This is a genomic window from Bacillus sp. sid0103 (genome assembly GCF_019219025.1).
In genome coordinates, this window is the sequence record NZ_JAHUWN010000008.1 from 1 (window position 1) to 115,343 (window position 115,343).

A 115,343-nucleotide genomic window follows, 5' to 3' on the forward strand; every position below is an offset into this window, starting at 1 on the left:
GGATGGACGCACCGCTGGTGTACCAGTTGTTCTGCCAAGAGCATCGCTGGGTAGCTATGTGCGGACGGGATAAGTGCTGAAAGCATCTAAGCATGAAGCCCCCCTCAAGATGAGATTTCCCATAGCGCAAGCTAGTAAGAACCCTGAAAGATGATCAGGTTGATAGGTCAGAGGTGGAAGCGTGGTAACATGTGGAGCTGACTGATACTAATCGTTCGAGGACTTAACCATTTTTAAGGCAATCTCGGGTTTACAAACTTCTTCTGCATTATCTAGTTTTGAGGGAATGATACCTCAATTAAATAGTCTGGCAATTATGGCGAGAAGGTCACACCCGTTCCCATACCGAACACGGAAGTTAAGCTTCTCAGCGCCAATGGTAGTTGGGACACGCGTCCCTGTGAGAGTAGGACGTTGCCAGGCACGAAAAGGACAATCTGAAAAAGGTTGTCTTTTTTGTTTATTTTGTTTTTTAGTGAACTTCTTTTTTATAGAAACTCCATGATTCGGACAATAAAAGTCGATTACTTGCTTAGCCTGTCCGAATCAGTATCGTACACGGACCATCCTATATATAATAATAGAAAAACGAGCAACCCATAGGAATGCTCGTTTCAAACCAATCATTGATTTTGTACTTCCAAAAAAGTTTGTGCTTCCTGAGAATACTCGTATATAAGCTTAGTCTCCATTTCAGATAAGATCAGTTTATTTCCCTCTAACTGGACTTCGGCCTTGCCCTTTTGGGTCAGAAGCGGTGTGATCGGTTCTCCCGTATTCTTTGTTCCATCCATAGCAAAAATCCAAATATACGATTCTGCAGCATTGTCACTCGCAGCTAGAACTACCTCAGGTTCTCCATCCCCTGTAAAATCATGTTCAATACTAGAAAGGGAGTATCCCTCCTTTAGGATTAGGTTCTTATCAAAAGGACTTGCATCAGGTTCAACCGGCAGCGCCAACGACCAGCTCTGGTTCGTACGATCAGTTAAATAAATGTCCTGCTTACCGTTTTGAACTTGTCCATAAATAGTTTTTGCTTTTTTTCCATCAATATCAATCGTGAACGTTTGTCCTTCTGTTCCTTCTTGGGAGGGTTTAAAAACATCTAAGGTCTCAATACTGTCAACCGGTTTCTCGGCCAAATCCTTAGCACCAGTGTCCTCCGCCGTTATTACAACAGGTGCGGGTGCTTTGTCCTTAATGAAAAACTGGTTTAACCCGTACCAAGATCCGCCGCCGGCGCCGCCAAACAGTAGTAAAGCTACCGAGAGTTTCAATCCATACTGTTTTAAAAATTTGACTAGAGGTGCGGCTGTTTCAGTTTCTACTTCCTTCAGAAAATTTTTAAGGCTGTAGTTTTTAATTGATTTCAGTTCTTTTCTTAGGGCTTTATTTTTCCAAATCGATTCTGGATGGCTAATTAAATACTTTTTCAGGGTTGTTCGATAAAATGGGTACAGATCAAGTAATCGGGTGGTGCCCCGAATAAACGATAAAATCGTTTTGTCATCACTGTTTTTAATCAGGTATTCCAATAAACCCTGATAGTCTACCCCGCTGCCCTCTGTTTCAAAGGCCATAAATAAAAGCGGAAAATACTCAGGATTAGATTGGCCGCGCAGTACCTGTTTAAGCGTACTTCTAAATTTCCCGCGGCATGTTCCGGTCAAGGCTCCTAAATTATAAGTTTCCGCATGAGCAGGGTTGCTGACGACTTCGTAAAGAGCATTGGTAATCAAGTAATTTTCCTTTACCTTTGCATCTTTCAACTCTCTAACATTAAGTCCCTTTGTGAAAATTTGACCAAAGGAGAGGATTTCTTTAACCGTAAACTCTTCTAAGCGAATAGAACGTAATAAGACGATCATTCCATGTGCGAGCAATCCTATTTTAAAACGGTTAAACTCGGTGCTATCCTGATCAATTGAAAAGTTCCTAATTGCCAAGAGATCTTTAAAAGAATGATAGGTAATCGCAGCAGAAAGCTTTTTGATAGAAACAGATTTAAATGTTTCATTCGCTAATAGGTATGGTGATTCCAATTCCAAGATTCGTTTTATCTCGGAAAGAATCTCATCGACTCCAACGAGCGCTTTAAACCGTTCCATTAGGTAGCTTTCAAGAAGCGCGTCAAGATCTGGATGCTCACTAATAAACAGGACGATAGATTGATAGGTCAGCTTTTCCTGTTCAATTACCTTCCATAACTTATGGAAAAGTGGTTGCTGCTGATAATGCTTTAATGTCTCCAAAATGAAAGAGATGGCTTCATCCGTTCTTAAGATCGAATTGATCGAAATAACCGCTTGAATATAGTCAAGGTCTGTTTTGGGATCCGCTGCGATTATTTCCTGATGAAGCAGATTCAAAAAGAGATCAACTAAATCGGGTTTCTCCGCACTATTAACCTGCAAGAATTTTTGTAAACTATGTAAAAAGCCAAGTTTATTTTTCGCATAAAAGGTCATATCTCTACTAGATAAAGTTAAAAACAGGTCGGTTAACTGGTAGTAGCTTGAGAGTTCTAGTTTTTGCTCTTCAGGCAAGCCAGCTAACGCTTGGTCAGCAAATTCAAGGAATGCATCGACTCGCTCTGATTTTGAAAAATGGTCGAGTGCATAATCCAAATATTCATGCGCCTGACCTCCAATGTCTAGACCGGAAATTCGTTTAGCGGCAAAGTCGAAAATAAATTGCTTTTCGATACTTCGGTCTGCTGTATTTAATGTCCCAGGCTCATAGAACGTGACGTGGATATAATTTTTGCTTTCAGGTGCGCTCGTAAAGGAAATGGCTCCTAATTTTCGACGGTGAGCATATGGTAAATACAAGGTCAGTAACTCTAGAAGTAAAAGAGTGTAGTTCGTATAGTCGTTTAAAGGCACATCCAGCGAAATAAAGACCTTTTTCTTGCCTGCAATCGACGTCATCACCGCATATAAAAGTTGTTTGAATTGATCCTCGCTAATCGCTAATCGAACCAACAATTCATCTTTTACAGCGAGAATATAGGTCGCGTTATATTCGACTGCCTCCACGTCAGGCAGGACCATTCCTGACTCGACATCATAGGAGGTTTGAAACTCATTCCATTGAAATAATCTCTCTGGCTGCTTGACCCACTCATCCTTCAGCCCCGGCGGAATAATATAGTTATGCATAAAATACGTGCTGCGGCTTCCCGTAAAATCGGCCGGTACAAAGACGGCCTGACCGATGACTAGGTCACCGGTTTCAGGCTGAAAAAGGGTCACGGACTCGGGATAAAGAGAGGGATCCTTTTCACCGCGCTCCGATAGAATCTTTGGTGCATGATACATACAAAACGGGTGCAAGTATTTTTTTACAAAAGCTTTATCAAGGGTTTCGGAAATGGCAATCGTGTCATAACCGTCAGTATCATGAAAAATGCCTCTCCGTTCGCGTGTATACATTTGCTGTGCGATCAACTTACCGGTCACTACTCATTTCTCCCTTCTATATAGCCTAATTTGTAAAGCAGCCAAATAAATGGTTCGTCAACACGAATCGGACTAATAATCCCGCTTACCTGTTGATCGACGGGGTTACTGCCAAGGGCCGACACGGCGAAATAGGAGGTATCCCGAAAGTAAACATCAAGGGCATTTACAAACGGGGTATCCACTTTTGCTAGGAATCTCCTAATCTCCCCGTTAATATTCTCGTACTCATCTAAATTTAAGCAGCCCCGGTGAATCACATTGCGGAACACATTACTATTCGTCCGGATATAGTCTCCATCATCATGCTTTAAGGCATGTAAGAGGTCGCTCTTTGTCAAAACAATTGCTGTTGGAATATCAGTTTTGCTGTTTTCGAGATGGGCGATGAAATCTCCAAACAAGGAAATGACCACCTCACGCGGCTCATCACCTTGACCAACAATCTTCCCAGGATTTTCACCCATCTGATGGATCAGCTTTTCACGGATGGCTCGGATTTGCATCGGATCGACCAAGAATAAAATCCCTGATGAATTTTTGATATGGGCAGCATGAAGCTTGATGTAGTCCTTGTCTGTCATTCCTTCACCAGCGACATCGAAAAATACAAGCGTCAAGGGGGCTTGGTCGTCATCCTTAAAGACGAATTGAAAAATAAACGGCTCCTGACGGTTGGATTTCTCGGTTGATTGTAAGAGACTTCCATTTTCGAAGAGTGGAATCTCATAGTTTACCCGAAATCGTTTACTAATCTCGTTATCAAGTGGAATACATGCTGCATCGAAATTGTTAGCAGTCACATGCTGGAGGGTATGAATCAGTGATGTCATATAGACAGATTTTCCCACCGAAGTAGCGCCGACAATGGAAACAATGTTACTCGGATGTTTGCCCGCGGTGACGGGGAGGTCATTATGACAGGCCGGACAAAGGCGGTTTCTCGTTACGACCGAATATTTATCAGACACACCCATGAGAACGCGGTCGGAATATAGTTTGTTTTCATCGGGAATCATGGCGGGATCGATTATCGCCTCAAGTTCATCAATGGGGGCAAGCCCAAATTTTTCCCGGTACTTGTTTAACAATTCATCTTCCTGAAGGGCTAATGCTTCATCATCATCACGGTGATGGGAGGCACGGAAGACAACCTCTTCATGAGCGAATTTTGTAAAGCAATAAGGACAAACAATATCGTAAAATGGCAGCCGTTCCTTGGGCGGTTGTTTTTTTTCAAACATTCGTTTAAGCAATGCGAACATACGGATAGTCTCCCTTATTGTGGAATTAACTCATAACTTTGTGCTGATTTCTTCCCATCATTGAAAAAGATGCGAATGAACTCATTTTTATCAATTTCAATCTCTGGCGGCACCGTTTTCCCAGAGGGGAACTCGCGCACAAATGGATAGACGGTACCATCGTCAACCGAAACGGGAACACCCCCGTTTTTTTTCACATACACTAACAGCTCTTTATCAAGCGGCAGTTCGGTCATGATCGAAATCCGTACTTTTTTGCGTGCTTGGAAGAGCTTATTTTTATAAGAAATCGAAAAATAAATTCTTGCTTTCGAACCTGATATATATATGAGGTTATCATCATTTTCCTGGTTGAAAACGATCAGTTTCCCATCCCGTTTTTGGCAGGGGAGAATGCGATAAGCTGTGCGGCCAATGGCATCGATTCTGCCAAGATAGCCTTGATTTGCCTTATATTCCTCCCGCGTGTATAGCTTTAGGTCCTGCTCACTGAGTTCGTGGAGCGGCTTCATATTTTCAGAGGAGGATTTATAAATGTAGACAAAGTCAATTTCCTTGGACCAGAACCAGGTTAAATGAACCTCAGAATCTCTTATCGTCGTTCTAATATTTTTTATTTCATGATCAGGAGAAGAAATGGTTTCCCAATTCACCAACAATCACCCTATTTCTAGTAGAATTCGTTTCTAATGCAGACTTGAGCCGCTTTGCAGCAAAATCAAAATCCCTTTCTAAAGGTCTCTCTTTTCGGGGTTGAGCTCCTTGTTGAAACATCTGTCATCCCACCGCTGCGATGCGTGCTGCCGGCAAATTTTTCCCTGATAGGAATTAGTATGGTACCTAAACCCGTTAACACTGTCAAAAGGATATCAGCCGTGATCCGGTAGAAAAATCCGCCCAGTGTATTTGCTTGGAGCCCAAGCTCCAGAACCAATCCTGCAAGGATCCCTGCGATCAGCCCAGTAAGGCAAAAGCTTTTTGCCAAATAGCGATTGTCAAAAATAATTCCCAGAGCAAGCCCGAATAGTGCTCCGATTAACGTAAGTAAGACCACACGGAGAACAGCTAGATAGGTGCTGTCTTGTAACAATCCATGTCTCTGTGTCACAAGGAGACGGTCTTGGTTTTCGAGGTATATCTTTTCAAATATATTTGTTAATTCGTTGGCATCTTTCACGTCATAGAAGGAACCCCCCGTGCTGGAGGAAATCGATTGGAGGAGATGGGCGCCGCTTTTGTCAATTTTGCTCATCCCAATCGTATTTATGGCAATCTCTTTGTTTTGGTAAGGCTCGACCACTGTGTCGAGATCAAGTTCACTGTATCCATCGGAAAAAAGAATGACCATTGGTTTGCGGCCAGCCTGGTGATGGTCGTCAATCTCTTGAATCGCACGGTCCAAGGCGTTGCCGATATCGGTGCTGCCAGAGGCCTCTAATGCCTTGATTTGCTTGATGGCATCGGCCCGTTCCTCTTTATCACGAATGTTAAACATCGATTTGGTAATCATGGCATTGTCGTTAAACGATAGGACAGAGGAACGATGGGTTGACTTCATATTGGTAATCAGGGCTTCAGCAGCCTTCAAGCTTTCATGATCCGGGTCGGTTTTCTTCATGCTGTCCGAAATATCGAGGACCATGACAATATCATCAGGCGGTTTAACGTTTGAAAAATTAAGAGAGTATAAGAATTGAAAGAGAACACCGGCAACAAACAGCATGACGTATGTTGCTGGGACAAGGATTTTCCATGAGAACGAAGCGTATTCTAAGCGCCAGCCTCTTCCGTTAATCATTGGCGTAATCATTTCAGCAGCCAAGCATAAGAGTCCGCCGACGAAGGCCAACTGTCCCAAATAGACCCCCATTAACAGGATATTGGGCCAAATACCATAATAGGACTCTAGTAACCATTCCCCGATTACGGCGCCGATGAGTCCGGCTATGATGCTAAATACAAAAAAGAGAAAGCTAAATTTTCGGACAGGCATGTTCAAAGCTCCTTATGATATAGAGTTGCTAATAACAGGTTCGGAATGAAACTCAAAACCCTCATTGCAATAAGCCTTGTAGTATTTTTCTCCGTTGCGATAGTACATCAAGTCCCTTAAGTGAAATCCTCCCATGAGGGTGAGTTTTTCGATCCCGCTTGCTTTCTTTTCATGGGCACAGCCGACTTTGCACTGTCTTGTTTCATGTTCTTTTTCTAAGGCGAACTCCATGAACTTGCTGTAGAAATCACCAAAGAAATATTTTTCCTCGTAACGGTGTTCCTGGGTGTAGTTAAACACTTCAATCTGTATCGATGATTGATCATCGAGCCGGTTATATAATTGCGTAAATAATTCGCTTTTCGAGAGCACATCTCTGTTTTCATAATGAGTCATGACATTGGCTCGTTCTAACAGCTCATCTTCAAAGTTGCGGTGGAATTCCTCTTGGGTAAGCACCTCACGACTGCACACATGCAGGACTCGGTCCAGCAGTGCCGTGGCCCCGTTTTCAAGCAATCCGACCAGGTTTCCAAAAAAGCGATCATCCGAAAAGAAGTGAGCCCCGCGTTTCTCTTTTAATTTTGCGATGATACGTGTAATCATCTCGGCATAATATTCAGGGATATTCTTATCTAAATAATCATCGGCCTCATAAAGGCTTTCTGCTGCTGCCTGTTTCAAATAGGAACCGACTTCGTTAATATGATTGATTTTGGTTTGCAATTTCAGGTGGTTTTCTTCAAGGACCTCCAAGTACTGCTTCAATATGGTCTGCTTCACGTCAAGTTTGATTAGTTCATACTTTGTGCCATACACCGATTCAAAAAAGTAGTGTAGGAAATTATACAGGTTTTTCCGGTCGGAAAAAGGAAGATAACTCTTTTTAAAATCACAGCTGTCGACCAGTTGCTGGTAGTACTGTTCTAGCCGTGCTTGTTTTTCTACTTGTTCATTTTTCGTATCGGTTAGCATTTTGTGAATTTCATGGATGACACTAATCTCCGAACCAGTCGAATCCGCGGTCCAAAAATAGGCACAATATAAACCGTAAAGTTCATGTTGAATTACATTTTCATCCAGCAAGCGCTGGATCATAAGTTTCAGATTGAACTGTTTAAGGCGCTCGGAGACAGGTTCTTTGAAATTAGAATAGAAGAAGCGTTCCGCTCCACCCTCAAACAAGTAATCCTCCGCCTCCCTGACCGACATTCTTTTCACGGTTTGATAAGAATTCGTGACACCGATTAATCCATTCATGTCCTCCAGTTTGTCAATCAAAGGGAGACATTTGTGATAATACTTTTGAAAAGAAGCCTCTGACAGGGCAAATAAGTTGAGCACTTTTTCCCGCGGCTGCGAAATCGGGGCTTTTAATGCTTCAATCAGCTCATTGTAAAAATGACTGGCTGCAAAAAGAGCAATCGCCTTGTTGGGCCTATTTACTTTGGAAAAGCCGGCTGAAGCGTACACAGGATCTCTTGAATTTCCTCGTATGCCCTTACGAAAGGCAGCATGGTTATAGCTGTCCATCTTTTCGTGGTAATCGGTGATCATCTTGCGGTTTTTTAAGAGATTAAGATTGCTGATGATTTCATAGTTTTGCTGCTGGGCTTCACTTGAAATAAGGCCATCTTCGTTTTATCGCTTAGTAAATACACCATATCGAATAGTGGGGAAGGTGGGTGACTCACCGGCAGCCGGAGGTGATCTTCTGTCAGTTGAAGGTTTTGCAGAAAGGTGTATTCATCACGTTGATAGCCATCTAATTCTTTGAAAAAACTAATCCCGAGCGAGGTCGCGAGGGCAAAATTATCGCCGTCCTGTTTTTCCTTGATTAATCCGTATAGGTCCACTTCGACCAGCCGGAAAGATTCCTGCAGAATGCTTTTTAGCAATAAGGTAAATTCTTGAATAAGAATATTCGCAGGGTCATCAATCGCTGTGACCACGCACAGGTTCACTTTTTGAAGGGAGGAATACACCTTCCCATACTCAGCAATTTTCGATGATAACAGGCGATAGGTTTTATTTAGTTCAATCAGTTTGTCTTCATCACGACAAAAGGATTCGTAAAAGTCTTTCCGGACGGTTTTTCGATCAAAGCCTTGGTCTGGAAGCTGAAACGAAAGCACATTTGGATGGGTGATCGTCTTTGTTTGATAAGCGTGAAAATAAAGCACGCCTGAACTGTTATGCCATTTTTCTTCATTAATCGTCAAAATGGATTTTAGAGCATCCAACACAAGATCACCCAGAAATACGAATACAATTGGATGGTTCACACTTCGCTGTTCATTTACTACAAGCGTCATTTTTTCTAGTTGGTTGGAAAAAGTGTGTGCATACGTTTGTAAAAGGTCTTTCAAGTTGTTTTCCCCCTCATCAGAAAAACTTTCCACTATGTGAAAATGCAAAGATATGAGGCGGGCCACAAGCAAATCCTGCATGTGGCCACATCATTTCTAAATTCTTATCAACCTATCATTATGATTTTAATTGACGCAGCATATCCTGAACTTTAATCATCATTTCTTTATAGAAACTATACAATTCTTCGCCGTTTACAAAATCCTTGTAGTCATAATCAAGAGCTTCTTTTTCCTTTTGATAGGTGGCAGCCATTTCCTCTAAGGCAGAAATCAGCTCTGTTGCCTGTTCCTCGCTAATCAAGTCATTGCTCCTGCGTTCAGATTTCTTTTCGAGTTGGGCCATTTGTTTAGAAGTCAACTTTTTGAAAGCTTGATAGATTTCAAAATCTACGAATTTTGTTGTTTTCATTAAGTTAACGAACGGTTCCCAGGCATCTTCCTCAATCTCCTTATCGTACACGTAAAGAGCGCCTCTTTTCCGAATCGTTTTTGTATAAACAGCCTGGATAAACTGATTCAGGGATACCTCTTTGTCTTTTTGTGATTCAATCCATTGCTCAATCTCAGCCATTTTTTCTTGAATCAGGTGATATTTTCTAACTTCTACTTTCACCTTTTCAATGAGCTTCGGTGAGCGAATGAAGTTTTCTTTGGCTAATTCCAAATTGGTGCTTCCAAAAATATCACTGACACCATCAGATTCCATCCCGCCTGAGAACATAGCTTTAAGCTGGCTCAACACCCGTTTCAGATTTCCAAGGCTTGCCTTATCAATCTGCTGCGGATCGACTTCATACTGTGCATATAAATCCGAAAGGCTGATCTCTTTTGTAAAATGGCACTGGAACCGTGCGCTAGTATTATGAACTGCATTCTTCTCGGTGATACAGCCGAATGCGGACGCCTCATCAAATAGGGTGCGGACACTGGCATTGTATTGCTTAACGCGCTCATTTTGGTACGTATCTCCCCATGACTTTTCCGGAATTGGTGATGGGAGGTAAGCCCAGTTTTCTCTATCCGTTTGCACGAGATGGCGGCCGACGCCTTCTTTTTCCAAAATCGTTTTTTCATACGAAGTTTCGTAAATGGCTAGTGGGGAATAGGCGAATAACGGAATCCCATTTTTCGTATTCAACCAGAAAATTCGATTCTTTAATTCGCTTTCTTTAATCGTGAACCGGGAATGGCTTAAGGAATGCCTCTCGAAATTTTTAATTCCATTGAAAATATTCGGCGCTTTTACTGGTACGGAGACAAAGCCCCATTGCGGGAAGTGCAACTGTCCGTTACTGTTGGCAAGATGGAATACTGGCAGGGCGTCGCGGTCCAGTCTAGCGGCAATTTTATCTTCAATAATTTTGTCAATCGGTTGATCTTCACCGTATTTCATGCGTAAAAAGTCTTCCATTGATTTTGTGATCAATTCACCGAACTGATCGGTTAAGAATTCAGACACCGTGCCGACGACATCCACTTCGGACTCCTTGATCCAATAGGTTGATTTTTCAAGAAGCATTTCGGACCACTGCTGGACCAATAATTCACCGTCTTTGGAATCAAACAGGCGCTGGATTTCACGTGCAACATCTGGTACACTGACCAAATGCCAATAATAGGTGACATCATTCTCGTGTTTGATTTCCTCGCCATCCACCAGGATATCGGCATTCTTTTCAAATATTCCTCTTAATGTTTCGAGGATTTCTTTATACACTTCATAAATTTTGTTGTTTTGACTATTAAGAAGTTGGTATAGGTCCTCATAAAATTCAATCATTTCTTCAATCCGGACCTTTTCAGCTCGAGCATCATATTCATTCAGCTTGGCCTCAATATAGGCATTCTTTTTGCGATCCTTAGAGATAAAGGCACTTCTGGCATCTTCAAGTTTATTTAAGGCATATTCCTGATCAGTAGAAATAGCTCTCGGAAGGCGCTCTAAGCGGTCGCGAAGTCCTTCCGTATAAGCCTGCAGGGTTTTTAATAGGCAGAATCCATCATTTGAATAGATTAATCGCGATGCAAAAATCGGTCCTTTTTTCGGATGAAGGAACAGACGCTCAATTTGACGGCGGAACTCTTCCATAATCTCGCCAGGGAGTTGTTTCTTGCATTTGCGATATTGTTCTTGTGCTTTTAATAAAAATTCACGATCTAATTCGTCATCGATATTAATGACAGACGTTTTGATCACGTTGTTGTAAGAGAAGCGGTCACTATTTTCAAAACCGGATAAGGCTTCCGGTACACGTTCGTTAAAGCGGTGATGGACAGAATCCGGATCAATCCGCAGTTTTTCTAGAAATTGCTCCACTTCTGTTTGATCGGGGCCTGCATCAAACATGCTGTTCATTTTTTCAAACAGCTTATAACCGATATACGTAGTCATTTCTTCGAGAGGAATTTCTGCCATCGAGGCACCGATAATGTTGTATTGGTAGTTGGCCGCATAGGGCTTTGGCATTTGTGCAATATTAGTCCGGATGTTACTAATATAATCATGAATCGCGAACTCTTCGCCCGATTTCTTTTCCTCGTTTGCCATGAAGTTGGTAATATTTTCTGCGGTGACATTCATGCAGTAATCATACGCATTCTCGAGCCATTTTCCTTCTAAGTTCGTCCCTGAGATTAAATGACAGAGATTAAAGGGCGGCATTGGAGTGTTAACCTCTAACAGGCTGCCGTACCTCTGTTTGAACCGTTCATTTCGTTCATCGGCATTCATCCAATAATCCAGCTCTTTTAATGCGGCATAGCCATTTTTCTCAATGTATTCAACGGTGTGCGAGCTTAGGCCGCGTTTGGAAAGATTGACATCGGGAGTGAAAAGATAGCCGAGAATACTTACTTTATCCACGCCTGTTGGGCCAAATTTACGCTCCATAATCCCGCGGGTGATGTAGGAAATATCAAGATAGCAGCCACTGCCGGTTCCGCCGGAAAGTCCGGTTAGGATGAAGACATACAACCGTTTATTGGTCCCTTCGAGGACGGCCTCTATTTTTCGTTCAATGGTTTGGACCACTTGATTGATCTTGGTGAAAAGAAGCAATCGCCCCGCCTGACGGACACCTGAAGCACCGCTGATCCCATCGGTAATGAGCAGTTCCGGTGAGAGCCATTCCTTTATGTAGGGCTCAATCGTGCTCCTATTTTGAAGCAGGCCGCCAATTTCCGGGTTGGAAAGGAGGACAAATTCCTTGTTTGGGTCAAGCCCGATGCCTTTATACTTTTTATTACGGTCATATTCATTTGTTTCAAAGGCTAGAAATTCAATATTATTTGGCTTATCCTTTTTCTTTTTGGATAAAGGGTCCTGAGGCAGTTTGAAACGGCGATTAACTTGATATTTTAATCGTAATAGGGCATCAATGCCTGTACCGCCAAGGCCGATGACCAGCATTGGATTATCTATGGTATCCACGCGGATTTTCTCTGAAATAATCCCTCCGCCTAAGGAAACATCTAACTGCTGAATATGCTCTCTCACACTTGCTCTCATGCAAAAATTCCTCCCTGGCTGTAAAATAATACAATCTCTCCCACATATATGACGAAAAATAACGGGATAAGGATTCAATTTAGGGTGCCAAGCTCCACAAATGGTGCCTGACACCCTATTTCAGGCGCTTCCGCTTTTCTTTTTGTCCGGCTGCAGCGCCTAGGGGCTCGGGTCATAAGCCAATCCGTCCTGAAGGTTAAAAAGCAACCTTCACGCCGGCTCGTCTTATGCCTGTCGCCCCTGAGCAAGGCGCCTCCGCTTTTCTTTTAACTGATATACTCTATAAATATTGATTTATTAACCTTTTTTAGAACGATTCTTAGACGATCGTTTTTCTTTATTTCAAAGCCCTTTTTGGCATCGATGGCGCGTCCGCCTTTTTCAATGGTACCGTCTGAGTTGTTGATGAGCAGAAGCTTATCGCCGGCAGCAGGTTTGAAAATGATTTGCTCGGTTTCGGCGAATTCAGGTGCCAGAGACAGGAGTTGATGCATGCGGAACTTCCTTTTAAACCCCTTTAACTTTTTGTATTGTGGATTGGTTCGTTCGCCTGTATCTTCATCCTTCATTTCCACAACGATTTGCCCGCTAAAGCCGCGGCTGGCTTGCTTCATTTTTGCTAATAGAATAGAAACAAGGGCTACAAGCAGGAGGGCGCCAACAACGGCCGCAACTAGATAAAGCCACGGAAAAGGCTTCTCGTCTTCCGTATTTGCAGGTTTGACTGCAGCAGGAGACTTGGCTGTATGTTGAACCGTAATCTTTTGTGGTGAGGTTTCCCGGAAAAAGCTATTGTCTTCCGCTTTGACAACCACCTCATAACTAGAGGCATTTCCAAGCTTGAATTGTCCTGTAAAGGCTTGATCATCAGCGGTTAAAGCAACCTCCTCCGTTTTGCCTTTATCAAGGTCCTTCACAAAAAGTGTTGCTTTCATTGCTTGATAGATATCTTTATCAGAAATAACGGTGCCGTTATCTTCAAAAAAGGCACTTATTTTGACTGTGTCACCTGCTTTGTAGATCTGTTTAGCAAGTGGACTCAGCTTAAGCTGTAAATCATAGTTAAAAACGAGATTAACATCGATTTTATCCTGATTGACGCCTTTAACCTTCAGAGTCCAATCACCTTGTATGGGCTTCAACAGCTTTACCATCGAGTAAGTTTTTGATTTTGAAAATAGGACTTGGTCGGAAGGAATGGCAAGCTCCTGACCGGAAGGATTCACCAACTTTACCTCGACTGGTTTACTAGACATCAGCGAAATATTGGCTTCTAACACATTTTCATTGGGGACATGTATGTTGATATCCTGAAATTGGCCGTTCCCGACAATTTGTTTCAAAGGGACAACTTTTAACTTTAGGTGGTTGGCAAAGATTTCACTAAGAATGCCAGGCAGCTTGTCAGCTGAGGTTGCTTCGAAGAATTTGCCGTTTGTCTGTTTGGCTACATCGGTGAGAACGTCTTTGTTCAGCTTGCCGTTTGCGTTTAATCCAATTGTATAGATTGGATACCCCTTTTCCTTTGCGGCAGTGATGGCTTTTTCCAAATCGCTATTCGCTTCTTTTAAAGTCTTAGCCTTTTTGGGATCCATTTCGTTATTTCCATCAGCAAGAAGGACAATCAGCGGGTAGTAATCCTGTTCATGGCTGGAATCGAGCACCTTTACAGCCTCGCTAACCCCGGTTGATAAATCCGTATATGTGTATTTCTCAAGAGAATCAATAAAATCCTTGAGATCTTTCTTATCCTGATTCGAGCGGATTTTAACTAATGCCTTTTCGCGCATAACCGCATCTGCATACGCGATGGCGCCAATTTTATCACCATTAAAGGAGGCCATATCAATGAACATCTTCATCGCTTCATTGCTAATATTCCTAGGGTCGCTGCTTTTCATTGAATTACTAACATCCACGACTAGCATCCCTTCTATTCGGGAAGTGGAATTTAATGGACTGGCAGCACGTACACTATAATAGTTCATGCTGCAGAAAAGACACGCGATTACTATAAAACTACTTATCCATTTTTTTAACATGTGTGTGCAACCTCCAACAGCAGTTTCCTTTTCGGGTAATAGTTATAATTTTTGCAATATACTCTCATTTTACCATCGTTACCCTATTATTCCCAAACATATCCTATCTTTAAATATTAAAATATTACCATTATAATATACTAAATGAATTTTTTGGAAATTATCGCCTCACCCAAAACTGTCAAAGAGGGGAAGAACGAATGTATAGCATTGTATTTACGAGCCTGCTAGTTTTAATTCTTATCTGGAAAACGTTTAAATTAGTTAAAAACAAACGGAACAGTGGAAATTTCGATGATATCGACGATGAGTTGGTCATCATGTTGAATGAAGGTGATTCCAATCGCTAAGCAAGCCATCCAGCTTTCCAAGAAAAATAGGACGAAATATTGTTATCAAAAACTGAAAATGTGTAAAAAGTGCAATCGTTATTCTGTTTTAAAAGAGGAAGAATGCCCAACATGCGGTTCGACTTTTGTGGGGATCGAGAGCATCGTCCATTCAATTTTTCGAAACCGTTTATTTACGGAAGCTATAAGAATATTGATTCTGGTTTGTATTGGAATTGTAGCGGCTCCAACGGTAAAAACGCTCTATCTCTCGTTAATCACTGGGGTCATTTTTGTGAGTAGCTATATCATTCTCACGGTCACTTTTATGAAAAGTGAATATTTTATGGTGCTGAAAAAGCTGCTTCGCGCCGACTTTCGAAAAATTCAAGCCGGTATTCAGTTTGATAGCAACCTTGCCAAAGAGGATGTCAAAGCGGGAAAACTGGCCCCGGCCTATGATAAGCTGCGTGAGATTGGTGATTTTATTTATAGCGATCAGGTGAAAATACGCCGAGTCATGGTCTTGAATGATATCGTGCTAAGAAGAGACATGGAGCTTGAACTTGAATCTCTTATTCCTTCATCCTATGATAAGGATTTTGTGAAATATGCCCTGGAGATATTAAAAATCAATCGGACCCTGTTTACCAAAAAGTGTATCGCCTATTTTATTCAATATCGGGATGCTATTGTAAAGGATTTCGGGATCGATTCACTTATTGCTGCCGCTGGGACGGCGTTACGAATGAAACTGTACATTCAAGAATTCTCAGACTTCATTGAGGAATTCCTTGAATATTTTCCAAAGGACCGGTTTTTAAGGCTGTGCAATATTCTCTATTCAAACCCAGATGCAAAGTGGGGCAGTCTTGAGGAAAAAGCAAAGCGTTTGGTTGCAATCAAATATCATTATGATCCTGATTTTAAACGGTTTGTTTCGTAGAAAGGATTATAAAATCATGTTTAAATCAACCCTATACAAAAAAGTAAATTGGTCCCGGAATGTTTCCTTACTTATTCTGGCTATATTGCTTGTCGGTGTGAGCGGAAAAATCATCATGGCGCATGAAAAACTAAGAACCTATAAGGAAGCGGTAAAGCTTTATCAGTCAGGAGAATTAGTGGCAGCGGAAGAAAAGTTTCGGGCAGCTAAACTGAATGTTTTTGTGACAGACCACAACAAAGACATCAATCAAAAGCTCTCTATCCTCTCACCTATTCGAAAAGCCATGGAAGAATTCGATAACAAAGCAGCCAATTATAAGGAAGAGAACGACCTCGATAAGCTTGTATCGATTTATGACCGCTGGCAGGAAAGCCAGAAAAAATGGGTGTCAGGCACCAGCGTTCAAAAGGATATGTACGGAGAAATGGTGGCGTTGACGAATATGGATAGGGATATGAAGGGATATTTTTCGACGATTAAGAAGGTGAACCTTGATAAATTAGTACATGATTCAATCAATGGTATTTCTGAAGAGGAGGAGATCTATACTATCCTCAACAAAATTCCAATTGAATATTACGGCAAACGCTCGTCCGCCAAGACAAAAGAAGTCCAAACAGCGTTCGAAAACTATTACTCCACAAAGCTCAATAAAATAATCGGAAATGGCTCTGTTTCATCCATTGTAGATGAGGGAAACAGACAATTTAGTGCCCTCAAGGTATTGTCAATGGATTCGGACTGGCTCGAGGAAACACTCGATGCGAACCTATTAAGGATTGTAACAAAGGCGATGAATAAAAAGGATTATGCAGCCTATGCCGACGCAGCGAGCACGATCAAAAAATTAGAGGGGAATATGAACGATACGAAAGTTTTTGTTTATATTGAAAAATCCACAGGTGAGGCTTTAACGAAAGCAGAAAATCTTACAGCGGCGAACCAATACAAAGATGCGATCAGCATCTATGTAGCGTTAAAACCATTGAGGGACACCGCAAAATTAATTTCAAAAGCAAATCTTGCTTGGGATAAATATCAACCCATTCGTGTCTTGGAGCGCTTATATACTGGAAAAGAATTTTCAACAGTCGTGAAGGCTAGCAACAAATTTGGTGCTGATAGCGTTGTTGCTGCTATCTCCACCGACGGCGGCATTTATTATGGCCAACTGACCGGTGAAGAAGCGATGGTGGTAACGGAGGGTTCAATCGAAGGGGCACCGGCCATTCATAAGCTCGTGTTTCAAAGCAGTTTAAGTTCATCTGATCATCCTGTTATTTATATTGATGCAAAGTCATCAGAGCGGAAGCACCGTTACTTGGCCTATGAAGTCAGCGGTGGATCCATGGTGAACATTCTTGATGTCGAAGCAGATGGTTTGACCATTGAATCGAACCAAGTTTTAGTGGTTGATAATCCAGTTGGACAGGGAGAAGGCGAACTCGCCTACTTTGAACCAGATCTTAATAGGAAGTATCAATTTACCCAAACAAAGGAAACCTATGAAGATATCAACGTAGAGGAAATTGCGAACTACTATGGGAAAAAAGTTCGTTTTACCGCCTATACCGATTCTCAGCTAGATGACGGAATGTTGGTTACCTTATCGGAAACCTTTAATGAAAGTACAGAGGAATGGAAGAAAACATATTTGTTATTAAAAGGCTACTCCGAATTTACAACGTACACCAGTTATACAGTGAGTGGCGTTTTTGATAGCTATACAGATATTACCGATGAAAATGGCGAATCGCTGCATGTCCCTGTTTTCCAAGTAGGAAAAGTCGAATAATCATAGAAGGCCAACCGAAGGCAGATGCCAACGTTTGGTCTTTTTTTATAGGCTGTGTTATATATGGATGTTGATTTCCGCTCCAGGCGCGTGCGGTTCAAGGGCGTTGCGGGGAACCTCCTCGTCGCTTTGCTCCTGCGGGGTCTCCCCAGCTCCGTACTCCCGCAAGAGTCTCGCGCGCCTTCCGCTTCATTCAACATGGCTAAAATATCAATAATAAACCTTTAACACAGCCTTTTTATAAAAAAAATAGCCAGTCCCAAAAGAGACCGGCCATTGACTAACGATTTATTCTGCACTGGAGATCGTGATAAATTTATTGAATATGCCAATCGATGTGACTGTTCCTAATCCTACTTCGGAAAAGTCGGTTTTGTAGATCGAAAAAATAAAATAATCCTTCTGTGTGGTTCCTGCATCGAAAATAGATTTCCCTGCTAGAGATAATACCCCTTTTTCGATTAAGTTTGAAGATTTATCCATTGTTTTGTGATTAACCCAGTCGATGTAGGCAGAACGTCCCGGATTAGTTACGGATAAAATTAAAATCACAGCGATGAAAACAACGATCGGAAACAGACGTCTCATTTTAGCAATCTCCTAACTCGTATTTTTAGATTGTAAATTTTTATTTAATAACGATAAATTGAAAAATAACTCTATTTATCTATGAAAAAATGACTAACTATCAACAAGGCAACCAACAGCCTAACCAATATTTAGAAAGTGCCAAGAAAATTTCGAAAATGTACTTTGGCTTCTTTGTAGAAGTATTGAAAAGGCCTTATGCTAGTTCGAAAGCTGTCGGAGAAGATCACTTTGTTAATGCTATCATTACTATTATTCTATATTCTTTAATTATTCCATTTATGCTTTATTTTGGATTAAAAGGAGTAGCATCTACCGTTAATGATTTTGGCAGTATGTTTGGTACGGAAATGGATATTCAACCACCATTTACAGATGTAGTGATCAAGCCGACCTTTGCCTATGCACTCTTTATCCTACTAATTGCCACGTATACATTTGCTGCGGTTAAATTAGGTAAAGTAAATCCTTCGTATAAATCCGTAATTTCGAGATTTGGTTCATTCCTTATTCCGTTTTTAGCTATTCTAATAGTCGCATTTGTTTTGGCAATTTTAAAGATTGAATGGTTTGTTTTATTCCTTTTCTTGGGCTTTTCGACAACCTTTTTCCTTGTGCCGCCATTAGTGATTGCGAGCTTTAAAAAGGAAAGTCAACAAGGCTTAGATGTTATTTATGCGACGTTAGTTACTTACGTATTAACATTTATTACGATTGGGATTATGGCTCGTATCCTATTTGAACAACTTATTTCAGTAATCGAAGACGCAATGTCATTCTTTTAATCAGGAAAGCTTGATGAGTACTTGAGACTCTATCAAGCTTTTTATTTTAGAATAAGGACAAGAATGATTATTTTAGTGATATTTAACTACCAATATGCTAAATTATTACTAATATAATTTTGATGAAATGAGGGGATCATTTCGTGACGAGAAAATGGAAGTGGACGATTGCATGCTTCATGTTCCTGCTTTTTATGAATGCGTTTGGGATTATAGCAGTAAAGCTCTTAGGCAGGTAAGGGGAAACAAGTTTTCTCCATCAAATTTTTCAGGTAGGGATTGATGAGGATGACAACAGATTTAACCAAACCAATATCTAGAAAATTGCTATTTGCCCTACTTATTGTAACATTTGGTGCGGAAATTCTTCTTTACCTAACTCGTTACAGTTCTTTGGCCAGCACACTATATGATGCTGTCATGGTTTCCTCGTTTTTCATCGGCTGGAAACTTCATCGGAGACTAGGAAAGAAACAGGAAAGTCCCAAAAGACCACTTCAGCTGATGCTTCAATTCACGGGAGCCTTTTTGATTTTTTTCCTAGGAAGTATGTTTGTTAATGTGTTTTCTAGTCTCACCTTTGAAGATTTTAACAAGGATTATGATCAATATGTTCAAGACTACACGGCGTCACAATCCTTTGAAGTGGAAGAGGGAGTGGAAGATCCTTCTGCCTTTTCCAAGGAACCAAGTTGGGCGTTTTTTGAAAAAGTAGATTTAATTGGTTCTGATATATTTACCGATATCTTGGCTGGACTGGAAGAAGTGTGGCGGCTCGCCTATATCATTCTCCTGCTCGTGGTTTGTAAAAAGGTGTTTCCACGGCGCTGGGAGAGTGGGTCAAGAGATGGATTCTTAATGGCAGCATTGTTTATCACCTCCATTCTTTTTGGGATTGACCATACTCTTGATACCGAGCAGCCATGGTCGATTCGCGTTGGGGCAATTGTAACCTTTGCCAATATGGGGCTCTTGTTTGGGATTATTCTAGTATGGACACGGAATCTTTGGATGACGGTTATGATCCATGCTTTATACGATATAACAGCAACTCTTTCATGGTATTATATCGATTATGCAGTGGAATATTTCACATTGGGGATTGTAATTGTCCACTTGTGTCTCCTTGGGTTTGAAAAATCACATCAAAAACGAATATTACGTCAGATGATACCGGTTCAGGAAGACGGGTTTGAAGAGGTGTCGCAACAAATTGAATAAAATGAAAAGAGGCTCCCAGAAGGTTGCACAGCCTCTTTTTTTATTGTTCTACCAAATAGGATTTGGAGTTTATCCAGTACTGAATCGTCCCATTAACGTGCCGTTTATATTTAATCTTTTCCTGTTCAAAACCCTCGATTAAACTATCCACAGCTAACTCGTGTTTTACACTAAGTTCGATTAAAGCTTTATTTAATTGAATCTGGTCAGAATGGATGGGGTCCTTAATGGCCGTCATCATATCAAGGCGGTGTTCAATCACAGTGATTAGATCCTGGTGGTGCTCATCGAAGCTAGTTGATGTTGGTAGTTTTGTTACTTTGATTAAAATATTTTCTTGTTTTCCTCTACTTTCGACTATATTTGCAAGATTACCAGCCAGAAAGTTATTCAGAATGGTTTCACTTTGTTGGTTATAATCATGGGCTTTCATTATATAGGAGGTTACTCCTAGTTCCTTTTGAGTCCAATATTCTTTTAATAATAGAAAGCCGGTCACCATCAACAGGATGATGGCGATTATCGTTATGATCCATTTTTTAAAAGGGTATCTTTTACGGGGAATGACCTGTTTATCGTAATGATGGGTAAGGGCATTAATCTGCAATTCTTCTAATTCCTGTTTCACTTTTTGTTGGGCGGTTGTCAGCATCTTACTGCCCTCCATTTATTCTAGAATGGGTAATTTTTAACTATTACTATCCTACTACAAAAAGTGACATAAAATCCATATTTTCTCCATTTTTTCTAAATGTTGATAGGGGGGGCGGCGCTCTTTAAGAAAATTGAGGGTATTTCCCGAGAAATGACGATATATCTGCAAGGGTGTCAGGCATAAAAATCTAGGAATAATCTACTATATTTGTCATGGGAAACTAATAAAGGAATGTGAAAAGTTTGTTGAAAAATGCCGAAATATCTATAAGGTTTATCAGTATCTATTAAAACATTAGTTATGGTATTGTAGGAACAAATGAAAATTACAGAGGGGGCTTTACTAGTGTTAAAACGTTTTTTAATTGGATTTATTATTTTATGTTTAGGGTTTTTAGTTTTTCCCTATAGCCAAAAGGCTGAGGCCAGCACTGTATCAAAGAAGCAGCTGATTATTGTCAACAAAAAGGTTAATAAACTAGCATTTTACGAGAATGGTAAATTAGTAAAAACATACAATGTTGCTACTGGAAGAACCTCTAGACTAACCCCGGAAGGGACCTTTTACATAAGAGAAAAAATTAAAAACAGACCATACTATAAACACAATATTCCAGGTGGGGATCCTCGGAATCCACTGGGAAAACGCTGGATGGGGTTAAGTAAACAAGAAAATGGCGGCTATCCATACGGAATTCACGGGAACAGTAATGAAAGTTCCATTGGAAAATATGTTTCTGGCGGATGTATCCGGATGCATAATAATGAAGTAATTGAATTATTCAGTAAGGTTAAGGTGGGAACAAAAGTAGTGATTACTTCCTCGAAAAAAACCTTTAATCAACTAGCGGCACCTTATTATAAAAATATTGACATTAAGGCTCCAACTTTTCCGACCATTAGTACTGTTTCAGACAAATCAAAAGAAGTGTCAGGTGTAACGGAAAAGGGAGCAACGGTTACCGTTAAAATTGGTTCTAAAAAATACACCAAAACAGCAGATTCGCAGGGTAAATTTAAGGTGACTATCCCGAAACAAAAGGCTGGCAAAAAACTATATTTATCAGCAAAGGATAAAGCAGGAAACATCAGTAATACGAAAACAGTTGTGGTAAAGGACAAAACAGCCCCAGTTGTTAGTGGAGTCAGCAATAACGCATTTTATAACAAAGATGTTAAGGTTACCTTTAATGAAGGAAAAGCAACATTGAATGGAACAGCAATTAAAACTGGATATGTGGCTAAAGCAGATGGAAAACGCACTTTAGTAGTGAAAGATGCGGCTGGTAACAAGACAACGGTAGTGTTTACTATTGACAAAACAGCCCCAGTGGTTAGCGGAGTAAGTAATAACGCTTTTTATAACAAAGATGTTAAAATCACCTTTAATGAAGGAAAAGCAACATTGAATGGAACAGCAATTAAAACTGGATATGTGGCTAAAGCAGATGGAAAACGCACTTTAGTGGTAAAAGATGCAGCTGGAAACAAGCGAACTGTAGTGTTTACGATTGATAAAACAAATCCAGCAAAACCAAAGGTAATCACTGTTCCTGAGAGCACAACAACATTGATTACTGGGACAGCGGAGGCAAAGTCTACTATTACAATTAAAGTGGGTAGCGCTGTTATCGGAACTGGTACAGTTGATGCGCTTGGGAACTTCAAGATTGTGATCAAACCACAATTAATCAATACTGAATTAATCGTTACTGCAACAGATGCTGCGAAGAATGTAAGTGAAGAAATTATTGTTACAGTTATGTAAATGTAAATTGTAAATTAAACATCTTTTCCAATATTTTAACCAAAAAAGTCCCAAGTGAATGAACTCACTTGGGACTTAGCTTTGCTATTTTAATATTTGAACTTTAACTGTTTTTCTTCCCCATTGAATGGCTTTCTTATAAGAAGGAACGAAGATATCGATTTTTTTCCCTCTAATGGCACCGCCTGTGTCACCGGCAATGGCATAGCCATAACCTTCAACATAAACCTTCGTGCCAAGCTTAATAACTTTTGGGTCAACAGAGATGACCTTAAGATTTGGATTTTTCTTTAGGTTTAAACCTAAGGCAGTGATTCCAGAACATCTTTTACAATTTGCTGTATAAGCTGTTGCTTTAACAGTAATTGTCTTGACTACTTTTAACTTCTTTGAGTTTGTTGTAGTAGTTTTGGCTTTCACAGCCGGCTTACTAGCAGTACCGCTAGTTATCTTTAACGTTTGATTCGGATGAATTGTATTTGATTTAAGGTTATTCCATTTTTTTAATGAACTTACGGATATTTTATATGTTTTTGCAATACGATAAAGCGAATCTCCACTCTTAACTTTATATGTATTGGATGCTGCAAATGCGCCAGTACTACTTCCAAATAACACCATACCCGCCAAACTAAACATGACTAGGAATTTCTTCATTTCTTAAAACCCCTTTCTTCTGTTATATAAAAGTTACCACAATAATATTACACAAATATTTCAATAGCTTACTAGTTTCATGACAAATGCATAAAATTAAGATTTCATTAATTCATTTTGGTGTCAGGCACCACTCGTGGACAAAACCATCCGATTTGTCCGTGTGGAGTGGACGTTTCTGGAGTGTGGGATTGTTTTATATGGCTAAGAGAATAGTATTTAAGGGTTTTTAAATTGAGGTTTTGTATATTATGAGGTTTTAATTGATATTAATTTCATCTTTTTTCATTAATAGATTACAAATTATATTGCTCCCAATCCCCCTAATCTATAAGCAAAATGATAAAATGAATAGAGTGATATATTACGTGAAACAAACATAATGGGGGATAACTAGTGAAATACATTTGGTCACTTAGCTTGATGGTACTCAGTTTACTATTTATGTCTTTTGACGCCAATGCTGATGGGATCAACGCCCATCCTAAAAAAATCGATCCGTATGTCTTATTTAAGGAGAAGTCGGAATATGTTGCCGCGGAATTGATTGTCAAATTTGCACCAGGTACATCCCAAACGGAACGTGAGGACCTCCTTAAACAAGTAGATGTAATAGAAGAAACCCGTTTAGATGATCAGGATTTCTCTCTGGTTAAAGTCACGCAAGGCGCGAAGTTAGCAGAGATTGCGAAACGGTTATTAATGAGTAAAAAAGTGCTTTTAGTCGAACCAAACTATAAGTACAAAAAAACCTATGTACCAAAGGAGCCGAGCTACAGCCGGCAATGGTACCTTAATAAACTTCAACTCCCAAAAGCATGGGACAAAACCAAAGGCTCATCAAAAATCACCGTTGCGGTAATTGATGGCGGGGTTCAAAAAGATCACCCTGACCTAAAAGGAAAAATCGTCAGCCCTTACAATGCAGTAACAGGTTCTTCCAGTTATTATCCCGATGAACATGCTACACATGTGGCTGGAATTATTGCGGCAAGCTTTAATAAGTATGGAATTGCTGGGATATCTCCAGATGTAAAGATCATGCCTATTAACGTTTTCCAAGGAAATGAAGCAAGTGCTGAAACGGTAATACGAGGCATTTATTATGCAGTGGCCCATCATGCAGATATCATCAATATGAGCCTCGGTGATGATAATTATAGTCACCTATTAGAAGCTGCAACTAAATATGCAAAATCAAAAGGGGTTGTGCTCGTTGCTGCCGCTGGTAACTCTAGTACCTATTTGCCGATGTATCCAGCTGCATCCGAGGGTGTAATAGGTGTAAGTGCAACGGATCGAAATGATAGAATTGCCAGTTTCTCAAACTATGGAAAAAACATTGATCTAGCTGCTCCAGGTGTCGATATCTATTCAACCGTAGCGGGAAGCACGTATGCTGCTTTTGACGGGACATCCATGGCCGCACCAATGGTTTCAGGAATAGCTGCACTTGTCCGGTCGAAGAACCCATTTTTAAGTCCCAGCCAGGTAGAAGCCATTCTTAAAAGCTCAACCGTTGACCTCGGCAGCAAGGGATGGGATGAGGATTTCGGGTATGGAAGAATTGATGCGTATAAGGCCGTTTCCAAAACAGCCGCACCCATTTCAACGATAACTGCTCCGAAAACCTATACAATGACAGGGAAAAATAAAGCTGCTTTCTCATTTAAAACAACAAGTAAGACCAAGGTTTCATTATCAATAAAAGATGCACATGGAAAAACAATCAGGAAAATACTATCCAATAAATCCTCATCAGGAGCAAAAATATCAGCCTCTTGGGACGGAAAAACAGCAAGTAAAAAGTTTGTATCGACGGGTACCTATAAAGTGGAAGTGAAAATCACCAAAGGATCGGACAGCCTTAAGAAAAGCACGACTATAAAGGTTATCAATCATACCAAACCTGCCATTATGGTGTCAGGCACCACCTATACCTACTCACCAAAAGTAAGCAGTAAGGTTACCATCCCTTACGAGTTAACGCAGAAAGTTAAAGTATCTGCTGTTGTGACGGATCAGTCCGGTAAAACTGTAAAGAAAATTCTTTCTAAAAAATCTAAGTCTGCTGGTAAGCATTCATTAGTTTGGAATGGGAAAACAACAAAAGGGCATCTCGTGAAGGATGGGACATACCAAATTGTTATGTCATTCACGGATAGCCATGATAAACAAGGAAAACCAAAAAAGATTCAACTGAAAGTGGATAGCGTCCGGCCAACAGGAGAACTTTCACTTTCATCCACCCTTTTTAAAATGGACAATAAAACCACGAGCATAATTCGAGTGAAATTAAAAGAAAGTTCAACTATGATTGTTCATGTGGTCAATGAAAAAGGGACTATAATTAAGAAATTAATTAATAAACAAGCCAATCCTGGTATAATCAGCGCCAGTTGGAATGGAAAAAATGATAAAAATCAATTGGTCCCAGAAGGAACCTATCACTATTTCGTTCAGTTAAAGGATAAAGCAGGGAATATAACAAAATTCAACAGCACTTCGATTATCCTGCAGGACTGGCGCGTTCCGTCTATCTCATCAGGGAAAGATTATTATCTGAAAACAAAAGGTTCTTTGACAATTGATTACAACATTAGCAAGCCTGGAAAGGTTACGATTGGAATCTATCAAAACGGAAAACCCGTAACCACCATAAAATCAGATGCCGCAGAATTAGCAGGCCAGCATACTTTTACATGGGATGGCACGGATCAAGCCAAAAGTCTGCTCAACGATGGAGTTTATCAATATAACATTAAAGTGGTAGATAAGTATAATCTAACCCAAACATACTCGGGAAATGTCCATGTTGAGATTAATAAGATTGAAATTAGTTACCCTGCTGTGATCATGTTTTATCCAGGGGAAGGCAGTGAAGTCCATTACAAACTATCGCGTGCAGCACATGTGACGATAGAAATTTATAATCAATCGAATCAAAAGATAAAAACGATCGTACAAGATAAAACAGTAAATGAAGGAAGCCAATATTTTAAATGGCTTAGTGGAGATGAAAATGATGACACCTACTATTATGTCATCACAGCTAAGAACGCCTACGGCCAAAAGTCTGTTAAGGGGAAAATGACATCAACAGGCAATCCGGCATGGTTAGTGTCACATAGTTTTGGCTTCCACCTAGCATCAGACCAAATCTATAACGACCAATTATTGTTGAAAATTAACACAAAACAGCAAGTTACGGCAACCGTACATGTCTATCCCGATGCGGGCAGCTCCCAAATTGCTGAAAAGCAATACACGGTAAAATCAGGTTCAAGTACGATTGTCTATACCAAACTATCTAAATATTCCTGGTACTACTATTTAATTGAATACCGTGATTCATTAGGTAATGAATATTGGTATGAAATTAATGAGTAATACAAAAAACCCCTCTTCCAAATATCGGCAGAGGGGTTTTCCTTAGGTTGTTTCCAACTGTGTCTTCAATTCTGTCTGTATTCGTTGTTTTTCGTCATCTGGAACAATGTAGTAATAAATTCCGTTCATTCGTGTCCCTTTGCCTTTAATGGTCATTTGATCGATATTACTTCCTACAGTTTTGTAGTTCTTTTGAATAGAGACCATTTGATCAAAGGTAAGATTCGTTTTCACATTTTTTCCGAGTGCAGTAAAGATATCCCCGTAATTTGCAAGTGAAGATAAACTTGCACCCTCTTTAATGACACCTTGGATAATTTGGCGCTGGCGTATTTGCCGGCCGAAATCACCGCGAGGGTCTTCTTTCCTCATCCGAGTATAGGCAAGAGCCTTTTTCCCGTTCAAGGTCACTTCACCTTTAGGAAAATGATAGCCTCCATAAGAAAAGTCCAAATCATTAACGACCGTTATTCCGCCAACGGCATCAACAATATCCTTAAAACCTTCCATGTTGACTTTTACAAAATAATCAATCGGAATATCTAAGAAATGTTCAACCGTGTTCATGGCCATTTCTTCGCTTCCAAATGCGTAGGCATGGTTGATTTTATCCTCCGTTCCTTTACCAATAATTTCAGTGCGAGTATCCCTCGGAATACTTAGCATCTTTACGGTATTAAGTTTCGGATTAACTGATAAAACAATCATGGTATCTGACCGGCCTTTATCCCCTTTACGTTGGTCGACACCTAAGAGTAATACAGAAAACGGCTGTTTGTTTTGCAAAGATACTTCCTCAGTACGCTTTTCTGATTTCCGATCAACAGGGTGATGCATTGTTTCGACGGCAGTTTGTAATGAATTATATACTGAATAGGCATAAACCCCAATTCCAATCAAAAGCAAAAATAAAACAATTCCAGTTACGCGGAGCCACTTTCTCTTTTTCTTTTTGTTCTTGTCAGCTCTCATCTAGTTTTCCTCCACAACAATATTTTAAACCATATTTTAGAGTAGCAGAATTTATCGAAATTTAATACATTTATTTGAAAAACTTACATATTTTTTAATTGGGTTAAATGGAAAAAATTTTCCCAAGCTTCATTTTATAGTAATTTGTTGAGCGCAATAGGATTTAGAATAATAGGAAATATTTTTGTTGTAAAAATATGATAAATTTTCTCACAAAAGTCTATGATTCTTCCAAAAAAATTAGTAGAATAGTCATGCAATACCAATTATTTTGTCGAAGGGCGGAAAAAGTGTGAAGAGACAGATAAAAAGAAGCATGAAAAGACGTATGCTTAATGGTTCTCTAGCAACAGTGTTAGCGCTAACAACAATTCCTTTAAATATTTTCCCACATGCTGCTAAAGCTGAAGGAACCGGGAGTACTGCTACACTACGTATCTTAGAAACTACGGATTTGCATTCTAATGTGCTACCGTATGATTATTTCAAAGATGCACCAGTAACAAATTATGGTTTAGCTAAAACTGCTACATTAATCAAACAAGCTAGATCTGAAGTTGATAACTCCATGCTATTTGATGCTGGTGATACGATTCAAGGAAATCCACTTGCTAGTTATGTAGCAAAAGTAAATAAATTAGGACCAAATGATACTCATCCTATTTACAAAGCAATGAACTATTTAAAATATGATGCAGGTATTGTTGGTAACCATGAATTTAACTATGGATTAGACTACTTAAAAGATGTTCAGGAAGAAGTCCAATTTCCAATTGTAAACGCTAACATTTATAAGGACGACCACGATTCCGACTCAACCAATGATGTTAACTACTTCACTCCGTATAAAATAGTAGACAAAACGATTAAGGATGCTGACGGCAATGAACATGTGATTAAGGTTGGGGTCATCGGGTTTGCACCACCGCAAATCATGCAGTGGGATAAAGATAACCTGACTGGTAAAGTCATTACTAAAGATATTGTTGCTCAAGCTAATAAATTTATCCCACAAATGAAAGCGGATGGAGCAGATGTAATTGTAGCGATTGCTCACTCCGGCTGTGATATTGCTGCCGAAGGTCAAGAAGCTGCAGAGAATGCCGTTTACGATTTAACAAAAGTCCCTGGCATTGATGCAATGTTGTTCGGACATGCCCACGTGAACTTCCCTGGCGATGCTTCATTTAACGGCAAGAATGGTATCGATAACACGAATGGTACGATCAATGGTGTACAAGCTGTTGAAGCAGGCTTCTGGGGAAATAATCTTGGTGTACTTGATTTAGCTCTTGTTCAGGATACGGATGGCAAATGGACTGTTGATAAAGCTAATTCTAAATCTGTTAACCGTCCAGTTACAGCTGCTACCGCTTCAGACGAGACAATTGTTAGTGATACACAAGCTATTCATGACCAAACACTTGCATATGTCCGTGGAAAAATTGGTACAACGGAAATCCCAATGCACAGCTTCTTTACACGTGTCATGGATGACGCTTCCACACAAATCGTTAACAATGCACAAATGGATTACGTGAAGAAAGCCATTGCGGATACAGAATATAAGGATTATCCAGTTCTTTCTGCTGCAGCACCATTTAAGGGCGGCCGCGGTGGTGTGGCTGACTACACGAACATTACTAAAGGCGAGGTAACCATTAAGAGTGCAGCGGATTTATACTTGTTTGATAACACATTAAAAGCTGTTGAAGTAACAGGCGATCAAGTAAAGAGATGGATCGAAGAATCAGCGAAACAATTTAATACAATTGATCCTAATAAAGCTGAAGCTCAAGATTTACTTGATTACGATTTCCGTCCTTACAATTATGATGTCATTGATGGTGTTAAATATGAAATTGATGTTACGAAGCCAAAAGGAGAGCGCGTTGTTAACTTAAGAATGATGGATGGAACACCTGTTCAGATGGACCAAAAATTCATCGTAGCAACAAATAACTACCGTGCTGGCGGAAGCGGCGGCTTAGCTGAATTAAAATCTGCAAAAGTTGTCGTAGATTCTCCATTCGAAAATCGCCAAATCCTTATGGATTATATCACTGCTAAAGGTACAATCAATCCTGTAGCTGACAACAACTGGAAAATCGCTCCGATTGGCGGCGTTGCCAAAGCTGTCTTCCACTCTGCTCCAGAAGCAAAACCATACCTTGGTCAACAACCAGATGTAAAAGACCTTGGTGCATCAACAACTAAAGCAGGATACGAGTTGTATGAATTAGATCAAAACGTACACGTACAATTATTAGGAATCAATGATTTCCATGGTCAGCTTGATACTTGGAGATCTATCAAAGACTCTACTGGTAAAGTTGTCGATTACTCTGGCGGTGTCGAATGGTTAGCTGCTTACCTAAAAGACAGAGAAGCAACAAACCCTGCAAATACCCTAATGCTACAAGCTGGTGACCTTGTTGGAGCAAGCCCGCCAGTATCTGCATTATTACAAGATGAGCCAACTATCCGTATGATGAATGAAATCGGAATGGATGTTGGTACAATCGGTAACCATGAATTTGACGAAGGCGTAGCAGAAATGAAGCGTTTAATCCACGGTGGAGATCATCCGAAAACTGCACAATATGAAGCGAAATATGGCAAGTTTACTGGATCAACAATGGATTACGTTGTAGCAAACGTTGTTGATGAAAAAACAAATGAAACAATTTTACCTCCATATGCTGTTAAAGAAGTAGAGGGCGTTAAAATTGGCTTTATTGGTGTTGTAACAACTGAAACTCCAACAATTGTTACTCCAAAAGGTGTAGAAGGTGTTAAATTCACTGATGAAGTAACTGCAGTGAACAAATATGCAAAAGAATTAACGGATCAGGGCGTTAAAACAATCGTTGTTCTTGCCCACAATCCAGGCACATCAAAAACAGATGGTACAGCAGCAACTGGAAAAGTTGTTGACATGGCAAAAGCTATTGATCCTGCAGTTGACGTTATCTATGGTGCACATGACCATAAATATCTCAATACAAATGTTGATGGAAAAGTATTAGTTCAGTCTTGGTCTTATGGTACAGCCTTCTCTGATATTGATTTAACCATTGACCCTACTACTGGAGATGTAATCAAGGATCAAACTAAGGCTGAAGTGGTAGACACACTTCATAGCAAAATCACAGCTAATGCAAAAATTAAAGCTGAGCTTGACGGCTATCAGGAAGATATTAAACCAGTTGTCAGTCAAGTAGTTGGTACTACATCTGCTGCAATTACAAATGTGGCCAATACTTCTGGTGAATCTGCACTTGGTAACTTAATTGCTGATGGTATGCGCTCCGTAACAGGCACTCAATTAGGATTTATGAATTCTGGCGGTATTCGTAACCCACTTCCAGAAGGAACAATCACTTGGGGCGATTTATTCAAGGTTCAGCCATTTGGTAATGACCTAGTAACAATGACTGTCACTGGGGATCAAATTAGAACCTTATTAAATCAACAGTTCCAAGCACCACCAAGCTATAATAAAATCATGGCAATTTCTGGTCTGAAATATACTTGGAGTGATAATAAGCCATACGGCAGCAAAGTGCTTGATATTTATTTAGAAAATGGTACACCATTAGATCCAACTGCAGAATACACAATTACAGTAAACAACTTTATGGCAGACGGCGGCGACGGATTTGCGGTCCTTAAGTCTGGTAAGAATCGTGTAACAAACGTTGTTGACTTAGACGGATTTATTCAGTATTTCAAATCCTTACCTCAACCAGTTACTTCCCAAATTGAAGGAAGAATTGTCCTTGATAAAGAGGTAACTTCAGATGTTAATGAAGTAACAGACCAGTCAACAACTGTAACTGGTAAAACAGAAGCAGGGGCAACTGTTGTGGTAACAGCAGGTGACGTTAATAAAACTACTACTGCCTCTGAAGATGGAAACTTCTCTGTGGAAATTCCTGTACTAAAAGCAGGTACAGAAGTAGTTGTTACTATTACTGATAAAGCTCTTAATGTAAAAGAAGTTCGATTAACTGTAAAAGACGTAACGGATCCATTTGCACCTGTAATTGAACCAGTTACCAACCTTTCTACCGAAATTAAAGGTCATGGTGCAGAACCAGGTACACATGTTTATATCACTAATGGATTCAATTTGAAGTTACACTTAACAGCAGATTCTGAAGGTAAATTCAGTGCACCATTATTGGCGCCACTTAAAGAAGGTACTTTATTATTTGCATTCTCTGTTGATTTATCATTCAACTTAAGTCCAATTGGCTCTACAATGGTTCTTGATGTGATTGCGCCAAAAAAAGCTGTCGTAAATGCAGTAAGCAACAAAGATAAAGTTGTAACAGGAACTGCTGAAGCTGGTTCTACTGTCACGGTATCTAGCAGCAAAGGCAATCTTGGCATTGCGAAAACGGGTGTAGATGGTAAATTCTCTGTCACATTATCAGCTGTTCAAGCAGCAGGTACTGATTTAACGGTTGTAGTTTCTGATCCATCAGGTAATAAGAGCGAAACAACTGTTACCGTTCTTGATAAAATTGCTCCAGTTGTAAGCGGAGTGGTTAATAATGGTCTCTACAATAAAAATGTTACGGTTTCATTTAATGAAGGAACAGCTACTTTAGATGGAAAAGCCTTCAAAACTGGAACGCTGGTTGCTACAGAAGGAGTCCACACACTAGTGGTTACTGACGCAGCGAAAAACGTTACAACTGTGAAGTTTACGATTGATAAAACAGCTCCAAAAGTAACTGGCGTTGCAAACAATGGACTTTACAACAAGGATGTAACCATCTCCTTTAATGAAGGTAAAGCTTTATTAAATGGAAAAACTGTAGCAACTAAAACAGTTGTGAAAACAGACGGCACTTACACTCTAGTGGTGACGGATGCAGCTGGAAACAAAACAACTGTAAAATTTGCTATTGATAAAAAAGCTCCAAGCACACCTTCTGTTGATAAAATCACTGTGAATACTTCCAAAGTAACTGGTAAAGCAGAAGCATATTCAACAGTAGTAGTAAAAGTTAGCGGCAAAGTGATTGGTTCTAGAACTGCAGATAAATATGGCAAGTTCTCGATTACCATTGCTAAACAAAAAGCTGGCAAAGTGGTTGAAGTAGTAGCAATCGACAAAGCAGGAAATGTAAGTAAAACTGCTAAAGTTACTGTTAAATAATAGAACAAGAAAAAATCCCTGAAATAGTTTTCAGGGATTTTTTCGTTTGTTATAAAAATCTATGAAGTGATTCGTTCCACCAGCCAAATCGCTCCTAAAATAAAAATAATCAGAGAACCAATTTGAACGATTCTGTGAGAAATCTTCAATTTAAACAAATAAGCAAGTATTGGCATTAGCAAGAGAACGATGACGAGCTGTACCGCTTCAATCCCCAGGTTGAAATTAATCAACGCAACAGCCAGATGACTCTTAGCGATTTCCATTTCCTTTAAGATACTTGCAAAACCAAGCCCGTGGATTAAACCAAACAGAAACGTAATACTCCATCGGTGTTTAATCTCCTTGCGGAAAATATTCTCTAAAGCAACATAACAAATACTAAAGGCGATCGTTGCTTCCACAAAACGAGAAGGTAAGGTGATCCATCCTAACACCGCAAGGGTAAGGGTGATGCTGTGTGCCAGCGTAAAGGATGTGACAATAGAGATGTACTGTTTAACCGTTTGTTTTCTTAACAACAAGGCAAAGAGAAACAATAAATGATCGTAGCCAGTAATAATATGAAGCATCCCTAATTTGAAAAATGAAAACCAAGTTGAAGTCGAGGATTGCTTAACTGGCTTTGGTTGTGTTTGTTGCGTTTCAGGTTGGGTGGTTTGATCTTGACCTTGTTCTTGCTGCACCTCGGTTAAAAGAATGGTCCAGCTCCGTTCTTTCCCCTGTAATACGGCCTCACTCGTTTGACCTATGAAGTCTGCAGAAATGAGATCAACATAATTCGTGCCAGTATCATTAAAATAAAAGCCATCATTATAGACAATCGTGTCACCAGCAGAAAAGGCTGGAAAGCTTAAGGTTGTAGAAAGAAATTCTTTATTCTCCTTTTTAACAAGTTTCATTGTCTCCACTTTAGGAGTTTGTTCCTTGTTGTTCTTGTCCAGTGTTAAACCTTCAGTAATTAATTCCTCGAGATGATGCCTTTCTTTTTTTATTTCTGATTTTTCTAGAACCCAGTTTTTATTTTGATCAATATCGGGTAATAGTTCGATAAGGGATAAAGTGTCCAAGGTAAAGACCAGTTCCGTTTTTTGATTATCCATCGTTATTTTTGTATAACTTGCACTGTATGCATGTGCTTCAGTAAACGTAGGAAAAGGCTTTGCTAATCAACCAGTAGTTGCATGACTCGTATTAGATGGTGCTACTTGTTTCTTCGTTTTCTCGACACGCTGCCTTTTCTCACCATCTGGTGCATACGAAGCTAGGATTACAGCCTTGGAGGCGGTAAGTTAGTCGAGAACATCACGCAGGCGGTGGCTAGAGATGTGCTAGCCTTCAGATCCGTTGTAAGACCTACGATAGCAATCACCATTCTCGTATCTGAGAGTTTGAGTAGTGCCGCCACTACCTGTCCTCTCCACTAGTAATGCAAAAGATCCTGTTAGAGGTGCACCTACTGCTGCAACACCCGAGTATAGACCGACTGTTGTGACAGTATTCAAGTCAATACCTCCCGGAAGTGGTGCAATGAGCGGGTTAGATCAGGACGGCTCTCACACCTTCCGCGGGCGGAAGCTTTCTGGTCAGTGCTCCAGTAGTAACTGGTGTTGAAGATGGTATCTATAACCAAGATGTAACGATTTCGTTCGGGGATGGAACAGCTACATTAAATAATGAAGCATTCACGAATGGAACAACTGTAAGTAAAGAAGGAAGTTACACATTCGTGGTAAGTGATGCAGCAGGAAATCAAACGACCGTTCACTTTGTCATTGATAAAACCGCTCCATCGATTATTGGCGCAGCAAACGGTGTTGCTTACAATACGAATGTGACAATTACTTTTGACGAAGGATCAGCAAAATTAAATAATGCTGAATTCACAAGTGGAACAGTCATTTCTAAAGAAGGAAAATACACTTTAGTGGTAACTGATCTAGCCGGCAACAAAACAACTGTTGAGTTCACGATTGATAAAACAGCTCCTGTAGTTAGTGGAGTTAGCAATAATGCTAACTACAACAAGGATGTCACAATCACCTTTACCGAAGGAACAGCTACATTAGATGGTAAAGTAGTAGGAACAAAAACAGTTGTCAAAACGGAAGGAAAACACGTATTCGTGGTAACTGATACGGCTGGCAACAAAACAACAGTAGTATTTACCATTGATAAGACCGCTCCAGTTGTATCTGGTGTTACAAACAATGGTCTCTACAATAAGGACGTCACAATTTCCTTTAACGAAGGATCAGCGAAGTTAAATGGAAAAGCGGTGGCAAATAAAACTGTCGTTAAAGCACAAGGCAGCTACACATTAGAAGTAAGCAATACAGCAGGACTTAAAACAATTGTTAAGTTTACGATTGATAAAACAGCACCAACTGTAACGAAGATCTATGAAGTATCTGATAAAGCAGTAAAAGTTACTGGAAAAACAGAAGCGTATGCTACCGTTAAGTTTTACATTGCAGGGAAGTATCAACGCAGTGTGACGGCTGATAAATATGGCAACTTTAGCTTCTCGATTTCTAAGCAAAAAGCTGGAACAGAAATTAAAGTTTACGCAATCGACAAAGCGGGTAATATTAGCAAAGCTGCTGTTGTGAAAGTAGTAGACAAAACCGCACCTGCGGCACCAAGTGTAAACAAAGTAACGGTGAATTCTACGAAAGTAACAGGAAAAGCTGAAGTCGGATCGAAAGTAACCGTAAAAGTTGGAAGTAAAGTAATCGGAATGGCCTATGCTGATAAATATGGTAAATTCTCGGTTAAGATTTCCAAACAAAAAGAAGGTAAAGTACTTTCTGTCACCGCACAAGATAAAGCAGGCAATACAAGTGCAACGAAGAAAGTAACAGTAAAGAAAAAATAAGTTAGTAGATACCCCCGAAGTCCTTCGGGGGTATTTTTTGTGATTTTAATAGTAGAAAAGTACCTCACATTTAAATTTTTTCACTGTAATATATGAAAATCATTTTTATTCTCGGCTGTGTTGAACTTGCCTGTTGATTTCCGCTCCAATCAGGATGGTTAGGAAAATCAATAATAAACTTTAACACAGCCTTATAAAAGTATATAAAAATATGGATATTCTTGTTAAAATTAGTATATTGTTAGAATATTATGAAGGATGGGGAACGAGTTGAAAGTGGGACGTTTTTTACAGGGAATGATGATTGCTATACTATTATTTTCCATGATCATTCCGGCTCAACATGCAAGTGCAGCAGAACTAACCGCGCATCAGGATTTTACCAAAAAGGTATCGAGTGAATTAAACAAGTACATAAAAAAATCAGGCGGCCGCGTTACCTTACAGTATCAGGATTTGGTTACCGGGGAAATGTTTCAAATTAAAGGAAGGACCTCAAACCGTGCTGCTAGCACAATTAAGCTGCCGCTGGCCCTCTATATTATGGAGCAAGCAGCTAAAGGAAAGATCAATTTAAATCAGAAGCTTAAATACAAAAGCTATCATTATTATGGCGGCAGCGGTGTCATCCAAAATCAAAAGGTCGGGACTTATTATACGATTAGAGACCTTGTGAAAAAGGCGATGATTTACAGTGATAATATTGCCTTTATCATGTTGAAGGAACGTGTCGGACAGAGTACTTTTATTAAATATATGAAAAGCGTTGGCGGACAATATGCCTATCCGAATGGGCAAAATTTAACCTCTGCGAATGATTTAACGATCTATGCAAAAAGGCTCTATCAATTTTCCAATAAAAGCCCTCTAGGCAAAGAACTTGTCGGCTATTTGAAAAAGACTGTTTATAATACAACGATTCCACGTGGGATAAAAGGAACAGTTGTTGCCCACAAGGTGGGGATGATTCCAAATGAAAGAATCTATAATGATGCGGCTATTGTTTATGATACCAACCCCTATGTGTTAGCGATTATGACAAAAGGAATCTCCTATGAAAAATCACAAAAAGTCATTGCTGGTGTAGCATGGATCGTAAATAAGCATCATAAAGCAAAGGCGACTGCTCCATATTTTAAAAGTAAGGCAGATTTAACAATCTATCAAAGTAATTCAAAAACAGCAGCAGTTGGTACATTGAAAAAATACCAAACTCTGAAAATTATCTCCAGTAAGGGCACTTGGTTTGGGATTAAATTTGGAACAGGAACCGGTTATATTGAAAAGAAATCGGTGATTGCTCTTAAGAAAGCATCAGTAAGCAGCTGGGTGTCGAATCTTCCACAAATCGGCAGCATTAAGATGAAGGATAATGCACCAGTTCTCAACAAAGCGACTGCAGGTACGGTCATTGCCTATATTAATAAAAATCAAGATTACTATTTTTTCAAAAGGGAAAAAGATTACTATGTTGTTGATCTAGGTGGAAAAGTTGGATATGTCGCTAGTAAATATATTTCCGAACTTAATGTAAGTATGTAAATTTACCGTCTTACCTAGCTTTTTTAAACCATTCTAATAGAAGGAGCAGACGAGAAATGAAGAAAATAAAATGGATGGGTTCTTTACTAACTTTACTGCTATTGGCAGCAAACACAGGTACAGCAGAAGCAGCTCCCGTTGTGATCGATAAAACGCCCCCCAAAATGCCTACTGTGAATCAGCTGACCAATAAATCTTTTACGATAAGCGGAAAGGCTGAGGCAAATACAATTGTTTATGTGAATAGAAATGGTAAATATTACTTAAAAAAGGTTGCTGACAAAAACGGGGATTTTTCTTTTCCTATTCCACAGCAAAAAAAACAAACCGTCATGGAGGTTTACTCTGTAGATAAGGCAAATAACAAAAGTCTATCGCGAAAACTGATTGTTAAGTCACAGCCTAAGCTAAAAAAGAAGATTCTGAATGTCCCAATCGTACGGCAGATGCCAGAGTTACCGCGTGGTTGTGAAGTGACGAGTTTAACGATGTTATTGAAATATACCGGGATCAAAGCCAATAAAATGACGCTTGCCAAACAAGTGAAAAAGGACCCAGCCCCACTGAAACGGAAAAATGGTAAGATCTATTTTGGCCATCCCAACTATGGGTTTGTCGGTAATATGTATACCTTCAACAAACCGGGTTTTGGCGTATTTCATAAACCAATTGAAGCCTTAGCAGAAACATATAAGCCAAATCGAATTAAAAATTTAACCGGAAAACCGTTCGAAACCATCTTAAGTTACGTTAGTGCTGGTCATCCGGTCTGGATTATTAATACGAGTTGGTTCAGCCGTGTTCCGAATTCGTATTGGCAAACATGGTATACCTCACATGGAACCGTGCGAATTACGTATAAAGAACATTCCGTTGTGATTACAGGCTATGATTCCAAGTATGTCTATTTTAATGATCCATTAGATGGAACGAAAAATAAAAAGCGTCCAATCAAATCATTTGTTGAAGGCTGGAAACAGTTTGGAAGTCAAGCGATTAGCTATTATTAAGGTGATGTACGCATCTTCGTTTTTAAAAATGGAAATTGAGCCAAACGGAGGATCCAGTTAATGCAGATCGAAACTAGGATTGTTAGGATAAACACCCACATCACGATCAAAGTCGAATAGTATGGCGCAAAGCTCATTTTTTGAAAAAAGTAATAAATAAAAAAGGTATGGGTCAGCCAAATAATCGTTGAGTGTTTTCCTAACAGAAAGAATAACTTTTCTAGAATCTTGATATTTTGAACGAGTTTAACAAACGAGAAAATCACGATCGGTGCGAGAATAAAATCTGCGTAATTATAGATTCCCTCAATTTCGGGACCTCTTGTTTCAACAATAAATTTGAAGGTGTACTGTCGTAAATAAAAGCAGAGTACAAGTAACAGCATATACACGATTTTACTATTTAAATGAATTTTAGAGAAAAAGGCATTCATTTTTTCAAATAAGGAATATTTTGAAAAGAAAATCCCGGTAATGAAGATTATTTGCCACGTTAATAACGTACTAAGATGATTGATCGCAATTTGTACTAATTCATGAGTAGGAAAAAAGTCATCTATGTGAAGAAAGAAAGCAGAAAGAAACAGGCAAATAAATGAGAGGTAACTTGTCAGAGTCGGCCAATTTTCAATCAATTTTATTATTACCGGGAAAAGCAAGACCAATTCGATATAAACAGAGATGAACCACCACTCACCATTGTAGGTATGAACTAGGGCAAATAAATTATAAATAAAAAGCTTAGGATTCCAAGTATAGCGCAGCGTATTGTCAAAATATTTCAGCCCAATCGGAATGAAAATAAAAAAGATCATCCAATAAATGATAAAAAAGTTGATGGCTCTTTTTAACCCCTGGCCAAATGTGAACTTGTGTTTTGATTGGAAGCTTTTATAAAGACCCAACCCGCTTAAGAACAGGAATATGGCCACACATAGCTTTCCAAATTCCCCAATGAGCTGGTCTAAGGGAGTGTCATCAATCATCATGATGGGTGAGTAATCGACAGTAGCAATACGGGTTGGAAAAGCAAATAAATGATGATAGACCATTAAGAGGATTGCCAGTCCCTTTGCAATGGCAGTCATATTCCTAGAAAAAACAAATGGTTTATTCTGCATACCTTTTCACCTCAACTAACGATTATGAATCTATCCATTATAGGTTGGATGGAATGATTGGGGATTATTCATGAATGAGATTATTCTTTTTGCATGAAATGGGGAAAAGCGTCACCTGCATATCTTAGAAAAGAAGTTTTAGAGAGTTGTTTATTTTAGAGGGGGAAAAGATATGTTCAAAAAAACAACAATCATGACACTAGCCATGTTGCTCTTAATTAGTACCTGCTTCTTTTCAACAGATCTTACCTATGCAGCAGAGTCAAAAACTAGTAAGGTTGTTTATTTGACCTTTGATGACGGTCCCAACCAGTATACCCCGAAAATACTTGATATCTTGAAGAAGAAAAAGGCACATGCGACCTTTTTTATGATTGAGGGCAATATCAAACGGAATCCGAAAACCGTTCAACGGATGATAAAAGAAGGAAATTATCCAGCTGTACATAGTGTTTCCCACGATGTACGCAAATTATATCGGGGAAGCTCCAATAATGTTGCCATTGAAATGGAAAAAACGCGCCAAACCTTGTTAAAAGTTTCTAAGTTTAATAGTAAATTGACCCGCGTGCCTTATGGAAGTAAACCTTATATGAAGAAACCGCTCCGTGATGCTTTAGCGAAAAAGGGTTTTAAGATGTGGGACTGGGACATTGATACACTCGATTGGAAATATAATCGAACAAGACCAACGATGATTACCTCGAGGGTTAAATCCGGACTTAAAGGCAAAAAAGGCCCAATTGTGATTCTTTTCCATGATTCAAGAGGAACAGTGCAGCAGCTTCCGATTATTATTGATTTTCTGCACAAAAAAGGTTATACATTAGAGGTCTATAACCCTCAAAAACATTTGGTAAAGAATTTTTGGAAAGATAAGCGCTTATAGAATGAACATGGAAAAAATTTAATTGAGGTTGGAAAATGAGGACTTAAAATAATAAAATCGAAAAGGGCTGCCATGGGCGCCCTTTTGTTTTGTCCAATTTAGTTAAAAGTAATGACAGATTAAAAATATCCTAGTTTATTTTTGGGATTATAAATTTTTATTCCTATAATGTGGAAACCTATCGTATTAAAGGGTGGAAAGGGTATATAAAGACAAAACATGTTATAATTTAACATTGCTATACCCCAAACGGCAGAAATTTGTTAAAATCGATAAGGAAAATTGTCGAAATTTCAGGGAGTGTGACTGAAGTAACATGAATACTATACAAAAAGCGACGGTATCAATCATAATTCCGTATTACAACTCCATGGAATTCATTGGAGACTGTTTGAATTCCGTATTATCACAAAGCTACACTAATTTGGAGATTATTATCATAAATGATGGTTCGGATACAGAAAATACTGGTTACCTTGAAACGTTGCTTCAAGACAAAAGAATTGTCTATTTAAAAAATGACTCAAAACAGGGAGTGGCCTATTCACGGAATAAAGGCTTGAGTTCTGTGACAGGGGAGTTGGTGTTTTTTCTAGATAGTGAAGACATCCTAGCTGAAAACTCAATTGAATTCCTTGTAGCCCATATTAAAGAAGCGCCTGCGATTGCGGGGAAAACCAAACGATTATTAAAGCCAACGGATTTAGAGATTCCCCAGCCGCCGGAAGTAATGGTAATCGATCAACCTAGTCCTATAATATTCAATAGCGGCAGTATTTTAAACGTATTGATTCGGAATAGTTTCATCAAAGAACGTTCGATTCGCTTCTATGAGGAAACGGAAGGCGCAACAGATATATCAGGGATCATTCCGTTTATCCTATATGTAAAAAGTTTACCTTGCTTAAATATTTATACATATTTTCAACGGGTGAGAAATGATCCGATTTCCAATCCAAGTCTGGTCCAACGATCAATCCAAGAACGAACCCGTGATTTTATCAAAATTTATATGGAATTGACTAAACAGTATGGAAAATCGGAACTAGTAAAGGAATATTTGGACGGGTTACTCCTAAGGTTTTACCGAAGACAGGTAATCAATATTTTTCAAGATAAAAAACATTTTGATGAGTTCTTTGCCTTATTGTCGTCCGCGATGAAAGAAGTCAACCCGGCTACGATGGCTTCACAGCCTAGACATATTAAAAGGGAGATTAACCAGTTACGGTCTGGAAGTAAAGATAAATTCATCAAGGGCTTTAGATTTCATGTGGAAGTAAGGGACTTTAAAAATGCGATTAAAGGGTTCACTAGACTTAAAAGGTATATTTACAATAAGTTTTTCTTGAGATTCCCAATGAAGGAGAATTACATTATATTTGAAAGTTTCTTAGGAAAAAACTATTCGGATAGTCCCCGTAATATTTACGAATATATTATGGAAAATAAACTGGATTATCAGTGCATTTGGGTATTCAATGATAAAAATCGTAAAATCCCTGGCAACGCCAAAATCGTGAAGAGATTCAGTCTCGCTTACTACTATTATTTTGCAGTGTCAAAATACTGGATCAATAACATGCGCCAGCCGCTCCATCTTGTCAAACGTGAGGGAAATGTCTTTTTAGAGACCTGGCATGGTACACCACTTAAAAAATTGGTATTTGATATGAAGGATGTATATTCGGCCAATCCAAGATACAAACGGGATTTCTATATGCAGTCGCGTGCGTGGGATTACTTATTATCGCCAAACCGCTATTCATCTGAAATATTTAGAAGCGCCTTTAAGTTTGATAACGAAATGCTCGAGTACGGATATCCTCGAAATGATATTCTGTATTCACTACAAAAGGAAGAAATTGTAGCCCGGGTAAAGAAAAACATTGGGATCCCTGACAATAAAAAAGTGGTACTATACGCCCCAACATGGCGTGATGATGACTACTACGAGCCTGGCAAATATAAATTTCAACTTCAACTGGATCTACATAAAATGAAGGAAACTCTTGGGGATGACTATGTTGTCGCACTAAGGATGCACTATTTTATTGCGGATGATATTAATGTTGAAGGCTTGGATGGCTTTGCGTTCAATCTTTCGAAGTATGATGATATTGCTGAATTATACCTAATTTCAGATATCCTCATAACCGATTATTCTTCCGTATTTTTTGATTACGCCAACCTAAAACGGCCGATTCTATTCTTTACGTATGACCTGGATAAGTACCGGGACCAATTAAGAGGCTTCTATCTCGATTTTGAAAATGAAGGACCAGGACCGCTCTTGAAGACAAGCGATGCCGTTATTGAGGCAATATCAAATATTGATGAGGTTACCAAGGAATATGCAGAAAGATATGATTCCTTTTACGAAAAATTCTGCAGCTGGCATGATGGGAAATCAACGGAGAAGGTTGTAAAACGATTGCTGATAAACGATAAATAACCTGGGCCTTAGTGAAATAGTTTTAGAAGATAAAAGTAAATAATAAAGACCGTCTCCATTAAAGAGACGGTTTTCACAATCGATAATTTGATTTAAACTATGGCAAAAAATGCCCTAATTTTACAAGATACAACAAATTTCACTTTAAATTTCGATGACATTCTTGAATTTTTGACTAATTCTTATACCATTTGCTATCTTATTATCTTATAATAAAGCAGGAAAATATCCCTTTCATTAACTTGAGTTGGGAACAGTTGAATAAGACTGTATTTTTTTAAGTAAATTAATAATAGTTTCATTATACATAAAATCATTTCAATTGACTTAGAGAGGTGTGCTAAATAGTGAAAGGAATTATTCTAGCAGGGGGTACCGGAAGTAGGTTATATCCTATAACGAAGGGAATCTCCAAACAATTAGTGCCTATATATGATAAACCGATGGTATACTATCCGTTATCTGTCTTAATGCTTGCAGGCATTAAAGAAATTTTGATTATTTCAACCCCAAATGATTTGCCGCAGTTTGAACGGCTGCTCGGAGATGGAAGCCACTTAGGATTATCTATTTCCTATACCGTTCAAGAAAAACCAGGTGGACTAGCAGAAGCTTTCCTTGTGGGGGAAGAGTTTATCGGCCAAGACAAAGTGGCATTGGTACTTGGCGATAACATTTTCTATGGCCAAGGACTAAAGGAATCCTTACAAAGAGCTGTAAACTTAGAAGAAGGGGCCGTTATTTTTGGTTATTATGTAAGTAATCCTGAAGAATACGGGGTAGTTGAATTTGATGATGAGGGCAATGTCTTAAGTCTTGAGGAAAAACCAGCAAATCCTAAATCAAATTACGCCGTACCAGGGCTTTATTTCTTCGATAATGATGTTGTTGAAATTGCCAAAACGATAAAGCCGTCACCAAGAGGTGAGCTGGAGATTACAACGGTCAATGAGGTTTATTTAAAAAGAGGGAAACTTAAAACAGAAATGTTAGGCCGTGGTATGGCCTGGCTCGATACAGGAACACATAGCAGTTTGTTAAAAGCGAGCAACTATGTAGAAGCAGTCCAAAACCGGCAAGGGTTATATATTTCGTGCATAGAAGAAATTGCTTACCGACAAGGATATATTGACAAACAACAACTGTTGGAATTAGCAGAATCATTAAGTAAAACGGATTATGGACAATATCTATTTCATCTCGCAGAAACGTATCCTCCTAAAAGGAAATAGCTAGTAAAGGTGCTGAAAAAATGAAAACATATTTAGTTACAGGCGGGGCTGGGTTTATTGGCTCTAACTTTGTATTGTATATGCTAAAGAAGTATTCGGATATTAAGATTATCAATGTGGATTTATTAACTTATGCAGGAAATCTTGAGAACCTTAAAAGTGTGGAAAACAACGAAAATTATCAATTTGTCCAAGCAGATATTGGAGATGCGAAAGCTATTCAGGCAATTTTTGATCAGTATGATATTGATTATGTTGTTAACTTTGCTGCAGAATCACATGTGGATAGGAGCATTGAAGATCCTGAAGTCTTTGTGAAAACAAATGTCTTAGGAACTTTAAACCTTTTAAATATTGCCAAAGATAAATGGTTAGTCGGTGATGATGTATACAAGGAAGGGAAAAAATTTCTCCAGGTATCAACGGATGAAGTTTATGGCTCCCTTGGAGAAACCGGGTATTTCACGGAAAAAACGCCGCTGGATCCAAGCAGTCCATACTCTGCTAGTAAAACGTCAGCTGATCTATTAGTCAAAGCTTATTGGGAAACATATAAAATGCCTATTAACATTACAAGATGTTCTAACAATTACGGTCCTTATCATTTTCCTGAAAAGCTCATTCCATTAATTATTCATAACTGTCTACATCACAAAGAAATTCCTGTTTATGGGAATGGTAAAAATGTAAGGGATTGGCTCTATGTGGAAGACCATTGTAAAGCTATTGATATGGTAGTGAAGAATGGCAGACTAGGGGAAGTTTACAATGTTGGTGGTCACAATGAACGAACGAATATTGAGATTGTCAAAATAATCATCGCCTATTTACAACAACATGCTGATCCTTCAATTACAGAGGATTTAATAACGTTTGTTAAGGATAGAAAAGGTCATGATCTTAGATATGCCATCGATCCAACGAAAATTACAGAGGAACTAGGATGGGAACCGGAAACCAAATTTGAGGACGGAATCGTTCGGACGATTAATTGGTATCTTGAAAATCAAGATTGGATGAATCACGTAACGAGCGGAGCATACAAGGCATATTACAGTAAAATGTATGACCAAAAATGATAAGTAACTGCAAATTTACATCTTCCCTACTCATTCCTTAAGTAGGGATTAAGCCTTTTAGGGACGACCATTTCTGTAAGATTTTACCCTCTTTCAGAAGAGTAAGGAGAAGAAAGATGAAGAAAATTATCAAAAAGATAGTTTCAAAACTAGCTCTCACCCATAAAGTAAAAAGTGTCTCCATTGAAGATGATGCACTTGTGATTGAATACGATAAACTGTCCCCTTCATTCTTAAAACGGTATGTTTTGTTGAAAGATCGTAAATCAGGACGCAGAATTCAAGAACCTTTATCGGGAAAGCGTATTGATATTAAATTAGATGATTTAGCGGAATTGACTGAAGATGGGAATTTAGATGTTTTTTTAACATCTTATCTATTTTCAAGAAAAGTATTAAGAAGAACGGGCTTTTCCAGCCATTTAAAATTAACACAAGTGGTGGATGAAAAAAATAAGTCGAAAATAAAAATTACGAAAACTAAAAAGAAAAATATTTCGATCGCTACAAAAAGGATTCTGATTAACCCAACTATTAAAGAATTAAAAAATGAAGGGTTAAATTTATACATAGAAGGAACGATGGAAGACTTCTTTCAAAACAAACCGGCATTTGCGGAAGTGATTATGCAAAGACGGGATGTGAAAAGAAGGCATTCCTTTAAATTAGACGTATTTAAGCAAGATCATGGGGATCTTTATCAATTTGCTGGGATCATTTATCCTGATAAGCTTAAGCATGACCTTGTGAAAAACTCACGCTGGGACGTCATTTTACGAGTAACTGATGAAAAGAATAAAGTCCTTCATCAAGAACTAATTAACCTACAAAGTTATCGTGAATTTGAACGTGAAGAAGACCGCTATTTAGTGACGATTGAAACAGATGAGGAACATGTAATCTCACTCTATGCAACCATGGGGATTAATAGCTTAGCGCTATGGTATACGGACCAAGCCCAGTTTGAAAAAACCTACGGTATTGCGAGAGGGAAAACTGTTTTTAACGAGGTAAGCCTAAGCGAACCATTGGATAAGCAAATGGTGGTTTTCGAGAGTTTCTTAGGGAAGAATTACTCAGGAAACCCGAAATATGTTTATGAACAAATGTTAAGAGATCCAAAATATAAAAACTATACCTATGTTTGGTCCTATATGGGGGGCAATCCAGAAGATATTCCAGGTAACCCAATTCTGGTGAACCGAGAAACGGAAGAATTTTATCGCTATTTAGCAAAGGCTAAATATTGGGTAAGTAATATCCTTTTTCCTGTGCATCGCAAAAGAGAAGGGAATATTTATTTGCAAACGTGGCATGGTACACCTTTGAAAAAACTTGGTTGGGATATTGATATTGAGGGACCTGAAGTGTTGGCAAGAGAGAACTTTTATATTGAATCACGAAATTGGGATTATTTAATTTCAGCAAATCCCTATTCATCGGCTATTTTTAGAAGAGCCTTTAAATTTGAAAAGGAAATGCTTGAGACAGGATATCCATTAAATGATATTTTTTACCGGGAAGATCTACCGGAAAAAGTGACCGAAATAAAAGAAAAACTTACGTTTCCAAAGGATAAGAAAGTTATATTGTATGCACCAACCTGGAGAGATAATGAGATGGTTGGTTCGTGGGAGCATTCATTTCAATTGAAATTTGATTTAGATGAATTCTATGAAAAGCTGCATTCTGATTATATCTTAGTGCTTCGTATGCATCATCTTATCTCCGATTCTTTGGAAATAGATGAAAAATACAAGGGTTTTGTTTATGATCTTTCAAAATACGATGATATTCAAGAGCTATATGTGACGGCAGATATATTGATTACGGATTACTCTTCTGTGTTTTTTGATTATGCAAATTCCAAGAAACCAATGTTGTTTTATGCCTATGATTATGAAATGTACAAGGAAAACATTCGCGGATTTTACCTCAATATGGAGGAAGATTTGCCAGGGCCTGTTATTCAGAATGATGCTGATCTACTCGAAGCAATTGTCAATATTGATCAAGTTACAGAAAATTATCAAGAAAAATATGAGGAGTTCTATCAGCGTTATTGCAGCCTAGAGGACGGCTTTGCAGCCAAAAGGGTTGTGGATAGGGTCTTTCAATAACAGTAGTGATTCATTGATTAATTATGGAGAAGGTTGTGAATAAATTTGCAAAAAAATGTATTGGTATTTCCTTGCGGTTCAGAAATTGGCCTCGAAATAAATAATGCACTGAAGTTTGTAAAGGGCTTAAAAATATATGGCGGCTCTAGTGTCGCTGACCATGGGAAGTACACATATAAGAATTATATTGAAGGAATACCAAATGTTGCAGATGAAGATTTCATTCCTTCATTAAATCGGATTGTTGAAGAGAATAACATCGATTATATTTTCCCTGCTCATGATAGTGTTGTACTTACTCTCGCTCAAAATAAAGAAAAGCTAAAGGCTGAGGTCATGACTTCTTCAAAGGAAGCCTGTGAAATTTGTCGGTCTAAAAAGTTAACATATGAAACCTTTTCTGGGGAACCTTTTACCCCGCATATGTATCGGGATCAATCGGAAGTAAAAGAGTTCCCAGTCTTTTTAAAGCCAGATGTTGGCCAAGGGTCAAAAGGGATTGCCTTAGCAAAAAATAAAGACGAACTTGCGTATCATTTAAGTAAGCCGAACGATCTTCTTATTTTGGAGTTTTTACCTGGGAAAGAATATACCATTGATTGTTTTACAGACCGCCATGGTGAATTGAAATTTGCTGGGATGAGACAAAGAAGAAGAATCAAAAGTGGAATTAGTGTGAATTCGATGACCTTAAAAATGGAGCCTAAGGTTCGAGAAATCGCAGAAATCATCAACCAAAAAATACAGCCGCATGGAATGTGGTTTTTTCAGGTTAAGGAAGCAGTGGATGGCTCGTTTAAGCTCCTGGAAATTGCTCCAAGAATTGCTGGGACGATGAGTCTGTATCGAAATAAAGGAATTAACTTTTCTTTATTAAGTCTTTATGATCGAATGGGTTTTGATATTGATATTATTGAGAACGATTTTACAATTGAAGTGGACCGGGCTTTAATAAACCGCTTTTCCTTGGATATCTCTTATGATAAGGTGTACCTAGATTTTGATGATACCATTACCTTAAACAAGAAAATTAATCCATATATCATGATGTTTATTTACCAATGTGTAACGAAAGAAATTGATATTGTATTAATTACAAAGCATATTCACGATATTAGGGAGACATTAAAGAGCTTGAAAATAGACCCTGCACTCTTCTTAGAGATTATCCATATTAAACAGGACGATGATAAACACAAATATTTTACAATGGATAAATCTTCTATTTTCATTGATGATTCACATAGTGAGCGCAAGAAAATCCATGAGAAATTTGGGATTCCAGTATTCGATATTGATGCGATTGAAAGCCTAATTGACTGGAGAAATTAACTGATGAAAAATGAACTTGTCTTTCAAAAACGGATAAATGTGACACAGCCGAAGTTGCCAGATTATAAAATGTATACGGAACTGATTAAAGAGATTTGGGAGAAAAAATGGTTAACCAATGATGGACCATTACATGAAAGATTTAGAGAACAGGTAAAAGAAATGTTAATGGTACCTAATGTGGAACTTTTCACAAATGGACACTTAGCATTAGAAATTGCACTAAAATCCTTAGATTTAACTGGAGAGGTAATTACAACGCCATTCACGTTTGCATCTACAACTCATGCTATTGCGAATGCCGGGTTAAAGCCTGTTTTTTGTGATATTGATCCAAAAACTTACAACATTGATGCAGAGAAAATTGAACAGCTCATTACGCCAAATACATGTGCAATTGTGGCAGTGCATGTTTTTGGGACTCCTTGTGATGTTGTTAAAATAGAGGAAATAGCACAGAAACATAACCTAAAAATTATCTATGATGCGGCACATGCCTTTGGAGTTGAAATAAATGGAGTAGGCATTGGAAATTTTGGAGATATATCCATGTTTAGTCTTCATGCTACAAAGGTGTTCCATTCCATTGAAGGTGGTTTACTAACCTTTAAAGATGAAACGATCGCGCCAAGGTTAAAGTCGCTTAAAAACTTTGGGATCACCTCCCCAGAAAGTGTTGATTATATTGGAACCAATGCTAAAATGAATGAATTTCAAGCGGCTATGGGTCTTTGTAACTTAGAGACGGTAAGACATGATATCCAATTACGTAAGAATGTATATGAAGCATATGTTGAAGGTTTAAAGCATGTAACTTCCATTCAATTACTAAATCAGCGGTCAGATGTAAAAGCGAATTATTCTTATTTTCCTATCTTACTTGGCAGTCAAGCTGCTAGGGATCGTCTTTTTGATGTATTACAAGAATATAATGTCTTCGCAAGAAAGTATTTTTATCCATTATGTAATGATTTTTCTTGCTATGACACATCAAGCGAAGACACGCCAATTGCAAAAAAAATTAGTGACGGTATCTTATGCTTACCGATGTATGCCGACCTTGAAATTGCAGATGTTAAACAAATTACCGAAATAATTTCCTTAGAGTTAGGTGAGCGTCCTTGAGTCAGAACTATAAATTAAGTGTTGTTGTTTTAGTATACAACACAGAACCCTATATGAGAGAGTGCTTAGATTCGCTTGTAAATCAAACCCTTAAGGAACTTGAAATTATTATGGTCAATGATGAAAGTCCAGATAATAGCGTGGCCATTATTGAGGAATATCAAAAAAAATATCCAAATCTTAAGTTGATTAATCAAAAGAATAGCGGCGGGGCAGTTGCCGGAAATACCGGTTTACAGGCTGCCAGCGGTGAATACGTCACGGTCATGGACTCTGATGATGTCGTTCCTTTGGATGCCTATGAGAAGTTATATAAGAAGGCAAAAGAAACGGAAGCGGATATTGTCATTGGCAGGGCACACATTATTTTGGATGGTGTAATAAAGGAAGTCCATTATAAAAAGGAACGCGATGTATGGAAAGAGGAACGGGAAGTAACCAACCTGCTAGAGTTTCCGGATATTTTTTATGATGGCTTTTATTGGAATAAGATTTACAAAAGAGATTTTCTATTTAAGTATGATTGTTTCATGCCACCAGGTATGCTTTATGCGGATCGTCCTATGGTTCATAAGGCATTTCTATTTGCGAATAAAATTGAAATTATTCCCGATGTCGTCTATTTATGGAGAAAAAGAGGCGAAACGGGCGCTAAGTCGATTACACAATTAAAAGGTGATATCAATAATTTCAAAGACCGCATGGAATCACTATATTACCAAATTAATTATTTCAATGAGTTTGGAAATGAACCTTTAAAAACTGAATTCCTTAAAAGAAATTTTGACCGTCTTTTTTTTCCGATAAAGTCGATTGTAATTGATGAAGAATTTAAAGAGGTTTATTTACAAGAGATAAAAGACTTTTTATCAACGATTCCCAACGTATTTGAAAATGATATCGGTATTGTTAAAAATCTTTATATTTATATGATTTTAAACGATATGACTAGTGAATTAGTGGAGTTCCTCCAAGTCAGCCCTAAGGGACCTATATTTGAAGAAGACGGGAATTATTATTGGGCATTGCCTTATTTCCGTGACCCAGAAGTCAATATTCCTGATGAACTGTTCAAAGTAAAGGATATTCAAAGTCAATTTATTAGTATGGATAGTATAGGAATTGATGAACAATTTATCCGGATCAAAAATATCAGTGTCCCAGAAGTCTTTACAATAGAACAAGTAAAAATTGAAGTGGTTTCCAGAATAGATCCACAGGATATATCGATTTATTCTGCGAAACGGGATAAGAAGGGCAATCTTTCAGTGAAGTTACCTTTAGCCGATTTCGCAGCCAATAATATCTATGATTTTTATGTAATATTTTATTCTAAAGGTCGAGAAGAACGATTTAGAATCACCAAGAAAATGTTCACGAATCATACCAAAAAATTAGAGGATGTTGATACAAGTATTAAAAGGACTTTATTCTTTGCAAAAGGAAGACTTTCTTATCTTGTCGTTGACATCAAGTTAGAAAACATTCAACTCGATAAAGATAGAATAAAGATTAGTGTAGATGAAACGGAGATCGGTGAAGCAGAAAATGTAACATTTTTCCTCAAAGATCGAGTTACCAAGTCTAAAATTTATCTCCACAAGCGTGAGAATGGTAACTTTGATCTTCCTTGGAAACAATTTATGGAACCCAATCATACCTTTGATTTTTTCATGGTGGTATTCCAAAAGGGAGTTCGCCTCCATATGAATCAAGTTCCCAATTTCCAAGGCCAGACTATCGATCCCAATGGGCTCTATCGAGAACTATATAAGACAGACCAAGCTAATATTTCACTAAGATCAACTTCTTCGTTAAGAAGAACCCTAAGGAAACTTATCGGAAAATCATAAAAACGTCAACTAAACCATCAAACATGCTTTGATGGTTTGTTGCGTTGTAAATCATTACACTCCCTGAACATGTGTAGAGAAAAGCGATGGATACGTTCTATCAGGTTTTAGAGTAAAAATATAGGCCATTCTATATAAAGCAAATTGATGACAAGGAAATCTTGTTTATCAATTTGCTTTTTTTATTTGTTTTGGACGTGTAGATAGTCTGCTCCGTACATATATCGCTTCAAAGTTGGTAAGAATAACTAATAAAAAATATAAGAAAGTGAATTGGTAAGGGAGCTGTAGATTTTCATGAATAAAAAGGTTTTAAAAAGAAGGATAAAATTTATTATTGGACCACTCTATAATTATGTAAGAAAAGCACACCATCGCAGAAATTTCCAATACAGAAGGTATTATGAAAAATTTAATGTGATCGACCATACGGTTTTATATGAGAGTAGGGACGGGAAAAGTTTAACTGATAGTCCATATGCCATTTTTAAACACCTCTTACACCACCCCGAATATAAACATTTCAAACATATTTGGTCAATCAATAATGCAGATGAACTAGAAAGCGTGATTGCGGAGTATAAAGACTTGAAAAATGTGATATTTGTTAAACGTAATTCCAAGGAATATCTTAAATGGTTAGCAACTAGTAAGTACCTAATTAATAATTCTACCTTTCAGTCTTTTTTTATTCCCAAAAAAGAGCAAATCTATATTAATACATGGCATGGCACGCCGCTAAAAAGGATGGGATTTGATATCCCTGGCAATCCAGCACATTCGCAGAATGTGGTTAGGAATTTCCTGAGTGCGGATTATCTATTAAGTCCGAATGACCATACAACCAAAATGTTTCTTGATAGTTATAAACTGAAGGGTCTATATAATGGAGAAATTATTCAAGAGGGCTATCCGAGAATTGATCTTACCTATCATACTAATTCAGATAGGTTCCAGACCTTATTAACTCAATTAGGGCTTAAAATCGATCGTAATAAACAGACGATTCTTTATGCCCCAACCTGGAAAGGAAACAATATTTCAAAAGCGAAAAATGATATGTTCCAAATCATTAGTGAAATGAATTATTTAAGGAAAAAGGTTGGAAACGAGTATAACCTTTTGATTAAAGTGCATCCCTTTCTATATGATCAAGCACGGAAATTTAGTGAAATAAACGATATCCTAATTCCGGATTTTGTCGATACGAATGAGTTGTTACGTATCGTGGACCTCTTAATCACCGATTACTCGAGCATCTTTTTTGATTATCTCGTGACAAATAAACCTATTTTATTTTATATATGGGATTATGACGATTATCGCGAAGAAAGAGGCATGTATTTATCCGAAGACGAATTACCAGGACCGACGCTGTTTACAATTGAAGAAGTATCTGCGGCAGTTCAAGATATCACGAAAATAAGGGAACACTTTCGTCCCGCCTATCAGACTGCCAAAAATAAATTCACAAAACATGAGGATGGAAATGTCACCTCTAGAATTGTCCAATACATATTTAAACAGGACGAGACACAGGTCAATGTCATTAATCAATTAGACCGGGATAAAAAGAAAATTCTTATTTATCCTGGCGGTTTGTTGAACAATGGCATTACATCCTCCTTTATCAATCTGGTTGATAACATCGATTATAGTAAGTTTGATGTTAGTATTTTCATGAAATCACCCAAGTCGAAAGAAGCCTTAAATAATATCGCTAAGGTGAATAAGAATGCTAGGTTTCTGTTTCGAAATGGATTGGAGGTACATAGTCTTTTGGAAGTGTATCGGGATAAATTTATTCATAATCGAGGGGCGCATAGTAAAGTGACAAAGATACTTTACCCGGAGAAAGCCTACAAGCGTGAATACAATCGATTATCGGGGCGGGCACAATTTGATTATGCCATCGATTTTAGTGGTTATAGCCTGTATTGGGCCAAATATTTGCTTGCATCCGATGCTAAGAAAAAAATTTGTTATATGCATAATGACATCCGTTCCGATAGTGAAAAGGTCATCAATGGACGCAGGCCGCATCGAATTAATTTACGAGGGCTCTTTTCCGTCTATGATAATTTTGACAAACTTGTCAGCGTGTCTCCTGCAACCATGGAATTAAATAAACGTAACTTAGAGGAATTTGCCGAGGAATTTAAATTTGATTTCGTCATGAACTCAATTAATCCTGAAAAGATATTAAGATTGGGGAATGAAGAGTCTACAGAGAGTATAACGAAAACGTTAATCGATGAGGCTCTGGCTGAAGACCAAATTATCAGTAATATGGTCTTTAAAGCACGGGCAACAATCGCTGATCCTAAAAACGAGGGAATCTGGAACAGACCACCTGTCTTAAACGGCGCAACCCAAATAGCATCCGCAGTTAACTTTCTAAATCAGGAAGTCGCTATTTTACGAGAAGTCCAAACCAAAACCACTAATTACTATAAATTTACTATCGATGACCGGATCATTGGCTGGCTTGACCAATCCTGTTTTGAGCTGCTCTCGGATAGCATTTTATTTCAAAAACCAGTAAAGAAATTAGCCATCATTACTAATGGAAATGGGCAAGACATTTGGAGTATGCCGTATAATCTGGAAGGAACCGAGAAAGTTGCCTCCGGTAAGGAATATAAAGGTCGATTGGTCGATGTGGATGCAGAAGCAAGAACACAGCAAGGAATTTATAGCCGGATATCTATTAGAGGAACATTGATTGGTTGGATTAATTCTTCAGTGTTGTCAATTGTCCGTGATTATGATGGAAAGAAACGCCTCCATGCAAAGCTTAATACATCCGTGTATAAAATGGTTAATTCGAAGAGGTACAAAATAGTTGTTTCAAATAATACAGAAGAAACTCGTGTAACAGTTGAAGAAACAATCATACCCCAACCCGTTGCAGAGAATTATAATTTTATTACTATGGGACGTTTATCACCAGAAAAAGGTCAGGATAACTTAATTAAGGCTTTTAGTCAATTTCACCAGAACTACCCAAATTCGAAACTATATATTTTAGGTGAAGGTCCATTAAGGAAAGATTTGGAGAATTTAATTGCAGAATTAAAGGGTGAGGATTCCATTTTTCTTACGGGCCAGCTTGAGAATCCATTTACACTGATGAAAAAATGTGATTGTTTTGTTCTTTCCTCCCATTATGAGGGGCAGCCAATGGTGTTATTAGAAGCGATGACACATGGAATGAAGATCATTGCCACTGATATCGTTGCAAATCGAAATGTATTGGAAGATGGAAGGTATGGCTTATTAGTTGAAAATAGCATTGAAGGGCTTGAAAAAGGTCTCACTCAACTGGCGAGAAATGAGTTGGACAATAAACTTGATGAATTTATTCCAGAAGAATACAATAAAAGGGCAATGGCATCATTTTATCAAGTATTAGAGTGAACTTAAATATGTGGTAATTAGAATAAAAGTATAAGGAGATCAGAAAATGAGTAAAGTGAGAAAGGCGATTATCCCTGCTGCGGGGCTGGGTACAAGGTTTTTACCTGCCACAAAAGCAATGCCTAAGGAAATGCTTCCTATCGTTGATAAACCAACCATTCAATATATTGTCGAAGAAGCAATTGAGTCTGGAATTGAGGATATTATCATCGTAACAGGTAAGGGTAAAAGAGCAATTGAAGATCATTTCGATAGTGCCTTTGAGCTTGAAGTTAATTTAGCCCGTAAGGAAAAGTTTGAACTTTTAGAGCAAGTGCGTAAACCAGGGAATGTTGATATTCATTACATAAGACAAAAAGAACCTAAAGGCTTAGGTCATGCAATTTGGTGTGCAAGAAAGTTCATTGGGAATGAACCGTTTGCGGTGTTATTAGGGGATGATATTGTCCAAGCAAAAGTTCCCTCTTTAAAACAATTAATGAACGTCTATGATCAAGTTGGTGCTTCTGTCATTGGTGTTCAGCCCGTCCCAAGAGAAGAAACGAATCGTTATGGAATTATTGATCCAAGTCGGCAAGATGGACGCATGTATGATGTTAGAAACTTTGTTGAAAAGCCGCCTGTCGAGTTAGCACCATCGAATCTTGCTATTCTAGGCAGATATATTTTAACTCCAGAGATCTTTGAACTCCTTGAAAATCAAGAAACAGGATCAGGCGGCGAGATTCAACTGACGGATGCCATTCAACGATTGAATAGTATCCAAGATGTGTTTGCGTATGACTTTGAAGGAATCCGCTATGATGTTGGAGAGAAATTTGGATTCATCAAAACAACGATCGAAATGGCGTTAAGCAGAGAGGAACTGAGGGAGCAATTGCTTGAGTACTTAGCGAAGGTTGTTAAGCAAGAAGTGAGAATTAATAAATAGTTTTTTCAAGTAAACACAAGGCTGCTGATTATTTTAAAAGCAGCCTTATCGGTGTTTCTTTTAACAAGGTTAGGAGCGGTTTCTAGTGATTGCATCGTTAAAAGAGTTATTTATTTTGGTATATAAATATGTATTTCAATTCGTTTCTATCCTTCCAGTGAAGAAAAAGCTGATTATGTTTGAAAGTTTTCTAGGCAAGCAATATAGTTGTAATCCTCGAGCGATATACGAATACCTACAACGGAATCATCCTGACTATGAACTTATTTGGAGTGTCGACCCTCGTTATGAAAAAGGATTTATCGATAAAGGAATCCCATATGCACGGCGATTTTCGGTAAAATGGCTGTTCTTAATGGCGCGGGCAAGGTTTTGGGTCACCAATAGCCGGATGCCGCTGTGGATTCCGAAACCTAAGCAGACCATTTACTTGCAAACTTGGCATGGGACACCCTTGAAGAGGCTTGCACACGATATGAAAGAAGTGCTAATGGCTGGGACGACGACGGAGCAGTATAAGCAGGAATTTTATCTTGAATCGCGGAACTGGGACTATTTAATTTCTCCCAATCGCTATTCAACCGATATCTTTAAGCGTGCCTTTAAATTTGAAAAAGAAATGATTGAATCAGGCTATCCACGAAATGATATTTTTTATAGAGATGACCGTAAGGATAGAACCAAGGAATTTAAACAGAAACATTATCTGCCTGAAGATAAAAAAGTAATCCTCTATGCGCCAACATGGCGAGATAACCAATTTCATCAAGAGGGAAAATATAAACATGATTTGCAGTTGGATTTGGCTAAACTGAAAGAAGTATTAGGCGATGAATATATTATCATTCTTCGAATGCACTATTTAGTCGCTGAAAACTTTAACTTGGAGGCGTATAAAGGCTTTGCTTGGGATTTTTCCAAGCATGAGGACATCCAAGAACTTTACCTGATTAGTGATGTACTCATCACGGACTATTCTTCCGTATTTTTTGATTATGCCAACCTAAAACGACCGATGATTTTCTTTACCTACGATCTTGCAGAATACAAAGATGATATCAGGGGTTTTTATTTTAATTTTGAAGATTATGCTCCAGGGCCGCTCGTCGAAACAACCGAAGAAGTGATTGCCGCGATAAAAGGGTTAATGGATGCAAAGGTTCCGGATGAACGCATGAATGAATTTTATCAACGGTTTTGTTACTTAGAAGATGGACATGCAGCAGAAAGAGTGGTCAACGAAGTCATTTTAAAGAATCGTTAATATGTTTAATGATATATGCATGTGTGGAAACACCCAAGGTCTAAATTTGGGTGTTTTTGTCTTTTTGTAAACCAATGGGGATGGTTTTTTTAGTAATTTTCCGACAAAAATCCCGAAGAATATCTTTTTAGTATGAGAAAATTTTCCTATTTTTCTATTTGTAAAGAAGTATTTATTGGAATCTATTTAAAATCTCCTGTTAATAAGCGATAATATTAATAGAATTCATATAGGTTTCCTAGTTCTTATTGGGGACTTAACTCTTTCGCCATAATATGAGTTTTTTTATTGAATTGTAGAAATTTGCAATTAGCAACGATAGGAAAATGACAAGGAGGTGGCTAAATGAAACATATCGGGAAGGTTGTCTTGCTATCTACTAGTTTACTATTAGGGGAGATGGCAGCACCTATCGTTCCAAACGGCTTGCATCAAGCAGAAGCGGCCAGCACGAAAAAATTAGCAAATATCACCTATCAAACTACAGCAAATGTGAATTTACGAATGGGTCCAGCCGCAAAATATAAGGTAATTCAACTGATTCCTAATGCCAAAAACGTCACCGCAGTTGAGCAAACGGGAACTTGGACGAAGGTTACCTATCAATATACGGTTAATGGAAAAAAAATAGCGAAGACAGGCTGGGTTAGTACCTCCTATCTCAAGAAAATTACTGCCACCCCGAAAACGATACTATTTCCAAAAACAACCTATCAAACCACTGATAACGTAAACATTCGTTCTGGGGCAAACACGAAGGATAAAGTAGTTATAACGATTCCGAAGGGAAAGACCATCCAAAGTTCGGAAAAATTAAGTGACTGGTATAAAGTGACCTATACTTATCTTTCAAAAGGTAAAAATGTGACAACCACTGGCTGGGTAATGGGGACTTATTTAAAGGAATACTATAAATATAGTGCGATTACGGGTGCTTATTATTTTTCAAAAAAGACAGTGAAGCTTTATTCTACGCCTGATACAAAGAAAACCGCGGTTTACAGCCTGGCAAGCGGCAACGGACTGTATTCTGCCTACCAAGCAATAAATAGCGTTGGCCAAACCTGGTTCAAGGTGACGTATAATGGGAAAACCCTTTATGTTTATAGCGGTGATGTAACCAAATCCACGTTAACCTCCTTTTCAGCGGCAGAGTATCAATCCAAATTGGAAACCTATTTATACGCATCCTATGGTAAGGCGTATACAAAACTAGTGAAAATTCCAAAACAAACGATCATTTCTACCAAACAAAGAATTGGAGATTGGTATAAAGTCTCTTATAACGGTAAAACAGGCTATGTCTATAGCGGTGATTTTACGACATACAATAAACCTGCCGAGAATCCCGGTCCGGGAGAAACCGACAGGGACGACGTGATCAATCCACCAGCCGATGTGATTACCGAACAAGCCATAGTGAAGGCTACCTATTTAGTCACGGATCAATTAAATTTAAGACAAGCTGCCGGGACGACTGCCGCTGTTCTATCAGTGATTCCTAATGGCACGATTCTCATCCCAACCAGTAAGACATCTAATGGCTGGTATAAAGTTAACTACGCAGGGAAAAGCGGCTATGTATTTGGCACATACTTGCAACAGGTAATAACTGGTGATCCAATGGGCAGCAGAGATAGCTATCAGTTTATTGATTTAAGGACACAATCCCTTGTAACAGCCAGTCAGATAAATAATTATATTGCTGGCTATGTAAATAGTACAGGAAAGCCGAGTATTTTGACTAATAAAGGACAGGTATTTATCGATGCGGGGAAAAAATATGGGGTAAATGCACTTTATCTGGCCGCACATGCCATTCATGAAAGTGCCTATGGAACATCAACCATATCGCTTGCAAAGAATAACTTATTTGGCTTTGGAGCCTATGATGCAGCACCTTTTGTAGCAGCCTACCGGTTTACAAGTGTGGAGTGGTGTATTGACTATATTGCCCGTGAAATGAAAACAACTTATTTAAATCCTTCCAATTGGAAGTATCAAGGGGCCTATCTTGGCTTCAGTACGAAAACATTAACGGATGCAAGAATCAATTCCAATAGTGAAGGCATGAACTTTTTTTATGCAAGTGACCCAAACTGGGGGAAGGCAATCAGCCAGCAGATGCAAAAAATTCTTCCATATGATAAGAACTATTATACACAAGCGCGTGTAAATAGCGATATCCCAACAAGGCCGTCGTATCCAGTTGGAAGTGATGTGTTTCCGGCAAATATCATAGCTGCTGCAAAAAAAGACCTATCTCTTGTCAGTGAAAAAGATGGGGAGGGTACTGCTGGTGTAATGAAGGCGGGAAGTACATTTCTTCTGTTGGAGAAAACAAATGACTATTGGTTAAAGGTTAAGTTTAATAACAAGGAGTACTGGACAGAGGACGTGGCCTTTAGTAATTACATAAACTATTTATCTGTGAAAAATCTAGGTAGAGTTACAGTTTCAGGGCTAAATATGAGAACGGGACCAGCTACATCATATCCTTCCGTTGGAACCTTGGGGTTAAATGAATTTGTATCCATTGTTATGAAAGCGGATGGATCTTTAATGATGGATACATCAAAATCATGGTACCAGCTGAAAAGGGCAGATGGTTCAAATGCATGGGTAAGTGCTGCCTACCTTTATACCAAGGATTTAAACTAGCTTAATTGTTTTTAACTATTTTTTATAAAAAGTAGTTTTATAGATATAAATACCGAGGTGATGCGATAGTCCTTAATACGAACGTTCATTTCTGATGAGGAATCTTGATTCGTTACGATGACGGAAAAATTGAAAAGTAGAGAGAGAAGGTTGTAGATTTAATGAATAACATGGGGAAAGTCATGGTTTTATCCACCGGTTTAATACTTGGTGGTTTAAGCAGCGGAGCCACCATTCCGCTGGCACCAATTAGTATCGAGCAAGCAGAAGCTGCTAGTCTTGTCGTAATTAGTAAAACAACATTTCAAACAACAGCGAACCTAAGATTGCGTGAAGGTGCAGGTACTACATACAAAACGATTATCACGATTCCAAAAGGAAAAGTGATCACTGCAACAGAAAAAAAAGGCAGCTATTATAAAGTATCCTATTCGTACACATCCAAAGGCAAAACCTATAAAAAATCAGGCTGGGTCAGCGGCAGTTATGTAAAGGAATACTATAAATATATAAACACGAGCGGCACCTATTATTTTACAAAAAAAACAGGGATGCTATACACTACGCCTGATACAAAGAAAAAGTCTGTGGGGAGCTTACCAAATGGAAATGGGTTGTACTCAACACAAAAGGTTGTAAACAGTATTGGGAAAACATGGTACCGTGTACAATACAAAGGTAAATATTTGTACATTTATAGCGGTGATGTTTATAAATCTTCTTCCAAAAGCCTTGCAAACAAGGAATATCAAACCATTAAGGATACATATGTCTTTTCATCTTATGGACCTTCCTATACAAAATTGATTTTGATTCCGAAAGGTACTGCCATCTCATCGCTAAAGATGATTGGCAATTGGTATGAGGTAAGTTACAAAGGAAAAAAAGGGTATGTTTATAAGGAATACATGCAACCAAAATCAACAAGTACTGCGACGGAAAATCCTTCTGTCACCAATAATGGCAGTAACTATTTGGTTTTGGATGATGTAAATATGCGGAAATCAGGAGAAGGATCTGCTGTTTTGGCAGTTATTCCAAATGGAAGAAGTGTTAAATCAACCGGAAAAAAACTGGGTGACTGGTATCAAGTCATTTACAATGACAAAACTGGCTATGTATATAAAAGCTATCTAAAGGAATATAAATTAACGGATTACCGGTTTATTGATTTACGAACTAAATCGACTGTGACAGCCAAGCAAATCAATGATTACATTGCAAAAAATACTAATGGTAAGCCCAGTGTATTAGTTAATAAAGGACAGGCCTTTATTGATGCTGGTATAAAGTACGGTATAAATGCCCTATACTTAGCCGCACATGCCATCCATGAAAGCGGGTTTGGTACATCTAATATTTCATTAGGTAAAAAGAACTTATTTGGTTATGGTGCTTATGATGCTGCACCTTTTGTAGGGGCCTACCGGTTTTCAACCGTTGAGCAATGTATCAATTATGTTGCCCAAAAAATGAAAGCAGATTACCTAAATCCGAACGGTACTCACTTTGAAGGAGCCATGCTTGGTTATCGGACAAATGATTCCACGGGAAAGAGAGTGGCAAGTAAAAGTATCGGTATGAATTACTGGTATGCAAGTGATCCAAACTGGGGCAATGGTATTGCTAGACACATGCAGAACATCTTGCCTTTTGACCAAAAATATTATGATAAAGCGTCCATCAATACAACTGTCCCTGCATTACCGGGCATACCGGCTGGTAAAGACATATTTCCTGCAGGAATACAAGCAAAAGCGAAAAAGGACCTATCAAGCACGATTAAAAAAGATACAACCTTTATCCTACTTGAGAAATCAAATGATTATAATTTGAAAGTTAATGTAAATACGAAGGATACAACTATTAAAGTTGCTTTCTCTACCTACGATGATTACTTTACTGTACTTAACCTAGGGCGAGTTTCTGGTTCTAGTTATTTGAATGTTCGTCCTGAACCTTCTACTGCTAAAAAGGAAATTGCTCAACTATACTTAAATGATTATGTGCAATTGGTTTTGGATAGCAAAGGAATTATTGTGATGGATAAAACAAAAACTTGGTATAATATCAAGTTATCCACCGGTAAAACTGGCTGGGTAAGTAAAAATTATATTGTTAGAGAACTGAAATAGATTGGGGCTGACTTGTTTTCAGGTCAGCTCTTTTTTTCGAATTATCCTGAAAAAATGATACATAAATGAGCACAAAAATGGTATTTTGATGGAAATACAAAAGTTCTTCATTGAATTTTAAGTTTCATAGTCTTATAATGATTTGGTAAAGTTAAAGTTAAGATTATGTTAAATGAAAATAAGTGCTATTGGATGAATAAATATTTACACTTTTTCCGAATACTATTTACAGGAGGAATTACACTAATGAAAAAGGTCTTAACATATGGAACATTTGATTTATTACATTTTGGTCATATAAATTTACTTAGTCGCGCCAAAGATCTAGGTGATTATTTGATAGTTGGTCTTTCTACAGATGAATTCAACAAAGGAAAGAATAAACAGGCATATCATAGTTTTGAAAATAGAAAATTAATTTTGGAATCGATTCGTTTTGTTGATGAAGTGATTCCTGAAAATACATGGGACCAAAAAATTCAAGATGTTATCAAGCATGATATTGATGTGTTTGTGATGGGTGATGATTGGAAAGGCAAATTTGACTTTCTAAAGGAATATTGCGAAGTGGTTTATCTGCCAAGAACAATTGGGATCTCTACTTCACAAATCAAAGAAGATTTAAATGCTGTCACAAATGGTTAGGGAACTAGCCATTTGTTTTTATTTATTCATCTTTAGGTGTTTTTTTTCGATATTTTCACTCGTTCCGCTTAAAAACAAAACCACGTTTGTGGTTAGTTTCGGTGATAACACCCAGTATGTGTATAAAGAAATTTGCCAGCAGCACATACCAACAGACGTGGTTTTTCTATGTGAACAAAAAGCATTTCCTAAATTTAAGAACGTGGAGAAGGCCACGACTATACTTTTTGAGGTAAAATATCTCATTAACTGGACGAAGTCTGTATATCACTTAGCCACTTCCCGACATATTTTTATCGATAACTATTTCGGCTTTTTAGCTGCTGTGTCCTTTAAAAAAGAGGTCAAGTGTATTCAGTTATGGCATGCATCGGGAGCGATGAAAAAGTTCGGTCTAGAAGATGAATCGATAAAATCTAGAACGGATCGGGCAAAAGAGCGCTTTTTACAAGTATACAGTAGATTTGATCAGGTCGTTGTCGGCTCAGACGTCATGGCGGAGATTTTCATGAAGTCCTTTAACTTAAAAAAGGAGAATATCCTGCCAACAGGAGTTCCGAGAACCGATTTCTTCTATAATGAAGAAGCGAAACAAAAGGCGATTGCGAGTTTACTACATCAATATCCAAGTTTAAAAGATAAAAAGGTCATCCTGTATGCTCCCACCTATCGAGACAATGAGTTAGAACAGTTTAACCTTGTCTTAGAGTTGGATAAAATGGCACGGGAACTAGGACAAGAGTATCGGTTAATTCTACGGTTACATCCTGCGATTGTTAGAAAGGATGATTATGCAGTTCGATACCCTGATTTCGTTGTCGACCTCTCATCGCGTCAGTATGAAATTAATGAGCTGCTGGTCGCCGCCGATTATTTGATTACCGATTATTCTTCGATTCCATACGATTTTTCCCTTTTACATAAACCAATCATCTTTTTCACCTATGATTTGGATGAATACAAGCAACAGCGTGGTGTCATGGAAGGATTTGAAGAGTCCTTACCAGGACCATTAGTAAAAGATACGGAATCGATTATAGAACTTATTCAAAACGACCGCTTCGATTTAACAAAAGTCGATTATTATTCTGAAAAATGGAATCAATACTCGAAAGGCCATTCCAGCCAAAACTTGGTTTCCGAGATGTTTGCAGAACAATGTCCTCAAACTCACGTAAAAGGGGCATTATAAATAATGAGTACATGCTTCGAGTACCAAATTGCTCGGGGCTTTGTTTTTATAATGCCCATTTGGAAAAATTAATGTATAATGAACAAGGTTATTATTAGCGATAGGAAGGACAATTTTCATGAAATCGATGATTACAATTGTAAAGGAGCAAATCAGTTCCTTTTACCTGATCCTGAGGTTATCTGCTTTTGAACTGAAAAGTGCGAATACGAATAATTATCTCGGCAGATTTTGGGAGATACTGAATCCAATGATTCAGCTGACCATTTATTGGTTTGTTTTTGGTGCCGGAATTCGTAAAGGCAGTGGGGTTCCGATGGATAATGGCGTAGAAGTTCCTTTTTTTATTTGGATGGTAACGGGAATGATTGTCTGGTTTTTCGTAAATCCCGCGATTTCTGCTTCATCTAAATCGATTTATTCAAGAATCCAATTGATTGCAAAAATGAGTTTTCCGATGAGCGCGATTCCTTCATTTGTCATCATGGCGAATTTCTATACCCATCTACTATTAGTTGCAGTTGTTACTGTCTTTTTACAATTTACCGAATTTAAACTTAGCATCTACTATATTCAACTGCCGTACTTTATGATTGCCACATTATTATTTTTACTAGCCCTTGCACTAGTTACATCCACGCTGGCAACGATTGTCAGGGATGTGCAGCAAGTCGTTCAGTCCGTTCTAAAAATGCTGTTATATTTAACACCGCTCTTATGGCATACTGAACATTTAATGATCAATGGAATCGACTTTGCCTTTGTTTTAAAATTAAACCCTTTGTATTACATAGTTGAAGGGTACAGAGCAGCTTTGTTGGGAACAACCTGGTATCCAGCGGAGTACCCGCAATATACGTTGTATTTTTGGATTTTGGTTTTAGTGTTGTTCCTAATCGGTTCCGTTCTTCATTTGAAATTTAGAAACCGTTTTGTTGATTATTTGTAAATTGGAGTTGATTGTTTGTGAGTGAAACGGTGATAGTAAAGAACGTCTATAAAAAATATAAAATGCATCGGTCACCAAAAGAAAAGCTTCTGGATGTCGTGTTACCCGGTGGATATGGTGAAGATTTCTATGCACTTCAAGATATATCCTTTTCGGCTCAGCAAGGCGATGTTATCGGTCTTGTTGGTGTCAATGGGTCCGGAAAATCGACGCTATCAAACATCATTGCAGGTGTGATTCCGCCTACTACAGGAGAGGTTACCACGATTGGGACAACCTCGATTATCGCGATCTCCTCGGGGCTGAATAATCAATTGACAGGCAGAGAGAATATTGAACTAAAATGCTTAATGCTCGGGTTTAAAAAGAAAGAAATTATAGAGATGGAACCTGAAATCATCGAGTTTGCAGATATCGGTAAGTTTATTGATCAACCTGTAAAAAAATACTCGAGCGGGATGAAATCTCGGCTAGGATTTGCCATCTCGGTTACTGTCAATCCCGATATTCTGATTGTGGATGAAGCATTATCTGTAGGTGATCAGGTTTTCGCGCAAAAATCAAAGAACAAGATGTTTGAGTTTAAAGAAAAAGGAAAAACCATTTTCTTTGTCAGCCACTCCATGGGACAAATCAAAGAGTTCTGTGAAAAGGCGGTCTGGCTTGAGTATGGTGAAATAAAAAAGTTTGGTCCGGTTAAAGAAGTCATTCCAGAATACGAAAAATTCTTAAAAGAATATAAGTCAATGACCAATGAACAGCAGAAAAAGTTCCGTGAACAGGTCATGCAAAAACAAAAAGGCTTAGCGGGTAAAGGAATCTAATAATGAAAACTAACTTGGTTTCCGTTTTAGGAATAGATTTTATTAATAAATGCTTTGATCAAGTGGTAGAGGACCTCTTATCCAACATTAAAAATAAGCAAAAAGCCTTCATTGTCACGGCTAACCCAGAAATTGTCATGTATGCTCATGAACATCCCGACTATAAAAACATTATCCAATCGGCTGACATGGTTGTACCAGATGGGTATGGGATTATTCTTGCTTCGAAGATCTTACACACTCCGATAAGGGAGAGGGTGGCCGGTTATGATTTAACGGTCCGCCTCCTTGAACTGGGGAATGAGAAAAAGTGGAAAATTTATGTCTTAGGCGGGCGTGAAGAGACCAATCAAAAAGCTGTGTCTAACATCCAAAACAACTTTCCGCAAATTCAAATTGCGGGACGTCATCATGGTTTTTTTGATTGGGAGAAAAGCACGGTAACCGCTGAAATTAAAGCCGCTAACCCTGATATTGTGCTTGTGGCATTAGGATTCCCTAGACAGGAACAATGGATAGCCAAAAATCTGGACCAATTTTCCGAGGGGCTTTTTATGGGGGTTGGCGGCAGCATCGATGTTCTTGCCGGTGAGGTTCAGCGCGCACCGCGCATCTGGCAAAAAATGAATCTTGAATGGTTTTACCGCTTAATTAGCCAGCCGTCGCGGTGGAGAAGAATGTTGGCAATCCCGCGATTTTTACTGCAAATCTTTAAATTAAAGCTCCATAAATAAGGTACGCCCCTTTTTTAAAAGAAAAAAAATGTAACCTTTTTGTTCTGCCATGCGTCTTACAAAGTGATAGAAGTATAGTGCTAGTAATTGTAGTTTAAGTTTGAATATTCCGATAATTTATTAATTTATACCAAAGTGAAAATTGGTATGCTATAATATGTTCGTTCTGTACTTAGAAATATGTGCCTGTTTCTAAAATTTATTAATGGGGCATTATATTCATAGGGAGGGTCTCCATGTTATATCTGACCTTAATATTATGTTTTTTATGCTCCATTTTAATGACTCCAATTGTTAAAAAATTGGCTTTTAAATTAGGAGCAACGGACAGTCCTAATCAGCGTAAAGTACATTCTAAGATTATGCCGCGTTTAGGCGGCTTAGCTATTTATATCAGTTTTCTATTAGGTATATTAATCCTGCATCCAGATAGTCCTTACCATGCTGCTATTATTGCTGGTGGAGTCATTATATTAATTACTGGTATGTTAGATGATATCTATGAGTTATCAGCTAAATTAAAATTCGCCTTACAAATCATTTCCGCACTAATCGTCGTGATGTGGGGCGGAGTGGAAGTTGAATTTATTAACTTACCATTTAATGGTTACTTAGAATTTGGTATCTTTAGTATCCCGATTACGGTAATCTGGATTGTTGGTGTTACCAATGCTATCAATTTGATTGATGGACTGGATGGTCTTGCTGCTGGCGTTTCTTCAATCGCCTTTATCACCATTTCCGGAATGGCAATAGTGATGGGGAATGGTTATGTAGTCGCGATGGGGACAATCCTTCTTGCCAGCACGTTAGGATTTTTACTCTATAATTTCCATCCCGCTAAAATTTTTATGGGTGATTCCGGAGCGCTTTTCCTTGGTTATATGATCTCGGTACTATCCTTACTTGGTTTTAAGAATGTAACGTTAATCTCATTTGTTGTTCCAATTATTATTTTGGGTGTTCCGATTTCGGATACGTTTTTTGCTATCATCCGCCGTATATACAATAAGAAATCATTATCTGCTCCAGATAAATCCCATTTACACCATTGCTTACTCGAACTAGGTTTCACTCATCGTGAAACGGTTCTATTGATTTATGCAATGGCAGCCATGTTCGGTCTTGCAGCCTTTATTTTTACCATCACAACGGTATGGGGTTCCATCTTAATCATGACCATTATCGTGCTCGCGATTGAACTATTTGTTGAAACGATTGGTTTAATCAATAAAAATTATCGGCCGCTCCTCCGAATTATGGGGATTTTGAACAGAAACAGGTAAATCTAAAAGAATAGTGACTCTATTAAAAGGGTGAACCACGGCAGGCTGTTTCGTTGTGGATTACCCTTTTATTGTTGGCTTTTACTTAAAATTTATGCAAAAAAAAAACCCGGATTTTACTGATCCGGGTTTTTTGCTTATTCACTTTCCGTTGTACTAGCTGTAGTTGTTCTGTTAAGATGTTCCTTCAGTTTTGCTTTCGTTTCTTCTAATGCAGTTTCATCTAATTTATAATAATAAACACGATCAATATAGTCGTCAGAACCTTTTAGTGACATCGATTCAACATTAATTCCAGAACCTGCTTGGACATAGCTGATAAATGATTTCATTTGATCGAACGTTAAATCGGTTGACATGTTTTTCCCAACCGCTTCCATTACATCAGTGTAATTTGTAATCGACTTAATGGATGAACCTTTTGCGAGAATGGCCTTAAAGATTTGCTGCTGGCGCAGTCCTCTTTGGATATCACTATCAATTTTTCTTGTCCGGGCAAATGCTAGTGCTTGCTCACCATCAAGTTCTTGTAAGCCTTTTTTCAAGGTAATGGCTTTTGCGTGGTCCTCGGAATCTTGTTCTGAGAAGGTGAACGGTACGTCAACTTTGACCCCATCAAGGGCATTTATAACATCAATAAACGCGTTAAAGTTCATTTTTACATAATAATCCACTGGGACATCAAGTAACTCTTCAACTGTTTCAAGTGTAAGTTTCACGCCGCCATATGCATGAGCGTGCGTGATTTTTGTATATATATCCTTCTCAGGTATATGAACATAGGAATCACGCGGTATACTTAGTAGTTTAATAGATTTTTCTTCTTTATTAAACGTAGCAAGCATCAATGCATCCGAACGAGAGTTGCCGCTTTCCTTCCGTTTTTCACTATCATCAACACCAATAAATAATATCGATGTATTTTCAAGTTCAACATTGGTGTTTGCTTTCTTCGTTTCACGTTCAATTGGCTTGTAGGATTTATTCATCACCGATTCAGCCTTGTTATACAAAAATCCGCCATATGCGGTTGCGCCGATAATCAATAATAGAATCGGCATGATGATCCATAGCAATATTCGTTTCCGTCTTTTCTTGCCTTTTTTATTATTTTTATAAACTTGTCTATTGATAGACATAGATTGCCTCCTAGTAGTAAAAGTAGAAAAATGTCTGCTTTTGTTGAAAATCTATTCTATTTTATAATATTTATTGAGATTGGTAAAACAAAATTTTGTAAATATAGAAAATTACTATTTTTTGTCAATACAAAAGAAAAGAAATGCCTATATATCGGACTCTAGATAGGTCATTTCACCTTTTGTAATCTCTGCTTGTCCATTGGTGAGTTCAATCATCCATTCGATGAACGCCTGATGTTTCTCTTCTTCGACAAAGACTTCCACTTCGACATTTTCGAGGTACTGAATATTTTTAAGGATATAAATGGACGATCGTAATTCATTTTCAATCTTTCCAAGCCATGAATAATCAATTTTGACATGGCAAACTTGCATTAATTTTCTTTCTACGATTCCGACTGCATCTAGACCTTCAGAAGTTGCCTTTCCATAAGCACGGATTAATCCGCCTGCTCCTAATTTAATCCCGCCAAAGTAGCGGGTAACGACCACTACGGTATCCTTCAGTTTCCTTTTTTTCAATACCTCAAGAATAGGAACCCCCGCTGTACCGCTTGGTTCACCATCATCGTTGGCTTTCTGTATTTGATCGTGCTCGCCAATTAAATAAGCGGAACAATTATGAGATGCATCCCAATATTTTTTTTTCAATGCCTGGATAAATTCTTGAGCGTCCAATTCTGATTCTGCTCTTTTAATGTGAGCAATAAAACGTGATTTTTGAATAATAATTTCATGCTCACCAGCGTGTTTTACTGTATTGTACCGAGGTAACATTATGCGCTCTCCTTCCTAAATATCATAATGGTGTAATATAACTTTAATATGGCAGTAAAATTTCCGTGTTATAATAAAAAAGTTCAAAGTAGTGAAAAGCTGTTTCTATGGGCAGATAGAGGTATTCCTATTATACTACTTTTTTCTGAAATGAACGGTAGTGTATAGGATATGATTAGCAAATTGTTTCAATCCAATGTAAAATATATTAAAAGGTATGTAAGAGAAAATCCAAAGATAATGAAATTATATTCTTTGAAATTAGAGTATTGCATAGCTTGTGCGTTTAGGCGCTTATTGCTTTTCTTATCGGAGGAATGTGTATGAAAATTAAACAGATTAATATGAAATCAATTGATGAAATTCGTGAGGAAATGATTGAAACCGTTACTTGCAGCAAAAGTGACATCTTCCAGATAGGTGAGCAATGCCGTCAAGATTATGAAAAAATGATCAATGAATTAGACAATATTAAGCAAATGATGGTAAAACTTACAACAGAAGGCGAAGAACTTGAAAGACAAGTCCTTGAAGCACGGAGCATGCTGTCAGAAGTCAGTATGAATTTTAAAAATTACACGGAAGAAGAAGTCCGTGATGCCTATGAAAAGGCCCATCAACTACAAATGGATCTTTCGATAAATTGGCAATACAAAAAGCAGCTGCTGGATAAACGAGCAGATCTTGAAAATCGCCTGGTAGGGTTGGACGAAACGATTGATCGTGCCGACCAGCTTATTTCGCAAATCTCGGTTGTCATGAATTACTTAACCAGTGATTTAAAGCAGGTTGGTAAAGTACTCGAAGATGCGAAAGCCAAACAAGATTTCGGATTAAAGATCATTGAAGCACAGGAAGAAGAGCGCAAGCGGCTTTCAAGGGATATTCACGATGGTCCTGCCCAAATGCTTGCCAATGTCATTATGCGCTCAGATTTAATTGAACGAGTCTATAGGGAAAAGGGCGCAGAAGAGGCTTTTTCGGAGGTTAATAGCTTTAAAAAAATGGTCCGTTCGGCACTTTATGAAGTCCGGCGCATTATTTATGACCTTCGTCCGATGGCATTAGATGATTTAGGTCTCGTCCCTACCCTCAGAAAATACCTGCAAACAATCGAAGAATATCATAACCACTCAAAAATTGATTTTGTGAATATCGGACTAGAACGCCGACTTCCAACTAAGTATGAAGTCGCACTCTTCCGGATGATTCAAGAATCAGTTCAAAATGCATTAAAACATGCAAATTCCTGTGAAATCAAAGTACGGTTAGAAATAACCAATGCGGCAGTTACTGTCTTAATCAAGGATAATGGCGTCGGTTTTGATATTTCGGAAAAGAAACCAGAGTCATTTGGCATGATTGGGATGCGGGAGCGCGTTGACCTGCTTGAAGGTGAAATAACCTTTGATTCAAAAATAGGCAAGGGAACCGCTGTACTGATTCGAGTTCCACTTATTAACTAAAAAACTAATGAACCTACCGTCAATGGAGAAAATTTCGAAATTAGAAGGACTAGGAGGCGTAAAAATTGACTACGAAAATTGTCATTATAGACGATCACCAACTATTTAGAGAAGGTGTTAAAAGAATACTAGAATTCGAAAAATCGTTTCAAGTTGTATCAGAAGGTGACGATGGCTGCGAGGCTTTAAGATTAGTAGAAGAATTTCAACCTGATGTTGTGATTATGGATATCAATATGCCGCAAAAGAATGGTGTCGAAGCTACCCGTGAATTGGTTGAGAAATACCCAGACACGAAGATTATAATCTTATCCATTCACGATGATGAAAACTATGTAACCCATGCCCTGCAAACTGGGGCCATTGGTTACCTCTTAAAAGAAATGGATGCCGATGCCTTGATTGAAGCTGTCAAAGTGGTAGCGGATGGCGGATCGTATTTACATCCAAAGGTTACTCATAATTTGGTGAACGAGTACCGCAAGCTGGCAGCGGGTGTTGCTCGCAGTGGTGGTGCTTACCTGCAATCGATGGAAATCCGCCGCCCTTTGCATTTACTGACACGCCGTGAATGCGAAGTGCTGCAAATGCTTGCCGATGGAAAAAGCAACCGCGGGATTGGCGAAGCTTTATTCATTAGCGAAAAAACAGTCAAAAACCACGTATCAAACATTTTACAAAAAATGAACGTCAATGACCGCACCCAAGCCGTAGTCGTCGCCATTAAAAATGGCTGGGTAGAGGTAAAATAATAGAACAAACCAAGGGCATGCTGAAAAGTATGCTCTTTTTGTTTGACCAATTAATGCAATTTATTAGTATTTCATATAAAATAAAAAATGCCATAGAGTAGTTAAAAAGATAAGGATGGTATTTTTTTATGAAGACAGCCGTCGTTACGGATAGTACTGCGTACATCCCTAAGGATTTACGAGATAAATGGAATATACATATGATCCCCTTACATGTCATCTTTGGAAACGAGGTTTACCAGGAAGAAGTGGATATCACTTGGAGCCAATTTTACGAAGAGGTCAAGACGAAAGAGTTGCCAACCACTTCACAGCCGCCGATTGGCCAGTTTGTCGATTTATTTGAAATCCTTGCTAAGGAGTATGATGCTGTCATTAGTATCCATCTTTCAAGTGGAATCAGCGGCACTTATCAAGGTGCTGTCGCTGCCAGTACGATGGTAGACGGCATCAGCGTGTATCCATTTGATTCAGAAATCAGCTGCATGGTGCAAGGTTTTTATGCAATCGAGGCCGCAAAATTGGCATCCCAAGGTGAGGATGCTGCTTCCATTATCGCCCATTTAGAAGCATTAAAACAAACGGCACGGGCCTATTTCATGGTGGACGATTTAGCCCACCTGCAACGAGGGGGGCGTCTCTCCAGTGCCCAAGCCTTTTTTGGAAGCCTCATTCAAGTTAAACCACTGCTTCATTTCGAAAACAAGGTCATTGTCCCATTAGAAAAAGTCCGCACCCGAAAGAAAGCAATGAAACGGATCGTTGACCTGCTTGATGAGGATGCATCTAGCGGCAACAGCTATCAAGCTGTCATTATTCACGCCAATCGTGAGGAAGACGCCAAGGAATGGCGCGCTGAACTGTCAGCCATGTATCCAAACGTCCAATTTACCATCGGATACTTCGGCGCGGTCATCGGTACCCATCTCGGCGAAGGAGCCATGGGCTTGGGGTGGATGAAAAAATTAGATAAGTAAATTACCTGCCATTCCGCCCTCTGGGACGGAATGGTTTTTGATTTTATGAGGGTGAGAGCTCTCGTGCAAGCTGATCAGTGGTTGGGCTCGAAAACATTAAAAAAGGTAATGAAAAGGGGTTTGGCGGAATCAATTGGGGAATCGGCGGGAAAAGTTACAATGTCGGCGGAATCCGTCCGAAGTTAGGCGGAATAACTCCAACAAACGGCGGAATCCCCGGCCAAATCGGCGGAATCCTCAAGCTGGAGCACTAGCGTGCAAACTGGTCAGTGTAGGGGCTCGAAACCCACTAAAAAGGGTATCCAAAAGAGGTTAGGCGGAATCATTTGGAGAATCGGCTGAAAAAGTTACAAAGTCGGCGGAATCCGACCCAAGTTAGGCGGAATAACTCCAACAAACGGCGGAATCCTCGAGCCGAGCGCTAGCGTGCAAACTGGTCAGTGGATGGGCCCGCAACCCACTAAAAAGGGTATCCAAAAGAGGTTAGGCGGAATCAACTGGGGAATCGGCGGGAAAAGTTACAAAGTCGGCGGAATCCGACCCAAGTTAGGCGGAATAACTCCAACAAACGGCGGAATCCCCGGTCAAATCGGCGGAATCCTCAAGCCGAGCGCTAGCGTGCAAACCGAACAGTGTTTAGGCTCGAAACCCACTAAAAAGGGTATCCAAAAGAGGTTAGGCGGAATCAATTGGGGAATCGGCGGGAAAAGTTACAAAGTCGGCGGAATCCGACCCAAGTTAGGCGGAATAACTCCAACAATTGGCGGAATCCCCGGCCAAATCGGTGGAATTCCTTGCAAAGTAGGCGAAATCCGCTCTACCCAATAGAATTCAAGCCTACCTAAATGACTAAAACTCGTAAAAAAATTTGTCAAATTAGCAGGAATTTCTTCAATCTTTGTAGAAATTTCTCAAAAAAGATAAAGGAGTTGACGAATAATTTGATCATGAAAGGATTAACACTCCCACAAAGGCTATTGTTAATCGAAATTCTAAAAGTTCGCTTAACAATCGGCCACTGCAAATATCAAGAGATAGAAAAAGACCTGGCCAAACGATGGGCTGGATACTGGGGCGAAATAGCACTGGCTAATTACGTCAAAGAAATACACCATGATAGATACCTCGTCTTCCACGACCTCCAACTTCAATTCAACGGCATTCACTTTCAAATCGACACCCTTCTTCTCTCCAAACACTACATTCTAATCATCGAAGCCAAAAACATTGCTGGTACATTAACATTTGATAATACTTTTAAGCAGCTAATCCGTACAAATGAGGATGGATCAGAAGAATCTTTCGAGGACCCGCGTGTTCAATGCCAGCGACTTCAATCCCTTCTCCGCAATTGGTTAATTAAAAACCATTGCAACCTGCTCCCAGTAGACACCTTAATTTTTTTCAAAAGCACCAGCACCATCTTGAAAACTAATTCTGGTGACAAAACAGATTTCAGCAAAATATGTAAGGGAAGAGACCTTTTTAATAAAATTGAGAAGATGGAACAAACGTATCAGCAAGAAAAGATTAACAACGGAACGATGGAGAAGATTGCGAAACTACTCTTCGACCAACATTGTCCCAGGGCTATAAACATTTTAAAAGAATACAATTTGACCGAAAAAGATATTCGCAGTGGTGTTTGCTGTCCGAATAAAGAATGCAGCTATATTCCGATGAATTACAAAAGAGGGAATTGGATTTGCCCTGTCTGCAAGACCATATCAAAAGATGCCATCCTAAAAGCCCTCAGTGACTACTTCTACTTATATAAGCAAACGATCACTAACCAAGAAGTTAAAGTCTTCCTGCATCTCGCATCCCCTAATACCACTCAAAAAATACTTCATAAATTAAACTTGAAAACAACGGGAAGAACAAAAGATCGATGCTATTATCTCTGTCCAGAGAAGGTGCCCCTGTGCGTTTTATGATAAAAAATGACATGTTAGTCCCAAGTACCATACAAGGAGATTCTTTCCCCATCTCGAAACTGCCGAACATCCCACATCCGCCGCTCAATCCAAACTTCTCCTATAACCATGACCTGCAGCAGCTTCTTACTGGTAAACAGCTCCTCCTAGAAGATATTCCCTTTCCTATCGAGGAAGTACAGGCTCATTATGAAAATGGCTATATAACGTACCGGAAAGGAATCAACTACGAGGGGAAAAAGCCAGTCTGTGCCCGTTGCGGCATGAAGAGCCCGCACTGGTTTGCCGCCTTTCCATGCTCACGATGTGGTGAAACCTGTCATTATTGCCGTCATTGCATCATGATGGGTAGGATTAGCGCTTGCACGGCTCTCATTGGCTGGAGTGGGCCGTTGCCTGACACCAAACTTCCTGAAACCATCAAACAATGGCGGGGGACTCTCTCAAAGGGGCAGCAGGATGCATCAGACCATGTGGTAGATGCCATTTTGCATAATCAAGAACACCTAGTCTGGGCTGTTTGCGGGGCAGGGAAAACGGAGGTTCTATTCGCCGGAATCGAGGCTGCACTTGCTGCTAAAAAAAGAATCTGCATTGCCACCCCACGGACCGATGTCGTCTTAGAACTCACCCCTAGACTGAAAGCCGCCTTCCCGGAAATAAAAGTAGCTTCCCTTTATGGCGGAAGTGAGGACCGCCATCACTATGCCCCCCTCACCATTGCAACCACCCATCAACTGCTCCGCTTTTACCAGGCTTTTGATTCGCTTATATTAGATGAGGTTGATGCCTTTCCATATACTGTCGAAGAATCCCTCCAGTATGCCGCCATTCAGTCGCGAAAACCGTCTTCCGCCATGATTTACCTGACTGCCACCCCCAATCAAAAATGGCAAAGGGAATGCCGGACAGGAAAACGAGCATTTACCACCATCCCAGCTCGTTTCCATCGCCATCCACTCCCAGTACCCGAATTTGAATGGTGCGGTAACTGGCAAAAGCAGTTGCAAAAAAATAAACTCCCGCCCAACGTCCTTCGCTGGATAATGGCGCGGATTCATGTGAACAAACAAGCCTTAGTGTTTTTCCCACATATCCTTTTGATGGAAAAAGCGCTCCCCATCCTGCATCCATTGGCGGCATCGATAGAATCTGTCCATGCCGAAGACCCTGACCGCAAAGAAAAAGTTCAGAGAATGCGTTCCAAAGAAATTCCTTTACTGTTGACGACGACCATTCTTGAGCGAGGCGTCACCTTCCCCAATATTGACGTGGCTGTGATTGGGGCCGAAGATGCCATTTTTTCAGAAAGTGCGCTCGTTCAGATTGCCGGAAGGGCGGGGAGGAGCAAGGATCATCCAGAGGGGATCGTGACTTTTTTTCATCATGGAAAAACTGAAGAGATGGTAAAGGCAAGAAAACAAATCGTCTCGATGAACCGAGAAGGGTTCCAAAGGGACTTGCTCGATAAATGAAAAGAGTGAGGAGCATAAAAATGAATCTATTCCACCAAGACCGCTGCCTTATCTGCAATGAACAGATAAGGCCAAGCATAGGCTGGACAGCCATTTTCTCAGTTGAGAAGGAACTTCTCATTTGTCCTATATGTGAAGGAAAGTTAGAAAAAATCACTGGCGACGTATGTCGAATTTGCAGCCGTCCGCTGCTCCATGTCGAGGAGCAATTTCGCAATGGCGATGTGTGCCATGATTGCTTCCGTTGGGAGGAAGACGCAAACTGGCAAGGAACCCTTGAGAAGAATGATTCTCTATTTGTCTACAATGATTTTTTAAAAGAGGTTGTGGCAAAATTTAAATTTCGCGGCGATTATGTACTGGCAAAGATTTTTGCAGAAGTCTTCAGGGGGAAGCTTAGTGAATTAGCACCTGACCTGTTAGTGCCTATTCCATTAAGTGATGAACGGCAATATGAGCGGGGCTTTAATCAAGCAGCAGCCCTCCTAACAGAGGCAGGTTTTTCTCCTGCAATTATGCTCAGCAGGATCCACGCTGAAAAGCAATCGAAAAAATCTAGATCGGAGCGGATTCATCTTCCTCAGGTCTTTCAAGTTCACCATGAGGGGACCTTAACCGGAAAAAAAGTAATTTTAATTGATGATATCTATACAACGGGCTCCACACTAAGGCACGCTGCAAAACTGTTAAAAGAGGCGGGGGCAAAAAGCGTTCAATCCCTCACACTTGGGCGATAACGAAAGCAGGGGAATCGGGAAGCTCCCCCACCCCTAATCCATCATAGCCGCATCTTTAACGCTTTTTGTGCCGTTTCGATATCATGACCAAGCATCAACCCTAAATCATAAGCTGGATAATTGCCGTGTTAAATTTCCTTTAGCTCAGCGTCCGTTATTATATTTAAGGACATTTTAAATTTCATTAAGCCGACAAATTGGAATGCCACAAGTTTGTGCAATTCCAATGTTCCATGCCAAGCTAACAATTTTTTTCCTAGTGCTCCATCCTCAAGATCCTCTACTCGTTTTAACATCCATTTAGCCTATTCTTTACGCATATTGCTGGAAAGTTGTCCCATTAAAGATTACAATTAAATTGAATAACCATTCATATTAGTAAAAATACCTATGGGTGTCAAAGGTTGTTGAAAACATTGTCACTATATTCCCTTAGTTTTTGTCAATAAATCGACAAAATTTTTGTTCTGATTTAGCAGGATAATCATAGGGTAAAATAGAAATGTTATTACATAGCCTTAACTAAAGGAGGAATCCACACATGAAATATAACGTTCGTGGTGAAAACATTGAGGTAACTCCAGCAATTAGAGAGTATGTAGAGAAGAAAATCGCTAAATTGGAACGCTATTTTACTGAAGCACCTGATGCAAAGGTAAATGTGAATCTAAGATTCAATCAAGATAAAACTTCTAAAGTAGAAGTAACGATCCCACTTCCACAACTAGTTCTTCGAGCTGAAGAAACAAATGTTGACATGTATGCCGGGATTGACTTGATAACTGATAAACTAGAGCGTCAAATTCGCAAACACAAAACAAAGGTAAACCGCAAGTTCCGCGAAAAAGGCGACTTTCCAATTACATTTGCAACTAATGAAAACACTGAAGTACATGAATTAGACGAAGATGAATTAGAATTAGTTCGTACAAAGCGCTTCGACCTAAAACCAATGGACAGTGAAGAAGCGATCCTGCAGATGAACATGCTAGGCCATAGCTTCTATGTCTTTACAAATGCAGATACACATCGTACCAATGTTGTTTATAAGCGCCGTGATGGTCGTTATGGTTTAATCGAAGCCCAATAAACCTATATTAGAAAGAAAACGCTGCTCCTTTATTAGGGTCAGCGTTTTTTTAGATATAGTAAAGCAACTTTTTCGATAGAATCTTCTATATAAAACTATTTTTATAGAAAGAAGTGGCCAATCATGGACTTTGATTTTCAGTACCATCCCTACCCATCACAGCGCACAACCGTGTTCGCTCATCGCGGAATGATAGCAACCTCTCAGCCGCTTGCGGCTCAGGCAGGGCTGGATATCCTTAAACAGGGCGGGAATGCCATTGATGCTGCAATTGCCACGGCTGCTGCCTTAACCGTTCTGGAGCCGACCTCAAACGGGATCGGGGGGGATGCCTTCGCACTAGTCTGGACCAAGGGTAAACTACATGGCTTAAATGCAAGTGGTCCTGCACCGAAGCAATTGTCTATTGATGCCGTGAAAGCGAGAGGCTATGACAAAATTCCTGCGCATGGCCTGATTCCGGTAACCGTTCCTGGCGCGCCCTCAGCTTGGGCTGAACTTTCTCGGAAATTTGGTCGTCTTCCATTGCAAGGCGTTCTTCAGCCTGCTATAGACTATGCAGAAAACGGGTATCCGCTAACACCGACACTCGCGAAATATTGGCATCTTGTATATTCGCGGTACAAACAAATTCTCACAGCGGAAGAATTCCAGCCTTGGTTTGAAACCTTTGCCCCAAAAGGGCGGGCGCCGAAAGCAGGGGAGATTTGGCGTTCGAAGAACCACGCTAATACCTTGCGCTCCATTGCTGAATCGGGTGCGGAAAGCTTTTACCGTGGCGAACTCGCCGGCAAAATCGCTGCCTTCTCCGAGCGCTACCATGGGTTCATTTCTAAAAGAGATTTGGCAGGCTATCGAGCGGAGTGGGTTGAGCCTATTAAAGCCAGCTATCACGGCTATGATGTTTGGGAAATCCCGCCGAACGGTCAAGGACTTGTCGCACTGCTGGCCTTGAATATCATCAAAGGGTTTGATTTCAGTGAAAAGGAAACCGTTGACACTTATCATAAACAAATCGAGGCAATAAAACTGGCATTTACGGATGGGAAAGCGATCATCACGGACCCTGATTTTATGAAAATGAACCTAGCTGACGTACTTTCTGATGAGTATGGCGAATCCAGACGCAGTGAGATCGTTGATGAAGCGTTGGTGCCGACACCCTGCCAGCCGCCACGTGGGGGCACCGTCTACCTCGCTGCGGCAGATGGTGAAGGCAACATGGTCTCATTTATTCAGAGCAATTACATGGGCTTCGGCTCCGGTATCGTGGTGCCAGGCACCGGGATTGCGTTACAAAATCGCGGGTGTGATTTCTCTTTGGATCCTGACCATCCAAATGCATTGCGGCCTGGTGCCAAGACGTATCACACGATTATTCCCGGGTTTCTAACAAAGGGTGATCATGCGGTCGGACCGTTTGGAGTGATGGGCGGCTATATGCAGCCTCAAGGGCATCTGCAGGTAATCATGAATACCATCGACTTTGGTTTAAATCCACAGGCCGCTCTCGACGCACCAAGATGGCAATGGATCGATGGGAAGAGGGTAGAAGTAGAGCCACATTTCCCGAATCATCTTGCGCAAGCCCTTGTTCGGAAAGGCCATCAAATTGAAGTGGCCCTCGACACAGGCAACTTCGGACGCGGACAGATTATTTGGCGCGACCCAGAGACTGGCGTATTGATGGGGGGAACAGAAGCACGGACAGACGGGGCCATAGCTGCGTGGTAAGGTCTCGAGACATGCGCAGTAATTGGAATTCGCTGATAGGATGCGGAAATCCGCTGGTAGAATGCATTATTATGAAAATTGATCTAATCAGGCATCTCTTCTAGGTAAGAGATGCTTGTTTTAAATTTGATGAATAGTTATCCACATGTGGGTAATCGCAAATTAATGAAATTTACACACAATTCTGCAAATGATATCCACAATAAGGGGCGCTCAAGTGGATATCTCTAAAAACCAGACCTAAATCTACAAAAATTGGCTGGATAACTACAAAAATACAGTGGATATCCACAAATTTTCAGAAGATATCAACAATTTTTCACCACTTATCTACAAGTCCACGATTAACAAAGAAGAGCCAGCGATCGAAATCGCCGGCTCTTGCCATTCTACTTATTTCCCTGCCCCACAGCAGTTCTTATATTTCTTGCCGCTTCCACAAATACATGGATCATTACGGCCCACATCAATTTGGTTCACTTTTGGTTTTTTCTTAACGGCTTCTCCATCTTCTTTTGGATTAACGGCTTGGCCTTTTGCAACTTCTTGACGCTCAAGGTTGTTGCGGATTTCAGCCTTCATGATATACATGGCTGCTTCGTCCTCGATTGATTGAATCATTGCCTCAAACATCGCAAAGCCTTCGTGCTGGTATTCACGAAGCGGATCAATCTGACCGTAGGCACGTAAATGAATACCTTGGCGAAGCTGATCCATCGCATCAATATGGTCAATCCATTTGGAGTCAACCGCACGGAGCGTTACCACTTTTTCAAATTCACGCATCTGCTCAGGGAAGAGAAGCTGCTCTTTTTCTTCGTAACGTTCCTTCACTTTGGCAAAAATGGTATCGCGAATTTCCTCTGGATCTTTTCCTTTCAGGTCATCCACCGTGATGTCGCCTTCATGTAAAAGAGTGGCATTCACATAATCGATAATCGCTTGCAGATTCCATTCTTCTTCATCCTCATGACGAGAAGCATGGGCATCGACATTCCGCTCGATAGAGTTCATAATCATCTTCTGAACAATTTCGCGAAGGTTTTCAGACTCTAGTACTTCATCACGCTGGGTGTAGATAATTTCACGCTGCTGGCGAAGTACATCATCATATTGCAAGAGCTGTTTACGAGCATCAAAGTTGTTGCCCTCAACGCGTTTCTGCGCAGATTCAACCGCTCTTGACACCATCTTACTTTGGATTGGCTGGGAATCATCCATGCCAAGTCGTTCCATCATTGCTTTCATATTATCTGAACCAAAACGGCGCATCAGTTCATCTTCCATCGATAAATAGAACTGAGTAATACCAGGATCTCCTTGACGTCCGGAACGTCCACGGAGCTGATTATCAATCCGTCGGCTTTCATGTCGCTCTGTACCTATAACAGCAAGTCCGCCTAATTCTAATACACCTTCGCCAAGCTTAATGTCAGTACCACGACCAGCCATGTTAGTCGCGATTGTAACGGCTCCTTTGTGACCTGCTTCAGCAATGATTTCAGCTTCACGCTCATGGTTTTTCGCGTTCAACACATTGTGGCGAATACCCTTTTTCACTAAATACTTAGAAATAAGCTCAGACGTTTCAATCGCAACTGTACCAACAAGTACTGGCTGTCCTTGTTGATGACGCGCAGCGATATCCTCAACAACTGCACGAAATTTACCGTCCATGGAAGAGTAAATTAAATCAGGACGGTCATCACGGGCAATTGGTCGATTCGTAGAGATAACGATAACATTCATGTTATAAATGTTACGGAATTCTTCCTCTTCCGTTTTTGCCGTACCAGTCATTCCGGCTAATTTTTCATACATCCGGAAGTAGTTTTGGAACGTAATCGTTGCCATTGTCATACTTTCGTTTTGAACTTCGAGTCCTTCTTTTGCCTCTATGGCTTGGTGCAAGCCTTCACTATAACGGCGGCCCTTCATTAAACGGCCAGTGAACTGGTCAACAATGACTATTTCGCCGTCTTGCACGACATAGTCAACATCAAGGTGCATGCTGACATTTGCTTTAAGTGCCTGATTAATATGATGGTTTAAGGTAACGTGTGCCATGTCAAAAAGGTTATCAATACCGAAAGCTTTTTCGGCTTTACTAATTCCTTCTTCAGTCAACATTACACCCTTTGTTTTTTCATCGTAGGTATAATCAGTTTCCTTTGAAAGCATCCGGACAAAGCCATTAGCTTGGATATAAAGAACAGCGGACTTTTGTGCTGATCCGGAAATAATTAACGGTGTCCGCGCTTCATCGATTAAAATCGAGTCAACCTCATCAATAACTGCAAAGAAAAGTGGGCGCTGTACTTTTTGTTCCTTATAGAGGACCATGTTATCACGCAAATAATCGAAACCAAATTCATTATTCGTTCCGTACGTAATATCAGTGGCATATGCTGCTTGTTTTTCGTCCTTATCCATGCTATTTAAATTCAATCCAACAGTTAAACCTAGGAATTGATACAATTCACCCATTTCGGCGGCGTCACGGCTTGCTAAGTATTCGTTGACAGTAACAACGTGAACACCTCGACCAGAAAGTGCGTTCAAATAAACGGGCATCGTCGCAGTTAACGTTTTACCTTCCCCAGTTTTCATCTCCGAAATGTTTCCTTCGTGAAGGGAAATCCCTCCCATTAGCTGAACATGGTACGGATACAAGCCAAGTACTCGGCGGGCACCTTCACGAACAACCGCAAACGCTTCAACCAGTAAATCATCCAATGATTCGCCGTTTTGATAACGGGACTTGAATTCTTCCGTTTTTTCACGCAGCTGTTCATCCGTCAATCTTTCTGTTTCTTCGGCCAGTGCTTCAATTTTTAGCGCAAGCTTTTCTAGCCGCTTCAGTTCGCGTTTGTTCAAATCAAACACTTTATTTAAAATCCCCATATCTGATGAACGCTCCTTTTACCTGAGAGTCAATAAGTTCGTAACTTGAAAACCTTGTCAAAAATATTCGATAATTTCCCTTTCCATCTTACCACTTCCTCCAAACAGTGACAACAATGTTAGAAGGAAGCAGGATTGCGTCCAATCTACTATTATATTTCCTTCGATGTCAAACTAATCAAATTGCAAGCCTCGCTAAGTTCGATTTTTCGTCAAATTTGAAAGAATGATGGCGTGATTATGAGAATGCATTTCAACCAGAAATAAGAGTCTATAAATTGGTTGGATAGATGAATAATAGTTCGTATTTATGTATAAAAATTCATTCACCCTCCCATTTACTAACACCGTTGTAGTGTTAACAAACCCTATAAATAACAATGTTTATATATTGTTTTTAGGAGAAATCATCTCTTTTGCATGGATGAAAAATTATTCACAATTTGTACATTGGATTATACTTTCACAATGTTAGATACTACCTTTAGAGAGGTTAATATGGAAAATAAATAGATAAAGAATCCAAAATGGGAAGGGTGAATTATGTGGCCATTTGGGGGAAAAAAAATAAAAATATCGATCCCGAAAGTAGAGAAGATAGAAAAAAAGTTGGCCTGATTCGCGGAATATGGGGAAAGTTTCGAGGGATTGACTGGAAGAATCCAGTGAACAGGTGGAAATTACTGTTTGTTTCCCTTGTTGGTTGTATCGTTGTTTTTGGTGGAGGATACGGGGTTCTTTCATTAACAAATTCGCCTACATTCTGTGCGAGCTGTCACGAAATGGCACCAGAGTATTCATCCTATACAGCGAGTGCTCACAACCAGATAACATGTGTCCAGTGTCATATCAAGCCTGGTTTTACCAATATGATTACCCACAAAATGAAATCAATGAAAGAAGTGTACTACCATGTAACTGGTGTTCCTGAACAAATCGTTCAAACCGAAGAAGAGGCCGTTTCGAACGAAAACTGTTTGCAATGTCACTCAAAGAACCGTCTTGTTACGGCATCTGGGGACCTAAAGGTTAACCATAAAGGCCATATCGAAAAAGATATTCCTTGTATTACCTGTCATGCCGGTGTTGTTCACGCTAAGATGGCAACCCGCGGTATCAACGTCGAAGAAGTTCGCGGCAAATGGACTGTAAAGAGTGCGGAGAAATTAATGGAAAAAAAATACTTGAGACCTAACATGGGTACGTGTATTGACTGCCATGACAAAGTAAATAACGGCGAAAAGCCTTGGAAAGATCCAGCTTATAACGTACCGGTTAATCCGGAAGCAGTCGAGAAAAAACTGGAAGAAAAGGTCAATGAAGCAACAAAAGAAACGGCAACAATATCAACCACAGAAGGCGAAAATGCGGAGGAAGCAGCTGCCGCGCACGATGAAAAAACGCAAGATATCATTTTACAAGCAATCGGAAAGCAAAAGAAAGATGTTAAGGTTTCAATGGAATGTGAAACTTGTCACAAAAAAACTGAAATTCCTAAAACGCATAAAAATGTTGATTGGGGCAATAATCACGGCGGTACTGCTGTTCAACAACTAGATAAATGTATGAACTGTCACCAAGATTCAAAATGGGTAAGGGAAATTCCAAAAGAAGACATCATCTCACTTCTTAAAATGGGTAATCAAAATGTGAAGTATACACCAAGCGTAACACTTGCAAAAGAACAAGCACGAACTAATAAATTCTGCAGTGCCTGTCACTCTGATCGTCCCTCTGGACATGGTGAAAGCAATCAATGGTTGACTGCGCATGCATCCAAAGCCGAAACAAGTGACCAGAAAGCTGAATGCTTTGTTTGCCATGACCGTGATAAACCAAAAGCAGACTCAACTAATGCAAAAGCACCGACAGATGTTTATTGCCAATACTGTCATAGAACTGGCTTTAAAGATGATAAGAAATAAACGGAAATCGTTCTAGAGGAGGGTAAATAATGGAAAAAGAAATCAAAGACCAGATCTCCCCTCCACGGACTCGCTACAAGGTATATAAATATTTAACAGTAGCACTGCTATTTATCGTCGTCTTTTTCTCATTGGGACTAATAGGAGTAGAAACTACTTCCAGTTCAAGTTTCTGCTCCTCATGCCATGAGATGAAGCCGGAGTATTATACGTGGAAGGCGTCCACACATAGTGAAGTGGATTGTGTTAAGTGTCATATAGGCTCGGGTACAGAAGAATATGCTAAAGCGAAAGCAAACGGATTAATGCAGGTGTATAAGAAAGCAACACAGACATACACCGCTCCTATCAGAATGCCAAAGGAAATACCTGATAGTGCGTGTGAGTCATGCCACGATGTTTCGAAACGAGAGGTCACAGCATCTGGGGACATTATTATCCCTCATGATAAGCATAAAAATAAAGAAATTGAGTGTATTCAATGTCATAACGGAATAGCGCACGGTAAAATTGCGGATCGAAAGATGACTTTCCAAACAGATTATGAAAAATGGGATCGTAAAACGGGTATATCTGCAATGGCCGATTTAAAATTCACTCGTCCAGACATGGACACATGTATTGAATGTCATAAGGCTCGTAAAATAACCACCGAATGTTCAGCGTGTCATACAACGGGAATGGTTCCAAAAAGCCATAAAGAAGCGGAATTTAAAACGAAAACACACGGCAAGCAGGCTGCAGAGCAATTAAAGAAGTGTAACCAGTGTCATAGTGATATGTCAAAAGATAAGCTTAAAGGTTATGATGATGTATCAGTTTTAGAGAGCTTCCTTAACAGCGGTCAAGCACAAGCAAAACAAAAGAACCATTTTAACTATGCTAAAGAAAATACTTTTTGTGAGGATTGCCATAAAAAACGCCCTGCAAGCCACGACAGTCATTTCTACAATAACCATGGTGCAATTGCTAACCAAAACCAAGAATCCTGCCAAGCATGCCATGAGGTGAAAAAGTCGAGTACGACAGGTGGAAATCAAGTAACATGCGCTTCTTGTCATCCAAGCAAACATAGTCAAAAGAATAGTTGGAAAGAAAATCATCCGATTTCGTTAGATGGAATTAAGAAACCTTCAGAGAAATGCTACAACTGCCATGCTAAAGCTAGTTGTTCAAAGTGTCATAAGTAGAAAAAACAAATGAAATTCGAGGTGGATATTAATGGAAGCTAGAGAGCTGCCGATCAATCCAGAACCGGAAATTAATGAAAGAACGAAGTTAAAAGAAGAGAATAAAAAGTATTTTACAAAATTACAAGCTGCCTTGCTTCTTATCGTCACGATATTAGTGAGTATTGGTGGAGGCTACTATATAAGCGACAAATATTTATGGTCTAATGCAAGTCAAGAAAGAATTAATGAGCAGCTAGATTATTATAAAGCATTAGTAGATTCTGAACCGAATAATCCTGAACACCGAGTAAATTTAGGATACACCTACTTCTTAAAAGGTGATAACAGCAATGCCATTAACCAGATGAAAGTTGCAACCGATCTAGACAGTAAATACTTTGGAGCCTATTTTAACCTTGGTCTCGTTTATATCGATGAAGAAAGATACAACGATGCCTTAAAGCAGGCCCAAAAAGCAGTCGAGTTGGGACCACGTAATTTTAAAGCCCATTTATTGTCAGGAATGGTATATCGGGATTTGAAAATGTATGAAGAAGCAACCCAATCTCTTAAAGAAGCTCTTAAGTTGATGCCGACTAATACGGATATCATTACCGAAATTGGTCGAGTGGAAGAAGATCAAGGACACAAAAAAGAAGCAGAGAAATTTTTCAAAGAGGCTTTAAACTATGACCCACTATATAAACCTGCATCAGAAGGCTTAGAGAGAATCGCTGCAAATGACAAAGACAGCAAATAGAAGGAGTTGACCACTTTGAAAAAGAGAAATGTTTATATATTGATGAGTATTATTGTCACACTTTCCGTTGCTTTTTTTGCAGCCATCTATTTCTTAAATTTAGAATCGACCATAAAACCGATTGTTGCAAAAGTAGACCCGAGCGGACCACCAGTATATACGAATTCATTATATGGCGAATTTAACAAACCCCTTAACAAACCAATGGATGTAACTAAAATTGGAGAGTTCGTTTATGTAAGTGATACAAATAACAAACAAGTTCAAGTATTTGATCAATCAGGTACTTCAGTTTTCAAATTTGGTAAAGAGGGTACAAAAGATGGCGAATTTAAATTTCCATATGGAATAGCTGGTGATAAGGATGGCAACATCTATGTAGCTGACTTGTACAATGGCAATATTTCCATTTTTGATTCAAAAGGCAAGTTCATTAAATACTTTAATAAGAACGAAAAAGACATTAAATCACCTGGTGGACTCCGCATTTTCGATGAGAAACTCTACGTTACCGATATTAAAGCAAACAAACTATTTATATTTAATCTAGACGGCAAGAAATTAAGGGAAATTGGCGGCCCTGGTGTGGAGGAAGGAAAATTCATTGCACCCAATGCGGTAACAGTAGATAAAGATAATCAAATCTATGTTACAGATTCCGGGAATAATAGGGTACAAGTTTTTGATAAAGACGGTAAATTTATCAAAGTTATTAATGGTTCAAAAGATGGTAAAGGCGATCCAACACTGCTTAATCCTCGAGGAGTAGGTGTTGATTCAAAGGGTAATGTTTATGTGGTAAATAATCTCTCACATAATATTTATGCTTTCGATAAAGATGGGAATCAAATGTTTGAATTAGGTGGAATGGGAACGGATAATGACAAACTTTACCTTCCAAATGGTCTGTTTATCGACGATCGAGATACATTGTTCGTGACAGATACAATCAATCAAAGAGTCTCCATTTTCTACTAATAACCCTTTTTGTTTAAGGAGGTGATTTCGAAAGATCGCTGCTTTAACGTTATTCACTTAATTTAGAGAAAAAGAGAGAAAATTGGGAGGTTTTAAGAATGAGTAAGTTGAAATTGGGCTTGTCATCTGTATTTATGCTGATTTTATTAAGCATATTTAGTGCGGTTGCCTTTGCTGAGGATGGAGTACCTCCAACCTCTACAAATCCAGCACCTGGAATTCATGTAGGTGATGTTGATAACTTTGGTAATAAAAGTACCCACAAAACCCATGGTAATTTCCAAAACAACACTAACTCTTGTGCAAACTGTCATAGTACGCACAACGGGGAAGACGAAAAGTTGTTAATGAAAGACGGGGAATATGAACTTTGTATGTCCTGTCACGATGGTACAATGGGCTTTTATGATGTTACAAAAGGCAGCGGAGCAGGAACTTTTGATGATTCACACTTAAGTTCTTCTATGCATAATGTTGATTCAGATCTGTTAGTAAAACAAGCACCTGGTGCGGTTAAGAATACATCAAATGATGTATTAGAATGTTCAAGCTGTCACAATCCACACGGTTCTGCTAACGACAGATTATTAAAAGAAACTGTTATCGGAGCTACACCGTTTGCTTTTAATCCTACAACAAATGTAGCAGTTCCAGTTGGTACTAAAACAATCAATCTTGCCTTAACAGAAGATCCTGAATTTGCGGCTATTAACTCTCTTACGGGTACTAGTGGATTAAAAATCACAAAATCAATTGGACCAAAAGATTCAATTGATAAACAATACTATTCTCAATTCTGTTCTGCTTGTCACGATGATTATTTAGCGAAGAGATCATCTGGCAGACCTAGCAACGCAACTAAGACAGACACACATGATTACTTGTTCTCACATACTACGAACTCTACTTCTACAGGAAGAAACTGTGCTGCTTGTCACTATGCGCATGGTACAGATGTGACAACGTTAACAGATGCATTAGGACAAAAAGTTGCGGACCTTACTAAGCCGGTTGCAGATGGCGGGAAATATGGCTGGACTCAAGAAAAAGCTGAAGCATACATGAAAGATGTAAGTGCGAAAGGTTCTTCTTTAAAGAAATATACTAACATGGCGATTTGTTTTGCTTGTCACGCCACTAGTATCTCAAATCAGGTTGATCCACAATACATTGGCCCGGATGGACGTTTCATTGGAAGAGGATTAATCAGATAAAAATTAAGGCGCCCAATGGGACCTTTGAAAGAATAGTAATGATTGAACAAGGTAGCAATAGTAATATTGTTACCTTGTTTTAAATGATTAAACTTTGAAAATAGTAAACTACATAAATTAAATCCAAAATGAACAGAAAAACGACCAATCTTACCTCCCAAAGTGGTTTGTTTTTTGATTATATACACCTTCTAAATGTGCTCTGACTGTAAAAAAAGATAGATTAGGATATTTTGATCTTTTAAGGGGGTGGTAAAAAAAGAAAGATTGAGCCTGTTCAACCACATAGAAAAAAGAAAAAGAGAGAGAAAAACAAACAGAAAGATTTATGGGAGGTTTTTTAGAAATGAGTAAGTTAAAAATTAGCTTGTCTGCATTGTTAGTGCTTGTCCTAGTGAGCCTGTTTGGCGCATTAGCTTCTGCAGCAGAATTTACACCTACGACCACAAATCCAGCACCTGGCATTAACGTTGGGGACGTTGACAACTTTGGTAACCAAAACACACACAAAACCCATGGTAACTTCCAAAACAACACCAACTCTTGTGCGAACTGCCATAGCACGCACAACGGGGAAGATGAAATGTTGTTAATGAAGAGTGGCGAATACGAACTTTGTATGTCCTGCCATGATGGCACAATGGGCTTCTATAACGTTACAAAAGCAAGTGAAGCTGGTGTAATCGATTCACACGAAATGAGTGCATCCATGCACGATGTGAAATCAGAACTAACAGAAAAAGCAGCGCCTGGAGCACTAAATAATAAATCTACTGGTACATTCGAATGCTCTAGTTGTCATAATCCACATGGTTCAGCTAACGATCGATTACTAAAGGAAACTGTTGCCGGTAAAACATATGCTAACACTTACAATGTCACTATCGTTGGTTATACAGAAACTATTGTTAAAACACCACTAGCAGTAGGGAATAAAGCAATTAAACTTAATTTAGTAGAAGATCCTGAATTTGCGGATATCAACAACAGCACGACTATGTCAGGATTAAAAATTTACAAATCAAATGGGATCTACAACAAACCTGCTGATGGGTTAACTCAAGCACAGGTTTATGATTACAAATTGAATTACTCTGAATTCTGTGCAAGCTGTCATGATGATTACTTGAAAAATAGAGAAAATGGACCAAGGGCTGATGGGGTACATTATACACATACAACCAATAGTACTAAGCAAGGTAGAAGCTGTACAGCCTGTCACTACGCACATGGTACAGATATTACTCTATTAAAAGACACAGCTGGTAAAACAATTGCCGATTTACAAAAACCAATTGCAGATGGCGGAAAAGGCTGGACTGAAGCACAAGCTAAAGCTTACATGAAAGAAGTAAGTCCTAAAGGTTCATCCTTGAAGAGATTTACAAACATGGCTGTATGTTGGGCTTGTCACCAATCTACACACCAAATTGCAAATACTCCAGGAACCACAAATTATCCAAATACTACAGATTATAAAAACTACTTAGTTCCTGGTGGAGATTACTCAGGTAAATCGTTAATTAAATAATTAAAAAAAGCTAACAAATAGCCCATCTATTTGTTAGCCCCACTAAAATTCACAGTAAACAAGGTGGCAATATCACTATTGTTACCTTGTTTTTATTATGGCACCTGAGGATAAAAAGTGTCAAAAATATTTAACTTAACGACGAAAATTAATGTTAATTCAGTTGATATAATTAATTATAGTTTTATACCTAATTCGTGAAAAGTAGAGGATGAATAGCATGAAAAGGAAGAACTACAAACGAAAGCTAATCTCATTCATTGTTATTTGGAGCGTTGTTCTTAGTTCCCTCCTTTTTAGTTCTCCTGATAACATAGTTGTATTAGCATCGGCTGATACTGAAATACAATTAGTATCACCGGAACAAGGAGCGGTGTTTAATGCTCCAACGGTTGAAATTATTGGAAGTATTTCGGATGAACTTACCCTAGCTAACAACCTTTTAATCAAGGTGTTTGAACAGATTGATGCTTCTTTACAGCCTATTGATATTACTGGCGATGGAAAGCTTACAATTGTACCACAAGAGAAATATGCAGACTTCACCTTTTCAAAAGAGTATAGTGAGGGAACTCATAAGATAACGTTTGTGGTTACTAACGAGGATGGTGTAAGCGCAAAGGTAGATCAAACGTTTACAGTAGAGTCTGCTAGTGCAGAGCCAGCGAATAATTCTTCAGCAGCATCAGATAATGGAACAGCAGCCCCACTCCAACCATCACCTGAAGAAAGCGGCACAAGTCAAAATTCCACTTCAACAACTGCTGCGAGTCAAGTGTCATCCAAAGTAACGGATACTTCTCAACTAACGGTTGAGGAGGTCAGTAGGCCATATATGGCCCATATGTATCTTATTCCAAAGGGGAGCGAAAATAAGTACGAACCTGGAAAAGAAGTACCCAGCAGCTTTCTTCCTGCTGAGGATATGACGAGAGTGCCATTGGATTACATGATATTAATAGATGTCAGAAGCAAGGAACCATTAACTAAAACTCAACCTTTGTTAACGTCATTTGGGAATTTTACAGGAAAGGAAGACTTAGTAAAAACCACTTTATTAACGGATAATCTTACATCCTATGTCTATACCTTTACGCCTGATAAAAGTTTTACGTTTAAAACAAGCTATTATGTCTATGTAAGCCCCAAATTTTCAAGCGAATCGGGGAATGAAATTATCCCTAGATTCCTAAAATTTACGACTGTCAGTCAATATGAAGAATATCAATTTCAGGCTGACAAAGGGGACAACGGGAAGGATTACAGGGATAACGACTATATCCATGGACCTTATTCCGTTGTCACTAATGCATGTGCCTTCTGCCATAGTACTCACAACGGGACTAATGATTTTCTTATAAGTGGTGAAAAAGGATCAACCGAAAATGAATTGTGCATGGCATGCCATGATGGAACGGGGGCACCAAAGATAGAGGGAGATAATATTCACAGGAAACATTATCTAGATGATAGTGTTTCCTGTTCTAGCTGTCATGATCCTCATAATCCTGGGACGAAAGAGAATCCAAACAGTTTGCATAGTATTTCAGTTCCTGATAATAATGGCAGTCACTTTATGGCATACAATAAAGCGAGTTCAGCTGTCGGTAATGCTGATGACTTTTCATTATGTTTGAGTTGTCATAATGGCAAAGAAGATACGATTAGTCAAAAACAAATCACAGATATTGAAAAATATTATAAAGAAGCAACGTTTATTGGCCAATCGGGTCACAATATTAAAGCTTCTGATGATAGCGGCAGTTCATTAAACGGTCAACTTCCATGTGCTGAATGTCATGAAACGCATGGTTCCGAAAATCTAAAAATGCTAAGATCAGAGCTTGGAAACATAAAGCTCGCGGATGATTCGAAAAAATACATCTCATCTGGTGATACCTGGAATGCCGCCAATGAACGTGATTTTTGTTTGAAATGCCATAATCAATCTACGATAATATATGGTAAAACCGCATTATTCAAAGAAAAAGACGATCTTGATCAGCCTATTATTGGACACCGGCTTGATGAAGATAAGGACGTAAGTTGTTCTTCATGCCATGGTGGTCAATCGAAATCATTTATTGAAGCGGCCCATTCACCTGGAAAATTATCGAAATAAAAAACGAGAGGAAATTCTCTCAACTCGTTTCTTTCTATAATATTTTTTCATCCACTCCTGCTCAACATCAATCCTTCCTGAGCAGGTTTATTCTTTTTAATGACCAAACTTTGAAATTTAGGCTGTTCTCACGCTATAATGGTTAAGAATCTGAGGAGCGTTTTCAGAATAAAATACAACACAGGATATTTTTAATTTCTATAGAGGTGAAGATAATGGAATTAGCAGAAATTCGTAATGAACTTGAAAAAACAGCTAAGAAATTAGCGGACTTTAGGGGGTCTCTTTGACCTTGAGAATAAAGAAGCAAGAATTGCTGAATTAGATGATGAGATGCTCCAGCCTGAATTTTGGAATGATCAGCAGGCAGCGCAGACAGTCATTAGTGAAGCAAATGGATTAAAGGATCAGGTCAATGAATTTTATGAACTGAATAATAGCTTTGAGAACTTGGAATTAACCTATGAACTGGTCAAAGAAGAAAGTGATGAAGAATTGCGTGCTGAGTTGGAGGATGAACTTCAACAGCTAACAGCGCGTTTGAGTCAATTTGAACTGCAGCTTCTCCTAAGCGAGGAGTACGATAAAAATAATGCGATTTTGGAACTTCACCCGGGTGCTGGTGGAACAGAATCACAAGACTGGGGCTCGATGCTGCTTCGGATGTATACTCGTTGGGCAGAGAAAAAGGGCTTTAAGGTCGAGACACTTGATTACTTGCCTGGTGATGAAGCGGGAATTAAGAGTGTTACACTTGCAATTAAAGGGCATAATGCGTATGGCTACTTAAAAGCGGAAAAAGGGGTTCACCGTCTCGTTCGGATTTCACCTTTTGATGCCTCAGGCCGACGCCATACCTCTTTCGTTTCTTGTGAAGTTATGCCTGAATTTAATGAGGAAATTCAAGTGGATATCCGTACTGAGGATCTAAAAATTGATACGTATCGTGCAACAGGAGCGGGTGGACAGCATATCAATACTACTGATTCGGCTGTCCGGATTACCCACCTGCCAACAGGTGTGGTGGTAACGTGCCAATCCGAACGCTCACAGATTAAAAACCGTGAAGCCGCCATGAAGATGTTGAAATCTAAGTTGTATCAATTGGAAATTGAGCGCCAGGAACAAGAACTGCTCGAAATTCGCGGCGAACAGAAAGAAATCGGCTGGGGAAGTCAAATCCGTTCTTACGTTTTCCATCCGTATTCAATGGTGAAAGATCACCGCACTAGCACAGAAAGCGGGAATGTTCAGGCCGTTATGGACGGAGATTTGGACCAGTTTATTAATGCGTATCTAAGATCGAGAATTTCGTAATATGATTTGAAACATAAAAAAGAAAAGCCTTTGCCGACCAATTCGGCAAAGGCTTTTCTTTTGGGATTTATATGCCGATTATTCATATTTTTAATACATTTAATGATCATTTTTTTTGCCAAAACAATCGCTAAATGTACGAATGGGAACAATCCTTATAAAAACTAGTTGATTGACAAATGCTAAGAGAAATTTTAGTCCTTTACCACGTCAACTTAATGCCGTTTACACTAAAATTTGCCCGTGCTATACTCACTTTCGGTGTGAAAAAAGCAGTTAAAAGAAAGATACTTTGAGGAGAATAGCTTTATGAATATATTGAGTAATTTAACACAAACTTATCCGAAAATGAGAATAGCAGTCGATTATCTTTTCGTATTAATTGGCGCAGGCATCATTGCTCTTGCCTTTAACGTTTTTTTACTTCCAAACCAAGTGGCCTCAGGCGGAGTCAGCGGCATTAGTACGATTCTGAAATCGGTGCTAGGGTGGGAACCAGCCTACGTACAGTGGGCATTTAATATTCCCTTATTTATAGCTGGCGTTGTCTTGTTAGGAAAGCATTTTGGTGTAAAAACCCTTGTGGGAACGATTTTTTTACCATTTATTGTTTTCTTTACCAAAAATTTAGAGCCTTGGACGAATGACGCCCTCCTAGGGGCTTTGTTTGGGGGAATTGGTGTAGGGCTTGGTCTCGGCATCGTGTTTAGGGGGAAGGCATCGACTGGAGGAACAGACCTTTTAGCTCAAATCATTAATAAATATACAGGCTTTACGCTCGGCCGATGCGTTGTTATGATCGATGGATTAATCGTATTTGCAGCTTCAATTGTGTTTGATATCGAAAAGGGGTTGTATGCCTTAATTGCCCTTTATGTAACAAGCAAAACAATTGACCTGATTCAGGTAGGCTTTGGCCGGTCAAAAATGGCGATGATTATAACAGATAAACAAGAAGAAGTTCGTGAAGGAATTTTGAATAAAATTGACCGTGGTGTGACAAAACTATCAGCATATGGTGGTTTTACTGACCATGAACGGCCAGTTCTGATGTGCGTTGTTGATCAATCAGAGTTCACTAAATTGAAACAATTGGTTAAAGCCCTTGACCCATCGGCATTTGTGGTCGTTATGGATGCTGCTGAGGTGTTAGGCGAGGGTTTCAAACGGGCGTAGAATTGGTATAATAGGGCATCGGTGGTAATATTTTCTGAAGGAGGTATTGCATTGAAGAAGAAGTTGTTAACATTGTTAATGGGTACTGCATTTGTGATGGGACTAGCTGCATGCGGAGGCAACGACAATGGAAAAGACACAGGAAAAGACACAGGTACGGACACAGCAACCAATGATGCAGGAGCGAAGATATTTGATCAAAAATGCTCCAGTTGTCATGGTGGCGATCTTACGGGTGGTATGGGACCAAATCTAACAAAGGTTGGCTCAAAGTACTCTAAAGACGAAATATTAAATATTATTAATAATGGTAGAGGCCAAATGCCAGCAAAGGTAGTAACCGGCAATGATGCTGAGCAAGTAGCAGAGTGGCTCGCAGCCAAGAAATAAAAGTCTCAAGATGCGTTCTGTTTATAAAAAACAGGGCGCTTTTTTTTTGCAGACAATGAAAAAATTGTCGGGTTTTGTAATTCTTTGAAAAGAAACTGTAATATTTTTACCGGTTTTTTTAGCAATTTATGATGTTATAATAAAATTATGCGAAATTATGCACGTACTTTTTGTTATCCTAGACTATTTTGCAAATAAATAAAGATTTTGTCGAAAAAAATCGAGAATCTTTAAATAAAGGTGATAAAAATGATAGAACTACAAGATGTTTATAAAAAGTACCCTAATGGCGTTTCAGCCATTAATGGGATAGACGTCCGGATCAACCAGGGCGAATTTGTCTATGTCGTCGGACCAAGTGGTGCCGGAAAATCGACCTTCATAAAAATGATGTACCGTGAAGAAGTTCCCACTTCAGGGACGATCACTATGAATGGTGTAAACCTCGCAAAATTAAAAATGAAAAAGGTACCTATTTTTCGCCGGAATCTGGGTGTTGTCTTTCAAGACTTTAAACTGCTGCCGAGATTAACAGTCTATGAAAATGTGGCCTTTGCTTTAGAAGTTATTGAAGCCCAGCCAAAGGTTATTAAAAAACGAGTGATGGAAGTTCTCGACCTCGTTAACTTAAAGCATAAGATCAAAATGCTGCCGTCCGAGCTTTCAGGCGGGGAGCAACAACGTGTTTCGATTGCCCGCTCAATCGTCAATTCGCCGAAAGTCGTAATTGCGGACGAGCCTACCGGAAACCTTGACCCTGAAACATCATGGGAAATCATGAAAATATTTGAAGAGATTAATTCAAGAGGTACGACTATTATTATGGCAACCCATAACCGAGAGATTGTTAATACATTGATGCATCGTGTGATTGCCATTGAAGGCGGAAAAATCGTGCGTGATGATGAAAGAGGTGAATACGGTTATGAAAATTAGAACAATTGGCCGTCACTCTCGAGATAGTTTAAAGAATATCAGTAGAAATGGCTGGATGACTTTTGCATCCGTAAGTGCTGTTACCGTTACCTTGATTTTAGTTGGTGTCTTTTTCGTTATTATGATGAATCTGAACAGAGTAGCGCAAACCATTGAAGATGATGTGCAAATTCGCGTTCATATCGATGTTGCTGCAAACGCACAGGATCAGCAAAAATTAAAAACTGATATTGAAAGTATGCCTGAAGTAAAAAGTGTCACTTTCTCCTCCAAACAGAATGAACTAAACAATTTAGTGAATAGTCTTGGTGAAGAAGGTAAGTCGTTTAAACTTTTTGAACAGGACAATCCCTTAAACGATGTATTTATCGTTAAAACTAAAAAACCAACAGATACGATGCAAGTAGCTGAACAAATCAAAAAATCGAATTATGTTGCCAAGGTAAAGTATGGCCAAGGCAAGGTGGAAAAATTATTTAAGTTTATTAAAGCAAGCCGCAACGTTGGAGTGGTATTGATAATCGGCTTATTCTTTACGGCTATTTTCTTAATCTCTAATACAATTAAAATTACGATTATTGCAAGACGCAGAGAGATTAAGATTATGAGATTAGTAGGAGCAACGAATACATTTATCCGTTGGCCGTTCTTCTTAGAAGGACTATGGCTTGGTATAATTGGGTCGATTTTACCAATTATCTTAATTTCAATTGCCTACTATCGTGCTTATGATTATATTGGCCCAAGGCTTGAAGGTACTTTTATCAAGGTTCTTCCATTTGACCCATTTATGTACCAAGTTTCCGGCATTCTGATTTTAATGGGTGCACTGATTGGAATTTGGGGAAGCTTAATGTCCGTTAGAAAATTCTTAAAGGTATAAGCAGAAAACGCTGAAATGTCCGTATCAGGGCAGCAATTTCTGCGCTTACGTCGAAGGATTTACGTATGTATCTTATTAAGTCAGGAAGGATGCTATCATATCCTTCCTGATTTATTGTTGCCGTCCGACCTATTCCTAGAATAGACGCGTGAGTCACTCAAAATGTTTTTGTACAACAACATTCGTCCACAAACAGATAAACATGATTTACCTGTACATAGAATGAAAGGGAGGAGTAACCGGAAAATGAACAAATCAGTAATTACGATTGCCGTTGCTGCAACGGTTGGACTTGGGACCATTTTTGGAGGAGTTCCTGGTAAAACAGAAGCTGAATCAATCTCTAGTCTAAAAGGTGAACAAAATAAAATCCACGACAAACGTGCCAATATACAATCAGGTATTAATCAAGCAAATAGTAAGATTAACACATTGAAAAGTCAGCAGGCAGATGTAAAGAGTGAAATGAAACGCCTTGATTTTGCAATTGACGATACAATCACAAAAATAGATGATAAATCGGAAAAAATAAAAAATACAAAAGTCGAGATTACGAAACTGCAAGCTGAAACAAAGGTGATCCAAGAGCGAATTAAAAAGAGAAATGTTCTTTTAAAGGATCGAGCTCGAAGCTATCAAGAAAATGGCGGCATGGTCAATTATTTGGATGTGCTAATGGGTTCAACGAGCTTTAGCGATTTTATTGACAGGGCCAATGCGGTTGCCACTATCATGCAGGCAGACCAAGATATTATTAAGCAGCATGAGGCCGATAAAGAGGAACTTGCGCAGAAACAAGCAAAAGTAGAAAAAGATCTTTCCAGCCTCGAAGAGATGCTAGCAGACTTAAAAAATATGAATCAGCAATTGACTGAACAAAAGAAAGAAAAAGATACACTATTAGCAAGCCTTAAAGACCAGGAAGAAGAAGTCCATGAAGGTATGATGGAGCTGCAAGAGGAGGAGCAAATTCTTGCTGCTCAAGAGGCGGCTATTAAACAGGCCATTCAAAATGAAAAAGAGGCACAAAGAAGAGCAGCGGAAGAAGCGAAAAGAAACACGAACTCGAACGCTGGAAATAATAGTGGGTCTCAATCTATTGCCGCTCCTAATGTTTCCGGTGGATCCTGGACGCAGCCAGCTGCAGGATATCGTAGTTCTGGTTTTGGCGGCCGCGGTGACGGGAATCACTATGGTGTTGATATTGCCAACGGAACTAAGGTGCCAATTGTAGCTGCAGCAAATGGTGTGGTTATCAGATCCTATTATTCTAGCACGTATGGAAATTGTATTTTCGTTTCTCACTCGATTAATGGACAAGTTTATACAACCGTTTATGCCCATATGACCCAACGTTATGTCGGAAGCGGGGCTAGCGTGAAAAAAGGTCAAAAGATTGGCCTAATGGGTAATACTGGTGCTTCAAGAGGGCAGCATTTGCATTTTGAACTCCATAAAGGACCATGGACGCAGGATAAGCGTTATGCAATCAATCCTGTCGGCATAGTTCCACTACCATAAAAAATTCGAAGAAGCCTCGTGCTTCTTCTTTTTTTATACCTATCGATCATCATAACTCGTCCAATCGTTACATATATGTTAATAAACGGGCAGGAATTCGGTGCCTTTTTAGAAAAATAAATAGGACAGGCATTTTTAACTCGAGGAGGATTGGGATGAATCGTAGATGGATTGCCCTGTTGATGACAGGTTCGCTCCTGACAGGAGCGGTAGGCACATATGCAGGTATGCAGTTGTTAGATCATAATGGCAGCAGTAAGAAACTAGAACAAGTGCAAACCACCAAGAATAATGGAATAACTGCGGTAGAAAAAGGAGCAGATCTAGCAAAAGTAGAGAATGCCTATGATCTTATTTTAAGCAGGTATGTTGAAAAAGTAGATCAGGAAAAGTTGGTAGAAGGTGCGATTCAAGGGATGTTGTCCGTCCTAAAAGATCCCTATTCAGTCTATATGGACAAGGAAACAGCCCAGCAATTCACCCAAACCTTGGAATCGTCCTTTGAAGGTATTGGTGCCGAAGTGGGGATGGTGGATGGGAAGATTGTAATCGTCTCGCCGTTCAAAAATTCTCCGGCCGAAAAAGCAGGCATCAAACCAAATGATCAAATTTTAGAAGTGGATGGTAAAAGTGTTGAAGGGTTGGACTTGAATAAAGCAACACTTAAAATCCGCGGCAAAAAAGGGACAAAGGTACAATTATCTATTGCAAGAAAAGGGTTAACGGATCCGCTCGTCATTGATGTCACCCGCGATGAAATTCCACTTGAAACGGTCCATGCTTCTATAAAAAAACAGGATGGCAAAAAAATTGGCTATATCGAAATCACTTCGTTTTCAGAGGATACGGCAGCTGATTTTGAAAAGGAATTATCTGCCTTAGAAAACGATAATATAAAAGGGTTGATTATTGATGTGCGTGGAAATCCAGGCGGCCTTTTAGACAGTGTCGGTGAGATATTAAAGGAATTTGTTCCAAAAGATAAGCCATATGTCCAAATTCAACAGCGGAACGGTGAAAGAAAACGCTACTTCTCTAATCTTACCGAGAAAAAGGATTATCCTGTACTTGTCCTTGTCAACAAAGGCAGTGCCTCCGCATCTGAAATTCTTGCTGGTTCCTTACAAGAAGCGGATGGTTACCAACTTGTCGGCGAAACTACATTCGGAAAAGGCACTGTTCAACAGGCGGTACCGATGGGGGATGGAAGCAACATCAAGCTAACGTTATTTAAGTGGCTGACCCCAGAAGGACATTGGATTCATAAAAAAGGAATCGAGCCCGATGTGGCCATTAAACAGCCAGCCATCTTCGCCACTCATCCGATTCAAGTGGAGGAAGCATTAGAAGAGGATATGAACAATGAGCAAGTTAAGAACGCCCAAGAGGTGTTAGCAGGCTTAGGATTTGCTCCAGGGCGGACGGATGGATATTTCAGCAAGGAAACGGCCATGGCCGTTAAAGGCTTCCAGCTCCAAGCGGACATAGAGCCAACAGGAAAAATTGGTCCGGAAACAGCTGCCAAGCTTGAAGAAGCAGCTATTCAAGAGATGAAAAAAGAGAAAAATGATCTTCAGTTGCAAACAGCATTGCGTTTAATTACTAAAGAGTAGAGCAGGGGCAAAAAGCCTCTGTTTTTCTTTTGGTCTTTATTGGTATAATATTTTTACCATTTTCTAAAAACTAGCAATATGTTTTGTGATGGCAATTTGGTAAAATACTCTTTAGGAGACTTTTCCATAATAGATTACTAGAAATTTTAATAGAGGCAGGTGGCAGGAATTGGTGCAAATATGGCTTGTGGAACTTCTGAAAGGGACAGGCAAGTTATTTCTTCATCCTGTTTTATACTATCTCGTTTTCCTTACAGGGATTTTAGGCGTTATGAGGGTGAAACGTGAGCGGAAAAATTTTCATATTCGGGCACATGACGCCTATTTCGAACTTAGGCAGTTATTTCCGCTCGGATTTGTAATCGGACTTGTGCTTTCGCTAATTGTTGTTGCGGCAGGGATTACCGTTCCATTCGCAGCCATCCTGCTTATAGCAGGATTTACATTTTTGTGGTCATTGACCACCAATGTACGGTGGATATCACCTGTATATACTGTTGGGGCAGCCTTTTTCACAATCATACTGATAGCTGAAAATAATTGGTCGATTCCGCTTTTTTCAAAGTCGTTCCATGAATTAAGTGACAAGATTTATCCTTCTATTGTCATTGTGCTCGGTCTACTGATCATTGCAGAAGGGATCCTGATATTTAAAAGGGGCAGTTATGGGACATCTCCTAAACTTGCCAAAAGTAAACGCGGCCAAAATATAGGATTACATGAAGGGAAGCGTCTCTGGATGCTGCCGTTATTCCTGCTTATTCCAGGTAATGCACTGCATCTTCCTTTTGATTGGTGGCCTGTCTTCCATTTGGGTGCTAAAGAGTACACGTTCATCTTTGTTCCATTCGCGATTGGTTTTCACCAGCAAGTGAAAGGAATGCTGCCCAAGATTGCTATTCAACTTCATGGCCGCCGGGTAATCGTTCTTGGGGTGTTCATTACACTTCTTTCAGTTGCAGGCTACTGGTTCCCGCTTAGTTCGATTGGAACTGCTGCACTAGCTGTTCTCGGTCGTGAAATCATTAGCTTACTCGCAGGTTTGAAGGATGACAATCTCCCGTTTTATTTTTCCAAAAAAAATCAAGGCCTGATGATTATTGGTGTCATTCCCGAGTCACCAGCAAGTAAAATGGGTTTGCAAGTGGGGGAAATCGTCTCTAAAGCAAATGGCGTATTGGTTCGTGATGAAAAGGTGTTTTACGAAGCACTGCAAAAAAATCGCGCTCACTGCAAGCTGGAAGTCCTCGATACTAATGGAGAGATCCGTTTCGTCCAACGTGCCCTTTACGAAGGTGACCACCACGAGCTTGGCATCCTCTTTGTACAGGACGAACGCAAGTATGATGTGAAAACTGGATAATAGCTGGTGCCTGACACCATTCATGACACCATTTACTAAAACCACTTAGCCATCTGTGCTGAGTGGTTTTTTTATGATTTTTTATGGTACCTTAGATATCTTTCAAAAAGCAAAAGTTAAATACGTTGACATGGAAAGAGAAATATTATAAAATTACTTTGAATTAAAGATATTGAAATTAATAATACTTTAATTGGAGATTTATTGGAGTTATAGTGTGGGAGAAAATCCTGCAAAGAGTGTTTTGTTTAATATGAACACTACGTAATTTTTTAGATAAAAAATCTATATAGGTGGTGTTGAGTTGGGTTTTTTAGGTAGACTATTTGGTGAATCAAATAAGGAGGAAAAAACAATGACAAAATTAAACATTGGGATTATTTTAGGAAGCACACGTCAAGGACGTGTTAGCCCGCAAGTTGGGGAATGGGTGAAAGGGATTGCTGACCAACGCGGCGATGCAAATTATGAAATCGTCGATATCGCAGACTTCAATTTACCATTCTTAGGTACAACTGATGGTTCTGAACCAGGAATCGCAGAATGGAATACTAAACTTGCGAGCTTAGATGGCTTTGTATTCATCGTACAAGAATACAATCACAGCATCACTGGTGCCTTAAAAAATGCGCTTGATTTTGCTCGTGAAGCATGGAATAACAAAGCTGCAGGGATTGTAAGCTATGGTTCAACAGGCGGAGCACGTGCTGCTGAACATTTACGTGGAATCTTAGGTGAGTTAAAAGTGGCGGATGTACGTACACATCCAACCTTGTCATTATTTACTGACTTTGAAAACGGCAGTGTTTTCAAACCAGCTGAATTACACCTAACAAATGTGAATGCAATGCTAGACGAAGTAAACCAATGGAGCGGAGCATTAAAAACAATCCGATAAAAAATAAACATGGGAGAGATGATTACTTGATCATCTCTCCCATGTTTATTTTTTGCATAAGCAGAATCATAATTTTCGATATTTTTTCAAAGAAAAGATATTCAACACGATGAATATGGCTGCAAAGATAAGTAGGGCAATGAGATCGCCGCTAATATCACTTAAATCTACCCCTTTATACATCACGCTTTTGAGAGCGTCCCCTGCATAGTACATCGGTATCACTTTTGCGACTGCCTGTAACCAATCTGCCATGCCTTCAAGTGGGAAAATTCCTGCGAAAAATATTTGTGGGATAACGGCAATGGGAATAAATTGGATCATTTGGAACTCTGAAGCTGCAAATGTCGATAAAAGGATTCCTAGCGAGAGCGCTACTAAAGCGAGCATTAAATTGATAAGCAGCACATTCCAAATGGACCCGACCAGAACGATATCTAATACATTAATAGCATAGAATACAACAATCATGGTTTGAATGACTGCAAATATACCATATCCCACCAGGTACGCAGTAACGATTTCCCATCTCCGAATTGGTGTGGACATCAGTCGTTCTAATGTTCCCGTTGTCCGCTCACGTAATAATCCAATCCCTGAAATAATAAAGACGAAGAAGAAAACAAAGAATCCGACTAATATCGGACTTAATACATCGAAAAAGACGGTGTCTGCATTTCCGTACACATAATCTATCTTGATGCTTTGCTGGACTTGACCTGCAGCAGCCGGGTTTTGCTGGATCAACTTAGCTTGATTCTCGGCGGCAACCGCTTGGCTGACTTTCATTTGCAGCGCTTTTGCGGCGGATGGATCGTTATTTTGCAATGTTAATTTTATCTGTCCATTCTCTTTTTCTAATAACCCATCAAGATCGTCATCGGTGACCGTATCAGCATTGATTTTTTCATATCGTTTAACGTGAATGTCAGCTTTTTTTATTACGTTGATAAGATTAGTATCAATTCCCTTGACACCTAGTTTCGGTTCCACTGAACTGCCATTAAATAAAAAGTACATCAGCGTCAGGATAAGCAGGGGGGCGACAAACAGCAGAGCCAGGGTGCGTTTGTCCCGAAACATTTGCCGGAAGATTCTTTTCACTAATGCCAACACTCTCATGATTGTTTCACCCCTGCTTTCAAGAAAACTTCATCAAAATCGTCCGTTCCGTATAATGCCTTTAATTCTTTTGGCGTTCCGCTTGTTAAAATCCGGCCATCGCGAACCATGGCTACATAATCACATTTTACGGCTTCATCCATGACATGGGTGGTAACAATAATGGTTTTTTGCTCCTCATTTTTCAACCGTAAGAACTCTTTCCAAATGGACAATTTTAATTCGGGATCAATGCCGACTGTTGGTTCATCTAAGATTAATATTTTAGGATCTTGGATTAATGCAATTGCCAAGGATAAGCGCCGTTTCATTCCCCCGGAATAGGCACCGACCCGCTTTTTTAAGTCATCGGTAAGATTGACTAAATTAGCGACATACGTGATCCGCTTTTGCTGTGCTTCTTTATTTAACCCAAATAAGGAAGCGAAAAACTTTAGATTCTCTCCGCCCGTTAACTCGCTATACAAAGCGTCCGCTTGGGCCATATAGCCAATTTCCTGAAGTAGCGAAAGGTTTGGCATTTTCTTATCCAACACATGAATCGAACCCTTATCCGCCTTTTCCATCCCAACAATCATTTTGACAAGGGTGGTTTTTCCGGCACCCGAAGGTCCAATCAATCCAAATAATTGCCCTTTCGCGATCGATAAGCTGACCTCGTTTAATACCGTTTTTTTTCCGAAACTTTTACTGACTTGTTCGACTTTAATGGTTGAATTCATCAATCATTCCTCCTAGGATGTTGACGCTGTTATAATTTTATTTTACAACCTAGGGTGATTTAAGCAATAAACAAAAAACAACATTGTGTTGATTATCGTTCGCTGGTCAACAATATCTATATTTTTTAGGCTCTGTTAAACTTGACTGTTGATTTCCGCTCCATTCGCTTCGCTTTCCGCGGGCGGTCAGGGGAGCCTCCTCGTCGCTGCGCTCCTGCGGGGTCTCCCCTGCCCCGTCCTCCCGCAGGAGACTTCGCGTCTTCCTCTTCAATCAACAGGATGTCAAAATCAACAATAAGCTTTAACACAGCCATTTTTAAAAAAAAGGGCTGCCTGTTCATAACAAGGCAGCCTACATTTTTTTCAAACCCATAACATGTCTTGGTCCCAATAAGGTGATTCGCGATAATATCATCGCCATTTCCTGAGGGGATTTTTCCATCCCGCTTTCTAGCCAATGTTGAATCACACCTAGGTGAGCTGAACTGACGTATGCAAAAAGATCGTCCACTGGAACAAGCATGTTCTCTCTGTTTATTTTAGACATAATATTATTGTAGAAGGTCTCCTTAATGAAATCTTTCATTTTCCCTTGGAATGATGCGTCGCCTTTTGGACCCAAAATCACTTTCATAAAACTTGAATTTTCATGGAAAAATTCGAATAGGTTAACAATGAACGGAAAGGGTTCATTCTCACTATTAAAGTTCATGAAATCAGTTGGGTTTATTTCCAGAGCTATTTTTTTCATTTCATTTAAAATCTCCGCTTCACTCTGCTCCAATAAATCAAATTTGTCATGATAATGTAGATAAAAGGTTCCCCGATTAATCCCCGCTTTTTCAGTTAAATCACGGACGGTTATTCCTTCAAAACCCTTTTCCTCCATTAACTCCGTCAGTGCATCACGAATCAGTCGCTTTGTCCGTAGAATGCGTTTGTCTGTAAATTTTTCAGGCATGCATAAACCCTCCAAAAATATCCTGTAAGAATAAATAAACGGAATCATCATATGTGTGGATTAATAGACAGATACCTTTTTATTGTTTATTGCCTTCGTTAATAAACGAATTATAATATACATCATGGACATTAATCAACATTGTGTCTAATTGTATTAGAAAACTAAAGGGGGATTTCTATGAAATTACTTAAAAGTAAAGTGGCTTTTTTTTCACCTCTTATAGTATTAGCTGTGGTACTTATATTTGGATTAACGCTGATTCCATCGGTACAGCCTACTCCTAAGAATTTACCGATTGTGGTTGTCAATTTGGACCAAGGAGTGGATATTCCAAAGCAAGGAAAAGTGAATATGGGGAATTCAATAGAAGACATGATCCAGAAAACAGCCAAACCCTCTTCAGATGAAGAACCGGCCGTTAAATTTTTCCCCGTAAAAAGTTATCAAGATGCGAAAAAGGGTTTAGCTGATCGGGATTATTATGCAGCGTTTGTCATACCACAGGATTTCTCGAGGAAGCAAGCGTCGCTCCGCGGGCCTGAACCCGTCTCCCCTGAAATTGAGATAGTAGTGAACCAAGGTATCAATACAGCTGGCTCCACGATGGCAGGAACCGCCCTGAATGGAATCGTTGACCAAATTAACACGAATGCCCGGACGCAATTATTAGCAGAATTTGAGGCAAAAGGGGGGATGGTGACGACCAAACAGGCTGCATTCATGGTATCACCGATCACGAAAAAAGTAACAAATGTCAATGAGACCGGTAGAAATAGCATGAATGGAAATGCCCCGATTTCCTTATTCCAGCCGCTTTGGATGGCTAGTATTGCTGGAGCAGCGATTATTTTTATAACGTTATCTAAGATATCGTTTACAAGTCGGAAGGAAAAGTTTATTGCACTAATGGCTCAAGTGTTAATGGGAGCAGTTATTGCCCTTGTGGCAGGATTTGGGCTAACATGGATGGCGAATGCAATCGGGGTTCATATAGCTCAATTTGGAGATACGGCATTGTTCTTATCCTTAGCATGTTACAGCTTTTTCTTAATGATTTCAGCTGTTCTGTCTTGGACTGGAATAAAGGGGATTCCCATTTTTGTCATTCTGTTATTCTTTGGAGCCCCCCTATTAGCAATGGCTCCAGAGTTCATGCCACCATTTTACCGTGATTGGATTTTTCCTTGGCTGCCCATTCGTTTTTTGGTTGAAGGGCTCAGAGACTTGTTCTTTTTTGGAAAGAATTTAAGCTGGACTCATCCGACGACAGTTTTAACATGGATCGCGGTCGGAAGCATTGCCGTGATAGTTGCTTCGGTTATAAAATTCCGGTCAAACCAGGAAGCAAAATCTCATGCAGTGTAAGGATCTTCTGTAAAACAGAGGTTTAGCGGAATCATCATCTAGTTTGGTGGAATTCCTGACTGAAATGGCGGAATCAATTGGAAACTGTGCGGAATTCCGACAAAAGTTGGCGGAATCAATCCTTGAATCGGAGGAAATAAACTTAGTTTAGTGTGCCACCTTAAACTGGATAGTAGGTGGAGGATAAAATAGGAAAATTTTTGTATATTTGGGAGCATGGCTGTTAAACCTAAAGTGGGAATTTCTTATCCATGAAAGGTGGTTCAGCCATGATCATTAACTTGCTGAATGGTATTGAGTTTCAAAATCTTGATCTAATTAATCTTGAAGGAGCGGCGGCGATTATCTTTTATTTCACAATTTATTCGTTACTAGGCTGGCTCCTTGAAAACAGTTATAACTTTTTTACGAAACGTGAATTTTTTAAGCCGAATTTTCTATTTGGGCCATTTAAACCGATGTACGGCTTTACTCCTTTGTTTTTGGTATTTCTGATTTCACCAGAAACAAATGGGGGGGCAGCTATTCTCCTATGCTTTTTGATCCCAACCATAGTTGAATATCTGACAGGAGCACTGCTGCAGAAGTTGTTTAACCGAAAATGGTGGGATTATTCCGACACACCAATGCAGATTCATGGCCATATTTGTCTCCCCTTCTCTTTATGCTGGATGATCTTGTCGTTCATATGCATGAAATGGCTCCATCCTGGGATAGTCACCATGTACGGAGCAATAGAACCATTTTGGTCGTGGATCTGGTCAGCAATAGGATTATATTTCCTAGCCGATCTTGTCTTAGCGATCCGCAAGCATTCACTCCAAGAACTTATGACGGAAAAAGCGAATAATCCAATCCAGTAGGTGTCTGACACCATAATCCTATAAAAGAATGGGAAGACCATGTTACATTATCCATTCTTAATCCCGAGAGGAATGAAGAAGAGCCGATACGGTTCTTCTTTTTTTTACGTACTTGAATCAGGATGAAAGATTAAAATTCAATGAAAAAAAGAAAACTAAGCAGAAAAAATGCTAAATTGAAGGAGACATTCCTAGAGATAACGTCGGTTATATAAAACGTTGAAATATGCTGCCACAGCTAATGAATTGGCTATGTTAAAGCTTATTGTTGATTTTGGCACCCTGTTGATTGGAGGGGAAGGCGCGAAGACTCCTGCGGGAGGACGGGGCAGGGGAGACCCCGCAGGAGCGCAGCGACGAGGAGGCTCCCCGGACCGCCCGCGAACCGCACGCGCCTGGAGTGGAAATCAACAGGCAAGTTTAACAGAGCTAATGAATTAAAAAGGAGGGGTGATAATGAAACAGCGGATTTTGGTTGTAGAGGATGAGAAACAAATCGCCAAGATATTAAAAATCGAACTTGAGTATGAGGATTACGAAGTAATTATTGCCTATGACGGGAAATCAGGTTTGCAGGCAGCCTTAAATGAAAAATTGGATTTAATCTTATTGGATGTTATGCTGCCTGAGATGAATGGCATTGAGGTTTTAAGAAGAATACGGAAAGAGAATCATCTCATCCCTGTTATTTTATTAACAGCCCGTAATATGACAATGGATAAGGTCGCAGGACTAGACCAGGGAGCGAATGATTATATCACAAAGCCGTTTGAAATGGAGGAATTATTGGCAAGAATTCGCTCTTGTCTTCGTCAAAGTTCGATTGTGGTCAAGGCTGCACAAGCGGAGGACTCCTTTTTAAAAATAAGTGATTTAACTGTTAATCTTGATACGAGAGAGGTCACTAGGGGGAAGGTTCCGATTACGTTAACTCCCAAGGAATTTGATTTACTTGTTTATTTGCTATCCAATAAAAATAAAATTGTCACGAGGGACAGCATCCTCCTTCATGTATGGGGCTATGAATATGAAGGGGAAACGAATGTCATCGATGTATTTATAAGACATTTACGAAAGAAAATGGAAGAAGGGTTTTCGGATCCGACGATTATTCAGACGGTAAGGGGAATTGGTTATACGATAAGGGAGAATTAAGCAAATGAAGATTACCACAAAAATAAATCTTATTACCACCGCTTGGATACTTTGTGTGTTACTTGCTGTGAATGCGGTTGTCTTTTTTTCATTTATGAAAATTACTGTCAATATGGAAGATGATGAACTATTTCAAAAGGCTGATTATTTGATCAATGAAATCGACAAGGAAGATTCCCAGGCTGTTATTAATGAAAAATTAACACCCTACTTAACAACCCATTCCTTTATAAGGATCGTTCAACCAGATTCAAAAATTGTTAATCAAGTGACGAATGATCCGCAATTGGCGGCTAAAATAAAATCGCAATTTGCTAATAAAGATGGGACGGAAAGACGTACCGTTAGACTTAAACATCAAGAAGAACAAATTGCCATCGTCAGGGTTCCAATCGAATCGAATGGACAGGTTGTAGGAACACTAGAGTTCGGGGAGAAATTGGTAGGATTGGAAACTGGAAAAGACTTATTACTTTCCATCCTTACCTTTTGTACTATTTTAGGTGCGGTGTTATCGCTGCTCGGGGGTAGATGGCTGTCGAATCTGATTATGAGGCCAATTTCTAATATGATTAATACCATGGAAGATATTGAAAAAAGTGGTATTCCGAAGAAAATTATCATCCAACATGAAACAAAGGATGAACTGCAAAAATTGGCTGTTACGTTTAATCGGATGATTGGCAGATTAGAGGTCAACCTCGAAAAACAAAGACAATTTATTTCAGACGCTTCGCATGAATTAAAAACCCCGCTCACAGTAATCAAAAGTTATGCCGACCTTCTGCTAAGACGGGGACTAAAAAATGAAGAGGTTGCCCATGATGCGATCGAATCGATCCATTCCGAAGCAACGAGAATTCAAAAAATGACAGAAAGGTTTCTTGATTTAGCTGAGACAGAATCAGGAAGCGGTTTAGAAACAAAATTAATCAATTTAGTATCCTTGTGTGAGAATTTATTCAAACAGATTAAAAGTGCCTATAAGCGAGAAATAAATCTCCATTTTAATGAAACTGCCATTACAGTTATCGCGGATGAAGTCAAACTAAAACAAGCAATCATTATCTTAATCGATAACGCAATTAAATATAGTGCTGATAAGATCGATGTGTATGTAGCGGATAAGGAACAATGGACGATCATTACCGTAAAAGATTACGGGATTGGCATACCTGAGTGTGAAATAGAAAACGTCTTTGAACGTTTTTACCGTGTGGACAAGGCCCGGAGCAGGGAGACAGGCGGGACGGGCCTAGGGTTGTCGATTGCCAAAAATATCATGAAGCAGCATCAAGGTGATATTATCGTAAAAAGTACGGAAGGAATCGGGACAGAGGTGGAGCTGTCCTTACCAAAACGGAAAGAGGGAAAGGAAATGTTTTTGGAGTGCTAAAAATTATAATAGTAAGTTTGATTCTTTTATTCATTTTGTTTCTAATGTATGCCATATTGCCAACCATACTCATACGTCGTAGTGGACGAGGAATCACAAAAAGGATAAATGCCCCTGCGATCGCATTAACGTTTGATGATGGCCCCAACCCTGAATACACACCACAATTGCTTGATCTTTTGAAAAAGTACGGTGTAAAGGCATCCTTTTTTGTGGTTGGGAGTAAAGTGAAAGCCTATCCTGACATTATTAAACGGATGAGTCAGGAGGGACATACCATTGGTATTCATCATTATAAACATATTTCCAGCTGGATTCTCTCACCCTTTCATTTAAAGAAGCAACTACAAATGACAGAACAAGCAATCACCCAATGCACGAATGAAAAAGTAACCTTTTATCGGCCACCTTGGGGTAGTTTTAATATGGCCAGCCTATTTTTGAGTAAGCGGTATAAAGTGATTATGTGGTCGGATATCTTCGGAGATTGGAAGGTAGCGAAAGGCAAAAACAGACTGCTTGATCAATTGCTTCAAACGACTGAAGCAGGATCCGTGTTGTTGCTTCATGATTGTGGAGAAACAATGGGTGCGGATAGGCTGGCGCCACGATATATGCTTCAGAGTTTAGAAAACTATTTACAAGAAAACGTTAATAAGGGAACAAAATTTATCACATTAAAAGAAGTTAACTTTTAGAGGCTGCTATGAATGTAGAGACAATTATTCATTATATTGATATTTATGGTTACCTAGTCATTTTTATATTTTTATTTTTTGGTATTGTGGGCATTCCTGCTCCTGAAGAATCGCTGCTCTTTTTAATAGGAGTGCTGAGTTTACATCATAAGATCTCATTGGGGCTAGCGATACTGTGTTCCATTCTTGGAGCGTTTATTGGAATGCAGACTGCCTATTCGGTCGGAAAATATCTTGGGTCTCCTTTTATAAAAAAATACGGCAAATATGTAGGAATTACCGATGACCTTTGGGAAAAAGTAAATCGTAAATATACGAAAAATGTACGTAAGACCATCCTGATTGGTTTTTATCTGCCAGGTATTCGGCAAATAAGCCCATACTTTGCTGGGATTAATAACATTCCATTTCGTAGTTTTTTCTTATTTTCGATGCTAGGAACTCTATTATGGACAATCCCTTTTATTGTAGGAGGTTATTATGCTGGGAAGATATTCCATATAAATCCAGACTATGTTCCATATGTAGGATTTATCTTTTTTATTCTTTTTTTGCTATTCGTTATTCTTAAATATATAAAGAGAAAAAAACAGAATCAACTATATAGGACAAAATAAACCATAACCTGAAAAGATATCTTTTCGGGTTTTTTGCGTTTTACAACCAAGCTAAAAAAAAGCTGAAGGTAAGATTAAAAATCCATTAAAAACCCAGTTTTTCATGAAATGAGTGATACATTGAAAGGGTCAGTTAGAAATCAGTATTTTTCAAGGAATGATCTCTAGTAGAACAGGAGATGGAATAAGTGAAGAAGATTTTGTTTTTACCACTCTTACAAATGCAGTCGGGACATCATCAAGTCGCTGAAGCATTAATGGATCTTTTAAAAAATCATACGGAAGACCTTCATGTAAAAAAAATAGACTTGTTAAGTTATACGAATAAATCGTTAGAAAAAGTGATTACACATGGCTATCTTAATTGGATTCGCTATGCACCAGAAACATATAATCTTGCCTATAAAAGTTTTTTTTACGTACCACCAACTAAAAAACAGTCATTTAAATGGTACCAACCGCTTTTTTTAAAAAAAATGGAGCAATTGTTAGCAGAGGAAAAACCAGATTTACTGGTTTGTACGCATGGGTTCCCTTCCTATCTTCTCAGTAAGCTAAAAATGAAGGGGAAATGCGACATACCGATTATTAACGTATATACAGATTTCTTTATTAATAGTGTTTGGGGAAGAGAGGGTATCGATCTCCATCTTCTCCCTAGTCAAGAGATCAAAAAAAGACTTGGCAGAAAATATCAAATTCCGAACCAACAAATGATTGTCACTGGTATTCCAGTCCATGAAGAAATTTCAAAAACCCCCAATCGGAAACAACACAATGAGCGTCTCAAAATTTTACTTTCCGGAGGAAATAGTGGTTTAGGCGGGATGTTAAAGTTAGCTGAAGAGCTAAAAGGCTCCTCTAACTTAGACTTTTTTGTATTGTGTGGGAACAACAAGAAGCTTTATGATGAAATCCTTTCGTGGAATCTAGAGCATATCACACCATTAACCTATCTTTCTTCCAGGGCAGAAATGAATTTACTTTATGAAGAAGTTGATGCAATTGTCTCAAAACCTGGTGGTGTTACTATAAGTGAAGCAATTCGAAAAAGATTGCCAATCTTTGTCCATTTCGCACTTCCAGGACAGGAAGAAATAAATCTTCAATATTTAAATAGAAAAGATCTCGTATTTGAGCTTGACCAGAAATCTTCATTGGAAAAACAGTTGCTTCGTGTATTAAAGGATCAGAAAAAAATGAATCGCTGGGAGCATGCGGTCGATTCTTATCAGCAGGGAATAGATGCGGAAAAACCGGGAGAAATCGTTGATTTGATAGAAACACTTCTATACCAAAAAACGAGTAGGAGACCGTCGGAATCCTATTTTCAGTCTGAAAGTTTTCATATAGCAAGAACATAATACAAACAAAAAGGTGGATCCGGAGGTAAGTTAAAATGTCACACTTAGACTATGGTATCTTTCAATTAATCAATCACCTTGCAATAAGTGAGCGCTTTTTAAACCCAATAATGATATTTTTAGCAGAAAAAGCAGAGTATTTATTTTTTGCTGGAATCATTTTTTATTGGTTTTATCCTAAAGCACACAATCGAAAAATGGTCATTGAGGCAATTCTGGCTGCTTGTGTTGCGCTAAGTATAAATGGAGAAATCGGCCACTTTTTTTACCGTGATCGTCCGTTTGTCAGCCATCATGTAAATTGGTTAATCCCTCACGTAAAAAATGCCTCGTTTCCAAGTGACCACGCGACTGCGGCATTCGTGATTGCGACAGTTATTTGGATGTGGAAAAAACGGGTCGGCTGGCTTTGGTTAGTTTTAGCTTCAGGAATTGCTCTGTCCCGCGTTTGGACAGGAGTACACTACCCTTTAGATGTAGTAGCCGGAATGCTCATAGGGGTAAGTGTAGCTTTTGCCATCCATTTCTTAACCCTTCGATTCGGGGCAATAAACAAAGCGATCATTTGGTTAATTGATTTCTATGAGAAACTTGAAAGTAATCTTTTGAAAAGAACCAAATTGGTCAGAAAAAGATAGGCAACCGAATGAGGCGTTATATATTTATTCGAAAAAAATTTTGTTTTTGTAGAGTGGTGTGGATGAATGAAACGATGGACATCTTTGAGTCCTGAAATAAAGAACCTATGGGCAGCCTCATGTCTATTAATCTTATATGTGTCTCCGTTGTTTATTTTAGGAGAAAATGCCCATATAAGGGTTCATGATAACCTTGATTCGAATATTGCTTGGTATAAAGTACTGAAGAATAGTGGTCAATTTTTTGGATCTATTAATGCGGTGATCCCACAGGTCATAAACGGTCTGCCAAGAAATGCTTTTGGGACAGAATTTAGCGGGATAGAGTGGCTGCATAACATACTCCCTTCTATGCTTGCCTATGCGCTTAGTCAACTAATAACAAGAATCTTTGCATTTGTCGGAATGTATCTTTTGCTTAAGAAGCACTTTGTTACAGCGGTAGAGGCTTATCCGATACGAGTATGGGTATCACTTGCTTTTGCACTGACCCCTTTTTGGCCTTCCGGAATGCTTAGTACACTTGGAATGCCGCTTGCACTATGGGCGTTTATGAATATAAGAGAGGGAAAGCACACCTGGAAAGAATGGGTTACACTTATTTTGCTGCCTTTTTATTCAAGCTTTGTTTTAGGATTTTTCTTCTTCCTATTTGCCATGGGACTCTTTTGGTTGAGAGACTTTCTCGTTAAGAGAAAACCGAATTGGATTTTCTTTAGCAGTATTTTGCTAATGACGATCATTTATCTGCTGATTGAGTACCGCCTTGTCTTTTCATTAGTATTTCCTGAGGCGCCAACCAGTAGAAATGAGTTTGTCAGTTCCACTCTTGGTTTCTGGCACACGATCCGTCTCGTGTTCAAAAACTATTTTCTCGGACATACGCATGTGTTGACCCTTCATACCTTGGTGATTGTGCCGCTTTCCTTCATTGCAGTCGCATTGATTGGGAAGAAGGAAGGGCGAGACACTCTTGAAAAAAGGTACCTGTACCTGTTCATTCTTAATATTATTCTATCAATCTGGTATGCCTTTTGGTTTTATAAAGGTTGGCAGCCGCTTAAAGAACATATTTCAATCCTTAATACATTCAATTTTGCCCGCTTTCATTTTCTGCGACCTCTCGTTATCTACTTAATGTTTGCGGTGGGTGGATTACTCCTATGGAGGAAAGGAGAAGGATGGAAGTTATTCGTAAAAATATGTCTAATAATTCAACTACTCGTACTGTTTGCAGCAAACGATGAAATCGTCTATCGGGTAGCAGGGAAACCAACGGTTAAACAATTTTATGCAACCACTCAATTTAAAGAAATTGAACAATACATTGGAAAACCGCAAAGCAGTTATCGAGTGGCTAGTATCGGGATCCACCCGGCAATAGCTCAGTATAACGGGTTTTACACCTTGGATACCTATAATAACTTCTATCCATTAACGTATAAATATGAGTTTCGGAAAATCATTGCAAAAGAATTGGATAAGAGCCCAACCTTGGAGAATTACTTTGATCATTGGGGCGGGAGATGCTACATTTTTGTTGCAGAACTAGGAAAAAAATATGAATATAAAAAAGATTCTAAGACTAAGATTCACGATTTACAGCTGAATATGACCGTATTCAAACAAATGGGAGGTCAATTTATCCTCTCGGCACTGCCAATCATGAATGAGGAAAAAAACGGCCTTGTACTCAAAAAGACATTCGACCAAAAAGACTCGGCTTGGAAGATATATCTCTATCAAGTGAAATAATTGCTGCAGGAGGAATTCGATATGAATAAGCCTGTACTAACAATAGTCGTACCGTGCTTTAATGAAGAAGAAGTATTGAAAGAAACGATCATTCAATTATCAACAGTGTTAAAGGAGTTAATGGAGGAGTCTCTTGTCTCACAGGATAGTAAACTACTATTTGTAGATGATGGCAGCAAGGATCGAACATGGGAGATTATCGAGACTGCAAGTGAGAACAACCTCTTGGTTAAAGGATTGAAGCTGGCAGGAAATGTTGGACATCAGAATGCACTCATAGCTGGCCTTGAAA

The 115,343-nt window shown here is 39.1% G+C and carries 88 protein-coding genes, 2 rRNA genes and 1 pseudogene (1 of these 91 running past the window's edge); 69 read left to right on the plus strand and 22 right to left on the minus strand.

The annotated features are described in order from the left end of the window. Positions 1-231 (plus strand): 23S ribosomal RNA (locus tag KW850_RS10485); the annotation flags it as partial. Positions 232-306: 75 nt separating this feature from the next. Further along, positions 307-423 (plus strand): 5S ribosomal RNA (rrf, locus tag KW850_RS10490). Positions 424-623: 200 nt separating this feature from the next. Here rrf and KW850_RS10495 read toward each other — a convergent pair. The 8 genes from KW850_RS10495 to KW850_RS10530 form a co-directional block, all read right to left on the minus strand. After that, on the minus strand, positions 624-3,464 hold the full coding sequence (locus KW850_RS10495) for a GAP1-N2 domain-containing protein (RefSeq protein ID WP_218347522.1): 2,841 nt from the start codon (positions 3,462-3,464) through the stop codon (positions 624-626). Then, the gene (locus tag KW850_RS10500; protein ID WP_218347523.1) at positions 3,464-4,729 is read right to left on the minus strand and encodes a TRAFAC clade GTPase domain-containing protein; all 1,266 of its coding nucleotides are present in this window, start codon (positions 4,727-4,729) and stop codon (positions 3,464-3,466) included. Before KW850_RS10500 ends, KW850_RS10495 begins: the two co-directional genes overlap by 1 nt. Positions 4,730-4,743: 14 nt before the next feature. Continuing rightward, entirely contained in the window at positions 4,744-5,382 is a 639-nt protein-coding gene (locus KW850_RS10505) for a beta-mannanase (RefSeq protein WP_218347524.1), read from the minus strand. A gap of 65 nt (positions 5,383-5,447) precedes the next feature. Next, entirely contained in the window at positions 5,448-6,722 is a 1,275-nt protein-coding gene (locus KW850_RS10510; RefSeq protein ID WP_218347525.1) for a vWA domain-containing protein, read from the minus strand. A gap of 12 nt (positions 6,723-6,734) precedes the next feature. Continuing rightward, entirely contained in the window at positions 6,735-8,279 is a 1,545-nt protein-coding gene (locus KW850_RS10515; protein ID WP_218347526.1) for a hypothetical protein, read from the minus strand. 11 nt (positions 8,280-8,290) lie between these two features. Continuing rightward, positions 8,291-9,091 (minus strand): hypothetical protein, encoded by an 801-nt coding sequence (locus KW850_RS10520; protein ID WP_218347527.1) that lies wholly within the window; start codon positions 9,089-9,091, stop codon positions 8,291-8,293. 118 nt (positions 9,092-9,209) lie between these two features. Continuing rightward, the gene (locus KW850_RS10525; RefSeq protein ID WP_218347528.1) at positions 9,210-12,602 is read right to left on the minus strand and encodes a tubulin-like doman-containing protein; all 3,393 of its coding nucleotides are present in this window, start codon (positions 12,600-12,602) and stop codon (positions 9,210-9,212) included. A 266-nt stretch (positions 12,603-12,868) separates the two neighbouring features. After that, on the minus strand, positions 12,869-14,644 hold the full coding sequence (locus KW850_RS10530) for a vWA domain-containing protein (protein WP_218347529.1): 1,776 nt from the start codon (positions 14,642-14,644) through the stop codon (positions 12,869-12,871). 200 nt (positions 14,645-14,844) lie between these two features. Between KW850_RS10530 and KW850_RS10535 the strand changes: the two genes are divergently transcribed. From KW850_RS10535 to KW850_RS10545, 3 genes are read left to right on the plus strand one after another with little or no spacing between them, the layout of a single operon-like run. Next, positions 14,845-14,994, plus strand: a complete 150-nt coding sequence (locus tag KW850_RS10535; RefSeq protein ID WP_218347530.1) for a hypothetical protein — start codon at positions 14,845-14,847, stop codon at positions 14,992-14,994. Continuing rightward, on the plus strand, positions 14,972-15,919 hold the full coding sequence (locus tag KW850_RS10540; RefSeq protein ID WP_218347531.1) for a hypothetical protein: 948 nt from the start codon (positions 14,972-14,974) through the stop codon (positions 15,917-15,919). The genes KW850_RS10535 and KW850_RS10540 overlap by 23 nt, the downstream gene beginning before the upstream one ends. Before the next feature lie 16 nt (positions 15,920-15,935). Further along, positions 15,936-17,717, plus strand: coding sequence for a hypothetical protein (locus tag KW850_RS10545; protein WP_218347532.1), 1,782 nt, complete (start codon positions 15,936-15,938; stop codon positions 17,715-17,717). 288 nt (positions 17,718-18,005) lie between these two features. On the opposite strand, the gene KW850_RS10550 is transcribed toward KW850_RS10545, so the two are convergent. Next, positions 18,006-18,305, minus strand: coding sequence for a DUF4359 domain-containing protein (locus tag KW850_RS10550; RefSeq protein ID WP_218347533.1), 300 nt, complete (start codon positions 18,303-18,305; stop codon positions 18,006-18,008). 89 nt (positions 18,306-18,394) lie between these two features. On the opposite strand from KW850_RS10550, the gene KW850_RS10555 reads away from it, so the two are divergent. Further along, positions 18,395-19,090 (plus strand): hypothetical protein, encoded by a 696-nt coding sequence (locus KW850_RS10555; protein WP_218347534.1) that lies wholly within the window; start codon positions 18,395-18,397, stop codon positions 19,088-19,090. Between the two features lie 288 nt (positions 19,091-19,378). Further along, entirely contained in the window at positions 19,379-20,311 is a 933-nt protein-coding gene (locus KW850_RS10560) for a CPBP family intramembrane glutamic endopeptidase (RefSeq protein ID WP_218347535.1), read from the plus strand. Between the two features lie 40 nt (positions 20,312-20,351). On the opposite strand, the gene KW850_RS10565 is transcribed toward KW850_RS10560, so the two are convergent. Next, on the minus strand, positions 20,352-20,963 hold the full coding sequence (locus KW850_RS10565) for a hypothetical protein (protein WP_218347536.1): 612 nt from the start codon (positions 20,961-20,963) through the stop codon (positions 20,352-20,354). Positions 20,964-21,311: 348 nt separating this feature from the next. Between KW850_RS10565 and KW850_RS10570 the strand changes: the two genes are divergently transcribed. After that, positions 21,312-22,733: an Ig-like domain-containing protein gene (locus KW850_RS10570; protein WP_308128784.1), complete on the plus strand. Its 1,422-nt coding sequence runs from the start codon at positions 21,312-21,314 to the stop codon at positions 22,731-22,733. A gap of 84 nt (positions 22,734-22,817) precedes the next feature. Here the strand turns inward: KW850_RS10570 and KW850_RS10575 are convergent, their stop codons facing one another. Further along, positions 22,818-23,390, minus strand: a complete 573-nt coding sequence (locus tag KW850_RS10575) for a 3D domain-containing protein (RefSeq protein WP_218347538.1) — start codon at positions 23,388-23,390, stop codon at positions 22,818-22,820. A 396-nt stretch (positions 23,391-23,786) separates the two neighbouring features. Here KW850_RS10575 and KW850_RS10580 point away from each other — a divergent pair, with 396 nt between their 5' ends. Next, the gene (locus KW850_RS10580; protein ID WP_218347539.1) at positions 23,787-26,780 is read left to right on the plus strand and encodes a S8 family serine peptidase; all 2,994 of its coding nucleotides are present in this window, start codon (positions 23,787-23,789) and stop codon (positions 26,778-26,780) included. 42 nt (positions 26,781-26,822) lie between these two features. Here the strand turns inward: KW850_RS10580 and tagU are convergent, their stop codons facing one another. Further along, positions 26,823-27,752 (minus strand): polyisoprenyl-teichoic acid--peptidoglycan teichoic acid transferase TagU, encoded by a 930-nt coding sequence (tagU, locus tag KW850_RS10585; RefSeq protein WP_218347540.1) that lies wholly within the window; start codon positions 27,750-27,752, stop codon positions 26,823-26,825. A gap of 292 nt (positions 27,753-28,044) precedes the next feature. Between tagU and KW850_RS10590 the strand changes: the two genes are divergently transcribed. Then, entirely contained in the window at positions 28,045-32,925 is a 4,881-nt protein-coding gene (locus KW850_RS10590) for a bifunctional 2',3'-cyclic-nucleotide 2'-phosphodiesterase/3'-nucleotidase (RefSeq protein ID WP_218347541.1), read from the plus strand. A gap of 59 nt (positions 32,926-32,984) precedes the next feature. Here KW850_RS10590 and KW850_RS10595 read toward each other — a convergent pair whose 3' ends face one another. Beyond that, positions 32,985-34,028, minus strand: coding sequence for a HupE/UreJ family protein (locus KW850_RS10595; RefSeq protein WP_218347542.1), 1,044 nt, complete (start codon positions 34,026-34,028; stop codon positions 32,985-32,987). A gap of 626 nt (positions 34,029-34,654) precedes the next feature. Between KW850_RS10595 and KW850_RS10600 the strand changes: the two genes are divergently transcribed. The 3 genes from KW850_RS10600 to KW850_RS10610 all read left to right on the plus strand — a co-directional run bounded on the left by KW850_RS10600 (position 34,655) and on the right by KW850_RS10610 (position 38,355). Beyond that, complete coding sequence (locus tag KW850_RS10600) at positions 34,655-35,803, plus strand: Ig-like domain-containing protein (RefSeq protein ID WP_218347543.1); 1,149 nt, start codon at positions 34,655-34,657, stop codon at positions 35,801-35,803. Positions 35,804-36,079: 276 nt separating this feature from the next. Next, positions 36,080-37,345: a serine hydrolase gene (locus KW850_RS10605; protein WP_308128788.1), complete on the plus strand. Its 1,266-nt coding sequence runs from the start codon at positions 36,080-36,082 to the stop codon at positions 37,343-37,345. Positions 37,346-37,401: 56 nt separating this feature from the next. Further along, positions 37,402-38,355: a C39 family peptidase gene (locus KW850_RS10610; protein ID WP_218347545.1), complete on the plus strand. Its 954-nt coding sequence runs from the start codon at positions 37,402-37,404 to the stop codon at positions 38,353-38,355. Here the strand turns inward: KW850_RS10610 and KW850_RS10615 are convergent. Further along, positions 38,352-39,476: an acyltransferase family protein gene (locus KW850_RS10615; protein ID WP_218347546.1), complete on the minus strand. Its 1,125-nt coding sequence runs from the start codon at positions 39,474-39,476 to the stop codon at positions 38,352-38,354. The genes KW850_RS10610 and KW850_RS10615 overlap by 4 nt on opposite strands. A gap of 172 nt (positions 39,477-39,648) precedes the next feature. On the opposite strand from KW850_RS10615, the gene KW850_RS10620 reads away from it, so the two are divergent. The 19 genes and pseudogenes from KW850_RS10620 to KW850_RS10710 all read left to right on the plus strand — a co-directional run bounded on the left by KW850_RS10620 (position 39,649) and on the right by KW850_RS10710 (position 67,602). Continuing rightward, positions 39,649-40,365 carry a polysaccharide deacetylase family protein gene (locus tag KW850_RS10620; RefSeq protein WP_218347547.1) on the plus strand — a complete coding sequence of 239 codons (717 nt, stop codon included), beginning with the start codon at positions 39,649-39,651 and terminating at the stop codon, positions 40,363-40,365. 316 nt (positions 40,366-40,681) lie between these two features. Then, a complete protein-coding gene (locus KW850_RS10625; RefSeq protein WP_218347548.1) occupies positions 40,682-42,820 on the plus strand; it encodes a bifunctional glycosyltransferase/CDP-glycerol:glycerophosphate glycerophosphotransferase in 2,139 nt (712 codons plus the stop codon). Positions 42,821-43,167: 347 nt separating this feature from the next. Further along, positions 43,168-44,052 (plus strand): glucose-1-phosphate thymidylyltransferase RfbA, encoded by an 885-nt coding sequence (gene rfbA / locus KW850_RS10630; RefSeq protein ID WP_218347549.1) that lies wholly within the window; start codon positions 43,168-43,170, stop codon positions 44,050-44,052. Between the two features lie 20 nt (positions 44,053-44,072). Then, positions 44,073-45,131: a dTDP-glucose 4,6-dehydratase gene (rfbB, locus tag KW850_RS10635; protein ID WP_218347550.1), complete on the plus strand. Its 1,059-nt coding sequence runs from the start codon at positions 44,073-44,075 to the stop codon at positions 45,129-45,131. Positions 45,132-45,247: 116 nt separating this feature from the next. After that, positions 45,248-47,251, plus strand: coding sequence for a CDP-glycerol glycerophosphotransferase family protein (locus KW850_RS10640; protein WP_218347551.1), 2,004 nt, complete (start codon positions 45,248-45,250; stop codon positions 47,249-47,251). Between the two features lie 45 nt (positions 47,252-47,296). Next, a complete protein-coding gene (locus tag KW850_RS10645; RefSeq protein WP_218347552.1) occupies positions 47,297-48,583 on the plus strand; it encodes an ATP-grasp domain-containing protein in 1,287 nt (428 codons plus the stop codon). A 3-nt stretch (positions 48,584-48,586) separates the two neighbouring features. After that, complete coding sequence (locus tag KW850_RS10650) at positions 48,587-49,708, plus strand: DegT/DnrJ/EryC1/StrS family aminotransferase (protein WP_218347553.1); 1,122 nt, start codon at positions 48,587-48,589, stop codon at positions 49,706-49,708. Further along, a complete protein-coding gene (locus KW850_RS10655) occupies positions 49,705-51,561 on the plus strand; it encodes a glycosyltransferase (protein ID WP_218347554.1) in 1,857 nt (618 codons plus the stop codon). The genes KW850_RS10650 and KW850_RS10655 overlap by 4 nt, the downstream gene beginning before the upstream one ends. Positions 51,562-51,858: 297 nt before the next feature. Continuing rightward, positions 51,859-54,981 (plus strand): CDP-glycerol glycerophosphotransferase family protein, encoded by a 3,123-nt coding sequence (locus tag KW850_RS10660; protein WP_218347555.1) that lies wholly within the window; start codon positions 51,859-51,861, stop codon positions 54,979-54,981. A gap of 46 nt (positions 54,982-55,027) precedes the next feature. After that, positions 55,028-55,912 (plus strand): UTP--glucose-1-phosphate uridylyltransferase GalU, encoded by an 885-nt coding sequence (gene galU / locus KW850_RS10665; RefSeq protein ID WP_218347556.1) that lies wholly within the window; start codon positions 55,028-55,030, stop codon positions 55,910-55,912. A 121-nt stretch (positions 55,913-56,033) separates the two neighbouring features. After that, positions 56,034-57,176, plus strand: a pseudogene (locus KW850_RS10670) (CDP-glycerol glycerophosphotransferase family protein); the annotation flags it as partial. 345 nt (positions 57,177-57,521) lie between these two features. Beyond that, positions 57,522-59,837, plus strand: a complete 2,316-nt coding sequence (locus KW850_RS10675) for an SH3 domain-containing protein (protein WP_218347558.1) — start codon at positions 57,522-57,524, stop codon at positions 59,835-59,837. Between the two features lie 161 nt (positions 59,838-59,998). After that, complete coding sequence (locus KW850_RS10680) at positions 59,999-61,972, plus strand: SH3 domain-containing protein (protein ID WP_218347559.1); 1,974 nt, start codon at positions 59,999-60,001, stop codon at positions 61,970-61,972. 246 nt (positions 61,973-62,218) lie between these two features. Then, positions 62,219-62,617, plus strand: a complete 399-nt coding sequence (tagD, locus tag KW850_RS10685) for a glycerol-3-phosphate cytidylyltransferase (RefSeq protein ID WP_218347560.1) — start codon at positions 62,219-62,221, stop codon at positions 62,615-62,617. Continuing rightward, on the plus strand, positions 62,598-63,809 hold the full coding sequence (locus KW850_RS10690) for a CDP-glycerol glycerophosphotransferase family protein (protein WP_256358199.1): 1,212 nt from the start codon (positions 62,598-62,600) through the stop codon (positions 63,807-63,809). The genes tagD and KW850_RS10690 overlap by 20 nt, the downstream gene beginning before the upstream one ends. 118 nt (positions 63,810-63,927) lie before the next feature. Continuing rightward, positions 63,928-64,758: an ABC transporter permease gene (locus KW850_RS10695; RefSeq protein WP_218347561.1), complete on the plus strand. Its 831-nt coding sequence runs from the start codon at positions 63,928-63,930 to the stop codon at positions 64,756-64,758. A 17-nt stretch (positions 64,759-64,775) separates the two neighbouring features. Further along, the gene (gene tagH, locus KW850_RS10700; RefSeq protein ID WP_218347562.1) at positions 64,776-65,582 is read left to right on the plus strand and encodes a teichoic acids export ABC transporter ATP-binding subunit TagH; all 807 of its coding nucleotides are present in this window, start codon (positions 64,776-64,778) and stop codon (positions 65,580-65,582) included. 2 nt (positions 65,583-65,584) lie between these two features. Continuing rightward, complete coding sequence (locus KW850_RS10705; RefSeq protein ID WP_218347563.1) at positions 65,585-66,316, plus strand: WecB/TagA/CpsF family glycosyltransferase; 732 nt, start codon at positions 65,585-65,587, stop codon at positions 66,314-66,316. 236 nt (positions 66,317-66,552) lie between these two features. After that, positions 66,553-67,602: a glycosyltransferase family 4 protein gene (locus KW850_RS10710; RefSeq protein WP_218347564.1), complete on the plus strand. Its 1,050-nt coding sequence runs from the start codon at positions 66,553-66,555 to the stop codon at positions 67,600-67,602. 137 nt (positions 67,603-67,739) lie between these two features. On the opposite strand, the gene KW850_RS10715 is transcribed toward KW850_RS10710, so the two are convergent. Both KW850_RS10715 and KW850_RS10720 read right to left on the minus strand, forming a co-directional pair. Further along, complete coding sequence (locus tag KW850_RS10715; RefSeq protein WP_218347565.1) at positions 67,740-68,741, minus strand: LCP family protein; 1,002 nt, start codon at positions 68,739-68,741, stop codon at positions 67,740-67,742. Between the two features lie 147 nt (positions 68,742-68,888). Beyond that, entirely contained in the window at positions 68,889-69,521 is a 633-nt protein-coding gene (locus KW850_RS10720) for a YigZ family protein (protein WP_218347566.1), read from the minus strand. A 323-nt stretch (positions 69,522-69,844) separates the two neighbouring features. On the opposite strand from KW850_RS10720, the gene KW850_RS10725 reads away from it, so the two are divergent. The 8 genes from KW850_RS10725 to KW850_RS10760 all read left to right on the plus strand — a co-directional run bounded on the left by KW850_RS10725 (position 69,845) and on the right by KW850_RS10760 (position 76,865). After that, positions 69,845-70,987, plus strand: a complete 1,143-nt coding sequence (locus KW850_RS10725) for a sensor histidine kinase (RefSeq protein ID WP_218347567.1) — start codon at positions 69,845-69,847, stop codon at positions 70,985-70,987. Positions 70,988-71,052: 65 nt separating this feature from the next. Further along, positions 71,053-71,739 carry a response regulator gene (locus KW850_RS10730; RefSeq protein WP_218347568.1) on the plus strand — a complete coding sequence of 229 codons (687 nt, stop codon included), beginning with the start codon at positions 71,053-71,055 and terminating at the stop codon, positions 71,737-71,739. Between the two features lie 128 nt (positions 71,740-71,867). Beyond that, positions 71,868-72,716: a DegV family protein gene (locus KW850_RS10735; RefSeq protein WP_218347569.1), complete on the plus strand. Its 849-nt coding sequence runs from the start codon at positions 71,868-71,870 to the stop codon at positions 72,714-72,716. Between the two features lie 77 nt (positions 72,717-72,793). Then, positions 72,794-72,970, plus strand: coding sequence for a hypothetical protein (locus KW850_RS10740; protein ID WP_218347570.1), 177 nt, complete (start codon positions 72,794-72,796; stop codon positions 72,968-72,970). A gap of 172 nt (positions 72,971-73,142) precedes the next feature. Further along, the gene (locus KW850_RS10745; protein WP_218347571.1) at positions 73,143-73,544 is read left to right on the plus strand and encodes a hypothetical protein; all 402 of its coding nucleotides are present in this window, start codon (positions 73,143-73,145) and stop codon (positions 73,542-73,544) included. Between the two features lie 119 nt (positions 73,545-73,663). Beyond that, complete coding sequence (locus KW850_RS10750; protein ID WP_256358207.1) at positions 73,664-74,653, plus strand: NERD domain-containing protein; 990 nt, start codon at positions 73,664-73,666, stop codon at positions 74,651-74,653. Next, the gene (locus KW850_RS10755) at positions 74,641-76,128 is read left to right on the plus strand and encodes an ATP-dependent helicase ComFA (RefSeq protein WP_374226311.1); all 1,488 of its coding nucleotides are present in this window, start codon (positions 74,641-74,643) and stop codon (positions 76,126-76,128) included. The genes KW850_RS10750 and KW850_RS10755 overlap by 13 nt, the downstream gene beginning before the upstream one ends. A 20-nt stretch (positions 76,129-76,148) precedes the next feature. Continuing rightward, a complete protein-coding gene (locus KW850_RS10760) occupies positions 76,149-76,865 on the plus strand; it encodes a ComFC family protein (RefSeq protein ID WP_218347573.1) in 717 nt (238 codons plus the stop codon). Positions 76,866-76,993: 128 nt separating this feature from the next. Here KW850_RS10760 and KW850_RS10765 read toward each other — a convergent pair whose 3' ends face one another. Continuing rightward, positions 76,994-77,161 (minus strand): hypothetical protein, encoded by a 168-nt coding sequence (locus KW850_RS10765; protein ID WP_218347574.1) that lies wholly within the window; start codon positions 77,159-77,161, stop codon positions 76,994-76,996. 245 nt (positions 77,162-77,406) lie between these two features. Between KW850_RS10765 and hpf the strand changes: the two genes are divergently transcribed. Beyond that, a complete protein-coding gene (gene hpf, locus KW850_RS10770) occupies positions 77,407-77,955 on the plus strand; it encodes a ribosome hibernation-promoting factor, HPF/YfiA family (protein ID WP_218347575.1) in 549 nt (182 codons plus the stop codon). A 123-nt stretch (positions 77,956-78,078) separates the two neighbouring features. Next, positions 78,079-79,689, plus strand: coding sequence for a gamma-glutamyltransferase family protein (locus KW850_RS10775; RefSeq protein WP_218347576.1), 1,611 nt, complete (start codon positions 78,079-78,081; stop codon positions 79,687-79,689). 393 nt (positions 79,690-80,082) lie between these two features. Here KW850_RS10775 and secA read toward each other — a convergent pair whose 3' ends face one another. Then, positions 80,083-82,593 carry a preprotein translocase subunit SecA gene (gene secA, locus KW850_RS10780; RefSeq protein ID WP_218347577.1) on the minus strand — a complete coding sequence of 837 codons (2,511 nt, stop codon included), beginning with the start codon at positions 82,591-82,593 and terminating at the stop codon, positions 80,083-80,085. Positions 82,594-83,138: 545 nt separating this feature from the next. Between secA and KW850_RS10785 the strand changes: the two genes are divergently transcribed. The 16 genes from KW850_RS10785 to KW850_RS10860 all read left to right on the plus strand — a co-directional run bounded on the left by KW850_RS10785 (position 83,139) and on the right by KW850_RS10860 (position 102,392). Beyond that, positions 83,139-84,518 (plus strand): cytochrome c3 family protein, encoded by a 1,380-nt coding sequence (locus tag KW850_RS10785; RefSeq protein ID WP_218347578.1) that lies wholly within the window; start codon positions 83,139-83,141, stop codon positions 84,516-84,518. A 29-nt stretch (positions 84,519-84,547) separates the two neighbouring features. Beyond that, complete coding sequence (locus KW850_RS10790; RefSeq protein ID WP_218347579.1) at positions 84,548-85,708, plus strand: NapC/NirT family cytochrome c; 1,161 nt, start codon at positions 84,548-84,550, stop codon at positions 85,706-85,708. A gap of 31 nt (positions 85,709-85,739) precedes the next feature. After that, on the plus strand, positions 85,740-86,450 hold the full coding sequence (locus KW850_RS10795) for a tetratricopeptide repeat protein (RefSeq protein WP_218347580.1): 711 nt from the start codon (positions 85,740-85,742) through the stop codon (positions 86,448-86,450). A 15-nt stretch (positions 86,451-86,465) separates the two neighbouring features. Continuing rightward, complete coding sequence (locus KW850_RS10800; RefSeq protein ID WP_218347581.1) at positions 86,466-87,428, plus strand: 6-bladed beta-propeller; 963 nt, start codon at positions 86,466-86,468, stop codon at positions 87,426-87,428. Between the two features lie 98 nt (positions 87,429-87,526). Next, the gene (locus KW850_RS10805) at positions 87,527-88,642 is read left to right on the plus strand and encodes a cytochrome c3 family protein (RefSeq protein ID WP_218347582.1); all 1,116 of its coding nucleotides are present in this window, start codon (positions 87,527-87,529) and stop codon (positions 88,640-88,642) included. A gap of 346 nt (positions 88,643-88,988) precedes the next feature. Beyond that, positions 88,989-90,173, plus strand: coding sequence for a cytochrome c3 family protein (locus KW850_RS10810; protein ID WP_218347583.1), 1,185 nt, complete (start codon positions 88,989-88,991; stop codon positions 90,171-90,173). Positions 90,174-90,393: 220 nt separating this feature from the next. Beyond that, positions 90,394-92,295 carry a cytochrome c3 family protein gene (locus KW850_RS10815; protein ID WP_218347584.1) on the plus strand — a complete coding sequence of 634 codons (1,902 nt, stop codon included), beginning with the start codon at positions 90,394-90,396 and terminating at the stop codon, positions 92,293-92,295. Positions 92,296-92,510: 215 nt separating this feature from the next. Continuing rightward, positions 92,511-93,612 (plus strand): peptide chain release factor 2 gene (gene prfB, locus KW850_RS10820; RefSeq protein WP_218347585.1). Its coding sequence is split into 2 segments (ribosomal slippage): positions 92,511-92,582 and positions 92,584-93,612, totalling 1,101 coding nucleotides; the frame shifts between segments, so codons are not numbered across the junction. Positions 93,613-93,921: 309 nt separating this feature from the next. Then, on the plus strand, positions 93,922-94,788 hold the full coding sequence (locus KW850_RS10825) for a YitT family protein (RefSeq protein WP_218347586.1): 867 nt from the start codon (positions 93,922-93,924) through the stop codon (positions 94,786-94,788). Between the two features lie 51 nt (positions 94,789-94,839). Then, positions 94,840-95,178: a cytochrome c551 gene (gene cccB, locus KW850_RS10830; protein WP_218347587.1), complete on the plus strand. Its 339-nt coding sequence runs from the start codon at positions 94,840-94,842 to the stop codon at positions 95,176-95,178. Positions 95,179-95,427: 249 nt separating this feature from the next. Further along, the gene (gene ftsE / locus KW850_RS10835; protein WP_218347588.1) at positions 95,428-96,114 is read left to right on the plus strand and encodes a cell division ATP-binding protein FtsE; all 687 of its coding nucleotides are present in this window, start codon (positions 95,428-95,430) and stop codon (positions 96,112-96,114) included. Further along, positions 96,104-96,997 (plus strand): permease-like cell division protein FtsX, encoded by an 894-nt coding sequence (gene ftsX, locus KW850_RS10840; RefSeq protein WP_218347589.1) that lies wholly within the window; start codon positions 96,104-96,106, stop codon positions 96,995-96,997. The genes ftsE and ftsX overlap by 11 nt, the downstream gene beginning before the upstream one ends. Positions 96,998-97,243: 246 nt before the next feature. Further along, on the plus strand, positions 97,244-98,518 hold the full coding sequence (locus tag KW850_RS10845) for a murein hydrolase activator EnvC family protein (protein WP_218347590.1): 1,275 nt from the start codon (positions 97,244-97,246) through the stop codon (positions 98,516-98,518). A 155-nt stretch (positions 98,519-98,673) separates the two neighbouring features. Continuing rightward, entirely contained in the window at positions 98,674-100,131 is a 1,458-nt protein-coding gene (locus KW850_RS10850; RefSeq protein WP_218347591.1) for a S41 family peptidase, read from the plus strand. Positions 100,132-100,303: 172 nt separating this feature from the next. Beyond that, entirely contained in the window at positions 100,304-101,494 is a 1,191-nt protein-coding gene (locus KW850_RS10855; protein WP_308128789.1) for a PDZ domain-containing protein, read from the plus strand. A gap of 304 nt (positions 101,495-101,798) precedes the next feature. Then, positions 101,799-102,392, plus strand: a complete 594-nt coding sequence (locus KW850_RS10860) for an NADPH-dependent FMN reductase (protein WP_218347593.1) — start codon at positions 101,799-101,801, stop codon at positions 102,390-102,392. A gap of 66 nt (positions 102,393-102,458) precedes the next feature. Here KW850_RS10860 and KW850_RS10865 read toward each other — a convergent pair whose 3' ends face one another. The 4 genes from KW850_RS10865 to KW850_RS10880 form a co-directional block, all read right to left on the minus strand. Continuing rightward, positions 102,459-103,514: an ABC transporter permease gene (locus KW850_RS10865; protein WP_218347594.1), complete on the minus strand. Its 1,056-nt coding sequence runs from the start codon at positions 103,512-103,514 to the stop codon at positions 102,459-102,461. Beyond that, entirely contained in the window at positions 103,511-104,236 is a 726-nt protein-coding gene (locus KW850_RS10870) for an ABC transporter ATP-binding protein (RefSeq protein WP_218347595.1), read from the minus strand. Before KW850_RS10870 ends, KW850_RS10865 begins: the two co-directional genes overlap by 4 nt. Before the next feature lie 125 nt (positions 104,237-104,361). Beyond that, entirely contained in the window at positions 104,362-104,577 is a 216-nt protein-coding gene (locus tag KW850_RS10875; RefSeq protein WP_218347596.1) for a hypothetical protein, read from the minus strand. An 11-nt stretch (positions 104,578-104,588) separates the two neighbouring features. Next, a complete protein-coding gene (locus tag KW850_RS10880) occupies positions 104,589-105,197 on the minus strand; it encodes a TetR/AcrR family transcriptional regulator (protein ID WP_218347597.1) in 609 nt (202 codons plus the stop codon). A 180-nt stretch (positions 105,198-105,377) separates the two neighbouring features. On the opposite strand from KW850_RS10880, the gene KW850_RS10885 reads away from it, so the two are divergent. The 11 genes from KW850_RS10885 to KW850_RS10935 all read left to right on the plus strand — a co-directional run. Beyond that, positions 105,378-106,565 (plus strand): YhgE/Pip domain-containing protein, encoded by a 1,188-nt coding sequence (locus KW850_RS10885; RefSeq protein WP_218347598.1) that lies wholly within the window; start codon positions 105,378-105,380, stop codon positions 106,563-106,565. A 269-nt stretch (positions 106,566-106,834) separates the two neighbouring features. Beyond that, complete coding sequence (locus KW850_RS10890) at positions 106,835-107,428, plus strand: putative ABC transporter permease (protein ID WP_218347599.1); 594 nt, start codon at positions 106,835-106,837, stop codon at positions 107,426-107,428. 219 nt (positions 107,429-107,647) lie between these two features. Then, the gene (locus KW850_RS10895) at positions 107,648-107,869 is read left to right on the plus strand and encodes a hypothetical protein (protein ID WP_218347600.1); all 222 of its coding nucleotides are present in this window, start codon (positions 107,648-107,650) and stop codon (positions 107,867-107,869) included. A 15-nt stretch (positions 107,870-107,884) separates the two neighbouring features. Further along, positions 107,885-108,583, plus strand: coding sequence for a response regulator transcription factor (locus KW850_RS10900; RefSeq protein ID WP_256358201.1), 699 nt, complete (start codon positions 107,885-107,887; stop codon positions 108,581-108,583). A gap of 4 nt (positions 108,584-108,587) precedes the next feature. Beyond that, complete coding sequence (locus KW850_RS10905; protein WP_218347601.1) at positions 108,588-109,979, plus strand: sensor histidine kinase; 1,392 nt, start codon at positions 108,588-108,590, stop codon at positions 109,977-109,979. Further along, complete coding sequence (locus KW850_RS10910; RefSeq protein ID WP_308128785.1) at positions 109,973-110,677, plus strand: polysaccharide deacetylase family protein; 705 nt, start codon at positions 109,973-109,975, stop codon at positions 110,675-110,677. Before KW850_RS10905 ends, KW850_RS10910 begins: the two co-directional genes overlap by 7 nt. An 8-nt stretch (positions 110,678-110,685) precedes the next feature. Continuing rightward, complete coding sequence (locus KW850_RS10915; RefSeq protein WP_218347602.1) at positions 110,686-111,294, plus strand: DedA family protein; 609 nt, start codon at positions 110,686-110,688, stop codon at positions 111,292-111,294. A 188-nt stretch (positions 111,295-111,482) separates the two neighbouring features. Next, the gene (locus KW850_RS10920; RefSeq protein ID WP_218347603.1) at positions 111,483-112,658 is read left to right on the plus strand and encodes an MGDG synthase family glycosyltransferase; all 1,176 of its coding nucleotides are present in this window, start codon (positions 111,483-111,485) and stop codon (positions 112,656-112,658) included. 35 nt (positions 112,659-112,693) lie between these two features. Then, a complete protein-coding gene (locus KW850_RS10925; protein ID WP_218347604.1) occupies positions 112,694-113,296 on the plus strand; it encodes an undecaprenyl-diphosphatase in 603 nt (200 codons plus the stop codon). Positions 113,297-113,362: 66 nt separating this feature from the next. Beyond that, positions 113,363-115,051: a DUF6044 family protein gene (locus KW850_RS10930; protein WP_218347605.1), complete on the plus strand. Its 1,689-nt coding sequence runs from the start codon at positions 113,363-113,365 to the stop codon at positions 115,049-115,051. Positions 115,052-115,072: 21 nt separating this feature from the next. Next, on the plus strand, positions 115,073-115,343 hold the 5' end (the start) of the coding sequence (locus KW850_RS10935; protein WP_218347606.1) for a glycosyltransferase family 2 protein. 734 nt of this gene lie beyond the right edge of the window; the window shows 271 of its 1,005 coding nt (coding positions 1-271); the start codon lies at positions 115,073-115,075; its stop codon lies beyond the right edge, outside the window.

What these genes read in the sequence shown, in the direction of transcription:
- KW850_RS10715 (WP_218347565.1), bottom strand. Translation starts at nt 68,741, where the DNA reads ATGTCTATCAATAGACAAGTTTATAAAAATAATAAAAAAGGCAAGAAA.
- KW850_RS10725 (WP_218347567.1), top strand. Translation starts at nt 69,845, where the DNA reads ATGAAAATTAAACAGATTAATATGAAATCAATTGATGAAATTCGTGAG.
- KW850_RS10810 (WP_218347583.1), top strand. Translation starts at nt 88,989, where the DNA reads ATGAGTAAGTTAAAAATTAGCTTGTCTGCATTGTTAGTGCTTGTCCTA.
- KW850_RS10690 (WP_256358199.1), top strand. Translation starts at nt 62,598, where the DNA reads ATGCTGTCACAAATGGTTAGGGAACTAGCCATTTGTTTTTATTTATTC.
- KW850_RS10640 (WP_218347551.1), top strand. Translation starts at nt 45,248, where the DNA reads ATGAAGAAAATTATCAAAAAGATAGTTTCAAAACTAGCTCTCACCCAT.
- KW850_RS10885 (WP_218347598.1), top strand. Translation starts at nt 105,378, where the DNA reads ATGAAATTACTTAAAAGTAAAGTGGCTTTTTTTTCACCTCTTATAGTA.
- KW850_RS10510 (WP_218347525.1), bottom strand. Translation starts at nt 6,722, where the DNA reads ATGCCTGTCCGAAAATTTAGCTTTCTCTTTTTTGTATTTAGCATCATA.
- ftsX (WP_218347589.1), top strand. Translation starts at nt 96,104, where the DNA reads ATGAAAATTAGAACAATTGGCCGTCACTCTCGAGATAGTTTAAAGAAT.
- KW850_RS10850 (WP_218347591.1), top strand. Translation starts at nt 98,674, where the DNA reads ATGAATCGTAGATGGATTGCCCTGTTGATGACAGGTTCGCTCCTGACA.
- KW850_RS10540 (WP_218347531.1), top strand. Translation starts at nt 14,972, where the DNA reads ATGAAGGTGATTCCAATCGCTAAGCAAGCCATCCAGCTTTCCAAGAAA.
- KW850_RS10625 (WP_218347548.1), top strand. Translation starts at nt 40,682, where the DNA reads ATGAATACTATACAAAAAGCGACGGTATCAATCATAATTCCGTATTAC.
- KW850_RS10565 (WP_218347536.1), bottom strand. Translation starts at nt 20,963, where the DNA reads ATGCTGACAACCGCCCAACAAAAAGTGAAACAGGAATTAGAAGAATTG.
- KW850_RS10900 (WP_256358201.1), top strand. Translation starts at nt 107,885, where the DNA reads ATGAAACAGCGGATTTTGGTTGTAGAGGATGAGAAACAAATCGCCAAG.
- KW850_RS10865 (WP_218347594.1), bottom strand. Translation starts at nt 103,514, where the DNA reads ATGAGAGTGTTGGCATTAGTGAAAAGAATCTTCCGGCAAATGTTTCGG.
- KW850_RS10515 (WP_218347526.1), bottom strand. Translation starts at nt 8,279, where the DNA reads ATGATCACCGATTACCACGAAAAGATGGACAGCTATAACCATGCTGCC.
- KW850_RS10615 (WP_218347546.1), bottom strand. Translation starts at nt 39,476, where the DNA reads ATGCAGAATAAACCATTTGTTTTTTCTAGGAATATGACTGCCATTGCA.
- KW850_RS10560 (WP_218347535.1), top strand. Translation starts at nt 19,379, where the DNA reads ATGACAACAGATTTAACCAAACCAATATCTAGAAAATTGCTATTTGCC.
- KW850_RS10735 (WP_218347569.1), top strand. Translation starts at nt 71,868, where the DNA reads ATGAAGACAGCCGTCGTTACGGATAGTACTGCGTACATCCCTAAGGAT.
- KW850_RS10545 (WP_218347532.1), top strand. Translation starts at nt 15,936, where the DNA reads ATGTTTAAATCAACCCTATACAAAAAAGTAAATTGGTCCCGGAATGTT.
- KW850_RS10680 (WP_218347559.1), top strand. Translation starts at nt 59,999, where the DNA reads ATGAATAACATGGGGAAAGTCATGGTTTTATCCACCGGTTTAATACTT.
- KW850_RS10795 (WP_218347580.1), top strand. Translation starts at nt 85,740, where the DNA reads ATGGAAGCTAGAGAGCTGCCGATCAATCCAGAACCGGAAATTAATGAA.
- KW850_RS10595 (WP_218347542.1), bottom strand. Translation starts at nt 34,028, where the DNA reads ATGGATAATCAAAAAACGGAACTGGTCTTTACCTTGGACACTTTATCC.
- KW850_RS10525 (WP_218347528.1), bottom strand. Translation starts at nt 12,602, where the DNA reads ATGAGAGCAAGTGTGAGAGAGCATATTCAGCAGTTAGATGTTTCCTTA.
- KW850_RS10535 (WP_218347530.1), top strand. Translation starts at nt 14,845, where the DNA reads ATGTATAGCATTGTATTTACGAGCCTGCTAGTTTTAATTCTTATCTGG.
- KW850_RS10620 (WP_218347547.1), top strand. Translation starts at nt 39,649, where the DNA reads ATGTTCAAAAAAACAACAATCATGACACTAGCCATGTTGCTCTTAATT.
- KW850_RS10610 (WP_218347545.1), top strand. Translation starts at nt 37,402, where the DNA reads ATGAAGAAAATAAAATGGATGGGTTCTTTACTAACTTTACTGCTATTG.
- KW850_RS10790 (WP_218347579.1), top strand. Translation starts at nt 84,548, where the DNA reads ATGGAAAAAGAAATCAAAGACCAGATCTCCCCTCCACGGACTCGCTAC.
- KW850_RS10750 (WP_256358207.1), top strand. Translation starts at nt 73,664, where the DNA reads ATGAAAGGATTAACACTCCCACAAAGGCTATTGTTAATCGAAATTCTA.
- KW850_RS10550 (WP_218347533.1), bottom strand. Translation starts at nt 18,305, where the DNA reads ATGAGACGTCTGTTTCCGATCGTTGTTTTCATCGCTGTGATTTTAATT.
- KW850_RS10825 (WP_218347586.1), top strand. Translation starts at nt 93,922, where the DNA reads ATGAATATATTGAGTAATTTAACACAAACTTATCCGAAAATGAGAATA.
- KW850_RS10660 (WP_218347555.1), top strand. Translation starts at nt 51,859, where the DNA reads ATGAATAAAAAGGTTTTAAAAAGAAGGATAAAATTTATTATTGGACCA.
- KW850_RS10905 (WP_218347601.1), top strand. Translation starts at nt 108,588, where the DNA reads ATGAAGATTACCACAAAAATAAATCTTATTACCACCGCTTGGATACTT.
- KW850_RS10915 (WP_218347602.1), top strand. Translation starts at nt 110,686, where the DNA reads ATGAATGTAGAGACAATTATTCATTATATTGATATTTATGGTTACCTA.
- KW850_RS10555 (WP_218347534.1), top strand. Translation starts at nt 18,395, where the DNA reads ATGACTAACTATCAACAAGGCAACCAACAGCCTAACCAATATTTAGAA.
- KW850_RS10930 (WP_218347605.1), top strand. Translation starts at nt 113,363, where the DNA reads ATGAAACGATGGACATCTTTGAGTCCTGAAATAAAGAACCTATGGGCA.
- KW850_RS10760 (WP_218347573.1), top strand. Translation starts at nt 76,149, where the DNA reads ATGAATCTATTCCACCAAGACCGCTGCCTTATCTGCAATGAACAGATA.
- KW850_RS10500 (WP_218347523.1), bottom strand. Translation starts at nt 4,729, where the DNA reads ATGTTCGCATTGCTTAAACGAATGTTTGAAAAAAAACAACCGCCCAAG.
- KW850_RS10815 (WP_218347584.1), top strand. Translation starts at nt 90,394, where the DNA reads ATGAAAAGGAAGAACTACAAACGAAAGCTAATCTCATTCATTGTTATT.
- rfbB (WP_218347550.1), top strand. Translation starts at nt 44,073, where the DNA reads ATGAAAACATATTTAGTTACAGGCGGGGCTGGGTTTATTGGCTCTAAC.
- KW850_RS10775 (WP_218347576.1), top strand. Translation starts at nt 78,079, where the DNA reads ATGGACTTTGATTTTCAGTACCATCCCTACCCATCACAGCGCACAACC.
- KW850_RS10870 (WP_218347595.1), bottom strand. Translation starts at nt 104,236, where the DNA reads ATGAATTCAACCATTAAAGTCGAACAAGTCAGTAAAAGTTTCGGAAAA.
- ftsE (WP_218347588.1), top strand. Translation starts at nt 95,428, where the DNA reads ATGATAGAACTACAAGATGTTTATAAAAAGTACCCTAATGGCGTTTCA.
- tagU (WP_218347540.1), bottom strand. Translation starts at nt 27,752, where the DNA reads ATGAGAGCTGACAAGAACAAAAAGAAAAAGAGAAAGTGGCTCCGCGTA.
- hpf (WP_218347575.1), top strand. Translation starts at nt 77,407, where the DNA reads ATGAAATATAACGTTCGTGGTGAAAACATTGAGGTAACTCCAGCAATT.
- tagD (WP_218347560.1), top strand. Translation starts at nt 62,219, where the DNA reads ATGAAAAAGGTCTTAACATATGGAACATTTGATTTATTACATTTTGGT.
- KW850_RS10530 (WP_218347529.1), bottom strand. Translation starts at nt 14,644, where the DNA reads ATGTTAAAAAAATGGATAAGTAGTTTTATAGTAATCGCGTGTCTTTTC.
- KW850_RS10720 (WP_218347566.1), bottom strand. Translation starts at nt 69,521, where the DNA reads ATGTTACCTCGGTACAATACAGTAAAACACGCTGGTGAGCATGAAATT.
- KW850_RS10575 (WP_218347538.1), bottom strand. Translation starts at nt 23,390, where the DNA reads ATGAAGAAATTCCTAGTCATGTTTAGTTTGGCGGGTATGGTGTTATTT.
- KW850_RS10650 (WP_218347553.1), top strand. Translation starts at nt 48,587, where the DNA reads ATGAAAAATGAACTTGTCTTTCAAAAACGGATAAATGTGACACAGCCG.
- KW850_RS10805 (WP_218347582.1), top strand. Translation starts at nt 87,527, where the DNA reads ATGAGTAAGTTGAAATTGGGCTTGTCATCTGTATTTATGCTGATTTTA.
- KW850_RS10710 (WP_218347564.1), top strand. Translation starts at nt 66,553, where the DNA reads ATGTTATATCTGACCTTAATATTATGTTTTTTATGCTCCATTTTAATG.
- KW850_RS10875 (WP_218347596.1), bottom strand. Translation starts at nt 104,577, where the DNA reads ATGAACAGGCAGCCCTTTTTTTTAAAAATGGCTGTGTTAAAGCTTATT.
- secA (WP_218347577.1), bottom strand. Translation starts at nt 82,593, where the DNA reads ATGGGGATTTTAAATAAAGTGTTTGATTTGAACAAACGCGAACTGAAG.
- KW850_RS10675 (WP_218347558.1), top strand. Translation starts at nt 57,522, where the DNA reads ATGAAACATATCGGGAAGGTTGTCTTGCTATCTACTAGTTTACTATTA.
- KW850_RS10880 (WP_218347597.1), bottom strand. Translation starts at nt 105,197, where the DNA reads ATGCCTGAAAAATTTACAGACAAACGCATTCTACGGACAAAGCGACTG.
- KW850_RS10845 (WP_218347590.1), top strand. Translation starts at nt 97,244, where the DNA reads ATGAACAAATCAGTAATTACGATTGCCGTTGCTGCAACGGTTGGACTT.
- KW850_RS10925 (WP_218347604.1), top strand. Translation starts at nt 112,694, where the DNA reads ATGTCACACTTAGACTATGGTATCTTTCAATTAATCAATCACCTTGCA.
- KW850_RS10705 (WP_218347563.1), top strand. Translation starts at nt 65,585, where the DNA reads ATGAAAACTAACTTGGTTTCCGTTTTAGGAATAGATTTTATTAATAAA.
- KW850_RS10765 (WP_218347574.1), bottom strand. Translation starts at nt 77,161, where the DNA reads ATGTTAAAACGAGTAGAGGATCTTGAGGATGGAGCACTAGGAAAAAAA.
- galU (WP_218347556.1), top strand. Translation starts at nt 55,028, where the DNA reads ATGAGTAAAGTGAGAAAGGCGATTATCCCTGCTGCGGGGCTGGGTACA.
- KW850_RS10890 (WP_218347599.1), top strand. Translation starts at nt 106,835, where the DNA reads ATGATCATTAACTTGCTGAATGGTATTGAGTTTCAAAATCTTGATCTA.
- KW850_RS10695 (WP_218347561.1), top strand. Translation starts at nt 63,928, where the DNA reads ATGAAATCGATGATTACAATTGTAAAGGAGCAAATCAGTTCCTTTTAC.